The sequence below is a fragment of the Bythopirellula superficialaquae genome, from assembly GCF_059632245.1.
The window spans coordinates 230,164-345,506 of sequence record NZ_CP197426.1; the positions used below are offsets into that span (position 1 = coordinate 230,164).

The window sequence follows — 115,343 nt, forward strand, 5'->3', positions numbered from 1 at the left end:
CGAGTTTCTTAACGAGTTGAAGCCGTTGATGGCTCCCAACTGTCAGATTTTGCTTGTGACCGGAAATGGCGGCGATCTTCCCCGCAAGGAATATCCAGGGATGCTTTCTCTCCCTGATCACCTTTCTTTCGCGGGCGAAGACAATCTGCACGTTATCTTCGAGAGGGCCGGATTCCAAGTAAAGAAAATTGACAACTACCCACACCCCGGACCTAGAGACGCATTTGTCGTGGGTTTCGCCAAAAATATTGTGCGCCGTTTGCTGGGCCGCGATACGGTGCCGCTACGTGCCCCAAAGAATTCAAGATTCAGGTCGCTTTGGATTCTCGCAGAGCAAGTTAATCGCCAATAAGTTCCACAGCATACCCATTTGGCGATAACTGGCTTACTGCAGATCGGTCATTTCGTTTGTGCCGTTCTTGCCGAGTTGCGCGTGGAAAAAGCTGGCCACCGAAAAACGTGTTTCCAGAACACAGCAAACATTAATAACGGCCCGAAGGTCAGGAATTCAAAGAGGGCAACCTTCACATTGTGCATACTGAAAACATCGAGCTTATTACCCGGCGAAAGCCAGGGCACCGGCCAGGACATGCGATAGTCGAATAAAGGCCAACTGACTTCTAGGCCAATCGCGTGATTGTACAACGAATCAAGCAGAATGTGGCTATACCAAGCGATGGCTCCCGCGATAAGCGTCGTCGGTGTAAACGGCGGGCGACCTCTGTATTTGAACGCGAAAAAGCCGCCGATCAGCAAAATGCCAAGCGTTGTCATGATCAAGCTGTGGCTGATCCGGTAATCATTGTGACCCCAATAGGGGAACGGCAGGTCCGGCGCACTCGCCAACAGCGCGAACACACCAAGCGTGATGGCCTTTTGCTTGGGAGGTGTATCACGCGGCAGAGCCAAATAGCCGATCGCGAGTCCAGTGAGAGTGTGGCCGATGGGGGTCATGAAATTTAATCGCGTCGATAGTCGATAGTCAATTGATTTTTCTGGAACTTCCATTATATCCATTGCCGGCAAAAATGGTGTGGCACGAAAATTTCTCCGTAATCCGAGGATCAAGTTCCTGCTAATAAGACCGCTGAAACCAAATTTGCAGGTCAAGCCCCCCTTTCTTCTACTGGAATCAGTAAAGCTGTTTTTAGTTGCTTTCGCCTCGTCCCCGCATTATCGTCGGCACTGATGGAAACCGCCGACCCCCAGCTTCGTGACCGACTTTGCCTGGCGATGGTCCAGGGCGTGGGGCCGCTGGCCATGCAGCGTTTGCTCGCGCATTTTAGTTCGCCGACTTCCGTGCTGGCTGCGTCGATGGGGGAATTGCAATGTGTTCCCGGCATCGGCACGACGCTGGCCAAACGCATCACCAACGCTCGCGACGAAATTGATGTCGATGAGCAGATTCGCATCGCGGCGGAACATAACATCGCGATTCTCACGCCCGCCGACAGTCGCTATCCCCATTTGCTCAAAGAACTGCCCGATCCGCCAGCCGTGCTGTTCGCGCGGGGCGAATTCAAAGAGATCGATGGACTTGCCGTGGCGATTGTCGGCACGCGCCACGCCAGTCGTTATGGCACGAAGCAAGCCGAGTCGCTTGCCACGAGTTTGGCTTGCGCGGGTTTTACTGTTGTGAGTGGGATGGCCCGCGGTATCGATACGGCCGCGCATCGTGGTGCGCTCGCCGCCGGTGGTCGCACGATTGCGGTCCTCGCCAGCGGTGTGCTCGCACCTTACCCACCCGAGAACGCGAAGCTGGCCGAACAGATTGCCGCGCAAGGTTGCGTCGTGAGCGAAGCGCCACCCACGATGCCGCCGATCAGTGGCATGTTTCCCCAACGTAATCGCATCATCAGCGGGCTCACTTTGGGAACGATTGTCGTTGAAGCCGCCGACCGCTCCGGGGCGCTCATCACCGCGCGGCATGCTGGCGAACAGAATCGCCAAGTCTTTGCCGTGCCGGGGCAAATTGATAGCCCGTTGTCCTCGGGCCCGCATCGCTTGATTCGCGACGGGGCAAAGTTAGTGACTTGTATCGACGACGTGCTGGAAGAATTGGGCCCCCTGGCGACGGCCGCCCGCCGCGATGACGGCACAACAGTCCGCGCGCCGATTGAAGTGACGCTCAACGAGCAAGAAACACAAGTTCTGCAAGCCATCGAACCGCGGGGTTCGCTGATCGACGAAATGACGGAAGCCTCGGGCCTACCGGTGCAGCGCGTGTTGGCAACCGTGAGCGTGCTCGAAATGCGCGGGCTGGTGCGCAAGGTCAGCGGGAATCGGGTCGTAAGGCTGTGAATCCATAGAGCCGTAGGTTTCCCAATCAGACGGATTACCCGGTGTTTGCTCGGCGATTGAACTGCGGTTATGCTACACCCGCCCGCAATCGCGTTGAATTAGGCGACGGACAGAGGCCGCGCTTGTGGGACCTCATCAGACACCACACTTCTACTCTTTAAGGCGGCTTCGATGAAATCAGAACGAATTGCAATCCTGTTCTTGATGGTGTGGCTCTTGTTGATTCTCGGCGGGCCGGTCGCAGCTCAAACAGCGGCGCCACCGGCGATCCTAATCAATTCAGGCTTCACCCCCGCGCCGGATGGCAGCATCTACGTCTTGGATTCTGTCATGGTTCCCATGCTCAATAACTCCGGTCAGATCGCGTTCCGAGCCACACTCTCCGGTACGAGCTCTCCCACCGGCATTATCGCCGGAACGCCGGGGTCGCTAGAGATTGTAGCTAAGACAGGCACCGCTGCCCCGTCCGGCGGCAACTACAACATCCTTAACGAGCCCGTGTTCAATTCGAACGGTCAAGTGGCGTTTGTTGCCACCACGAGTGCGAGCGGCAACGGTCAATTCGCCCACACCATCGGCTCTGCAACGACGACCGCCGCTCTTGTGGGCACCCCCACTCCAGCCACTGGCAACTACGCCACCCTCAATGCCCACCCGGTGGTCAATGCCTCCGGGCAGGTGGCGTTCCTCACTCGCACGAGCTTCGATGACTTCGCCATTTTCGCCGGCACCCCCGGCACGACCTTAACGACGGTCGCCCTGCAGGGCAGCCCCGCTCCCGCCGGCGGGAATTACTCGCAGCTCGGCAACCCCGCGATCAACTCGCAAGGAAATGTGCTGTTCGGGGCGTCGCTCACCGGCGGCTCCGCCGGAAGCGGCCTCTTCTTCGGCACCCCCGGCACGACGCTGACCACCGTCGCACTTAACAATAGTACGACTCCGGCCGGTGGAGTCTTTGGTCCCTTCAGTGGCCCACCTGCCGTCAATTCGGCCGGACAGGTGGCATTTGTCTCCAATCGCAACGGCGACTTCAACAGCGCCCTCTTCGCCGGCACCCCCGGCACGACAATGACCACCGTCGCAGTGATGGGCGATGCGGCCCCGGCGGGAGGCAACTACTCCGCGATGTTCAGCCCCGCGCTCAATGCCGCCGGGAACGTGGCGTTCCTCGCCAATCTCACCGGCGGCACATCGAACCGCGGCATCTTTGTCGGCACTCCTGGCCAAACTTTGCAGACGATCGCGCTGCACGGCGCCGCTGCCCCCAACGGAGGCGGCGCCACCTACAGCGGTCTTAGCAACCCGTCGCTGAACGCTTCCGGTCAGGTGGCATTCACCAGCATCCTGACTGGCGCGGGTGTGAACTTTTCCAACAACGTCGCGCTCTACGCGGGAACGCCGGGCAATGTCGTGCAGATCGTCCGCACCGGCGATCTGGTGGACATCGATCCCGGCCCGGCCGTGGACAATCGCGTCGTCAGCGCGATCACATTCCTTTCCGGTGGCGGTTCCGTCACAGACTCCGGCGGTCAGGACGGCCGTATCAGCAGCTTCAACGACTCCGGCACCCTGATCTACCGCCTGGACTACACATCCAGCGGACGGGGCATCTTTATGTCCAACATCGACCCGGTCAGCACGCCCGGCGACTTTGATGGCGATGGCGACGTCGATGGCCGAGATTTTCTCGTGTGGCAGAGAAACGCCAGCGTCGGTGATCTCGCCGACTGGCAAGCGAATTATGGTATCGGTGCATTGACCGCGGCGAGCACCGCCCTACCGGAGCCGGGGTGCGCATTGTTGGGAGTGGGTGTGGCGATGATGTTATTTGGCTTCCGCCGGGGGTATGTTGGCAAATAGAAAAGAATAAATATGGCGGCCAAAGGGTCGGCCTCGAAGACAACTTGGAATCATTCGGGCACTAACTCCAATAGGGTCGATCCACCATGAAAATTTCTCCCTTCGTCCAGGCTTGTTTCTTGATGTTGGCATTGAGTCTGCCGGTGGCCGCCATCACGTCGAATTGGAATAGCAACGCTAGTGGCAGCTTTATCGACGCCACCAAATGGTCGGCGGGTGTTCCCTTGGTGAACGATACGGCTGTATTCAATCGGAATCTCAATATCGAATACGCCGTGACGTTCCCAGGCCGGCCGATTCTTAGTCCGCTCACTCGCGAAGTCCGTCAACTGATTGTGGGGACCAACACGGTCAGTTTTTCGGACTCGGTGAACTTCAATCAATTGCCTGCTAACTTCGCGATTGACGCCGCGAACACGTTGGCCGAGGGGGCCTTGGTTATCGGCACTGCTGGGACGCAAGGCGAACTCAATACCACGCTTAGCAATTTTTCCACAAGCTCGGTGATTATCGGTAACACCAGTGTTGGCCTAAACAACGGGGGAGTGCTCAATGTCAATGGCGGTACGTTCAATGTGACCGGTTCGCGGGAACTGGGTGACGAGTTGATTATCGGCGACGATGATTCCGGCGGCAGCTTAAACATCACTGGCGGCGCGGATGTCAATGTCACTGGTGGTACGCACGCAAACATGGTCATGGGTCGGGGTGGAACCAATAATTACGCGACGGTCAGTGGGGCTGGTTCGACTTTGACTATTAGTGGCAGTTTAAGTATCGGAAAAGAAAATTTTTCTACGATCTCGATTGAAAATGGCGCGCAGCTGACCAGCGGAGAGGCCGTGATGGGTGAATCCTCGTTCGTCGCTTTAGGCCAAGCCATTGTTGACGGTGTGGGGTCAACCTGGACTAACAATGGTGACATCGTGATCGGCAAACTCGGCCTGGGGCAACTTTTTGTTTCTGGTGGCGGCCAGATGCTTACCAGCGGCAGCGCCTATCTCGGGGAATTGAGCGGTGGTGTTGGCCGAGCATGGTTTGCTGGTGCCGGGTCGAGCTGGACTATCGGCGGAAACCTATTGGTTGGCCGCACGGGTACCGGATCTGCGAGCCAACTCAGGGTCATTACCGGTGGTTCTATCGCAGTCGCTGGCACGCTCACGGTTGCGCCAACCGGAATTATCGAGAGCAATAGCAACATTTCGGCGGACATCTTGAACAGCGGCATCGTCGATCCCGGTTCCGACTTATCCATTACCGCAGGTGCCTTGCAGCTTGACGGCAGCTACACGCAAACTGCCGCTGGCAAACTAAAATTCGATATTGGCGGCACGATACCCGCGACGAATTACGATCAACTACTGGTCAGCGGCGGTGTATCACTCAACGGCACTCTGCAGGTGCTGTTAACCAACTCGTTCGTGCCAAGCGTAGGTGATGCATTCAACATTATTGACGGAGCGAGTCTGAGTGGCACATTCAATAGCTTGCAACTCCCATCGCTCCCCAGCGGCATCAGCTGGAACGCCACACAACTCTACACGACCGGAAGACTATTGGTAACCATCGCGGGTGATTTCGATGCCGACGGCGACGTGGATGGGCGAGATTTTTTATTGTGGCAGCGCGGAGGTTCGCTCAATCCTTTCAGCGCGACAGACCTCGCCGATTGGCAAGCGAACTACGGTATGGGCGCATTGACTGCGACAATCATCGCCGTGCCGGAGCCGAATGCATTGATTGTCATGATTCCCGCGATTGGCGTTGCTGTTTGTCGCCTGTGCCGCCGCTCGGTTAAATCGAGTACGTCGGAGTTTGACAAACTACCTTAAGGGGATAACTAATGTTTCCGAGAGTAACTCTTAATTGCGCTGGCTCGCGCACCTTGCTAGCCCTGGCAATCGCAATTGTTTTCTTGTCAAAACTAGTGGCTTCTGAATTCCATACAGTCGACATTTCGAGCCAGTTCAATACTGATTTGCGTACATCATTCGGTGGATCGCAGTACCCAGTCGCGCCGATCACGATCTCTGTCGGCGGGGTACCGTTTGACTTGAAACCACTGGCGAATACTGCCAATAGCTTGGGCATCGTAATAAGCCCGCTGGGTCCCTACAGTCTTGTGTTTCCAGTCAATCAGTCCGATGTGGTCGCAGTCTACACACTGATCAACTCAGGATTCGGGACATTCGGAGCCAATAATGGCCTCGTGGAGGCAATCGGCACTGGGGGAGCCTACGCCAGCTTCGACCTCGTGCAGGGGACGAATATCCGTGACCACGCCCAGAACATCTACAACAACCTCGTTGGTCCGGATATTGAAACTGCGAACTACGGATCTGTGCGTCTCGACCGACAGGTGCTGGTACTGCCACTAACGTTCCAAGGACAAACGCTCACCGAGATTCGACTCACAGGAACGGCAGGCAATCCGTCCGGCGTACCGTTCGTCGCGGGGATGACTGTGGAAGTAACTGAGCCGGGCGATTTTGATTTCGATGGCGACGTCGATGGGCGTGACTTTCTGAAATGGCAGCGGGGGGAATCAACCAATCCGTTTAGCGCGGGTGACCTTGAAGATTGGCAAGCGAATTATGGCGCGGGTGCGCTCGTGGCAGAAAGCTTCGCAGTGCCGGAGCCGGGGAGTTTGATGTTGGTTTGTGCGTTTCTCGCTGTGTTACCCGCTCGGCTTCGCAGCCCACGACCTTAGCCGGATCGCCACGCGATCCCGGATTCCTGCCTACGATCCTTGGTTTATAAACGGAGTTGGGACACCTCCGGCTAACGCCGTTTCTTCAGAGTAGATCGCACTCTGTGTCGAATTTGTTGCCGATCAAGACATAGAGCGTCCTTGCCAGGCTGCGAATTACGACACGGAGTGTCGTCCTACAATGGTCAGAACTTATTTGATTGCACTCGCTACGATTTCCAGCCACAATTGGGAGCATGGTGAATCGCATCGTTATTTGCGGGCTGTTTTTTATGCTGCTTGTCCTGGCAGCGATTCCCCTGCGGGCCGCCACTATCTATATGCAGGACTTGGGCGCTGACTTCGTCCCCCAATCCGGTAACGCCCAGGGCGACATTGTCGGTTACAAACTTTCCACCAACCAAGCCGCCGTCCGCCGAGCCAACGGCACAATCGAAGATTTAGGAACCCTAGGTGGTTCACAATCCCGCGCGACAGCCATTAGCGATGACGGAAGCATCATTGTGGGCTGGGCGCACAACGGAAGCGGAGTGCAGAACAGTTTCCGTCATGAAGGCGGGACAATGATTTCAATCCTAAGTGACGCTCCTAACCAAGCCGTTGGAGTTGATGAACAAGGGAATGTCTTTTTGAACCGGCAAGCCGGCTCTAACTCCATCCGTCGCTGGAACCGCTCCACTGACACTGTAGGTATCCTCGTCAACAACGCCCAAACCTCCGGCGTAAATTTGGATGGAAAGTTCGTCGGTAATCCCGGTGGAGGTTCTTTTTACAATGATGGCACTCAGCACAACGTTTTTCCGCTAAGCTATGTCCCGTCTGCTGGCCTCTCGGACAGTGACCTAAGCGCCGGCTCGCTCTCCGGCTCTGCCGCTTATTATCGTTTGGGCGATCCCTTCGCATTAAACATTCCCAATATTCTTACGCTCGGTGCGACTTCGTTCGCCACTGGCGTAAACGATCTTGATCGCATCGTCGGTGATACGGATAGCACTGTGTTCTTGTATTCTCTCTTCGATAACACGCTCACCGACTTGAATGCGGCCGACTTCCAAGGGGCGAATACCTTACTCATCGATGACATCTATGGCATAGCGGATAACAACATCTTCTTCGGGAAATATACCGATTTAGATAACCAAACGCGTTATTTCCGCGGCTCATTAGAGGATGTGTTCTCCGAATTCACGCCAGGCGACTTCGATCTCGACGGCGACGTCGATGGACGGGATTTTTTGACTTGGCAGCGAGGGGAATCGACATATCCGTTTAGCGCCGGTGATCTCGCTGATTGGCAAGAGAACTACGGCGTGGGTAGTCTCACGGCAACGAGTGTCGCGGTGCCCGAGCCATCATGCCTATGTCTTTGGAGTGTCGTCCTGGTAGCCGCGAGTTTCAATCGACGAACAGCTCACTATCCCCACTCCCGCTAGATGGGGGTGACGGTGAACCGCATGAGGGATTAATCACCGCTGTTTGTGAACGTCTCGAAGCTAAGTTACAATCGCTCCTCCGGTTGCGCGGTCCTGATTTGGCGGCGATCTGCTTTCGCCAAAGGTTGCGCACCACGGCTAGCCATCGACTCGTCCCACTCGCGAGAGCCACGCCATGATTGCCAACTTGAGATTCTCTACGCTCGTTCGTATTGCTTTGCTCCTCAGCTTGTTTACTGCCTATTCGGCGAATGCACACGCACAAGTGTTCTGGACCGGCGCGGCCGACCCTTCGCCACCGAACGGCGTTTATAACAATCCTGGCAATTGGAGCGGCACCTTCGGCCTCGTCCCTGGCGGGGGGGATTTTGCGATCTTTAATGCCGACGCCACATACACGACGACGTTCACCGGGAATCAGGGGCTCTTTCATGCGTCGGTCCGCGGTGGTCAGGTCTCTTGGCTAAGCGACTCGGCCACGGTTCGCCAATTCACTCTTAACATATTGAGCGCTGGTGGCCCCAATCAGACGCTCACGATCGGGTCATCAACGAAACCCATGCTCGTGACGAGTTTCAATCCGATCGAAGCGGGGACCCTGATCACGATCGGCAGTGGGTCGATCGCCGTCGATGGCGCGAACTCGGCGCTCAATGGCCCGAGCATCCTCTTGGGAAGTTTCAATGGTTTCGACGGTACCTTGCGTTATCAAAACGGCGCGCAAGGTTTCATCGGCGGCGCCATCGAACTGGGGAACGCGGTGAGCGACGGCAGTGACGGACTACTGGAGATCCTCAGCGGTGCTGATCTCACGAGTGGCAACATCAACCTCGCCACCACGACTTCCACCGCCACGGGCACGTTCAATGTCAGCGGCGCCGGGTCAACGCTCCTGCAAAGCGCTGCGTCGACGCTTACTGTCGGTAGCGCCACCGGCGGGGTGGGGACAATCAACGTCAACAACGGCGGCACGTTCACCAGCGGCAGCGGACTGATCACGGTGAATGCCACGGGCACGATCAATCGCACCGGTACAGGTGTGTTTAACGTCGCCGGGAATCTACTCCTCGACGGCGGCAAGTTTCTCACCCCGGGCGGCAGCTTCAGCCGCGGGGCCGGCCAGTCACTCACCGTGCAAAGCACGGGCCTTTTTGACGGTAATGGCGTCACCGGTACCAACTCGGATGCAAATAACATTGGCGGTCCTGGCGGGACGGGCGCGAGCCTCACTATCGACGGTGGTATTGTTACGCTCGGCGATCAATCTTCCCTGTCTCTTGCTGGAGGTGCTGGGGGATCCGGTGCCTTGGTCTCTGCCTTAGGCGGCGGTCCTGGCGGTGCTGGAGGAACTCTTCAAGTTAACAGTGGCTCACTGGTGATGAACGGCGACTCGATGATCACCCTCAAAGGAGGAAACGGCGGTTCTACACGGGTTCGACCTGGCGGTGGCGGTGGTTCAGGCGGCACCCTGGGAGTGTCGGCAGGCACGTTCACAATCAATAGTGGGACGGTGTCTCTTGCGGGAGGATTGGGTGGAGGCGGTAACATTGCTGGCAGCCCTGGCGCGGCGGGTCAAATTAACGTCACAGGCGGTACATTTACGATGAACGGCGGCGTGGTTACCACGGGCTCATTCACCCGCTCGGGCGCCGGCGTCTTCAACTTCACCGGCGGCGTGCTGCACGCCACGACCTTCAACGGCAATCTAGTGAACAGTGGCGGCACACTTGCGCCGGGGACTTCGCCCGGCACAACCACCGTCAACGGCAACTACACGCAGAACGCCGGGGCTTTGGAAATTGAACTCGGCGGCACGAGCGCCGGGCAGTTCGACAAGCTCAATGTCACGGGGAATGCCACGCTCGGGGGACTGCTGGAAGTGAATCTGTTTGGGAGCTTCATGCCTATGCTCGGCCAATCGTGGGAGATCATCGACATCGCCGGCACTCTTAGCGGCAACTTTGTAGGTCTCGCCGAGGGCGCGCCGTTTGCCAACTATGGCGGCACGCTGTTGACGATCAGCTATACCGGCGGCGACGGCAACGATGTGTTTATCAACACAGTCGCAGGCTTGGCTGGTGACTTTGATTTCGACGGCGATGTCGATGGCCGCGACTTTCTAGTCTGGCAGCGGAACACCGATGTCGGCGATCTGGCCTCGTGGCAAGCGAACTACGGGGTGGGTAGTCTCACAGCAACGAGCGTTTCCGTGCCCGAGCCGAATGCGCTAATTCTCATAACCGTCGCGCTGTTCTTTGTCGTTCGTTCCCGCGAGGCGAGTATTTCTCGGTAGACGCCATTAGCGAGAAATTTGACTATCCAGCCAGCAGCCGCTCTGGCAAAATAGCCCTGGCTCGCGAACGACTTTGAAGGCAGATTCCCGCTTCACAACTCATGGAAAGGAAATGCGATGTTAATTCGCAAGTTAGTCACGGAATTGATTGGCACATTTTTTTTGGTGCTGACGATTGGCTGTGCTGTCATTTTATCGGCTGACGCAGGTCGAGGAATTATTCCACCACTTGCGATTGGTTCCGCATTGATGGTGATGGTCTATGCGGGTGGTCATCTTTCTGGGGGCCATTACAATCCAGCCGTTTCTCTGGCCGCCGTCGTGCGTGGTCGTCTGCCTGCCGCCGAAATGGTGCCTTACTGGATTGCACAAATCGCTGGGGCGTTGCTCGCTGCCGGGACTGCCAAGTACCTAACTGGCGGTGTTGAAAATACGGCAGCACCACCAGCCGATTTGGCAAAGGCCGGCTTGGCCGAGTTTCTGTTTACGTTTGCCTTGGCCTATGTTGTGCTAAATGCTGCTACCGCCAAACCGACCGAGGGAAACTCGTTCTACGGTTTGGCCATCGGCTTCACAGTGCTCACGGGTGCCTTTGCCGTGGGTTCGATTTCCGGCGGGGCTTTCAATCCTGCGGTTGCCGTGGGAGCAGGAACACTCGGGCTGTTCCATTTGTCTTCGATATGGGTTCATATTGCTGCTGACCTCGCCGGCGGGTTGGTGGCAGGTTTGGCCTTTAATTTTCTTAATCCCGACGATAAGTGAACTGTAAAACAAATCGCTTTAGTACCTTGTTGTTCGGTAGGTAGCGAATCTATCTCACCATCCCCCGTGCATCGACCGGCAACTCATGAATCATTCGGTCGGTGGTGCGCACCGCGAAACGTCGATCACACCATGTTCTTCGTTGAGTGACGCAATCCGCGCTGCGGGATATTCAAGGACGATCCCGTAGCCGCTTTCCGGATGTGAAAAGCAAGGATCACGGGCGAGCGTCTTCGACCCGGCGTCGACAACGATGGCGACGTTGATGGCCGAGATTTTTTGAAATGGCAACGCGGGGGAATCGACAATTCTTTTTAGCGCGGGTGACCTTGAAGCTTGGCAAACTGAGTATAACGTTGGTTCACTTTCCGCCCTGGACGCTCTTGCCGGAGGTGGGACACCTCCGGCTAACGCCGTGCCCGAGCCGGGATCATTGGGGCTCATGCTGGCCCTTGTACTGCCAACTTTTTCCGTAGGCTAGGTTCCCGCAGACAAATGCACGAGCTGAAACCTTATGTCAGGCCGAGCCTGACATAAGGTTTGAATTTATCGTTTGGCTTTAACTACTTCGCCAACGCGCGAATGCAACACCCACGCATGCCAAGCCGAGTAGAACGGCACTGATGGGTTCGGGAATCGGTATGCAGGTATGGTCGTACAAACCGTCGAAGACGATTGGCACTTCCGAGGTGATCTCGAAATGAATGCTCACCTGCTGGGGACAGAAATCCAATATGTAGGGACCGCCCTCAATGTGATAAGGCAAACCGTCGGCAGGCCGCACGTTATGGTAACCAAATGGTGGGGGCGGAATGAGAACCGTCGCGCCCGTGGAATCGACATAGTCAAAATAAACCAGAATGTCGAAGGTCGTTGGCGCAGTCACCAGGCTCCTGGCAGTACCAACAAATTGAAAGACTTTGACGGCTGGATCAGGGGGGATGTGGTTCGTGAAGTGAAAATCGAAGACAGGCGGATCACCGGGCGTCCACTGAATGAGTGGAATGGGATCTTGGTCGGCGCGAGTTTGGGCAGTCGTCATCAACGACAAGATTGCCGCTAGGAAACAAAGCTTGAAAGATTTCATGAGCGTTCCTCCGAGAGAGTGTGGCGAAGAGAGCCTTGAAAGAGAGTCGGAACGCCTCTGAGTATAAGTCGGTGTGATAGCTAATCAATCAATCGGCGACATAAAAACTCAAAAATTCAATATGCCATAAAATACCTAGAATGTGTGGAGTTTCGCATGGTCGATCGACAGATACGGCTTCGGCATCCAGTTGATTCACGTCGAACGTGCGTTGCTGATGCTGTTATCGTGCTTCTTTGGTCAGTGCAAGATTTCTCATGATTTGGTTGTGACCTAACACACGCCTGGGGTAGCCATTTCGTTGTGGCGGCCTGTCTCTTACCCGGCCGGGAGGAACTGGCGAGTCTTTAGGTGAATGGACTAAGTCTTCACTTTGTTCCCGCTCCCGCGCAGCAGTTTCGCTCTTTTGCGAGAACTCACACATGTTTTTGTTGCGATCTGCGACCAAAGCGAATATCGTGAGGCGAGATTCACTTTGTCAGGGAGTATCGACAAATGCCAGTATCGGATCGTCGCATTCTGTGCGCAATTGCTTTTTGTGTCCTCACCAGTCATTTGCTGGCAACAGCTACTTATGCGGCGACCTTCACCGAGCAGGGGGCGACGGTCCTCGGCGGGTTGAACGTTTCCGGGCGGAGCGCATCGCTCGCCGACATCGATAACGACGGCGATCTCGACGTGTTCTTCCAAGGGGGAGGAACAGAAAGCCAGAAAATGCTGCTCAACAACATCATTGGCACGGGTTCGTTTACGTTCACCGACATCACGGCCACGATTCTGCCTAATCCCACGCTACAAGATTCGTGGAGTGCCGCGTGGGGTGATTACGACGGCGACGGTAGGATCGATGTCTTTGTCGGACAAGATAATAACACGAACTCGGCTGGTGTTTTGGCGGGTTACGACAAAGGCGACGTTCTTAAGAACAATTGGCCCGCACCTTTCACCAATACCAGCGTCGCCACGGGCTTAAATGATGCTGAATTCCATCAGAATGAAGCCTGGGTCGATATCGATAACGATCACGATCTGGATTTGCTCATCGGCATGGAAGGTCCCGCCAAGCATCAGATTTATTTGCAAGGTCCAGGCCAGCAATTTACTGCCGTGGGCGCCGCAGTCGGTTTTCAGCAAGATTTTGGTTGGAAGGGCTATGGTATGGCTATCGGCGACACCGATGGCGATGGCGATTTGGATGTCTATATTTCAACCTGTCGAGCCGACAACAATATCCGCAATAACTTTTACGAAAATCAGCTCTTGGAGACGGGTTCACTTGGTTTCATCGATATCGCTGGCGACAGCCCCACCGATCCCAACGGGAATGGCACGCAAAATTTTCGCAACACCTACGGGGCCGAGTTTCTCGACTTTGATAACGATGGAATGCTCGACCTGTTTCTCGTGGGGGCCGACGGCGAAAAGAGCAAGATCTATCGCAACGATGGTGGTAATAATTTTACCGACGTCGATACCATTACGGGACAAGATTTGTTGAGCGATACGGGGAACGATCTCAATGGGGGTCGCGCGGTCGATTACGACAACGACGGAGACCTTGACCTCTATTTCCATAGCAACATCCGCAGCTTTGGCTCGTCGCCTAAAAATGACGCCCGCAAGTTATATCGCAATGACGGCAACTGGCAGTTCACCGATGTGACCGTTGCCGAAGGGATCGCCGCCGGCATTGAAGGGGCCTACGACAGCGCATGGGGAGACCTGGATCGCGACGGGGATCAGGACTTTATCGTCCCCAACAATTTGGGCTCGGTTTCCAACCCTCTCCCTGAGCGGGTGTACGTCAGCAACGCCTCGACCAACGGCAATCACTGGCTGTATGTGGAACTCGAAGGACCCAGTTGGAACACCAGCGGCATTGGTGCTTCGCTTTACGCAACCCTGTTTGAGGGGACCCCCGAGGAAGTCACGCTCCGCCGCGAGGCGAACACCAACGCCGGCACGTTCAATCAAAGCGACTTGCCCGTGCATTTTGGTTTGGGGGCGGCTTCGATTATTGATGAACTCTTGATTCAATGGCCCGATGGCACGACCCAGCGCTTGTTCGACGTCGCGGTGGATCAATATCTCACGGTGACGATTCCCGGCCCTGGCGACTTCGATGGCGATGGCGACGTCGATGGCCGCGACTTCTTGGCCTGGCAACGGGGCGGTTCGCCCACGCCGTTCAGTGCGGGTGACCTAACGACATGGCAAACCGAGTACAACGGGGGATTACTTTCCGCCCTGGACGCTCTTAACGGTGGGGGGACACCTCCGGCTAACGCCGTGCCGGAACCGGGGACACTCTTGTTGCTCATGGGAGGTTTGCTGATTTTAGGGCAGCGGCCTGCTCGGGAGAGTTGAATGCAGGGCAGGCTGCGACGGCCTCATCGATTATTATCTTGCTAAGTTGTAGTATTTGCGCTACCCCGCAGCTAGAATCATTTTGCCTGCTCCTCTGGACCAAGTTGGGGGAAGACGAGATGACGACATTCTTGCTACTGGTTCGTCTGCGTTCTTTGCTGGTCGGCTTGTTATTGGCTTGGCTGATCGTTGCCGGGAATACCACTCTTTGTGGGCAAATCATCGATTGGAACAATGCGGCCGGAGGCAATTACAACACGGCTGGCAACTGGAATCCGGCCAATGTTCCCAACACCGCGGCCGAAACCGCCAACTTTGCTCTGGCGGGTACCTTCACGGTGACCTTCGGCGCCAACTCTTCCACGACTATCGAAGATCTCGTGATCCCCGCTGGCAATGTGACGTTTAGCAATGCGGGTGTGGTCAACGATGCGACCCTTAATGTCATTGACGATGCCTTCCTCAACGGAGGCGATTTGACCCTCACGCGCGTCGGTGCCACGACGGCCGATGTCAACTTGATCGTCACTGACTTATTGAGTGTTTCGCATGGCAGCGTATTAAAAATTCAAGAGACGGCACTTGTTCAGACAGATCGGTTGAATATGGGCATTTCCCCGACTGCCGGCACAATCGAGATCTCCGAAGGAGGCGACCTGATAAGTCACCTCACCTATATCGGCGAATCCATCGATTCAAACGCAGCGGTCACCGTCACGGGGAGCGGGTCCACTTGGACCAATGGAAATGCCATCCGTGTCGGCTATAGCGGGACAGGACAACTGCTCATCGAAGCAGGTGCCGAAGTCTCCAGTCTGAGTGGTATTGTCGGTGCCAATAGCGATGGTGGCGTGGGCACGGTAACCATTACCGGTGAAGAATCGAGTTGGACAATGAGCGCGGGATTTGCGGTCGGCCTTTCAGGAACTGGCACTCTGCTCGTGGAAGATGGCGGCAGCGTCTCGAACGTCAATGGGACGATCGGAAATTCGAGTGGCAGCGGGACAGTGACCATCAGCGGCACCGGTTCGACATGGACTAACACCGGCACACTTCAGGTGGGGGACAACGGTACGGGGACGCTTGTGATCGAAGCCGGCGGCACTGTGACAAATGCCCTAGACGGCTTTATCGCTCGCAACCCGGGTTCCAGTGGTACTGTTACCGTGAAAGATGCGGGCTCGACGTGGACCAACTCTGAGGCGCTGTACGTCGGAGGGAGCGCCTCGTCGACCGGCAATTCCGCGACGCTCAACATCGAAACCGGCGGCACCGTCGACGTGGGCACCACCCTCGTTTTGCTAGGTCCGGGGACAGTCAACTTGTTGGGGGGCGAACTCGTCACCGACGAGATCGACATGTCGGGGGGCGACTTCAATTTCCACTTCGGGATGCTGCGACTCACGAGCGCTCAGACCCTGGCCGCTGGCAATGGATTGACCGAGGCCCTCGACAATGCGCCCACCCTAAAGTTGGGGCAGCACTTGGTCATCGACGGTACCGCGACGCTGCTAACGCAGACAATCATCGATGGAGGAACATTGACGACCGAACAGATGGTCAATGCCCAACTCCTGGACCTGCGGCGCGGAACGCTCAATCTCACTAACCAGGCGCTCACGATCGCTCCGACTGGCCCTTTCGGTGCGTCCGTGGACCTGCCCTCCGGCGCGGCGATCAACGTCTCGTTAGGCACGTTGAATCAAGGATTGGTCAGCGGCGACGGTGCCTTCGGCGGCATGTTCGAGAACGACTCAACGGGCGAGGTACGCGCAACCGTGGGACACGAACTCCGCTTCACCGGTCCTGGGACTATCAATCGCGGCCAGATCAATCTTTTCGGTGGGACTTTGGAAGTTGCCCAGGACTTGACCAACGACAGCGGGGGTTTCATTTCGGGGAACGGCACTCTGATTGTCGCGGGAGGATTGACTAACGACGGCACGATCAATCTCAGTAGTACCGCAAATGTCAGCGGCGATCTCACCAACAGCGCCAGCGGTCTGGTCATCTCCGCCGGCGGGACCACCACGTTCTTTGACGACGTGGTGAACAACGGCGAAATTCGTACCAGTGCCAATAGTTTCAGCGTCTACTTCGGATCGTACGCCGGCAACGGCGACACGGGTCCGGGAACAGTCATTATCGAAGGCGATCTCAAACCGGGAAGCAGCCCTGGTCTCACGACCTTCGCGGGTGATCTTGTGTTCGGCGATCAGGCCTCGCTCGAAATTGAAATCGGCGGTTCCACGGCTGGCAGCGAGTTCGACCAACTGCGTATTCTTGGCGATGCAACGCTGGGCGGCGCACTCCAGGTGTCGCTCATCGAGAACTTCACACTTGCGGCGGGCAACTCGTTCAAAATTGCCGACATCTCTGGATTAAAGAGCGGCTTCTTCACAGGGCTTAGCGAAGGGGACAGAGTTGGTACTTTCGGCAGCACCGATCTATTAATTTCTTACATCGGCGGCGATGGTAACGATATCGTGCTGACTGCCGCGCTCTCGGGCGACTTTGACCTGGATGGCGACGTCGATGGCCGCGACTTCTTGGCCTGGCAACGGGGCGGTTCGCCCACGCCGTTCAGTGCGGGTGACCTAACGACATGGCAAACCGAGTACAACGGGGGATTACTTTCCGCCCTGGACGCTCTTAACGGTGGGGGGACACCTCCGGCTAACGCCGTGCCGGAGCCGAGTTGCTTGTGGCTGGGTGGGTTTGCTATTTTCGCAATGAGGCGGCGCATTGCTTAAGTGGAATCATACGGATCCAGCAATCTGTCGCACGGAGAGAATTTCGTTAGCGTTTAACGGTTCAACGTCATCAGCAGTCACAATCACGACTTGCAGGGATTCTCCCAAGGCGTTGGAGATTTCAAGGACGAGGCCTTCCTGTCCCCCGGAAGGATGAGGCACGATTTCGACAATCGTAGCAACGTCACCCGCCTTTAAGCCATTCTCGGCTAAATCATGAATCAAAGCCACTCGATCAAAAAGAGAGATTGGTTTCATGAAGATCCCTTATTTGGCTTTAAAGTAACGAAGTGAAACAGGTTGTCACTATTCCATTCTAGCCAGATCAAAACAACCGGGAGCGAGATACCCGTAGGTCCTAGCAAATCACCTGTAACTCGGAAAAAAGTGCCGTACTCGTTTATCCCATCTTCGACGGCATCGATTCTTGCCGTCAGCTCACGGATAGCTTGATCGAGCAAATGAGGGTAATCGAGTGTGAACCCAGCTTTTTTCAAGAACTTGGATTTGTCATCCCAAGGCCGCTCAACCAGCAAATAATCGGTCAATTTCTGGCCTGAGATCACAGCATCGAAAGGGATACGCATGGGCCTATATTAACGAAGATACGATCTGCCACCACCAGTTTGTGAATCACCCTTTCTGCAAGCGATTGCACAACTGTCCAATTGAGCGTCTTATTTTCATCCAATGTGGCAAAATCGATCACCAGCCGTTTGACAGCCCGACTGCCAAAGTCTGTGCTTTTGGAAAAAAGTGCAAGATTTGGCAGCCCCCGGCGAAGGACATTTCGTGAACCGGGAAACCACCAATTTGCGTAACAGATTATCTCATTTGATTTTGGGACTTTGCTACCACTGCGGTTCCCACGGATTAGACACTTCCCGGCATGGGACTTGCTTTTTCACATACACAGCAGCACGAACTGCCTGTCGCAAAAACACCTCCTACGAGCATTCTTCGGCAAGAGGGGTTACAATGGGACAACAGGTTCGACTGCTACGGCCGGTCTAACGAAAGTGGACCGGTCCTGTCCGCTACCCATGGAAAACGCACATGTAAGTTGCGAGGGTTCGCGGAATCCTATTTGGACGGCTAGGAGAAAGGATTTTCTCCTCGTAAACGTCGAACTCTCGGAACGAGGAGTTCGTAAAGATGGCTAGGAACACCAAGGAAGTTTTGAACAAGAACAACAATCACGCTTTGGCGAAGCTCAGCGATGAACAGCTGCTCGCCAAATATCAGAGCGCGGAAGATACGACCGTCTTCAGCGAGTTGGTCTCGCGCTACGAACGTGAACTGTACAATTATTTGCGACGCTACCTCGGCGACGGCGCGTTGGCCGAGGATGTGTTCCAGACGACTTTTTTGCAAGTGCACCTGAAGTGCGAATCGTTTGAGTCGGGCCGCAAATTCCGCCCTTGGCTCTACACGATTGCCACCAACCAAGCCATTGATGCCCAACGACGTAATCGTCGGCATCGTCGCTTGAGCCTCGATATGGCTCACAGCGCGAGCGGCGAAGAAGTCGGTTCACTGATGGAAGTAGTTGCGACCCAGGAAGCCAATCCCAGCGAAGCTGTGGATTCCGGCGAACAGGCCGAATGGATTCGCAACGAGGTGGCCACGCTGCCCGATGCCCTGCAAAGCGCGGTGAACTTGGTCTATTTCAAAGGGATGAAATACCGTGACGCTGCTAAGATCATGTCAGTTCCTGTGGGAACGGTCAAAAGCCGCCTTCATGCTGCGATCAAGCGTCTCGGTCAATCCTGGCGCGATATGCAGGTCACGAACCGCTAATTCTGCCATTGCTAATGCCGCATTTTACGGCTTAGTTCAAAATTGCTCTTCGCACGTTGTGGCAGCCTTTGCTACCCTCCACGAGCTCTTTTTTCACGAGCCTGTCACCCAGTGTGGCAGGCTCGTGCTTTGTTTCCAGAGTGCGAGGTGTTTACAGAGTGTGAACCGCCGGGCTTTGGCCACGTATGGAACTTATGCGGCACCGCGAAGTTCAGGTTTGCCGGTTTTCAGGTTTTACGAGTAAGGTCGTGGGCAGATGAAAGAAAAGTTGCTTTCTTATCTGCTAGAGGATTTGAGCCCCCCCGAGCGGGCGGAAATCGAGGCCGCCCTGGCCACGGACCCCGCGCTCCGAGATGAGTTGGCTAAACTCCAAGAATGTATGGGGCTGTGTGATGAAGCCGAGCCCGACTCGATCCCTCCCACGCAACTGGCGAAGCGGACTTGCTGTTTCGTCGATCACGCCATTCAGAAGTCGCAGGCCGTTTGTCATTCCGCCGCGAGTGCCACCAAGCGTTTGAGCGAGAATCGCGACCAGTTGAATCCCAACCGTCGCTGGACGATGGCGGACTTCATCGGTACGGTTTGCGTTTGTGCGGCCTTAGGGGGACTGATAATCCCTGCCTTGCGCGGCAGCCGCGACATCGCGCGGGGCAACACGTGCGAAAGAAATCTCCACACCTTGGCCTCGGCCTCGATGAATTACGCTTTGTTCAAAGATCAAGGCGTACCGCAGGTCGCTTCCGATGAAAATGCGGGCATGTATATCGCCAAGTTAGTCCAAGGGGGCTACTTGTCTGCTGAAGAAGCCGCGCGAGCCGTGGTCTGTCCTGATTCGCAACTGGCCGATCGTGTTGCAAACGGGTGTGTGATTATCTACATACCTAATAAGGAAGAGTTGCGGAATGCTTCGCCTGCCAAGCAAGAGTATTTCCGCAAGTGGATGGGGGGTAGCTACGCCTATCCTCTTGGCCATCGCAATGCCTCTGGCAAATTGCAGCCTGTGCGTTTGCAAAGCCGGCGCGACATTCCGTTGCTGGGCGACGCTCCGAGCCGCGAAATTGCCGGCTATCAAAGTGCCAATCACGGCGGCTGCGGCCAGTATTTTCTGTTTCAAGACTTGAGCGTGAAGTATCGCAAGAAGTGCAAATGCGCCCAAGAGAAGGATCATTGGTATCTGAACGACGAAGGCCAGCCCGCCGCCGGTCTCCATCCCAACGACGTCGTCTTAGCCCCCAGTGAGGTCGTGCCGGTCATCAAAAGTAACTTCGTTATCATGAAATAACGAACTCCGTCGGCACAGCGTTTGCTGACTTTCTTGTGCGTACTCATCTCCTTTGAAGTCTCGCACAAGGAAGCAAATCATGGCCAAGAAGTTAGCCAAAGGCGTTACGGCGCGATCGTCGAAATCAAAAAGTTCTGAAGCTCCACCAGTCACTAAACAAGCGGTCGGTGGAATTACCGGCGCTGTACTCGGGGCCGTCGTGGCGGGACCTGTCGGGGCTTTGGTAGGTGGAGTCACCGGCGCGATCGTCGGCAACAAATCGGTGAAGAAAAAGAAAGCTAACAAGAAAACAGCCAAGATCGCAGCCAAGTCATCGGCGGCCGCACCCGAAAAAGCTGCTCCTAAAAAGAAAGCCTCTGCCAAGAAGGCCACAAAGAAAAAGACCGCAGCGAAGAAAACTACCGCCAAAAAAGCTGTGAAGTCAAAGCCTGCGCCAAAGAAGGCCGTCAAGAAAAAAGCGACGAAGAAGAAACCTAAAAAATAGAATGCTGGTTGGGGAAGAATTCCATCAGGTATAGAATTTGCAAGCTTTCTTCATAGATCTCATTAGATTTCTCGACTATTGGCATTATTGATGGAGTCAAGATGAAAGCTAACCTCAACTTCCGCTTACCAGCTGTGGGTGCCATTATTTGTATCACCACTTTGGCCGCTAGTCCCTCACTCAACTATTTAACGGCGGCAACCGAAGAGGTTTGCAGTGATTTGGATCCGGTTGAAACAGATATGCATGAATTCATGGAATATATCAATCAACCAACATATAAACGTCTGAAGGCGGCCATGACGGCCGAGCCAACAGACAAACAGGGTTGGCTTGAACTCAAGTCGGGGTCGTTAATTCTTGCCGAAACTGGAAATCTCATCATGCTGCGAGGGCCACAAGAAGAACGTGGGGAATGGACGCAATACGCGAAATCCGTACGCCAAGAGGCTAGCCAAATGTATCGAGCCGCTCATGACAAAGACTTTACCAAGGCCTCAGAGAGCTATCGCAAGATGCTCAATGCTTGCAATGCGTGTCACAAGCAATTTGCTAACGGCGAGTATCAGTTATCTCCTTAATGTCGGAATCTTGAAGTACGAGCGACGGATGAAACTAGCATTCGCTCCGTGTTCTTTGTGCTAAATCAAAAAAAGCCTTTCCCGCCATCGGGAAAGGCTTTTCGCGTAACGATGCTTTGCAAGAATCGCTTATTCAGCTTCTTGCCCGGCCAGCAGGTTAATCTCCGAAGCGATACTGGTGAGGTTCTCGTCGGTTTCTTTTTCTTCTTCGAGCGTTTCCACGAGTAGATCGACCGCATCGGTCATCTCGAGCATCTTGGCGTAAGTGACGAGACTGCCGTAGGCGGCGATTTCGTAATGTTCGACCTTTTGCGCGGCGCAGATCATCGCGGCGTCACGCGCCGGGCCGGCTTCTTCTTTTTCGATCAACTCGGAGCCTTCCTTGAGCAAACCTTCCATGCCGGCGCAGTGCTTGCCACGGGGGGCTTTGTCCATGCTTTTGAAGATGGTTTCCAAGCGTTCAATTTGAGCTTCGGTCATGCTGAGATGATCTTCAAACGCGGTCCGCAGGTCTTCGCTTTCGGCGGCCTTCGCCATCTTAGGCAGCGCCTTGGTAATTTGACGTTCAGCATCGAGCGTGTCTTTGAGAACGTCCATAAACAAATCGTCGAGATTTTTGAGGCTCATCGAAATACTCTCCCAAAAGAATGAGTGGTTGATTGTTTTCGAGTGAGCCACAAATGCAAAGCACGTGCCGGAAGGGTGGCGAGTTGTGAGTTTCGAGTCACGAGTTGCTGGTATCGAAACTCGTAACTCGTGGCTCGCAGCTTTTTATTTTTAGCCAGGCGATTTGGCCGCGAGAATGTGATATGAAGGACGGTGGACAATAGGACTGTGGACTGTAGGCCGGACCGAGCCACGCGAGTTCTGTCAAAGAACCTCTGTTGATACGCCTGTTGGTTACGCCATTGCCGGAACTCGTGAAACTCGTTCCGGCCTAACGTGGATTCCCGCCGCTCAGGAATGACGATGAAGTTGCGCGCTGATCTTGTTACTCACGACTTGAAACTCGTAACTCGCCACTAACGAAATAAATCCTGAAAAGTTGGAAGAGTTGGACAAGTTGAAAGTCTTGAAATGAGATTAGCGCTCCGCGTTGCCGACCAACGCTACGCGTCGGTGCCCGAACACGTCGCGGCTAACAACTCGAAATGCATCGCGCCCCAATGTTGTCCCGACGCTACGACATGTCGATTTTTCGCTACGTCCGCACACAAAAAACGCTGAATTTCCCGAGGATTTGTGACTGGCACACACCATGCAATAGCTCTGGCCAGTCTTTCCTCCCAACATTGGCCGCGTGTGAGAGCCTTGTCCCCTCAGGTTCTCCACGCGGCCTTTGTATTTCTAGATATACTGTGGCTGACCTCTGTGAGGTCGGAATCCGCGAGATCCGAGGTCACAGACCTCGGCTACAGAAATGTCTAACGAGATCGCTGCCGAGTGGCTTCGCGTTCCGCCACTCGACGACGGATGTTGTCGAGATCATCATTGGGAGTCGCACTGATGAGTCGGCGCGTGTACTCCTCGCGCGGCGCGGCGTAGATCGCCTGCGACGGGCCGAACTCGACAATCTTTCCGCCGTTCATGACCGCCATCATGTCGGCCATGAATTTCACGACGCTCAGATCGTGGCTGATAAAGAGATACGTCAGCCCGCGCTTGTATTGCAATTCATTGAGCAAATTGAGCACCTGCGCTTGCACCGATACGTCGAGCGCCGACACCGACTCATCGCAGACGAGGAACTCAGGTTCGACGGCAATTGCACGGGCGATACAAATGCGTTGCCGCTGCCCTCCCGAGAATTCGTGGGGATAGCGCCGCAGGTGATTGGCCGACATGCCGACTTCTTCGAGCAACGCCGCGGCGCGGTCGCGCCGTTCGCGGCTTGTTTTGCCCAGTTGTTGAATAATCATCGGTTCGGTGATCGCCGATTCAATAGTCATCCGCGGATTGAGCGAACCGTAAGGATCTTGGAAGACGACCTGCATCCGGCTGCGGAAGCGACGCAACTCGCGGCTGTTGAGTTTGCGAAGATCAGTACCGTCGAACAGAATTTTGCCGCCGGTTGGTTCGATCAAACGGAGCAACGCACGGCCCGTGGTGGTCTTGCCACAGCCGCTTTCGCCGACCAGCCCGAGCGTTTGGCCTTTGTAGACACGGAAGCTGATGCCATCAACCGCCTTGATGTGATCGACCACGCGGCCCAGCAGCCCTTGCTTCATGGGAAAGTGAACCGCGAGATTTTCGACTTCCAGCAGCGGCCGCGTTTCTTCGGGAACGCTCGTGGTGTCGGCTGCACGCGGGGTTTGCTCCCATGGATGCCCCATCGCCGCCAACTCCGATTGCGGATGCAACAACGTGCCGCGGCCTTCGGCGGTGAGTTCGCGCAGCCGTCCGTCGGTCATTTGCTTTTCGCGAATTACTACGTGATCACCACTCCGGTCGACTTCCATGAAATCGTCGACCGTCGGGAGGCGACGATATTTCGTATCGAGCCGCGGCCGGCAGGCGAGCAAACCTTTGGTGTAGGGATGCTGCGGATTTGAGAAGATTTCCAGTACGCTGCCACGCTCAACCATTTCGCCGCGGTACATGACCAAAACTTCGTCGGCGATTTCGGCAATCACGCCCAGGTCGTGGGTAATAAACAAGATCGCCATCCCGCGTTCGTCGCGAAGCTTACGCAGCATTTCCAGAATCTGGGCTTGGATCGTCACATCGAGTGCGGTAGTCGGCTCGTCGGCAATCAATAACTTCGGGTTGCAAGAGAGGGCCATCGCAATCATGACCCGCTGCTTTTGTCCCCCCGACATTTGATGGGGAAAGGCATCGACCCGCTGTTCGGGATTAGGAATGCCGACCTCGCGAAACAGGTCGATGGTTCGTTGCCGTGCTTCGGCCCGCGAGACGTTCTGATGCAGCACAATAGCTTCGGCGACCTGGCTGCCGACGGTGTAGACCGGGTTGAGCGACGTCATCGGCTCTTGAAAGATCATGCTGATATCCTTGCCGCGGATGGAGCGCATCTGCGGCTCGGGGAGTTTCACCAGATCTTTTCCCAAGAGCGCGATTCGGCCCGATTCGATCCTTGCCGAAGTGGTCAGCAGTCGCATGATCGACAGCGATGTGACCGATTTGCCCGAGCCGCTTTCGCCGACGATGCCGAGCGTGTGCCCCACGGGAATTTGAAACGAGATGCCGTCGACGGCACGGACGATCCCATCTTCGGTGTGAAAGTAGGTGCGCAGGTCGTCAACTTCGATAGCAGCGGTCATAGGTGAGCGTTTTGAGTTCTAAGGGGCTTTGCTGGTTTCACGATTCTGTGCCGCCGACTGTCGTGCCTGATCGAGAATATCAACGACGATCAGATTGAGTTCAAGGCTCGAGAGCGGATCGACTGCGCATTCGCCGCGAATCGTCTTACGGAGATATGTCCACTCGTTTTCCAAATGGGGTGGAAGCGGTGGGGCGTCGATCTGCTGGGAATCAGCATTTTCCTCACGAGCAAATAGCAAACTGCCACGGCCAGCGTGGAGCGAGCAACCTTCGGCGTGAATATCGGCTTCCTTGTTGTCGTGCGTCCAGGCCCAGGAAGCTTGCAGGATCGCCGTGGCGTTGGGGTAAGTCATGACGATGGTCGCATCATCATCGACGTGCGGGTACTTTGTCGGCTTGAGGGTTGTAGCCGTCGCAGTGACGTTGGTGGGGCGTTCGCCATGCATGAGCCAAGTCGCAAGGGCTGCACCATAACAACCGAAGTCGACAATCGCCCCGCCGCCGTTTTGTTCAGGATCGGTCAGCCACTGCAGAAATTCCTCGGAGCAGCCGATCTCCCGTGGTCCTTTGTGGCCATGACGAAAGATCATTTTGCGAATGGAACCAAGCTCGCCGGCTTCAACTTGACGTTTCGCTTCACGCAGCGAGGCGTACCAACTGGTTTCGTAGTTGGTCAGAACAAGCACGCCGTATTGCTGGGCGAGTTGGTTCATCTGCTCGGCATCCGCATTGGAGAACGCCAGCGGCTTCTCCACAAGCAAGTGAACTCCACGCGGGGCACAGGCTGCGACGGTCGGCAGGTGGTCCTTGATCGAAGTCATCACGCTGACCGCCTCGGGCTTGGCCGAGTCGAGCATTTTCTCCAGCGAAGAATAATAGAGCTTGGCATCAAGCTTGTATTTTTGAGCCAGCCGATCAAACAAAGCCCGATTAGGCTCGAAGATGCCGACGATTTCGAGATCGTCACGTTCGCGGGCTTGCTGGAGCAAGCCTTCGACGTGGCCATGGACGAGTCCGACGATGCCGATACGTAGCGGACCAGTTTGTTTGGAAATTTTAATCGCGGCGGGCTCGGCCTTGTGAGTTTCCGCGCGGGCGAAATGGCCGATACTGGTCATTGCCAGGAATAGAATCAATAAGCTTGTTGAGTAAGGAGGCATTTGGTTTTTGATAGCCACAAAAAACACGATAAGCCACGAAGATTAAGAAGCATTCATGAGGTACTTCTTGATGTATAGTTTCGCAGCGCCAAAGTTGATTAACAACCCTGTTGCAATGCGTGACGATCTCAAATAGCCGAGTAATTGAGCAACATGTTCGTTGGCCACTCCTTTTGCCGCTTTAAGTTCGACGATCAGCTGGCCTTCTAATAACAAGTCGGCGAAGTAATCACCGAGCAGTGTGCCATCTTCGTCGTAAACGGGTACGGGATGTTGCTGAAGGACGTCGATCCCCAATTTGCGCAGACGATGTGCCAAGGCATTTTCGTAAACTTTTTCGAGATGACCGTTTCGATGGTATACGTGGATGTCGTAACTTGTCTGGCGAACAATGTCACAAAGTTCGTTGATGGAGCTCCAGCTTGTTTTCATGAAAGAGCCTCGCTTTTTGTGTCTTTTTGTGCTTATCGTGGCTATCCAACTAGCTCCATGCTAGCACGCCGAAAATGTTCTGTTGCCCGGCTGGGGGCCTTCGGGGTAAGTTGATTGGAACTCGTACGGCCAAGGCCACATGATTGTGGTCTTTCTTGGTCATCGTGACATGGAAGTTATCGCTTGCTCAAGGATTGAGAGGTCGCCATGAAGGCGCTGCGCTACGTTCTGCTGGCCTGTGTATGTTTGGTTCAACATGCCGCTTGGAGCCAAGATCTTGTTGAGAATGTCACCCACGAACTCGGCAGCGCCGAGTGGATTTGGTCGCCGGCTCACACCAAAAACGACATTCCTATTGGGGAGTGCTACTTCCGTAAGTCGTTCGACATCACGGAGCCCGAAGTCGGTGAAGTGCAGATCGCGGCCGACAACGAATTCGAGTTGTTCGTCAACGGCAAGCAAATCGGCACGGGCAATGACTGGCGGCAATTGAAAGTCTTCGAGATTTCCGAGCATCTCGTCAAAGGGCGAAACAGCGTCGCCATTCGCGTGAAGAATACCGATCAAGGATCGGCGGGTTTGGTCGGTCGTGTGCTCATTCGCGAACAAGGCGGAACTTATGTGAATCATCCCACGGATGCGAGTTGGAAAACGAGCGTCCGTGAATATGCCGAATGGACTTCCCCGCGATTTGCCGATCAGGAATGGATCGATGCCAAAAGCTACGGCGTTTTAGGCTTGGCCCTGCCGTGGGGCAATGAAGTCGTGATCGCGGGCGTCGGGGCACGCTTTGATATCGGCAAGGACTTCGCCATCGAACGGCTGATGCGAGACGACGAAGTCGGTTCGTTGATCGCGATGGCGTTCGATGCTCAAGGGAATATTTTGGCCTCGCGCGAAGGGGGCAACCTGATGCTCATCACCGATGGTGACGACAACGGTGCGCCCGATTCGGTGAGCATCTTCTGCGACAAGATCATCAATGTGCAAGGCATTCTGTCGCTGGGCACCCGCGTGTTTGTGATTGGTGATGGCCCCGAAGGCGAAGCCTTATATCGACTGCGCGATGCCGACCGCGATGGCGTGGCCGAGGAAGTTGTCTCGCTTGTGCCAATTCGCGGTTCCAAAGGCGAACATGGTGCCCATGCTGTAAGGCTTGGACCCGATGGACTGCTCTACGTGATCATCGGCGATCATGCCCGTGCGGGTAAGCAACCGGGGCCGAACAGTCCCTACCGCAATGCTTATGAAGGGGACATTATCCAGCCCCGGTTCGACGATCCGCGTGGTCATGCCGTTGGAATTCCTGCTCCTGGTGGCACGATTTTCCGGACCGATGTTGAAGGAAAGCTCGTCGAACTAGTCGCTGGCGGTATGCGAAACTCCTATGACTTCGCGATCAGTCCCGAGGGAGAAATCTTCACCTACGATTCCGACATGGAATGGGACTTGGGAGCCCCTTGGTATCGACCAACACGGATCAATCACGCAACCGAAGGGGCGGAACTTGGTTGGCGAAGTGGCTGGGCGAAGTGGCCTGAATACTATCTTGATAGCCTGCCCGCCGCGATCAATATGGGAGCTGGCTCTCCCACAGGGGTTGAGTTCTACACACACAATGCGTTTCCCGAGAGGTATCATGGCGCGATGTTCGGTTGCGACTGGTCGACCGGGCGCATCCACTGCATAAAATTTCAGCGTCAGGGCGCGACTTACACAGCCAAGAGCGAAGTCTTCGTCGCAGGCCGTCCTTTGAACGCGACCGACACCGCTGTGGGTCCTGATGGAAGCCTGTATTTCTGCACGGGGGGGCGCGGCACCGATGGCGGCATCTATCGAATTCGCTGGACCGGCGCGACACCGCTCGTGAAAGACGAGACTGGCATCGAACAAGCGATCAAACAGCCGCAACTAGATGCCGACTGGGCTCGCACACGCATTAACGGCGTGAAGAGTGCTCTGGGTGAGCAGTGGAATTCGGAACTTATCCGCGTAGCGAATGATACCACGCGATCAACCGTGGACCGTTGTCGGGCTCTGGACCTCATGATGTTCTTCGGCCCGCGCCCCGAAGACCAGTTGCTCGTGCAACTTTCCAGCGACAGCCAAGCTGAAATACGAGCCAAGGCGGCACGCCTGATGTTCACGAGCGCGAATCCCGCCTGTGGCGAACGACTAACTGCTATGCTTACCGACAGCGATCCGTTGGTACGGCGTGTTGTTTGCGAAACGTTTATGCGACGTGGAACGCCTGCCCCCCCGGCAACATTGATTAAACTGCTGAGCGATAGCGATCGCTTCGTCGCTTTCGCTGCCAGGCGAGCTTTGGAACAACAAGTACCGCAGACTTGGGCTCGACTTGTTTTGGATGAACCCAATGGCTCGGCTTTTTGTCGGGGTTCAGTCGCGCTCTTGGCCACGACTCGCGATGCGGCGGCAGCCCAAGCCGTGTTAAAACGCTGCGAAGCGATGCTACAAACCGGCTCCTTTTCGGCGAGTGAAACGGTCGATGTCTTGCGAGTTTCGCAGCTGGCCGTGGCTTTAGGTCAGTTATCGCCTCAGCAAATTCCCACGCTTGGCAATCTGCTGATTAGCCGCTATCCGAGTGGCGATTCGGCTACCGATCGCGAATTGGTGCGATTGTTGGTCTACCTGCAAGTGCCTGGCGTGGCTGATAAATTTGCCGCACAGATTGCCTGCGATTTGCCCTATGCCGATAAGCTGCACATCGGTGCCTATGCGAGTCGCTTAGAGGACGGTTGGAATATTCAAGCCAAACTCGCAGTGATGACGTTCTTCGAGGAATCGCGCACCGTGAAGAGCGGTTACAGTGTTTCCGCTTATGTGGAGAACTTCGCGCGGGACTTCTTTACGAAGTTCTCGTTGCCCGAACGTCAACAAGTGTTGGCCTCTGGCGAGCGTTGGCCGACTTCGTCGTTGTCGGTGTTAGCAAAATTGCCGGAACAACCCCCGGCGGAATTGCTGGCTGCTCTGCGAGAACTTGATGGCCGCGTCCAACCGCTCTGTGCCAAGAGCGATGATTTTCGTCGGCTGCGGGTCGGCATTCTAGCCGTGCTGGGCAGAAGTGGCGAGCCACAGAGTGCGGAATACCTTCGCACGCTTTATAGTACCGAGCCCGCGGATCGACCGACCGTGGCGATGAGTCTCACCCAAAATCCGGGCGGCGAGAATTGGCCGTTTCTTGTCGACTGTTTGAAAACGGTCGACGGGCGTGTGGCCCAAGAAGTCTTAAGTGCGCTCGCTAAAGTGCCGCAACGTCCGCAAGAGCCTGAAGCATTCCGGCAGGTGATTCTGCAAGGCTTGCGCTTGGGCGATCAAGGAGCATCGTTGGCTTTGGCCTTGCTCGATCATTGGGCAGGTCGCCAACCAGCGGCTAACTATGCAAATTGGCAAGAACAACTCGTCGGTTGGCAACAGTGGTACAGCAAGAGTTTCCCAGCCGCTCCGCCCGCCGAATTACCGCAGGACGTGGCTGGCGATAAATGGAGCTACGATGAACTGGTTGCTTATCTCGAAAGCGACGCGGCCCGTGCGGCCGATCCCCAACTCGGGCGCGTGGCATTTGAACAAGCCCAGTGTGTGAAGTGTCATCGCAGCGCGGGTGTGGGTGAAACGCTTGGACCCGACTTAACAGCCGTGTCGCGGCGTTTCCAAAAACGCGAAATCTTGGAAGCAGTCATTTATCCGTCGCATAACATTTCGGATCAGTATCGCAGCAAGATTGTGATCTCCAATGGCCGCACGTTTGCAGGGTTGGTCGTGCCGCGAGGGCAGGAGGGGATCACAGTGTTGCTTTCGGACGGCGAAAAGGTTGAGTTGGCTAACACCGATGTCGAAGAAATCAAAGAGAGCAATGTTTCCGCCATGCCGCAGGGTTTGCTCAATAACCTCACCTTGGAACAAGTGGGCCATCTCTTCGCCTACTTAGAAAAAGGGGGCGAGCTAAGCGAACTTGCCCGCGAGCCGAGCAAGCAGCAGCGATAGTCGCTTCGCGGCTACTGGCTGGAAAATGTAAAATTCGCGAAAAGGGCATCGGTAACAATCGGGTCCTTGAGCATCCGATTGATGCGATAAAGAATTTGCTTGCGGAAGCGAGTCAATTCAGGATCCAAAAAGTCATAGATCTCGGTCGCGCGCACGGCGACGATCACCTGCTCGCGCAAGCGGTGCTGCCACTTTTCCAATTCTTTAATCGTTTTGGGGTCGGTCTTGGGATCGAAAACCAAGTGCATGTCGAACGACATGTGAGCCGTGCGGCCTTGCGTCGGTTCAAGATTCATCAGTTGAATCGTGCCCAAATCCAATTTGAGAGTGACCTCAATATCACTGCTGGATTTTTTGGTCTCCTGTGGAGCTTCCTCCGCTTGCGCTGACGCATAGGTCTTGGTTGTTAAAACCGGCGAGGAAATAGCAACCAGCAGCAGGGCAATGGCTTTGATCAAATGAGGTTGTGATCGCTTCATGTCAAATAGGCTCCCAACCAAAGTCGACGAATGACAATTGACGAATGCGGTCGTCACCTAAAATTGGCCGGATCGCGTCGATGATTCGCGACTTGAGCGTTGCCCAGCGGCTGTCGTCGAGTTCATCCTTCGATGCTTCCCGGCAGATCGTCACCACGGTGTCGTCAAGCATGCCGCGATGACGTTCGCAGGCCGCCAACACGGCCTTTTTATCTTCGGGGGCGACGATTGCGTATAGCTCGAAGTGAACTTGCACCCAGAGCGGCTCGGTTTCGTCTTCCTCTTCTTCATCAGCGATCGAATGTGTTTCAGGTCGCGGCAGCGCACTGGCAATATTGTAAGTCCCTAAAGCAACTTCTTCGGCCGAATCCAGCGATGCGTCAACGTCGAGCTCATCGAGATAGGAATCGAATTTCTGTTTCTCGACTTCCGTACACCCCGCAATCAAAATGACCACCAGCGCCAAGAGGATGGCGATAATCAATTGGCAGGCGTGCCAACTTGGTTGTGGTGGGGCGATCGTTTTCATGAGATCGAAGTCGTGTTGGAAGCGACGTTAAGTGATATTTCTCTTAAAAATCATAGGTCACCCCTCGCCACGAAAACCAACCTATAGTTTTTCTGGGACGCGGTGCGCTTGCACAATATTGCAGGCTTTTTCCTGATTTGCCGGTTATAACTGCGTCGACTTTGGCTATTTGTTTCTAATCACATGAAGATCGTTCAATCAATTTCTGAGGGGCTCAGTTGCCTGCGGCAGGGGGGATTGCTTGCCGTGATTTTCGTTGCTTTGCATAGTGTCGGCCTGACGGGTTGCTACGATGCGAAGGCGTTGGTCGATGCCCGTCGTGCCGTCGCGGTGCGAGCGCGCCTGGTCGAGGTCGATTTGGGTGAATTCCGCATTACGCTCCCCGGCCCATATACCGAGCGTAAACGTGCCGAAATTCATTTCCGTGCGTTCGGCCAAGTGGCGAACCGCGATCTGAAGCTCATCAAAGAAACGCTGGAAAAAAACGGCCCCGACCTGCAAAACCGCCTGTTGATGGTCGTGCGGCAAATGAAAATGCGAGAAATTCAAGAACCCTCGCTCAACACGCTCCGTAGCAGTATTGCCAGCGCCATCAACGATACTTTGCCGGGAGACCCACTCCAGTCTGTGGGTTTTTACCACTTTGGTTTTGTCAATCTGTAGGCGAAACCAGCGAAATCTTCCATGGCTTGGCAAGCCGCAAAAGGTACTTTTTCCGCACCGCCAATTTCATTTTGGGGGTGATTTGCTAGAATCAAATTGACGCGACCTGCTTGCCATTCGTGCGAGAATCGTGTCGCTAATCCTTCCCGTATTCTTCCCTTGCCGCCGCGCTTTCCGGGGGTTCGTGGTGGCTTAATCCACTTTTTCCATGGAGAAAGTTTTTCTATGACTCAAGACGAAAATGTAACCCGGCGACAATTCATTCGCACCGGTGCGACAACCGCCGCCATGGTGAGCGCGGCCAGCGTGATCGCGGCCCCCGCACCCGCTGAGGCCGTCGGCGCCAACGAGCGCCTGCGCATTGGTTTCATCGGTCCTGGTGGACGCGGCCTTTCGGGGCACGTTGGTCCCTTGTGCCGCCTTCGCAAAGATGGCTTGCCCATCGAGCTTGTCGCGGTTAACGACGTTTACGTTAAGAATGCCGACAACGCATTCAACATGATTAAGAATGAAACCGGCACCGAGCCCAAGCGTTATGATGACTATCGCGACCTGCTCGCTGATAAGGATATCGACGCGGTTTGTATTGGTACGCCTGACCACTGGCATGCCAAGCAGACGATCGACGCGCTCAATGCCGGTAAGCATGTCTATTGCGAAAAGCCGATGACGCACACGATCGAGGAAGCCTTCGACGTTGTGAAAGCTTGGAAAGATACCGGCAAAGTCATGCAGGTCGGCGTGCAATCGACGGCGCTACCCGTTTGGGCCCAGGCCAACGAAATGCTTTGCAGCGGCGATCTTGGTAAAGTGTTGATGTTCCAAACCGAGTTCTTCCGCAACTCGAACGTAGGGCAATGGCGATACTATCCGCTCGAAAAAGAAATGACCCCCAAGACGATCAATTGGAAAGCGTGGCTCGGCACCGAAGAAGGTCTTGCTCCTGACATGCCTTTCGATCGTGCCATCTACGCCCAGTGGCGTCGGTTCTGGCCGTTTGGCTCCGGCATGTACACCGATCTGTTTGTCCATCGCACCACGTCGATGCTCAAGGCCACGGGCTTGCGTTTCCCGCGCCGTGTTGTCGGTGCAGGCGGTATTTTCTTGGAATACGACGGACGCGACGTTCCCGACGTGGCCACCGTTGTTGCCGATTACGATGAGGGCGTTCAGGGTCTCATCACGGCGACAATGTCGTGTGCCGATACGCCAATCAAGCAGCTCATTCGTGGGCACTTTGGCTCGCTTGTGTTCGGTAACGGCGAAGAATTCGACGGGTTCGACTTTGTCGCCGAGCGGCCGCAAGTCACGTTGAATAGCAAGATCAAGAATAAGCGGGTCGACGTTGGCAAAGTGGCCGATAGCACTTATGACCACCAAAAGAATTTTGTCGAGTGTTGCATGAATGGCACACCAGACAAAGTGAACTGCCCGCCCGACCTGGGAGCCGCCGCGATTGTGACCGTCAATTTGGGGTCACGCAGCTACCGCGAAGGCAAGGTTTTCCACTTCGATTCCAAGACCAACACCATCAGCGATGGCAATGCGGATTGGTCTCGGCAATGGGAGAAGCTTTCCCACGAACGTGGCAAGCCTCATCACATTGCCGGTTGGAAGGGTGGCGATAAAGGCAGTACCTTGGTCGACCCTGATTACCAAAAGCTCGAAGGTCCTTGGATCGACGGCAAAGACCCTGCCGTAGCCTAATCGCTCACGTAAGAAATTACACGCGCGGTCCGGTCGGTAAGTGTAACTCGTTGTGCTTAGTGAGAGCCGCTTCCTGGGGAGTTCCATCACTCCAGGAAGCCGGCTCTCTTTTTTCGTTGGGATACATCGACTCCATCGGTTCCCAGACTTTATCGACTTTGTCGGTGAAGAGGTCACCGATCAGCAGGTCCGTCACTGTGCCGCGCATGTCGGGATACTCGCGCATAAAGTTGCCGAAGCTGAAGCCGTTGTAGTATTCACAAACGAGGCGACGCATACGGTCGATCCCTTCGTTCAAGGTCGGGCCCCATTGGCCGAGCTGTGCGGCCGATGTGTCACCCTTCGCAAGTCCCTCGGTAATGGCATCGGCGGCCATCTCGCCCGATTTCAACGCAAGTAATACGCCGGAGGAATACAGCGGATCGAGAAATCCAAAGGCATCTCCGATCAAGACCCACCCCTCGCCGGCGACTTCTTTCGCACGATACGAATAATCACGCGTAGCGAAGTAGCCGGTGATCCGCTCGGCGCCTGCGATGCGTTGCTTCACTGCGGCACACTTTTCCACTTCTTCATGATAAATCTGCTCATGGTCGGATCGGCCAGCAAACATATAGTCGAAGGGTGCCACTACGCCGACGCTGACGCGGTTGTCGTGCAGAGGGATGTACCAAAACCAACCTTGGCGATTCTCGAGCTGTAAGACGCTCGTTGCCCCTTCATTCTTGCCGGTGTCTCGATAAGCGCCTTGCCAATAGGTCCAAACGGCTCCCTTGTTGAGCACGGGGTCCCAGATTCGCAATTTGAACTTGTTCATCAACAGGCCGCTTTGCCCGCTGGCATCGACGACGACTTTGGCGCGAACTTCTTGTGTTGTTCCATCTTCGAGTTGAATTACCACGCCGACCGCGCGTTCCCCTTCGAGAATCACATCCCGCACACGAACACCTTCATGGGCCGACACACCATGCTCACGGGCATTGCAGAGCAGCATTTGATCGAATTCGCTCCGCACCACCTGCCAGGTTTGCGAACATTCGTGCGGCTTGTTGTCGTAAAAATAAAACGGAGCCGATTGCTTGCCGTTCGCGTTCACAAACTGCACGCTGTGTTTGTGGACGAAGTGGCTGGCCCGCAATTTGGGGAGCATGTTCAGGCGTTCGAGCACCCAATAGGTTTCCGGAATGAGCGATTCCCCGATATGAAACCGTGGGAAGTGTTCGCGCTCGAACAGTTCAACGCGATAACCTTTTTGGGCGATGAGTGTCGCGGCCGTGGAACCGGCAGGTCCGCCGCCAATGACGATCACATCGGGATTACTGGAAATTGTTGCCACCATCGATAGGCCTCCACCAAATTACTTCCAATGACTGTCTGCCGATTCATGCGGGCCGCGAGCCTTGCGCAGCAAGCTACAAAGCAGCTTAAGGTCCGCCGCTGACATATGCCCCAATTGTTGCGAATGGCACTCATGCAGTCGCTCGGCGATCTGGCCAAGGAGTGCCAGGCCCGATTCTGTGGCCCGCACTTCCACGACGCGGCGATTCTCCTCGCGTCGCAGTCGCTCGACCAACCCACGTTCGGCGAGTCGGTCGATCATGCGCGTGATATCCGGTGCTCGCGATACCAGCTGTGAGGCAAGTTGCAGCGTTTGATAACCGTCGGGATATTGGGTTTGTAACAACCGCAGCACGTTGTACTGCTGAGGGGTCAAATCGAATTCGCTGAAAAGCTCGTCCTCGAGCGCGCGGAGCCGGTCATACGTTCGCCAGACGTTGAGAAACGCTTCCTGTTCCAGGGAATCGAAATTCACCGCTCGGCGGGTGCTGCGATCGCGTTGGGTCGTCATAACAGCATCGTAGGTGTTGGAACAACAGTTGTCCAGACAAGTGTTAGATCGGCGAGAAGGCGGCAATTTCCCGACTATTTCCGTTCGGAACGCCGCAAATAGCTGTGAGCTATGTTTAAGTTGCGGCTGGGAAAGTCACTCCAAACTCCTAGAGACGTTATCCGTGCCCAACAGCGACAGCGATTCATCGGTATCAATCGAGCAACTTTTGCGCAGGCTGGAAAAGCTCCATTCTTCACCCGCCGTAGCCTTGAGAGTCCTCGAGATCACGCGAGATCCCGAATACGATGCCAGCGAGGTGACGGCTTGCCTGGAACACGATCCGTCGTTGACGGCTGCCGTGTTGCGACTTGTCAATTCGTCGTACTACAGTTTGCCCAACAAGGTTACTGAAATTCAACGAGCCATCGCCTATTTGGGTCGGCGCTCCTTGCGACTCACCGTGCTTGGCTTCGGTTTAACAAAAGCCTTGTCGCAAGGTTGCCCCAAGGCGATCCATCAACAGTATTGGCGGCGGTCGATCACTTTGGCCGTGGCCGCGCGAAAATTGGCCGAACGCAAGGCCGATCCCGCGGTCAGTCCCGAAGCGGCCTTTGCCGCTGGTTTGTTGGCCGACCTGGGGATGTTGGTGCTGGCTCAGTTAGAAACAGAAAAATATCTGGCCGTATGTGACGCCGACGATCACATCGTCACACAGCTTGCCAAAGAGCGAGAACTCTTCGGCTTCACTCACGTGGAAGTCGGCACGCAATTGATGGAGTATTGGAAGCTTCCCAGTGAGTTGATTGAAGCCGTCGGCCATCACCATAAAGCCCCCGTTGACGCTCAGCCTCTCAGTCACGTGCTGAAAACTGCGAATTTGTTGGCCGAGGTTTTGTGGACTTCTGATAGCCCCCACATGCGCCTTCTGTTGCCGTTGTTAAAAACGCGCTTTGATTTGGGTATCGACGATCTCATCGTTCTTGCCACTGAGTGTAAACGGTCCGTCGAAGAGAGCGTGGAGATCTTTCAAGTGCGTTTGGACGACAAGATTGACGTCGACGCCTTGCAGCGCGAAGCGCAGGCGCTCTACGAAGCAGCTTTATTCGAGATGTCTGCTGATCTCGACACTCATGAAGCAGCCGCGAGTTTCTGAGCGGAGCTAACGAGTCGGCTCGGGCCTGAAAGCTTCCTCTGGTGGGGGTGGGCCAGGGGGGCCGTCGTCGGGATGTTCACCGGGTGGAGGTCCAAATCCACGTGGTCCTCGCGGCTCGTCAAATCGATCCGGTGGGGGGCCAAAACCACGTCCCCGCCCACGCGGTGGGCCGAATGGGCTTGCGTTCGGTGGGAATTTCACCGGCAACTCACCGCGAAAAAACAATCCCTTGAGTTGCTGCTTCATTTTGTCGAGCGGCATAGCCAGCAATTGTTCTTTGGTCGCCGCGTCGGTCTCTTCGACAAACAGGCGTTCGAGTTCCTGCTGGGAAACTTCGTTGAGAAACTTGGGATCACCCCGACTTTCATCACGCCGACGATTTTGCATCACCCAACGGGCGATTTGTTGATTTTGTTGTGCCGGAGTAAACTGCTCAAACTTGGCCCGATTCTGTTCCGACAACGAGTTCACAATCTGAGGAAGCCATTCGTCGCGATGGTCCATCACCTCTTGCCGAAGCTGGAAAACTAGCCGCGAGCCACGATCTCGGCTAGGAAGACCATCAAATTGTCCTGGTCCTTGTGGTCCAGGTCTCTGGGGCGGTGTTCGAGGTATTAACTGTTCTCGGATTGAAGAGAAGACTCGCTCCAAACGTCGAAATTCCTCAGGTGATAGATCAAGCCATTGGTTATTGGCTTCACGACGTTGTTCGGTAACGATCTCTTGAATGGCTTCATCAACAGGTTTATTGCGTAGCTCAAATTGACGGCTCGCGGGGAGGGTGTTTAGCCAAGCTTGATATTGCAACAACACATGCGCAAGTTCGTCGCGATTCGTTGCGGTAGCAACGGAAGTGTTCAATTCGCGTAGGTGGGATTGTTCTTGCGGCGACATGGCCAGGAATCTGTTGTAGCGAGCACGCAAAGCAGCCCGATCTTCATCATCGAGTTGCTCGACCCAATCACGGCGAGACTGGGTTGCAGAGACAGCTTGGAAATCAGCCATTTGGGCTTCCAGGTCAGCCGCGGGCAAATCGGCCATCCAAACATGGTCACCCATTTCGTCGTGCAGCTTGCGCAAAAAGTCAGCGCTACGGATCTGCGAGTAAACGTCCATATATTGGATCGTCGGCAGGTCCGCGAGCAAAACACGATTAGGATTCTCGCGAACAAGTCGCACCATCAGCAGCGCGAGTGTCGCCGCGGTTGCGACCAGCAAAACTTTGCCAAGAACATTGTTGCGACGACGAATGGGCAGGGCCCGCGTTTTTTCAACGATCTCCTGCCGCGCCGCTCCCACGACCATTTCCATGGTGGTCTGCGAGAATTTGTCGTCGACTTTAGTGATGGGCAGAACATCCAAAGCCGACCACGCACGTTCGATGCTTTGCAGTTCCGCGCGAAATTCAGCGTCTTCAGCAAGCTGGCGTTCCACGAGCGACATCTCGACGGGCGAGAGTTCGCCGTCGAGATAAGCCACCATCTGTTCCAGGCGGCGATCGTCGTTCGTGGGGGTGTTGCTCATGATTTGTCAGAAGATGCCGCGGGGGTGATCTTGATGCCTTGTTGCAAATAAGGTTCGAGGACCTCGCGTAAATTGGCACGCGCTCGGGAGAGCAGCGATTTCACGGCCTGTGGGGTAAGCTCCATCACCTCGGCAATTTCTTCATAACCTAAGTGTTCAAACTTGTTGAGCAGCACGGCCATGCGCTGTCGCTCGTTCAGTGCGGCGATGGCCACTTGCACGACACTGCTCAATTCCGCCTTATCAAGTTGTCTCGTGGGCATCAAACCACTTGCCGCCAGGGCTGTGTGATCGATGGGGTTGCCGCTGAACTCGCCCGATTCCTGCCCCACGAGATTCACCTCGCGACGGCGCGAGAGTGATCGGCGTGAATTTGAAGCGACATTATGGGCGATCGTGTACAGCCAAGTCGAAAACTTCGAGCCTGGCGTGTATCGTTTCCGCGAGCGGTAGACTCGCATGAAAATATCTTGCGTCAAATCTTCCGCCAGATCGCGTTTCCCCACCAGGTGGGTCATCAGCGAGGCCACGCGATTCTGATAACGCAGCATCAACTCTTCAAACGCGCCGGCATCATCCTGCTGAACGCGCAGCATCAAGCGTACGTCAGGATCTTCGGCGGTATAGCGCGCGGCAGTGGAATCGCTGATGGCCAATCGACTTCTCCGGGAAGCGAACGATCTCTACAGAATGATACACTCGCGCCGCAGAAAAGTTTCGCTTGGCCGGCGTGCCTACAGCAAACTATCGAGCAGCAGCCGCATTTTGCGCATTTCGGCACGGTGGTCGTGGCCAGCAATGGGAGTCATATGAATCGACAGGGCCCGGTCGTAGCCAACCTGTTGGAGTTGCGTGATCAGCCGTCCGTAGTCGACTTCGCCTTGGCCCACACGGACGTGCAGTTGGCTCTTCGTTGAATCACGCAAATGAACATGAAACACGTAGGACATGACTTTGGAAAAGTCGCGCCCCTGGCGTGGACCGGCGATGTAGTGCGACGGATCGAGCGCGAGTCCCAAACCCTTGACGTTGTCGCAGAGCACGACGGCCGTATCGGGGTCTTCGGTCATGCAGCCGATTTGCGTCTTGAGCGCTACCAGACAACCTTCTCGCGCTGCAATCTTGACCAGTTCGCGCAGGCGTTCGATTTCTTCGTTGAAAGGGGTTCCCAGTTCCGCCGCGGGAACCACCAGCGGAACCACCCGCAGAGACTTGGCTAACTTGCAACAGGCGGCGAAGCGTTCGTAGTACGGTCCCCCCCAAGGGCCTGGATCGACCGAGAAGGCGCTGATCACGAGCCGGCTCGTGTCGCGGCAAACTTCCGAGGCGTGATCGAAGTCTGCTAGCACGCTCGAGGGCTTCATCCAGCTGAACCCTTCTTCGTGAAGTGGCAATTCGACCGAAGTAAACTCCAAATCGACCAACAGGGGAAGAATTTCATCCCGAGGATAATCAGAAAAACATTCTGCTGCAGCGCTGACGAACAAACCGCCCACTCCTTTCCGGGGAGAATCCCCGTCGCTTGATTCAACTTTTGATAGGGTACTTTAACGGCAATGGGGGCCCACTGGCAACACCACGCGGGGAAGAGATCGTTGTCTCGCGGTCCCCTGGTAGTAGAATGGGAAAAACCGCAGTTGCACGGCATGGTTGTCGAGCGAGCAAACTTCTTGCCTTGCCAGCAGCGTGCGTCCTGTCCTTTCTCGATGGATTGAAACATGTCAGAAACGTCATCTTCCCCCACGCAAAATCCCCCGCCACAGATCATTGTGCAGCAACAGCAGACCGCCTTTGGCCGCTATGGCAAGCTGCTGTTGGTGCTGCTGGGCCTAGCCATCATGACGATCATTGGCATGTCGGCGGCTTACGAAAGTTATTTCAGCTCGGCCGACGGCCCCCAAGAGAAGTATCACTCGCTTAGCAAGACTGCCTCGGACAAAATCGTCGTGGTCGATATCTCGGGGACGATCATCGAAAGCGATGGCTTTGCCAAAAAGCAATTGGATCGCGTGCGCGAAGACGACAACGTGGTAGCCGTTGTGTTGCGGATCGATTCCCCCGGCGGCACGGTCACGGGGAGCGACTATATCTATCACCACGTGCAAGAATTGATCGAAGACCGTGATTTGCCCGTGGTGGTGAGTATGGGCAGCATCTGTGCCAGTGGCGGCTATTACATCGCCATGGCGGCGGGAAATCATGAGAACGTCATCTTCGCCGAGCCAACGACGTGGACCGGTTCCATCGGTGTCGTGATCCCTCATTACGATCTCTCGGGCTTGCTGGCCGACTATCAGGTGAAAGACGATTCGATCGCCAGCCACAAATACAAACTCATGGGGAGCCCCACGCGCGAGCTTTCCAGTGCCGATCGTGCCGAAGAGCGCAAGCTGTTGCAGGATTTGGTGAACATCAGCTTCGAGCGATTCAAGGAGATTGTCACGAATGGCCGTCCTAAATTGAAGGCAGATCCCGAGAAGCTTGCCAAAGCGACCACAGGCCAGATTTTCACGGCCACACAAGCGTTGGAGTTAGGACTCGTGGACAAAATCGGCTTTATCGAAGAAGCCATCGAACGTGCTGCCGAGTTGGCGGGTAAAAACACGGCTGACGTTCGCTGCGTGAAGTACGAGCAGCCGGCCACGTTCAGTTCGCTCTTGAGTATGAAGGCACCGACGTCACAAGGAGTGTCGCTCGATCTGAAAGGGATTTTCGATCTCGCCGTGCCCCGGGCGTATTACGTTTGCACCACCTTGCCGGCGCTCTTGGGCGTCGGGGCCCAGTAACGAAAGCTTGTCGTGCAACTGCCGATCATTACGCCCGTTAAGCCTGCTTTGCCCTCTTTGTTGAACTGCTTGGGGGATGAGTTCGCAGCTTGGTGCGCCGATCACAAGCTTCCCAAGTTTCGTGTCGCGCAAGTGCGCAATTGGCTGTTCAAACGTCGGGCTACCGATTGGGCCGAAATGAGCGATCTGCCCAAATTGCTCCGCGAGCAACTGCAGCAGGAGTGGCAATTCTGGACCAGCGAGATTGTTCGTCATACCCAAGCCGAGGACGGTACCGAAAAACTGCTTTTGAAATTGGCCGACGGCGGCCAGATCGAGTGCGTGCTGTTGCGGGATGAAGTCCGCCGCACGATTTGCATCAGCACGCAAGTTGGATGCGGCATGGGTTGCGTCTTTTGTGCGAGTGGTTTAGATGGCGTGGACCGCAATCTCACGACCGGTGAAATTATTGAGCAGATGTTGCGATTGCAACAGCTCTTGGGCCCCGAAGAGCGCTTAAGCCATATCGTGGTTATGGGGATGGGTGAACCGCTGGCGAATCTCGACGGACTCTTGCCCGCGCTCGCTGAAGCCAATCGCGAAGACGGTCTGGACATCAGCGCCCGGCGGATCACGATTTCAACCGTCGGATTGCCAAAACCCTTGGAGCGATTGAGCCGCGAAGAGGCGACCTATCGATTGGCCATCTCGCTGCACGCGCCGAACGATGAACTTCGCAACGAGCTTGTCCCCGTGAACAAGAACATCGGCCTCAAAGCCATTCTCGCCGCGGCGGATAATTATTTTGCCGTTTCGGGGCGAAGGCTGACCTTCGAATACGTCCTGCTCGCCGACATCAACGACCATGCCAGCCATGCACGCGAGCTCGTCCAATTGCTCGCCGGTCGCGAAGCCCTGCTCAATGTAATCCCCTACAATCCCGTGGCCGGGTTGCCGTATGGCACGCCCACGAGTGAAAGCCAGCAACAATTTCGCCGGATTCTCGAAGCAGGGGGTATTCGCGTGCGCTTTCGTCATCGCAAGGGAGATCGAATCGACGCCGCTTGCGGGCAGTTGCGCCGCTCACAGATGGCCACAGCCGCAGATAGCTAAAAGCCTAACCCATCAAATGAAACCGACCGGGTGGCAAGCTCCGCTCACCATCCGGCCGGTTATCGGGGGAGACATCAATTCGTTAACTTCATTCCGCGGCTTTGGCTTCTTCATCAAGCCGTTGACGCAACTGATCGAGTTGCTTTTCCATTTCCTGCATACGCTTGGCCAACTCATCCTCTTGACCCTGGAAATCGCCCATGCCGGGGATGTTGCCAAGGTGTCTGGGAATTGCATGACGCAATTGGCCTTCGAGATCTAGGTTCCCTACGTTGATTCCACCCTGACCGTTCAGCATGCCGCTGACAAATCCGCGAACATCTTCGGGAAGGTCGGCCAACGCTTTTTCATCGTCGCTGTTGACGGTCCAGGTTTGATCACCCTTTTTGACGGTGATCTGTGCAGGGCCCTCGCCGTTGCGAGCGATCGAAACCGAGATGCCATTGGGAACGGCATTCACGTCAAAATCACGATTGCCAAGCACCATGCCGGGGCCGATGACACGCATGCCAGGAAGACCTGCACCCCCTTGGAGTTGTTGCAGCAAGCGACCGACGTCGCCGCCGAGCATCTCTTGGCCGGGCAGACCGAATTCATTCCCAACTCCAACTTGCTGTTGATAATCAGCAGGCCGTTGTTCGGGTGTAACCGTAATTGTGATTTCTTTGCCCAAACGCAAGAGCTGAAGTTCGAGCGGCTTGTCTTGTCCCGTCTGCACGTGCTGTTGCAAAGTTTCCATCGAATCGACGACGTCGTCGTTGGCACGCAGGATAATGTCGTGTTTACGCAGGCCCGCTTTTTCGGCGGGGCTCTTGGGAACGATGTCTTCAATCACGATGCCCATGTCTTCGGCCAATTGAAGCTGGGTCCGCAACACGGGGTCTTCCACGCCACGGCCACGCAGACCAATCCAATAGGAAGTTTCCTGAGGAGCAGCAGGATCTTGATCGGTGACGGGAGTTGCCTCGTTGCCTTTCTCAGGTCCAATCTGAACGATGGGCCCTTCGAGCTCTTCTTGTTCTTGTGCAAAGGCAAATTGGTGTGATTGCAATCCCACGCCCGCAACCGCCGCCATCAAGGCGACGACCATAATATCCCAAGGTGATTTATTACGTTTCATGATAAGAGTCCTCCATTTAGGTTCATTCGTCGAGGGAATGTGTTCATTGGTATAAAACTTGATGAAAAACAAAGAAAGCTCAATCGCATACGAATCAGTAAACGGGCCGGTTCACGGGAACAACGTAGGTGTCGTTCACCGGCACGACCATCGGCACAACTTCTTTGCCTTGCTCGAAGAACAAGGGGGCAAAGCGTTGTTTGCTGTGAACGTCGTAACCTTGGTTTTGCAAGCCAGCACGTACTTCGGCGGGAACTTGCGGGCCAAGCTGGGCCCATTCGTTGCCGAGATCACCGGCGTCCATGAGTGGCAAACGAACGCGCTGGTGTTGTCCTTGTGAGTCTCTAACAAGCAGCGTGACGACGTCCCGCGAATCTTCTGGCCCTGAATCTTCAGGATTGAGGGCGACGATTTTATTGTTGGACGCTTGGCTATTCACAGAGTGGCTGGTCAAATTGACGAGCTCTTGGGGGCCGTTCATATTCCAACCGATCCCAAACGCCAGGAAAGCGCTGGCCGCCATCGCCATGCTGCTGTTGAGCCACTTCATGGGTCGTGCGGGGAGCGACGTGGGCGCTGTCGCTTCAACCCGCACGACCGTGGGAAGTGCATCGTTTTTGACGAACGATTGGAATTCGCTTCGCCAAGTTTGAGCTTCCAACAAGGCCAGCGCACAACGCCGCCAGCCATCGGTTCGATTGTCCAAGGACGACAACAGTTCCTGCCGCTCGGCAAGCGATAGCTCGCCATCGGCCAGGCGATCAAAAATCAAGTTGTCATCGTGATCGGTCATATTCAAAAACTATGTATTCAAACACTACTGCGGAACGATTTCCGGCGCGAGTTGCGATAAGGCTTGCCGCATTTTATGGCGAGCCCGATGCAGCCGGGCTTCGACCGTGCTGACGGTTACCCCCAAGTGCTCGGCCAGTTGTCGATAACTCCAATCTTCGGTGTATTTCAGTAACAAAAGTTCCGCATCACGCGCGGGAAGTGTCTTCACGGCTGTTCGTACGATCCGTCGTTGTTCGTCGGCCAGCAGCCAATCCAGGGGGTCGGGTTCTGTTTCGGATAACTGATCCGCTTGTTCGGCGGCATAGCGTTCAATCAAACGACGACCACGACCCAACCGGCGACGATGTTGCAACGCACAAGTCACCGCCACGCGATACAACCAAGGGGCCAGTTTTTGCGGATCGCGCAAACGGTCCGCATGCTTCACCGCCGCGAACTGAACCTCCTGCAAAACTTCATCAAGGGCCTGCAATTCCACCCCACGCGCACGCAGGACCGTCGCGAGCCAGCGACGATGCTCAGACAGCGCTTGCTGCCAATCAATCGTGGGTTGGGACGAGCCCATAACGAGTCGTTTTATCGTTCACAGAGAGAGTTACCGCTACGCTGATCGTCTTGCGAAGAATCTGAGAAAATTCTCCGATTTCTTGGCAAGTTGCCTCACTGCAAGAAGTTATTCGCGCACGCCTATGCGGAATAACTCGCGAATGTCGCCCGGTGGGGCTGCTGCCGCAGCAGCAAACCCCAGCCAGCTAAAGCCAGTACGAAGAACACGATGCTGAAGTTCTGCGAAATACTCAGACCCGTCCCAAAAACAGCCGATTCGTCCACCCGGATGACTTCCAGCAGAAACCTGGAAATTGGGTGCAAGATTAGCATCCAGGCCGTCACTTCGCCGTCGCGGCGGCGGAACGGGTAGTACGACCATAAAAACCAGCACAATAGGCCGGCGTCGATCGCGCTATACAGCTGCGTGGGGTGAACGGGCAAACTCCGGGCGGGGAGAGCAGCCGAGTCGAGCGTCATGCCTTCGCCAAACCGGCCCGCATCGAGTTGTTCCATGTACGGCAAACTCTCGCGGGGAAAAGTCACAGCCCAGGGCAGATCGCATTCCCCGCCGTAACAACAGCCATTCATGAAGCAGCCAATCCGGCCAAAGGCGAGGCCGATCAAAAAGCTCGGCGCGAGCAAGTCCGCCATCGCCAGCAGCGGCAGCTTATGCCGCCACACAAACCACACCACGGCCGCGGCCGCGCCGAGGAAAGCTCCATAAACAACGAGCCCCCCTTCGGTGAACTTCAAAACGTTGAGTAGCGTTTCGCTGAAGCTGTCGGACTTAAATCGCGTGTCCCAATATTCGATGACATAGAACAAACGCGCACCAATGATTCCCGACAGCAAGAGGCTGAACGCGAGCGAGAGAATTGCGTCGGTGGGCAGCCCCACTTGTTGCGCGCGGTGCATCGCCAGCAGGATTCCGGAAATGACTCCGCACAAGACCATCAAGCCATAGCCACGAATGGGCAGCCCCTCGGGAAAGAATCGCGGGAGCAGCACGATGGCGATGCTGCCAATCACCAACCCGGGGAGCAATTCTTTCCACGAAGTTTCACCGGCTCGTTTGGAGAGAAACACCATCCCCCCAAGGCAGCCGATGATCCACAGCACCAGCACAACGCCGAACCCAAACAGCGGCACGCCGGCCATTTCAAGGGGAATACGGAACAATTCAGAACGCATAATCTCGGCACCATCTTCTAGGGTTGCTAGCAGCGCGACTGCTTTCGCGAGGACACCATTATCGCGATTCCAGGTAGCCGTTCAACGTCGATTTTTGGCAGGGGTGAATGTATTACACCACGGAGACACAGAGTTCACAGAGGGGAACCACGAATTGGACGAATAGCACGAATTAGTATGAGGGGACAGAGGGTATGCCACCCGCTGAGCTTGGCCAGGTTGGCCAGCTTTGCTTGGTTTGCAGCCCCCTGGCACGCAAAGCTCGATTTTTCGCGCGTGCGCTGGGGTCCCAACTTTTGTGACGAAACTCTTGGGTTTTGTCACTCGGTCATGTCGCAAGTGTTGATCGTTCAAGCGATTGCGAAATTGGCACGTTCCAAAAGGAGTCGACTTTTGGACAAAACGTAGGAGTTAACGCGCTTCAAAAGTGGACTCTACGGATCTAATTATCAAAGAACACACGCCTTTGTGGCGAGCGTGTATTTTAACCAATTGAGGTGGCCAAATCTTGGAGATTTTTGGCCGCATAGAATTTCGAGGGTAGCACTGATACTTCGTCCTGAGAACTTGCTGAATACCGAAAGGCTTTGCAGGACAAGTATCAGTGTCGCTTGCGACAAGAAGTGATTCGTGCCGAAAACGTCTTGTGCTGCGCACACCGACACGAATCCGGTTGAGTTTTAGCGTCGTCGGTCCGATTTGCGGATGTCGTGTCTGTGCTACCCGGCTATATCAAGCGAACGATTTTAAGAATGATTGGAATAACAAGAATCGCAAATAAAACTTTCAAACAGAAGAAATATCTTTTTTGGTATTTTGCTCCCACCTCAGTGAATTCGGAAGCTGGAGCATAAATACTCTGAAAATAGGGATGGCTCGGCTTGCGATGGCGCATAGCTGTAAAGAAGCAGTAAAATGCGTATATTCCAAGCGGAAATGCTATTGGTATCAACAGTTGCAAGACGACGACATCACTAACTTTCTCATTGATCATTTCATCGACCATTCCCGATATCACACACTAAACTCTCAACACTTAGTGCAGCGTAAAGTCCGACCTCACAGAGTTCGGCCACAGGCTTACCCAATCGAGCAATTATCAATCAATCGCGCTTGACCAACTCGCGTCGCGAGGGCGATCACCGTGGGGCCAGCAAGCGTTTCGACGGCTTGCACGGTTCCTGGTTTCACGAAGGCGATGTAGTCGATTTGCGTGATCCCCGCGTCGTTGAGGCAGGCGCGCATCGAAGCGGAAATTTTCGCGGCACTTGATTCGCCTTGCTTGTAGAGAGTCTCTGCGAGCTGGAGCGATTTCCAGAGCGTGCCGGCTTGTTGGCGTTCGGCGGGATTTAAGTAGGCGTTGCGTGAGCTCATCGCGAGGCCATCAGCTTCGCGGACCGTGGGGCAGACGATGAGCTCAATCGGTAAATTGAAATCCGCAATCATCTTTTCTACGACCAAAGCTTGCTGATAATCCTTGCGGCCAAAGAACGCGCGGTCGGCGGGGATCATTTGAAACAGCTTGAGCACCACGGTCGCCACGCCGCGAAAATGGCCGGGACGAATCTCCCCTTCGAGCGGCTGAGCAACTGATCCCACTTCGACGAACGTTTCGTGCCCTGGCGGATAAACTTCCGCGGCCGTGGGAGCGAAGACCAACCAACAGCCGCGCGCGGCGAGCATTTCGCAATCTTTTTCCAAGGTGCGCGGATAGCGGTCTTTATCTTCGGTTGGGCCAAACTGCGTGGGATTCACAAAGATACTCACAACCGTGCGGTCGCACTGCGCTTGCGAGGCGTCGACCAAACTGAGATGGCCTTCGTGGAGCGCCCCCATGGTCGGAACGAATCCCACCGTCTCGCCCGCGCGTTGGGCATCGATCACGGCGCGACGAATCTCTGCAATGGTGGTCACGATCTGCATTTTGTGTTGGAGTTTCGTCGTCACGGTTTATTTTGTTAGTTCAATGAGGCCAAGCTGCATGGATGGCGGCCAACGATTCATGCAGGATCAGTTCGCGATCTTGCGTGCTGATCGGCACGACGGGTCCTTGCCGTGGGCCGGGATCGTCGAGGGCAATGAGCATCGTCGGCTGCTCGGAAGCAGACACCAATTCTATCGCCGCCGGGCCGCCTTGGTCACGACCTTCTGGCTTGAGCCGTTGGGAAAGTTCTTGGCTGAGCCACTCGGCATGTTGTGGTTCGCGAGAAAATACGCCGACTTTGCGGGGCTTGGTTTGCCAGTGTTCAAATAAGGCGGCAATCGTCCAGCCAGTGCGGGGATGAACCATTTCGCCAGCAATCTCCGCGGCGGGTGCCAGTACGAAGCTGCGAAACTCCATCCGCGGATGAGGAATCTGCAAATTCGGTTCATTAATCACACGTTCGCCCATCAAACAGATATCGATATCAATCGTGCGGGCATCCCAGCGTTGGTGTCGCGTGCGGCCCAATTGTGTTTCGAGATCGCGCAGCAAGCGTGCCAGTTTTTGCGGTTCAAGGCTTGTATCAACCAGAACCGCGCCGTTGAGAAATGCAGGCTGCTCGGCTGGTCCCCCCACGGGCGCTGTTTCATACCAAGAACTTCTGGTGAGAAGCTGCGTGTGTGGCAATCCGGCGATCAATTGCACGGCGTGAGCGAGAGTTGCCGCGCGATCACCCAAATTCGCACCGAGAGCTAATAAACAACGAGTCATGCGATGGACATTCGGCTCAGAAAAAGAACAAGGGTTTCGAGCTTTCACTCGAAACCCTTGTTCTAGCATCCATGCCAAGTTGAAAACATCGGGAGGGACCTCCGAATCGCGAACAAAAGCTCGCCGACTGTCGCTCCAGTCGATCGCCGCCCCCCGGATTTCCAGCAAATCTTAGTGAACATAAGACGCGTGAATACGTCGGATCACAATGTTTTCGTGAATGTTGTTCCTTGGAAAAAGCGTACCGGTAAACCAACTCAAGTGCGTTGTGACGCTCCCAAGTTTGCTAAAACCATACCGAGCCGCCCGATGAAACCTGCCCAAGCCATTTCGCTAACGTCTCAAGAGCAGCGATGAACTGCTGGCGTGTTGCGAAATGCGTACCAAATCAAGCTAACGAGATGAACAGCGTGCGATGCTATTCAGTTGAATGCAATCACTCATCAACTTCTCTGTTCCCCAGGAGGCAATTTTGCGAAGTTCAAGGCAAATGTCAAGGAAGTATTTTACGCGTTAATCTTTTTCTCAAACCACGATAAGTTGTGGCCGCTTTCGCTTGACAAGTCTTTGTTAAAGTGTGTCGAGAAAACGCAGGCAGAGGGTCTGTAACTTCACTCTCGTGTCGTAAAGTGTTACACTAGGACCCAACAAACAACGCTGATCGTGCCGTCGATTTCTGGCCGAACAGTAGAAAACAATCAACTCCCTTTTTTGCAAATTCATTACGAGTTCCTTGCCGTCGTGGTACTCGATCGGAATTGCCATACGGGTCATGCGATGAGTACTCAAGCCGTCACGAATTTCTCAGGCTTACGCATTGTCTCGCTCGAAAGTCGCCGCGCCGTCGAAATGCAGCGGATGATCGAAAAGCTCGGCGGCGTCGCATTGGTCAGCCCCTCGCTGCGGGAAGTCGCGATCGCAGAGCATCGCCCCGTCGTTGATTTTGCCAACCATTTAATCACCGGCCAAGTCGACATCGTGCTATTCCTCACCGGCGTGGGAATCCGTCAAATGCTCGAGCATTTGGATCGCCACGTCGATCAGCAGCGATTCCTCGATGCCTTGGCCGATGTGAAAACAGTCGTCCGCGGTCCTAAGCCGCTGGCCGTGATGCGCGAGTTGGGTATCACGCCGACGCTGCAAGTTCCAGAGCCCAACACCTGGCGGGAAGTGCTCGAAACGTTCGACGCGCATTTGCCGGTCGCGAATCAAGTCGTGGCCGTTCAGGAATATGGCGTTCCTAACGTCAGTCTCATCGCGGGACTCGAAGCCCGTGGCGCGAAGGTTGTTTCCGTGCAAGTCTATCGCTGGGAATTGCCCGAAGACATTGAACCGCTGTCGGAGAACATTCGCCAAATCGTCGCCGGCAATGTCGATGCTTGTCTGTTTACTTCAGCTCAGCAAGTTGTGCATCTGTTGCAAGTCGCCGAGCAACTCGGCGTGGCGGAACAATTTCGCGATGGGATGCGTCGTGTGGTTGTCGCTTCCATTGGACCCACCACCAGCGAGATGCTCCGCAAGTTAGGACTCCCCGTCGACTTTGAACCGAGTCACGGCAAGATGGGCCAATTGGTGAGCGAGCTATCACAAGTTGCCGAAGAACTCGTGAAGCGCAAACGCCGAGTCGCCGAGCGGATCGCAGCTCAAGTTGCCCCCGCGCTCTCGGGCAAACCGCCCGCTTGGTACAACAGCCCCTTCATGAAAGCCTGTCGTCGTGAGCCCGTGCCCTACACACCGATTTGGTTGATGCGCCAAGCGGGTCGTTACATGGCGGAGTACCGCGCAGTCCGCGAGCAAATGAGCTTTCTTGAATTATGCAAGAATCCTCAGCTCTGCAGCGAGGTCATGTGTACGGCGGTGGAAAAATTGGGGGTCGATGCCGCGATTATCTTTTCTGATTTATTGCCAATCTTGGAACCGATGGGAATGGACTTGGAGTTCCTGCCGGGCGATGGACCGAAGATTGATAACCCCGTGCGTGAAGCGCACGACGTCGATCGAGTGCTTGAACTTGAGAACGTCGATGCCTTGAGCTTCGTCATCGATACGGTCGCCCAAACGCGCCGCGATTTGCCCGAAGGGATTCCCGTGATTGGTTTCGCGGGGGCACCTTTTACTCTGGCCAGCTACGCGATTGAAGGGGGATCGAGCCGCAGCTTTTTGCACACCAAGACACTGATGTACCGTGAGCCGTCGGCATGGCACGAATTGATGCAGCGCTTGTCGCGCTCCATCGTGCTTTACTTGAACGCACAAATCAGCGCTGGCGCACAAGCCGTGCAACTGTTCGATAGTTGGGTGGGCTGTTTGGGGCCCGCCGATTACCGAACCTTTGTCCTGCCGCATGTGCGGTCCATCGTGGACGGGATTCTTCCGGGGGCACCCGTAATTCATTTCGCCACCGGCAACCCCGCGTTGTTGGAGTTGATGGCCGAAGCCGGGGGGGATGTGATTGGCATCGATTGGCGGATCGGGCTGGCCGATGCCTGGCAGCGCGTCGGTACCGATCGGGCCGTCCAAGGAAATCTGGACCCACTTGTGCTGCTAGCTGATCGCGACACAATTCGTGCTCGTTCCCAGGAAGTTTTGGCAGCTGCCGAGGGGCGGCCTGGGCACATTTTTAATTTGGGGCACGGCGTGATGCCGCAAACCCCGGTTGATAACGTGAGATTTCTCGTCGATTTGGTTCATGAATTATCTACCCGGTAGGCGTTTTTGGTTCGCCCGAATCGTGATCGTGGCTTGTCGCCAACGCCTTCCTAGGCGATCATAACTTTTCTGTCGCAAGTATTCGGAATCGTGATTATGTCAGACCTCCCCAACCGTCGCTCAAAATACAGCCGTGAAGAACTCGTCGAACATGGCCATGGTCGTGTATTCGGCGACGACTTCGCGCGTTTGCCGCTCCCTCCGATGCTGATGTTCGATCGGATCACTTCGATCACCCGCGATGGCGGAGAAAGCGGCCTGGGGCACATCGAAGCGGAGCTCGATATCAATCCCGACTTGTGGTTTTTCCAATGCCATTTCGAAGGCGATCCCGTGATGCCGGGCTGCTTGGGTCTGGATGCCATGTGGCAGCTGGTCGGATTTCATTTGGGCTGGCAGGGCAACAAGGGCAAGGGCCGCGCACTGGGCGTGGGGGATGTGAAGTTCACAGGCATGGTGCTTCCCGATGCAAAAATTGTCTCCTACCACGTTGAGATGAAGCGCGTGATTACCCGCCGCTTGGTCCTGGGCATCGCCGACGGAATTATGAAAGTCGATGGCAAACCAATATACGAAGCACGGGGTCTGCGGGTGGGATTGTTTGAAGACATACCTAACACGCTATGATCGCCCAGCACACTAGGATGAGTTGGCACGCTAGGATCGATTGGCGGACGGCATGAGTCTCGACCAGAAAAATTGAAGGCAAAGTATGAAACGGCGCGTCGTTGTCACCGGATTAGGAATCATTTCGAGCATTGGCAACAATGCCGACGAGGTTACTGCCTCGTTGCGAGCAGCCAAGAGCGGCATCGTTGCCGCGCCTCAATACGCGCAATATGGTTTTCGTAGCCAAGTCGAAGGCAGTGTGAAGCTGGACTTGGAAGCAGCGATCGATGCCAAGACCCGACGCTTCATGGGAGACGCCGCGGCTTACACCTTTTTGGCCATGGAAGAAGCCGTCCGCATTGCGGGTCTCGAAGAGAAAGATCTCAAGAATGATCGCACGGGCTTGATCGTCGGTTCGGGTGGCCCCTCGACGCGCGTAATCGTCCAATGCGCCGACATCACCCGGGAGAAGGGTGCCAAGAAAGTCCGCCCCACCGTTGTGCCCAAGGCCATGTCCAGCACCTGCTCGGCGGTGTTATCAACGCACTATGGAATTCGTGGCTGGAACTATTCGATTAGCTCCGCCTGTGCCACGTCCTCGCATTGCATCGGCAATGCCGCGGAGTTGATTCAATGGGGCAAGCAAGACGTCATGGTCACCGGCGGCGGTGAAGAGCTTGATTGGACCCTCTCGGTGTTGTTCGACGGCATGGGCGCGATGTCTTCCAAGTACAACGACACGCCGGCGATTGCGTCACGTGCTTACGACGTCGACCGCGACGGCTTTGTCATTTCTGGCGGCGGCGGCATTTTGATTTTGGAAGAACTCGAACACGCGAAAGCCCGCGGTGCGAACATCCTCGCCGAGATTGTCGGCTACGGTGCTACCTCCGACGGTTTCAGCATGGTCGAGCCCTCGGGTGAAGGGGCCGTCCGCTGCATGCGGATGGCACTCGAAGGCGTGGATGGCCCGGTCGACTACATCAATCCGCATGCGACTTCCACACCCGTGGGCGATCTCAAGGAAATCGGCGCCTTGCGCGAAGTGTTCGGCGACAAGTGCCCGCCGATCTCAGCCACGAAATCTCTGACCGGCCATTCGCTGGGTGCGGCAGGAGTGCAAGAAGCGATCTACACGCTACTGATGATGCAGAACAACTTCATTTGCGAGTCGGCCAACATCCAAAATCTCGATCCCGAGATGGCCGACATGCCCATCGTTCGCAAACGGATCGACAACGCGAAAATGGATTGCGTGCTATCCAACAGTTTCGGCTTCGGCGGTACAAACGCGACGCTGGTGTTCCAACGGGTGTAAATCGTTAGCCGCAAGTCGCAGCGCGTCGCAGACGCGCGCGATAGAACGTCGCGGTTCCAAACGTGTTCCCTGATTTGCTAGGCCACAGGTGGAGTTAGGCAATTAAGTTGCCGTTGCGATTGCTGAGGCACGAAGTTGCTCGGTGGAAATCCTGAACTATCGCAAGGACGGTCAGTCGTTCTGGAACCAATTGGCGATTACCCCTGTTTTGGGTGCAGCGGGACAATTGACGCACTTCGTTGGAGTGCAGACCGATATTACAGAGCGCCGTCGCCTCGAAGATCAGTTCCGACAGGCGCAGAAGATGGAGGCCGTTGGCAGGCTCGCGGGCGGCGTGGCGCACGACTTCAATAACCTGTTGACCATCATCTCGGGGTATAGCGAACTTCTGCTCGAAATGCCCGATCTTGATCCCGAACTTCGGGAATTAATGGTGAGGATCAGTGAAGCTGGCGAGCGAGCCACCGCACTCACCCGGCAGTTGCTTGGCTTCAGCCGCCAGTCGCTGCTGCAACCCCAGGTAATCGACTTGAATGCCCTCATCACCGAGAACGGCAAAATGCATCGCCGACTGATCGGGGAAGACATCCTGTTTACAACGGTGCTCGATCCCCGACTCAGTCAGGTTAAGGTAGACCCAGGCCAACTGGATCAAGTCATGATGAATTTGGCCGTGAACGCCCGCGACGCCATGCCCCAGGGTGGCAAGTTGACGATCGAAACGCGCAACGTGCAGTTCAGCGACGAGTACGTTGCCGCGCATCCAGACTGCAAGCTGGGCCACCACGTGATGCTGGCGCTAAGCGACACCGGCTGCGGCATGACGCTTGAGATTTTGGCTCGGATCTTCGAACCCTTCTATACGACCAAGGAAGTCGGCAAGGGGACCGGATTGGGTTTGGCCATGGTGTTCGGGATCGTTCAGCAAAGCGGCGGGAGCATCGAAGTCACCAGCGAGCCGGGTGGGGGGACCACATTCAAGATTTATCTCCCCGCCGTGTCCGAACAAGTCTCCGCGAAAAGTGACATGGATTCGCCTTTCGGTAGCGGGGGGCCCGAGACGATTTTGCTCGTCGAGGACGACGAGGGAGTCAGGGGCCTAGCACTAAGGTGCCTGAAGATGCAGGGCTACGAGGTGCTGACAGCGACGGACGGCAAGGACGCCCTGAGAATCCTAGAATCACACCGCGGACCACTCGACCTGATTCTTACAGATGTTGTGATGCCGAACGTTGGCGGCCCCGAACTGGTCCGGCAACTGAAGACTAACTCATCCGACGTGAAAGTGCTCTACATGAGTGGCTACACCGATGACGCGGTTGTACGACACGGATTGATCGATTCCGAGGTCGCCTTCATCCAGAAGCCCTATACGCCGCAAGTTCTATTGCAGAAAGTCCGCCAAATTCTGAATAAAAAAAAGGCAACGGAAGTGCTCTTTGACGCGTTCTTCGCTCGCTGGACTTCTCTCCGAAGCCCTTGAAAAGTTGAATGAGATCCCCGTCACTCGCGGGTTTACGCTCTTACGGCAACGGCAAAAATTCATCGTCGGCAATTTCACGACGAATTTTTTCCACCGCGATTTGGCGACTACGTGGAATCGCATCAGGACGATAGCCTTTGTAATCCGTCGTTCCCTTGAGCTCGTCCAAATTGTAAATCGCAAGCACACGATAATCCAAGTTTTCGTCTTCCAGCCAACGAATTAAATCCAGCAGCACGCCCTGCTTGAGCTCGTCGCGGGTCAGGCCAATCTGCTCGGGCGTAAAGCCGCGGAGCATCGCGTACAGATCTTCCCCCGCTTCGGGGCCACGTACGTTGATAAAGTCCTCGTGCAGCTTGATCGCCAACTGCGGATCCTGAGCGATGGCTTGCCGCATCGCTGCAATGTGCGGTCGCCAAACGATGCGTTGGTCGCTATCGTTGAGGGACTTGATAAATGGTTCAAATTCGCCCACATACAAACTCGCTTCCGAAGCCATGCGACGGTTTTCGCGATTTGGAGTATCTGTCAATTCAGCGATGCTCAACTCAACCGGTTGTCCGGGCACAAGCTGCTGATTAAGCACATTGCTGGCACTGCGTTCCAAGCTGGAGACTGATTCTTTCTCGATCCAAGTCGGCAAAGTCGCAATCGCTTCGGGAACCGTGTCTGCGCCATTAACAGATTTCCAAGCCGAAGGAGCCTGGATTGATTCTTGTGCGCTGTTTGCACCAATCCATACGGCCGAGCCACTAGCAAGATACCAATTGATCTCCACCGCGGCGGGTGCCTTTTCATAATCGGTTCCTGGCAGAAACAAGCGACGAACTTCCACCGCCAAACTCGCAGCTTTCTGTAAGCGAACTTCATGAGTCGTGCCGCCCACGTTCAACTTGATATCGCGTGCCCCGGCATCGGCATTCAAAATCAATCGACCATAGTTCATATCAATGACCAGTGGCTCGTTCCCTTCCTCCGTAACGATCTGTTCAGGAAGTGTAAGCTGCGTACCACCTGCCAGATAAGCGTTGATGTTGCCCAACACAACGTGCGAACGGTACTTAGGCAGCGTGAGCAACGTGTCCCCCACTGTAATGACGGCCTGCGGTGGAAATCTGAGCCATTGCTCAGTTTCGGGAAGAAAGCGGAGCAAAACATCGTCTACACCGCGGTAGGTGCCTAATTGCGCTGGCCCCTGAGGCTCGGCTGGGACTTCGTCTTGAGCATCAATGTCCAGCGACTCATCAGGCATCGACTGAGTTGTCGCCGATTCAATGAGCTCGTTAGGATCAAGTACCGGAGGCCGTCCATCTGAGATAGATGTTTCCTGAGGCTCGGTGTCCTGAGGTGGCAAGGGAACAGTCGTGGTCGGTGGAGCATTCGCCGTAGCAACTGATGTTTCCGTGGGAATCATTGTTTCAGGTTCAGCGACAGGTGTTTCCGTCGTAGGTTCTGAACCTACCGTAGGAGCTGTCGTTTCCACAGCTTCCGTCGCAGCGGCTGGAGTTTCCAAGCTGGGCTCAGCAACAGCGGGAGCTTGATCCTCTGGTGCCGCAACGGCGGTGTCTTCGGGTACGAACGGAGGTGCCGTGTTCGTTGCATCGTCAGCAGCGTCGGTTTCGTCGGACCCGGCCGCCGATTCTTCAGGTTTTGTATCAGCGGTTTCCGCGCCGATTTGAATGTCGGTCAGATCTTCAATTTTTTCTGGTTCGGCATCGGCAATGAAACTCGGTGTCTCGGGTTCGACAAACGAACCCGACAACACATAGGCGGTGAGTCCACCCAACACGGCCAAGACTGCGGCCGTTGCCCAACGCCGTCCACGCCGACGACTATGAGCCGCCACGCGCAAATAATCGGGAAGCACTCCCGCCGGGGGGGCAGGTGCGACCGCAACAACAGTCGCGGGCGCGGCAACTTGGGGAGCATCCGGAGCTGGTGCAGCTTCAGGAGTTGGATTTGCAACCGGGGGATGAGCCGGTTCGATACGCAGCTTCTCACCGCCCTCCACGGTCTGGGGCAATTCGTACATTCGCCTACGAACTTGCGGATCGATCTCCGCCGGTTCGCCCAGCACCATCGTTAAAACATGATGGCATGAAGTCACCTCGGCGAGGTGCATGTCGGCGACCATTCCCGTATCGAGGCAAACGCGCTCGAACTCAGCAACGTGTTCGGGGGGGAGTGTATTGTCCAGATACTCGGCAACCGTGTTGGCATCGGAAGCCGGATCGGGATTCAGCACGTCATCATCTTCGCCGGCAAAGACTTCCGGCGCCCCCAAGCGCAACCGCCTTACGGTATCACGAGAACGATGGATCAACTCGGCGGCAAATTCGCTCGCCTCGATCTTCTTGCCCAAGTCTTCGTGATCGGCCGGATCGAGAATATCGTCCATGTAAGCCAACAACGTGCGCAAAGTGAGTCGCATGAGAACCTCGAAAAACGAATACCTTCGGAGCGCCCGAAAAGCCTGCGGGCGTTTGTCTGAAAGTAATAGTGCGATTCAAGGCGATGTTTCGTGCAGATAAATTCCGGAATACACCAGATGAAGTCGGAAGTACTTGTGCTACTGCGACTTAGGGTACGGAAATGCCAGCAACACAAACACCGATGCGGCCAGCAGAAAGCCCGCCACTAGCAGCGGGTGCAACGCCGGAGAAATCTCGCCGCCGGTTTCCGCAGTCAGCACGGAACTGGGTTCCCAACCGTCGACGGTGCGCACCCAGGCGGGAATCGCGGTCTGCACTTGCCGATCCGCCTTGGCGAATTCGAGATGGCTCAGGAAACCGCTGAGGGTGGCAACGGTTGCGATGATCAACAAAGAGCGAAGCACGGCACGCCATTCGGAGAAGAGAGAAAAGCAGTGATGTCGCTCCCCTGGAGCGACCATGGCACGGCTTATCGCAAGAGACATTCCGTGGTGCGAATTAGCGAAAATCCCCGAAGATTTCGCCAGCGTAGTTGCCCGCCGTTGCTGAAAGACAACGGATGTTGTTGAGCAAAAGCAACATGCAAAAATTGCAAGTGCGCGCTGTGGATAGCGCGCTGACATCAGCAGCGCTGAGCTGCACAGGCAGAGTTTGCCCTTCGCGCGCAATCGACACCTTCGGGCAACTCTCGTTTCGCGGAGCGTGTTGCTCGAAACTTGAAAACAAGCGCGCAATTTTTCACAAAACTTTTTGAGTCGCGCACTTTTGCGAGTAAAATCAAAGTAGTCTCTTCAACTTTCTTTTCGATTCCCAGTTCTCGTCCGAGTATTGCCTTGCTTCCCATGTCTCCCCCTCTTAGAGAACGATTGCAACGTACCCGTCGCGAAGCCGAGGGTTACCTCGAACTTGGCATGCCCGAGCATGCCTTGCGCAGCTTGCAGCGTCAGGGCAAAATCGTTCATGGCGACGCACGCGGTTGTTACTTGCTTGGCGAATCATTGCGTGAACTACGTCGTTACCGCGAAGCAATCTTTCCCTTGCGTCGTTGTTTGGAACTGATCCCTGACGACGTGCACGTGTGGATGGCGCTCGGTTGGTGCTACAAACGAATCGGCGATATGCCCAAGGCCATTGACGCCCTGGAACACGCCGTCACGATCGAACCAGGCCAAGCCGTGCTGCATTACAACTTGGCGTGTTATTGGAGCTTGGCCCGCGATCGCCGCCACGCGCTGCGGAGTTTAGCTCGCGCTCTCAACATCGACGGCAATTTCCGCGACTTCATCGCCGACGAACCCGACTTCGATCCGCTGCGCAATGACCCGTTGTTCAAGAACATTGTGGGCGTGTTGGATTGAGCGGACTTCTGCAGTTTCGCTAAGCCGCGAGCGACTTGGAGATCATTTTCAAGACTTCCAACTTGGCATTGTGCAGGAACTGCGCATCCGTCTGAGGCAGACTCCAGCCGGTAAATTCCTCCCCGCTTACGCGGGAAGTTCGCCAAACATATCATATCCGTGCGGCGTCGTTTAAACGATCGCGGTAGTGGCGTGTATCGCGAGAGACTATTATCGAATTTCTCTGTCATCAGTTCGAGTGATTCCGGCACCGCCCTCGAACTTTCGCTTATCCGCTATCCCCGTTGTGAAGAGGCCTGCCGTGCGTCAATGCTTACCTTTAATTGTTGCGTGCCTGTGCATCTCCATTTTGAGTCTGTGTGCCTTCGAAGCGCACGCGCAAATCGATTTCAAAACTTTGCGGACTTGGGGATTCGAAACCGCCAACGCAATTGATAGTTCGCTCAAAAAGCCGGGGTCGAGCTTGTACGCCGAAATGGCGGCGATCAATGGCGCGCAAAGCGGTGGGTTCAACGGTCACGCGTTTGTTTGGCCAGCGGCGACCCAGTTTCGTGCGTTGAACTCGCTGACACAGATGGATCCGACAGAATATTCCACTGTGCTGCGCAATTTTTCTGATGAGTTGCACACCCGCTATTGGAACGCAGGGTATCGATCGGGCGCAGGAGGTGGCGATCGTTTCTACGACGACAACGCCCATTTGGTGGTTTCGCTTACCGAAGCCTACAACCTGACGAAAGACCGGGTCTTTCTTGATCGTGCCAAGCAAACCCATGCGTTTGTGTTGCAAGGCGAAGATTCGGTGGCGGGCGGGGGGATCTATTTCAAGCAGTTCGATTTTTCATCGAAAGACGCGATCTCGACGCTGCAAGCCGCGCGGGGAGCGGCGATGCTGTACAACGCCACGGGCGAGCAACAATATCTGGACGACGCCACGCGGCTGCTTACGTGGTCGAAGACGCACATCCAGCGTTCGAATGGATTGTTCAGCGAACGCTGGAACATTGCCACGAACATGAGGGACGGCGTCGATTTGGTGAACTCGGCGGGGATCGCCATATCGACGAATCTTGAGCTGTACAATGCCACGGGTTCGACGGCTTATCTGACCGAAGCCCGGCGGATCGGACTGCGATCGCTGACGCGGTATTTCGACAGTGCAACCGGTCGGATCAACGACGAAGGCTACTGGGCCTTTGAATTGGTCGATGGGTTGGTCAACCTTTATCGGCACGATGGCAACACAAATTGGCTCGAACGGGTGGATCGGGCACTCCATTGGTTGCACGACAACAAACGGGATCCGCGCGGTCACTACGGCCTGTTTTGGGGTCGCAATGGGGCCCAAACGGGGACGCTTAATATCTGGGAACTGAATAATCAAGCGGCAGTGGCACGGGCTTATCTCTATACTGCCGCGGTGATTCCTGAACCGGCGAGCGCGGTGCTTCTTGGCATGGCGATCGTGATTTCGACGGGGCGGAGAGGGCGGTAACAAGCAAACCCCGCGAGCTTCGTCAAGCAGCGTAACACGCCAAAATTTGCTTGACTTGGCGTAAGATCACCCGGCATGAAGGCACTTTTCCCCGAAAGAGTCGGTTTGTCGATTGGCCCAGAAACCGCTAGAATGGGGTGCTGGACGGCACCTGCTGGTTAGCTCCGCTACCCGCTGCGTGGGCGGTCCGTCGTGACTTTGGCAAATTGACGTTCTCTCGGCGCGCTCGACGCGGCGAATTCAGGAGTTGCACCGGTGCAGATCAGCGTTTCAGTTCGGCATGGCCATCTTAGCGAGGCCAGCCAGGAGAAGTTAAAGGCCAAGGCCGAAAAGTTTGCCCGGATTTTTGATCGCTTGATGTCGATCGAGCTCATCGTGGATTTGAACGACGAGCAGGCTCCACAAGTGGCGATTAATTGTTCGGCCGAGCACAAGCACGATTTCGTGGCTCACGCAACTTCCGACACGCTGCTTAACGCGTTCGACAGCGCGGCTGGCAAGATCGAACAGCAGTTGCGTAAGTATAAGGAACGCTTGCAGGAGCGTCATCGGGGCCCCGGAGCCAAGCACGTTGAGGTTCCCGTGGGAGACGACGAATCAGACGAATAAGGTTACAGGCGGTCTCGGTAAGCAATGCCGAGTTCGCGTTGAAGAATAATAGCAAGTTATCATTTTATCATTGAAAAACTTCCTCGCTGGGAAACCGGTGGGGAAGAATTGTCGGCGCGAGTTGAGCCGTCATTTAAGCAATCGAGGTAGAAGGTCATCATGAAGTTTGTTGATTTTGTAAGTCGCGATGCAATTCGAACGAATCTCGACGTCGACAATAAAGAGCAAGTGATTCGCGCGATGGCGAATGCGTTGCTCGAAGCGGGCAAGATTCCAGCCGACCAACATGAGAGCATCGTCGAAGCGATCCTCAAGCGAGAAGAATTGGGCAGCACGGGGATTGGCCGTGGCGTGGCGGTGCCTCACACGAAGCACCCCAGCGTGAAGGAATTGGTCGGAACGGTCGCCGTGATTGATTCGGGCGTCGATTTCGATAGCCTCGACGGCGAAAAAGTACATTTGCTGTTTATGCTCGTGTCGCCGCCGGATCGTCCGGGCGATCACCTGCGGGCACTCGAGAATATCTCGCGGCAACTGCGTGACGAAACATTCTGTCGTTTCTTGAAGCAGAGCAAAGAGCCCGGCGACGTGTGGCAATTGCTCGAAGAAGCCGACAACAATCAGTTTGTATAAGGAAATGTCCAATGTTCCATGACCGAATGCCCAATGGTTTTTTCATTGGTCACTTATGGTTTGGTCATTGGTCATTTTAATAACGATGAATTTGCCTTGCGCACAACGAACGGTGGTGATTCAGAACGAGCAGGGGCTGCATGCGCGGCCAGCTCAGTTGCTGGCGCGTACGGCGTTGAGTTACGAATCAAAGATTGAACTTATTTGCAACGGTCAGCGCGTCGATGCGAAGAGCATCTTGCATGTGTTGACGCTGGGGGCCGTGCAAGGGACCGAAATACTTGTCGAGGCTCAAGGGCCCGACGCGGAAACAGCTTTGGACGCAATCGTTCGCCTCGTGGAGAGCGATTTCGCGGCCGACGAAGTCATTGGCCAGGAGAGCACGGGATAAACACTCGTGATCATGGGACTGAGATTCCCAGGGATTGTCATCCTTGGGCGCAAACAGTCGCAACTTTCTGGCTGTAGAAACATGGTTGTCCAGTCAACGCACTGGGCGCGAGCGTACACACGGAAATAAGTGACGACGACATGTCGCAACAACGGAGCGCTAAACAGCAGTTGTTGACGACGCGAATCGGAGCAATGCGTGACAAAAACTCAATAGCCTGATCTGTTGAGACAGCGAGCGAAATGCTCGCTGCTGTCCTGCGAACTGCCGTTGTGCTCTCTCGCCTGCGTAGCTGGCGTGTGAAGCGAGGGCGCAATGGAACGCCTGCAAGGTATCGCCGTCTCACCGGGGATCGCCATTGGCGAGGCCTTGGTACTCGACAACGAGGGATTTCGCATTCCTCGGCGGTTCCTTCCGCGCGATGCGGTCGAAGAAGAACTGCTGCGTCTAGGGAAAGCCTTCAAAGCAGCCGAGGCTGAAGTCGAGCGGAACCGCAAGCACGTCGCCGAACAATTGGGCGACGACTACGCGGCCATCTTTTCCGCGCATCTGCAAATGCTCCGCGATCAGCGCCTGCACGACGAAATCGAAGAAATGATTCGCGTGCGGCATTATTCGCCCGAGTATGCCGTCAGCCGCGCGCTGCGGCGCTATGCGAAAGTGTTTCAATCGCTGCAAGGCAAGTACATGGCCGAGCGGGCGAACGACATTTTCGATATCGAGAAGCGGATTCTGCGAAATCTGTTGGGGCGCAGCCGCGAAGAACTGGCCAACATTACGTCGCCGGTGTTGGTGCTCGCGCATCAAATGACGCCGAGCGAAACGGCGAGCTTAAATCCGAGATTTGCGCTGGGGTTGGTCACGGAAATCGGCGGCCCAGGTAGCCACACGGCAATCGTGGCCGAGGGTATGGGCATCCCCGCGATTGTCGGCGTGGGGCCATTCCTCACCGACGTGTCGGGGGGCGATACGGTCATCATCGATGGTGACCAGGGGCAGATTATTCTGCGGCCCGACGAGGAAACGCTCGCCAAGTATCGGCACGAAGTCGAAGAGCAGCGTTCGCTCGCCGCGAAATTAGAAGTCTTGCGCGATTTGCCAGCCATCACGCAGGACGGCCAAATCGTGCAGTTGATGGGGAACATCGAGTTTCCCCATGAGGTCGAGCAATGCAAACAGCGGGGGGCTAATGGAATCGGCCTCTACCGCACGGAGTTTTTGTACCTGGGTCGCGATGACGATCCCAGCGAAGAGAATCATTACGAAGCGTATGCCGAAGTGGTGCAAGCCATGGGGGATATGCCCGTCGTGATGCGGACTTTGGATCTGGGAGCGGACAAGATGCGTTCGCTGCCCGATCCCGAAGATGAACGCAACCCGTTCTTGGGTTTGCGGAGTATTCGACTCGCGCTTCGCAATCGAGATTTGTTCCGCACGCAGTTGCGGGCCATTCTGCGAGCCAGCGCGCTCGGCGAAGTGCGAATTATGTTCCCCTTGATCGCCACGATCATGGAACTACGGCAGGCCCGCATGGTGCTTGCCGACGCGATGGAAGATTTGGAAGAAGCCAACGTGCCATTCGACCGCGCCGTGAAAGTCGGCATGATGGTTGAAGTGCCGTCGGCGATCATGATGATGGATCGTTTCGTGGACGAAGTGGACTTCTTCAGCATCGGCACGAACGACTTGATTCAATATTGTTTAGCCGTGGATCGCAGCAATAAGGACGTGGCCAACCTTTATACGGCCGCCGATCCGGCAGTGATCCGCATGATCGAAATGGCCGTCCGCACGGCCAACCAGCATAACGTGCCGATCAGCATGTGCGGGCAAATGTGTGGCAATCCTTTGTACACGATGTTGCTCGTCGGATTGGGCATGCGCTGTTTCAGCGTGACCCCTTCGGCCGTGCCTGAAATTAAACGAGTGTGTCGCAGCGTTTCGACGGATCAATGCGTTCGGGTCGCCGAGCACGTGTTGAAATTGGAATCGGCGCGCGACGTAAAAAATTACCTGAAAGAAGAACTGCATAAAGTTTTTCCCGAATTACCGTTGTGAGGTGATTCACTGCTGGACAAGCCAGCAGTGGCAACCAAGCAACACCAAGTACTGTGGCGTGTATGGCAAATCTCTTTTCCAGAAACGAACGGCCCGTCGCCGGCGAGTTGTCCCATCGGGATACTCCGCCAGGCACGCAAGCGCGCCCTGCGTTTCGCGCATTTGCCATCCACATTCAAGAACACCCGCGTTGCGAAGGAACTCTCACACTGTTGAGGATGCGTGACGCATGGATCAGAAAGAAACGTTATGAAACAGGAGATGTTGATCAACGTCGCCCAGCCGGAAGAATGCCGGATCGCGATCGTCGAGGACAATGTGCTCGAAGAGCTCTACGTCGAACGGAGCAGCCAGGATAATTACGTCGGTAATATCTATAAGGGCCGCATTGTTAATCTCGAGCCGAGCATTCAAGCGGCATTCGTCGATTTTGGCGTGGGTCGCAATGGGTTTTTGCACATCAGCGACGTGGAACCGCAGTATTTTCGTCAGGGTGGCTACGACCCCGCCAAGCTTATTGATGCCGATGGCTCGCAGGGTGGCGGTAGTGACGACGATGAAGACTGGACCGAAGACGGCCCCGCGGAAAAGAGCCGTAATGGCCGAGGTGGAACTCAAGTGCGACGTGCCAAACCAGGGGTGCGCCCGCGCGTGAAGCCGCCGATTCAGGAGATCTTCCGCCGGGGCGATGAAGTGCTCGTGCAGGTGATCAAGGAAGGGATCGGCACGAAAGGTCCGACGCTATCGACCTACATCAGCATTCCAGGCCGTTACTTGGTGCTGATGCCAGCGCTGGGGCGAATCGGCGTGTCTCGCAAAATCGAAGACGACGGTGACCGTCGCCGCTTGCGGGATATCTTGCGCGAACTGAATCCACCCAAGGGTTTGGGGTTCATCGTCCGCACGGCGGGGACCGACCGAACAAAGAAAGAATTGTCGCGCGACTTGGCGTACTTACTGCGGCTGTGGAAGGTGATCGTACGGCGGATCAAGAAGACCACCGGGCCGGTCGACATCTACGAAGAAAGCGACATGATCATTCGCACGATCCGCGACATCTTTACGAATGAAGTCGACAGCATCGTGATCGATGAACCGAAGGCCTATGAACGGGCGAAAGAGTTTTTGCAGATCGTCATGCCGCGCTACGTCAATCGATTGACTCTCTACGAAGGCAAGGAACCGTTGTTCCATAAGAACAAGCTCGACGAAGAGATCGCGCGGATCAATCAACGACAGGTGCCGCTCAAGGGTGGCGGTTCGATTGTGATCGATCAAACCGAGGCCCTAGTGGCGATCGACGTCAACAGCGGTAGCTTCCGCACCGACGGCTCGGCCGAGGAATCGGCATTCCGATTGAATCAAATCGCGGCCAAGGAAATCGCTCGGCAATTGCGGCTGCGTGATCTGGGTGGCGTGGTGGTTAACGATTTTATCGACATGCGGAAAGAACGGCACCGCCGCACGGTGGAGCGTACGCTGCGTGACGCGGTGAAGCGAGATCGCGCGCGGACGAAGATTTTGCGAACGAGCCCGTTTGGTTTGATCGAAATGACGCGGCAGCGTATCCGTCCCAGTTTACGGCGCAGCGTTTACAAGGAATGTCCGTCGTGTACCGGCTCGGGGTTGGTGAAGTCGGCCGAGAGCATGGCGATTGAAGTGATTCGCAAACTCTTAATGTGTGCCCACAATGAGCGCATTGCCCGCGTGTCGGTGACCTGCGAAGAAGAAGTCGCCAACTACCTGAACAACCGCAAACGCCGCGAGCTCACGCGGATGGAAGACGAATACAACCTGCAAGTTCAGGTTCTGAGCCGTGAAGACGTTTCGCCGGAATTCTTGAAAATCGAGTGCGAAGATGCATCGGGTCGGGAGATTCGGTTCGTGGAGTAGCAGCGACCAATTACCGGCCTATAAGCCGAGAATTATTAAAAAGTTAAGATTCACGCGGAGGGTGCTTATGCCCTCCGCGTTTTTTGTTGTACGCAAAACAACCGGATTGTTGAATCGGTAGGCAATTGCCATTAGACTACGGAGAAGCATCGCACTTTTCTGACCGATCATTAGCTGTCTATTCTCACAGGAGCGGAGAGCACGGCATGTCTCAGAGCACTCGTTTGCCACGTCATTCGTTTTACCAAGATCCTTGCCGTCCTAGGCAATTGAGAGTGGAACCCTTGGAGGATCGTCGGCTATTGACGGCATCTCGCGCGGCCGAAGCGATCAATCTATTTGCTTACGACGCCTACGAGCACATGCAGAACGAGTCGGGCAATTTGTTTTTTTCGCCATTGAGTGTTGCGTCTGCATTGACCATGGCATATGCGGGTGCTGCCGGACAAACCGCGTCGGAAATGGCCAATGTGTTGCACGTTGGCACTGAGCCAGGAATCCACACTTCATACGGCGAATTGATGGCATTATTAAATTCGCAAACGGACCCGCTCGTGGGGTTTCAAATCTCCGTAGCCAATGCAATGTGGCCGCAATTGGGGGCGTCAATTAATAGCGGTTTCGCCAACGTTGTTGAAAACGAGTACGGTGGCCACGTGCAGGCTCTCGACTATTATTCAAACGCTGAGCAGGCTGAGGACATCATCAACAATTGGGTTGAGGATCGGACCCACGGGAAGATTGAGGACTTGGTCGATGGCTTGACTCCCGAAACATACATGGTGTTGACCAATACGGTGTACTTTAAGGGTCTTTGGCAACAGCCATTTGATCCCCTATACACGACGGAGTCGGGTTTTTTCAATTTGCGCGAAGAGAACGAAGACGAAATTGATGATTACATCTTTACACCCATGATGTACACGCAGGCGAACGTGTATCGCACGGTGATTGGCGGATTTCAGGTGTTGGAAATGCCGTTCCAAGGTGGCGATTCATCCATGGTCCTTATCGTGCCAACAGGATGGTCGAACCAAACACTATCCAGCAGTGTTTTGGCAGATATTAATGAGTGGTTCGAAAGCTCCCGCTATCTTTCCTACACGGATGACATCTTGCTACCGAAGTTCGAGGTTACGGTTGCCACGAATTTCAACAACCTTTTGAGTGGGTTGGGAATGCCTACGGCATTTAGTGGTGGAGCGGACTTTTCGGAGATGACAGATGCAGGAGTGTTTATTGATAAGGTGTTCCATAAGGCGACATTGACGGTCAACGAGCAGGGTACCGAAGCCGCTGCTGCGACCGAGATAGAATTTGCCGTGTGCTTCGCAGCTGGAACGCCCGTGATGACTCCCGAGGGCGAGAAACGAATCGAAGAACTGCAGGCAGGCGACTATGTACTGGCCCGCGACGAGCACAACCTTGAAGGTCGAGTTGAGCCGCGAATGGTTGAACGATTGTTCTACGGCGAAGCGAATATTCTAGAACTACAAGTTGGCGGACAGACGATTCGCACGACTGCCCCCCATCGCTTCTTTGTTCGAGGTCGCGGCTGGATTCCGGCCGAAGAGATCAAAGTCGAAGATCGACTCTCGACGAATCATGGTGACTGGATTGAAGTGGAGCGAGTGTTGCACACCAACACGTCTGAAGCGGTCTACAATCTTCGTGTTGCCGATGATCACACTTACTTCGTTGGCGGTAGCGAGTGGAAATTCGGCGTATGGGTTCACAACGATTACGAGTCATTCGAGGCGAACCGTCCGTTCCACTTTTTAATTCGCGATAACGTCACTTCGACTATCAGTTTCATGGGACGGATCAACGATCCCACTCAGGCAAATAATAATGTCAATCCAACCGTCGCTGAGATACCGGCAAACGGCGATTTCGATGAGGATGGCGATGTCGACGGCCGCGATTTTCTCGCTTGGCAACGAGGGAATGGCGATTCCAATGATTTGGAAGTTTGGCAAGCGAATTACGGTCAAGGATCGACCCCCCAGTTGGTGGCGATTACCGATACCGCGCTGGATGATAGCGACTTTTCAACTGGTTGGCTGATCGATGTCGATGATGCCGCAGAAGACGATGACGCCTTGGTGATTCACCGTGTAACTCTATTGGAAAGTGTGAGCAATCCCGTAAAGGCGAACACGTTAACTGTGCAAGGCTTGCTGGTTGATGCCTCGATTGCTTCGCGTGGTCGCTACGGAGAAATCTCAGCCCAGGACGCGGATTGGTTAGACGACGAACTGCTGGAAGATATCTTCGGTGCTGATTAGAGAAGTTTAAGAACCTTAACCAGCGTGATATCTAAAATGATGCCGAGGATTCCAGCTTCAAGGTCATGAAAACACTGTTCCGGTCGAGTCGGTAGCCAGCGAAGGGTTCGCACTCGACAAAGCCGTGTTTGCGATAAAGTGATCGCGCGGGTTCGAAATATTCCCACGAGCCTGTTTCCAGGCTGAGGCGGGACATGTGTTTCTCGCGAGCCGCGGCGATGATGTGGCGGAGCAGGGCACTCCCCGCGCCGGTGCAGCGCTTAGCCGTGACCACGTGCATCGATTTCACCTCGCCATGATCCGGCGTGAGTGTTTTGAGGGCGCCAAAACCCACGAGGTATTCTTCGTCCCAGAGGGTCCAAAAGTCGATCTCCGGCGACTGCAAGCCACTCGCGTCCAAGGCATGGGCGCTGCCCGGCGCGGTTTGTTCCCTCGCACTCGAGAGATGGAAATGAAGGAGATCGATGACCCGCGGATCGCTCAGGTCGCCCGGGCGGATATTCATAGTTTTGCTCCGTGGTGCCAGTGTAGCGGCGAATAAAGTATGGAATGGATGAAACTCCACGGTTTTTACGAGAAAATGCACTTTAGGGCCGTCCAATTGCCCCCTCGACAGGGCGGGCGGGCTCCGGTAAATTGTGGAGTTTGGCGATTCATCTGGGCCCTTGCAGGGGACTGCCGTTCCGCCAGCATTCATCGTTTTTGTTGCAATTCTTAAGTAGTGAGTTATTTGCCATGTACGCAATCATCTTGGATGGTGGACGACAATTCAAAGTCGAAGAAGGTCAGGAACTTACCATCGACTTCCGTGATTTGCCGGCCGGTGAAAAGCTCACGTTCGATAAGGTGCTGGCGATCTCGACCGGCACGGGCGACTTGAAGTTGGGTGCCCCCACCGTGGCCGGCGCAAGCGTAGCCGCCGAAGTGATCGGCGCCGACAAGGGCGAAAAGTTGGTGGTGCAGAAGTTCCGCCGCCGCAAGAATTCACGCCGCAAGACGGGCCATCGCTCGGTGCTGACGCGTGTCAAGATCGGCAAGATCACGGGCTAGTTTTGTTACCCCCTCGTCCGGCCGAGCAACGTGCTCTCGAAATCGCTCGCACGTTTGCTGGCGAGCGAATTCTATGTATTAGTGTTGGCCGAGCGCAGGCAGCGCATGAGTTTGCCCTTGAGCGTTCTCAAGCTCAGGTTGTTTGTTGGTTTCTCGATCAACATCAGCAGCGACTGGCAGCCGGGGAAGATCACTCAGCCAATCTCTCCATCGTCTGCGAGCCGGATTTTCCACGCGATGAGTATGATTTGGCAGTGCTGCCGTTTTCGATGCGTGGCGAGGCGGAGCTCACCCGCGAACTGCTGCAGACGGCCACGGAACGCTTGCGAATTGGCGGCAAGCTGGTTGCGGCAGTCGATAATCCGAAAGATGAGTGGCTGCGTGAGCAATTGGGCGCGTTGTTCAAAAAGGTGACCAAGCATGCGTTGGCTGATACGGTTGTCTACGTCACGACCAAGCAGGAACCGCTGAAGAAGCTGAAGGACTTTCGCGCGGAGTTTGTGTTTCGCGATGGCGAACGATTGATCAAAGCCGTCAGTCGCCCCGGCGTGTTTTCGCATCGCCACGTCGACCCCGGCGCGCGGCATTTGTTCGAGGCCGCAACGATTCAACCTGGAATGCGCGTCTTGGATATCGGCTGTGGAGCCGGCACAGTGGCCCTGGCTGTTGCCGCACGCGAGCCAAGTGCCCAAGTGCATGCCGTCGACAGTAATGCGCGGGCGGTCGAATGCACGCAAGTTGGTGCCAAGCTCAACGAGCTTGCTAACGTCACGACGGAACTCAACGCTTCAGGCGAATATGCCGAGCCAGGCACCTTTGATTTGGCGCTCGCGAACCCTCCTTACTATGCCGACTTCGAGATTGGTCAACGATTTATCGATGCGGCACGACGGAGCTTGAAACCGGGCGGTCAGTTGTTGCTCGTGACGAAAAGCCCGCGTTGGTACGAAGAGTACTTAGAAGCCGAGTGGCGTGAGGTCGAGATCACGCCGAGTAAGCGGTATTTTGTGGTGAGTGCTTGGCGTTAAGTATTTTACGACCTCCACCCGTGCAATTCGGTTTGCCTCGTGCTATCTTGTGCACACTTTTAAAAGGCGAAATCACACTGACGAATAGGCAGCTTTATGGACAATCCGTCGGGGCGGCTCATTGCCATCGGCGACGTGCATGGCTGTATTCACGCGCTTGATACGGTGATCGACGCGATTGCCCCCACGTCGCAAGACCGCATCGTGTTTCTGGGCGACTTGGTCGATAACGGACGGAACAGCCGGGAAGTGCTGGAGAAGATTGCTGAGTTGCAGGGGATCTGCCAGGTAGTTTTGATCCAAGGCAACCATGAAGAAATGATGCTGGCCGCGCGGGAAAGCGAAGAGGCGTACCGCTTTTGGGACAGTTGCGGGGGCGCGACGACACTTACCTCATATAAATTTCCTGGGAAGCTGAGCGACGTGCCGGCCGAGCATTGGGCGATGCTAGAAAGTTGTGTTCCGTATTACGAAACAGAAGACATCATCTTCACTCACGCGAACTATCTGCCCGACGTGCCGATGGATCGTCAACCGAAACATTACTTGCGATGGACGTTGTTCGATCCTAATGAGATGCACCCGCACATGAGCCGCAAGCCGGTGGTCGTGGGACATACTGAGCAGAAGGAAGGCGAGATTGTCGATCTCGGTTTTGCCATGTGCATCGACACGGCTTGTTGGAGGTATGGGTGGTTAACGGCGATGGATTGCCTCACGGGCGACATCTGGCAGGCAAGTCGGTGGGGCGTGATGCGCGAGCCACAGGAAAGCTCTCATCGTGAGCGATTGACGCAGATTTTTGCGAGCCATGGGTGACGTTCGGCGAGCTATTGCGGCTTGTGCCATAATTGGCAGAAGATTTGCAAGTTGCCTTGAGCGGTATTCGCTAGGTGTAATTTTTGTTCTCTGAAAAATCTTTGAAGCCCCTCACCTAGCCCCTCCGGGGTATCGGGAGGGGGATATTGCTATGAAAAACTTATTAGGCTTGATCGGTTGGATCGCGATTTCGTTTGTTGCCGCTGGCCTTGGCGGCGCTGCGTCTGTGAATGCGCCGGACTTTTATCGTGAGTTGACGCTCCCCACTTGGGCACCGCCGGCCTGGGTCTTTGGGCCTGTGTGGACGGTTCTCTATTTGTTGATGGGAATCGCGGCGTGGTTGGTGTGGCGCGAACGCGGTTTCGCGGGAGCGAAATTGGCGCTCACTTTATTTCTGGTGCAACTGGCCGCGAACGCGTTGTGGAGTTGGCTCTTCTTCGGCTGGCAGCAAGGGTTGTGGTCGTCGGTGGATATTGTGCTGCTGTGGGGATTGATCGTGGGGACGATCATTACGTTTTGGCGAATCAAACCGCTGGCCGGAGCCTTGTTGATTCCCTATCTCGCGTGGGTGTCATTTGCCGCGGTGCTCAACGTGGTGATCTGGCGGACAAATCCGCAACTGCTGGGATAATTCTTGCCAAAAAACGATGCTAGCATCTTCGGATGGAAATCGCTCACCGTGGTGATTGTGCTGCCAAATGGTCTTTGAAGAAGTCAGCGTCGGCCTGGGGTTTTGTTCTGAAGCGATTCGCATGACAATGGAACGAGCTGGCTTGGAAAGTTGGCTTGAGTTTTGCGAGGTGGAAAACGGATGTTCATGTCTAGCGATCATTGGCAACGGCGATTTTTCTTTTGGCCGCGATGGATGTTAACCATCGCATGTTTATGTCTCTGCGGCCCACACCTTGGGGCGCAAGAGCAGGAGACTCCCTCTGCGGAGTCGCCCCCTGCGAAGACTCCCTCTGCGGAGGCGCCCGCCGAAGTGGTGGCACCCACTCGCAATGAAGATGAGGAAGCGCCCTTTTCACCGGAGAAAGTGAAGCAGTCTCAGGAGGACATCCGCCAAAAACTGAGTACGCTTGATTCCTCAGGGCTGTCGGAAGAGGATCGCAAAAAGGCGGCAGAGTTCTATCAGAAAGCGCTCGATTCGCTAGCGAGTTTGGAAGAGTTCCGTAGCGAGAAGCTCCGCCACAAAACTAATTCGGATAAGTACGATAAAGAGCTTGCAGAATTTCAGGCGAACTTATCGCAATTGGCCAACGAAGCGCCTCCACTTATCACAGGCGATTTGGTCGAGCTCGAACAAGAACTCGCCAGGCAAGAACAGGTCGTACAGTTAGCGCGTGAGAATCTCGCGAAGTCGGAAAAACAGCCCAAGGATCGACAGACGCGCTTGGCCGAATTGCCACAACTTGTCGTCGAAAGACAACAGGATTTGGAAAAAGTTGAGGCTAAGTTAGCAGAGGTCGAAACCAAGGATGCGACCGACGTGTTGGCTAACGCGGAGCGCAACTATCTGGAGAGTCGCGCGGCCGCGCTGAAGATGTCGCTTGAGGAAATGGAAGCCCAGCGGCAGTACTTCACCAAGAGCCCAGATTTGGTCCAGGTTCGGCGTGACTATCGGGCTAAGTATTTGGCGCAAGAAGAGAAAAAGCTTGCCGCGCTGCATGAGGCCATCGACGCCCGCAGGCTCGCAGAAACAGAAGCCCAGGCGAATGAGGCGGCGAGGATGGCTGCTGTGGAGCGTCCTGAAGCGATTGCCAAACTTGCACAAGAAAACTCTCAATTAGCGGAAAAACAAGCCGAGATCGCAGCCAAGAGTACGGCGCTGACAGATGAACTCGCTCAAGTGGTTCGTGAGCGTGACAAACGGGATAATGAGTTTACACAGAGCAAAGAACGAGTGAATGCCGCCGGATTGACCGAAGCGAGCGGTCAACAGATGCGTCAGCAACAAGATCTGTTGCCGGATCGCCGCGCGATCAGCCGGCGAATAGCTCTTTTAGAGCGCGAAAAAGAAGATGCCATTTACTCTTCCTTCGATTTGATCGATCGCAGGTCGACGATCAAGGACATGGACGTCGATGAGCGAGTAGCGAAGATACTCGAAAAAATTCCTGCCGATCAACGAGCCGCCGCCGAGCAAGAAGTGCGCGAACTTCTGACCGCGGAGTTACAGATCCTTGACTCAGCGATCGAGACGTACGACTCGTATTCCCGTCAGCTGACGAAACTCGCGGCCGCGCAAGATGAGTTGCGGATCACTGCCAAGGAATATGCCGACTTCATCACCGAGCACGTGTTGTGGATTCGCAGTACGTCGTTTCCGCGGCTGGCTGATTGGGAGCCCGCCGTCGATGCGGTGAATTGGACGTTTAATCGCGAAAATTGGCACGATGCGATCAAGGCATTGTGGGTTAAGTCTGGAAGTTCGCCGTTGGCTGTTTTGCTGTTTGTCGTGGTGTTGGGATTTTCATTGTATATGCACCGGCGTTTGCGAAATCGTTTGCGTGTCGTGGGGATCGAAGCCGAGAAACGAACCAGCACCGATTTTTGGCCGTCGCTCGAAGCAACATGGATCACCATTTTGATGGCCTTGCCGTGGCCGGTGATTCTTGGCTTTTTAGGTTGGTGGATGGACAGCCCGCTCAACGAGTCGGAGTTTGTGCGTTCGCTGTCGATGAGTCTCCAGTTCACGGCTTTGTGTTTGTTGCTCTTAGAACTCGTGCGGCATTTGTGCCGGACGAAGGGACTTGCTGACGCCCATTTCAATTGGCCGCAATCCTGTTTGCAGCAAGTGCGGCGGCACATGCGGTGGTTGATTTGGGCCTGCTTGCCGTTGGTGGTCTGGCTCACCGGCTTGGAAGTACAGAACGTTGAAAAGCTGTGGAGTTCGTCGCTGGGAAGGGCGTGCTTCGTGGCGGTGATGGGTCTGACATCGTTCGCGGCGTATCGCGTGTTGCTCTCGCAACAAAGTCCATTTCGGCAGTTGCTGATGAACCATTCCGAAACCAACTCGCCGCAATTCTTTCGCATTTGGGCCCCCGTGGTCACGGCCTTGCCGTCACTGCTCGCGCTGTTGGCGATCGCCGGTTATTACTATACGGCCCAGCAGCTCACACTGCGACTCTTGCAAACAGCGGCAGTGGTACTGGTCTTGCTCATCCTGGGCGGATTAACGCGGCGGTGGATCTTGGTGAATCGACGTCGACTCGCACGCGAGCAAGCGAAACAGAAGCGCGCTCAAGTAGCTGCGGCTGCCGCAGCCAATACCGCGAGTGACGAGGCCCCGGCCTTGCAGGCAGCGGATATTGCGGAAGATTCGGTGGATCTTGTCGCGTTAGGCGAGCAAACCTCAAAGTTGGTGCTTACCGGTTTGATTGCCGCGGGTTTGGTGTCGGCTTGGTTTGTGTGGGGTGAAATGTTGCCCGCGCTGGCGTACTTTGGCCAGGAACCGATTTTCCCCCGACCGGGTGTCGAAAACGCACTCACTTGGGGACAGTTGTTTCGCTTTTTGTTGGTGCTGGTCGTGACTTACGTCGCAACGCGCAACCTACCGGCGTTAATGGAATTTGCCATTCTGCAGCGGTTGCCGCTTGATGGCGGTTCGCGTTACGCGATTACGAGCATCAGCCGCTACGTGCTCGTGGCCATAGGCCTTAGCACGGCGTATTCATCGCTAGGATTTACGGGGACGAGCATCCAATGGCTAGTCGCGGCGATGGGCGTTGGCCTAGGTTTTGGCTTGCAGGAGATTTTCGCCAACTTTGTGTCGGGCATCATCCTACTGTTTGAACGGCCGATCCGCGTGGGCGATATCGTCACGCTTGGTGACAAGACCGGCGTGGTCAGTCGGATTCGCATGCGGGCGACGACGATTCTTGATCCCGACCGCAAGGAATACATCGTTCCCAACAAGGATCTCATCACCGAACGATTGTTGAACTGGACGCTCTCGGACACGACCAATCGTATCGAAATCAAAGTTGGTATTGCTTACGGATCGGACACGGACCTCGCCTGTCGATTACTCCGAGAAGCAGCGGGTGAACATCCGCTCATACTCAAGGATCCCGAGCCGGTGGCGACGTTTGATGGGTTTGGCGCCAGCACGCTTGATTTCACATTGCGCTGCTTCTTGCCGAATATGGAGAAACGGCTGATGGCAATTCACGAGCTTAATACTGTGATCAACCGGAAGTTTGAAGCGGCGGGGCTTGAGATGGCTTATCCTCAAATGGACGTGTATGTGAAGCGTTGGCCGGAGAATTGGCCCGACCCCGAGGCACGGGGGTTGGCAAAGAAGGTCCATCACAACGGAAATGGGCACGACAAGGCCGCGGCGGGAAACGGCCATCATGGAAGCTAAAGTGTTGAAGTCACCGCTCAGTCCAGCGATAGAAGGCAGTTGGGAATTTGGTTAGCTTACAACTGCAATAGTATTCGCGAGCTGCAACTGCTCGATCAAGCTGCGCGTGAACGTTCCTCTGCTGAAACGACGTAGGATTTCGGAGATTCTTCAGTACGCGTTGCGGCTCGCTGTATTTGAGCGCGACTGTCAGACAGCATCGAGAGTATGGTCATTAAGACCAGTTCCCCTTGAACGCGATTATTGCAGTAGTCTTCAATGAGTTTTTGCTTAAGTTTCACCAAGCGAGAATCGAGTTCTTGAGCGTGGAGAGCAGGACATTTCAGCGTATTGTCGTCAACCGATTCATTGCCAAAAACGAGCGCATCGACGCGGCGAATCTCTTCGAGATACTCGCCCGGGCTGCAAACATTGCGACGACGCAGATAGCCGTAGAGACTGAGCACTCCGGCGATAAAAGCACCAAAGATACTCAGGCCGTCGCTAAACCGTTCGAATAAATCTCCGGTGATCAGGGGCTTTTGTCTTTGCAAATACGATTCAGCCGCATCATGTGCGCGAATCGAATCGACAATTCGATTCGGGGGGAGTGGTGCAATTCGGTGAGTAAAACTCGAATCAAAAACCGTCTGCATAACGCGTGTCACTGTCTCGGCGGGGACATCCCGATGAGCCACGAGTAACGAACGTAGTCCAATCGACGGACATTCGACAGCGGGCATGGGGGTGGAGCCCACGTACATGGCGGCTGGAATTTTCGTCTGTTCGACAAAATTGCGATTAATGTTATCCGTCGGACCGTTCGGATCTGACAAAAGGAAGTTATTCGCATAAGGAAACGGAACGATCTCGTACAAACCCGTGTCGAGCAGTCGCTGGACCACATTTGACGGGAGAGAAGCAACGAGCAGAGCAACATCGGGAAGCTCTTTGGCTAGTTCTTGTCGTTTTGCTGAAGATGCCTGGACAATTTCTTCGGCGTGACTCATCAATTCGTCCTTGGTCCAATTCATCGCAGTGCATTCATGTGACAGTTGCAAAAAGTCTAGAACTTCGATTCCCATCGCATGGTCGTTGGTGCCTGGTGGTCCGATGTTTACGCGGTGGTTCTTGAAAATGTCGGATAGCGATTTGTTGGTCGCGGTAAGCTCGCGACGCGCCAGAATATGCAATGGTGCAACGTCTAATCCCGCCAAAATTTGAATATGGTCAACATCACGAACTTGTAGCCCTAAAGAAACGATTGCTGCGTCGATCTGACGAGTCGCAAAGCCCGTGAGCGTGGCTTTCAAGCCACTAATTGGTACGATCGTAATGTCGACCTTGGCCTCTTTCGCTTCGGCCGCAAGGTGTTTGGCAATCTGATAGCGATGATCGACTGTGGTGCCGGCCGCTAACCGTAAACTGTGTCTCTCGGGACGGCGACTGGCTTCAACGGCTGAATAAGCAACCCAAGTCAAACAAAGGATGGCAATTACGACAAATGCGTGTGCTTTGCCCCATCGGAGCGAAAGGTTCGTGAGAGATTGGCGATGCATGGCGGGATTTCAGCTTGAAGTTTTTGACACGTGCCTGAAGCCGGGCAAGGAATCGGTAAAACGGGCTTGTAGTCGCAAAAATCAGCCAGAGCAACGTCACCTGGCTTCATTACGACCAGGATTAGCGTGCGGCGTAGCAGGAATTCAATCTCCTTGAGGAACGAGCCGCTTGGCCGAGGTGTCGGGCCCCAGTTTTCTTAACAGAACCGCAACGGGTTCTTCTTGCTGGCATCACATTCGACACAAAGTATTGTGTGCTAGCAGGTTACGGAAACCACAAAATTCGATTGACTCTCCGCCCTAGAGGTGTATGATCGTCTCCCGCGACCAACAGCATATAGTAGATTGATGGGCATCATCTACTATATGTAGTGGTTTGGGTAAAATTTCCCCTCGATTTTGTCGAGTCAATCCCGTACAGCCCCAAAATCTGGTAGTGGACCAATCGCCTCGTGGGACCAACAGCGGCCCAGTTAACCGAGCGGCCTACCAGAGGAATTGCAGCAGATCGGCATGGCTGGCCGATCCAACTATGCGTATCTTGTGTACGCATGTACATTATAATAGGTATGGATGCCCTTATCCAGCTCCTCAAAAAGAGGGGCCAGCTCCCGAAAAACAGGAGGTTGCGCTGTGGCTACAATTGATTTAGGCAAATCGGATTCAAAATTGGCTCGTGCCTCAAAGGCTCCCCGCATGGCTGGCGAAAGCGTCAAAATTGGCAGTTCCGAAGCTCAGAAGATATTTCATGGTCGGTTGAAGATTGATGCAAACTTCGCCCCGACCGACGTCGACGATGTGTTCAGCACCGTGAACTGGGAAATCCGTTCCGCCGCGATCAAGGGCGAGAACGGCGAAGTGCTGTTCGAACAAACCAACTGCGAAGTTCCCTCGTTCTGGTCGCAACTCGCCACGAACGTGATTTGCAGCAAGTATTTCTACGGCGAGATCGGCACCGATCAACGCGAATACAGCGTCAAGCAGCTGATTCACCGCGTGTCGCGCACGATCACCGATTGGGGCCTCGAAGACGGCTACTTCGCGTCACCCGCCGACGGCGAGCGGTTCTATCGCGATCTGTCGTGGTTGTGCCTCCACCAACATGGCGCGTTCAATTCGCCCGTGTGGTTCAACGTTGGCCTGTACCACCAATACGGCGTGACGGGTGCGAAGTGCAACTGGCGTTGGGATCCCGTGACCCGCGAAGTCGTGCAGCCTGAGAATCCTTACGAATTCCCCCAAGGCTCGGCCTGCTTCATTCAGCACGTCGACGACAACATGGAAGACATCATGGAGCTCGCCCGCAGCGAGGCCATGTTGTTCAAGTTCGGTTCGGGCACCGGCACCGACCTGTCGACCTTGCGTTCGCATCGCGAGAAGCTCGCCGGTGGTGGCAAGCCCTCGGGCCCGCTTTCGTTCATGCGTGTGTACGACCAAGTCGCAGCCGTCGTGAAGAGCGGTGGCAAGACCCGCCGCGCCGCCAAGATGCAATCGATCAAGGTGTGGCACCCCGACGTGATGGAATTCATCGAGTGCAAGTGGAAGGAAGAAAAGAAAGCCCATGTGCTGATCGAAAAGGGTGGCTACGAATCGAACTTCAACGGCGAAGCCTATAGCTCGATCATGTTCCAGAACGCAAACCTTTCGGTGCGCGTGACCGACGACTTCATGCAAGCCGTCGAGAAGGACCAAGAGTGGACCACTCGCTGGGTGACCGATCCCAACAAGGCGGGCCCAACTTATAAGGCTCGTGACGTGATCAATCGAATGGCCGATTGTGCGTGGCACTGTGGCGATCCTGGCGTGCAATACGACACGACGATCAACAATTGGCACACGTGCCCCAACAGTGGCCGCATCAACGCGTCGAATCCGTGCAGCGAGTACATGTTCCTCGACGACACGGCCTGCAACCTGGCGAGCATCAACCTGATGAAGTTCCGCCTGCCGGACGGCACGTTCGACGCCGAGCGTTTCAAGGCCGCCTGTCGCGTGTACTTCATCGCCCAGGAAATTCTGGTCGATCACGCGAGCTATCCGACCAAGGACATCGCCAAGAACAGCCACTTGTTCCGTCCGCTCGGGTTGGGTTATTCCAATCTCGGCAGCTTGCTGATGTCCGACGGCATTGCCTACGACAGCGACAAGGGTCGCGGGGTGTGCGGTGCGGTGACCGCCTTGCTGCATGGTACTGCCAATCTCACCAGTGCCGAACTCGCCGAAGCGGTTGGTCCGTTCGATAGCTACGAGCTCAACAGTCAGCCGATGAATCGCGTGATGCAGATGCACCGCGCTGCGGTCGACGAGATCAATCCCGAGTGCCCCGACTACTTGGTCGACGCGGCTCGCGACTTGTGGGACGACGTGTTGGTCGCGGGCAAGGCCCACGGCTTCCGCAACGCCCAAGCGACCGTGCTTGCTCCGACTGGCACGATCAGCTTCATGATGGATTGCGACACAACCGGCATCGAGCCCGACATCGCGCTGGTGAAGTACAAGCAGCTCGCCGGTGGCGGCATGCTCAAGATCGTCAACCAGACCGTGCCCCTGGCGCTGCAAACTTTGGGCTACGATCAGCCAGCCATCGAATCGATCCTGGGTTACGTCGACCGTGAGGACACGATCGAAGGGGCCGCCGACTTGGAGCCCGAGCACTTGAGCGTGTTCGATTGTGCGTTCCAAGCCCGCAACGGCACCCGCAGCATTCCTTGGCAAGCTCACGTGACGATGATGGCCGCGGCTCAGCCGTTCCTCTCGGGTGCGATTTCGAAGACGGTCAACATGCCGCGTTCGACGACCACCGAAGAAATCGCGCAAGCCTACATCGACGGCTGGAAGTTGGGCCTCAAGGCGATCGCCATTTATCGCGATGGCTCGAAGGAAAGCCAACCGCTCAACACTTCGACCGAAGCCGACAAGCAGAAGGACAAAGAAGCGGCGTTGGCCGGCAAGCCACACCGCAAGCGGCTCCCCGACACGCGGCAATCGATCACCCACAAGTTCAGCATCTCGGGTCACGAGGGCTACATCACGGTGGGCTTGTTCGAAGATGGCCGGCCGGGCGAGTTGTTCATCACCATGGCCAAGGAAGGTTCGACGATCGGCGGCCTGATGGATGCCTTCGGCACGAGCGTGTCGATGAGCCTGCAATATGGCGTGCCGCTGGAGGACTACGTTCGCAAGTTCTCGCACATGCGATTCGAGCCGCAGGGTTACACCAAGAACCCCGACATCCGCATCGCCAAGAGCGTGATCGACTACATCTTCCGCTGGTTGGGCATTCAGTTCCTGCCCGGCTATAAGGAGGCGTCTCTCGGAGTCGCGGAGAAGGGGCCAGGGGTCGGTGGTCAGGGGTCAGGAGTTAGTGACCCGTTCTCTGAATTGAAGCCCGTCGACAAGAAGTCCGGCGGGCAGGGTGGAGCCAAGGCGGAAGGCGGAAAGGGGAAGGGGGAAACGAATGGTCATCACCCATCCCCGAGCCCCCAGTCCCCAGCCCCTTACACCAATGGCCACGCCAACGGTGCAAGCACCAGAATGCTCGCTCGCGCGGGGGCTATGTTGAGTGACCTGGAAGATGGCGGCGACCGCAACGAGCAGTTCGCCAGTTTCCAGTCGGATGCCCCGGCGTGCGACGGCTGCGGCGCGATCACGGTCCGCAACGGCAATTGCTATCTCTGCCACAACTGCGGCAACTCGATGGGATGCTCTTAAAGAAGACGCGAGTTACGAGCAGCGAGGCGCGAGATGAACTCGAAACTCGTCGCTCGTAACTCGCAACTCTCAAACAACTGCTCGTAGCAGGAAGCGTTGGGCAACGAAGCCCGCGAGCAGTTTTAATTTGAAAATGTCGAAAAGCCCCGCACCTTGAGAAAGGTGTAGGGGCTTTTTTGCGTAATTTCGCAATACAAGGCCAATTTTGGGGCATTCATAATGCCGAGCCAAGACGGGTGGGTGCTGGACAACAGATTCTAGTTTGTCAATGCTGACAATATGCAAGCAAGTTTGTTAGGCTCTTGAATACTCGCAAATCGATGACTTTATGAGAATATAGTGTCAGCCCAAACCCTCCAACCGCCGTCGGCTCCTTCACCGCTGGACGAACTTGCGGTGCGATTAGGACTCGCGTTACCTAATATAAAGAAGGCATGTGAAGCTGCCAAACACAGAAGAAAAGAGATCGAGTCTGCGCTCGCCGATTTCCAGCTGCCGGATGAGACTTCATTAGTTGTATTTGGCTCGCTTGCTCGCGACGAGCAAACTGGCGGAAGCGATGTGGATTGGACACTCTTAATTGATGGTCCTGCCGATCCGCAACACTTTACACTCGTCAATTCGATAACAGAGAAGCTGCAACTCGCGGGAATGAAACCACCCAGTAAAGCTGGTGCATTTGGCGCGATGGCAAGTAGTCATGAGTTAGTCCACCTTATCGGTGGCGATGCTGACACCAATCCCAACATGACTCGGCGAATGCTACTGCTACTTGAGTCAGCGGCTGTTGGAGCAGATGCTGTCAGAGAACGAGTGATTCGTACGATTCTCAACCGATATATCGTATGCGGTCCGGGAGTTTCAGATTCATCGCTCGGGAAACTAAAATGCCCTCGTTTTTTGCTGAACGATGTTGTTCGGCTGTGGAGAACATTTGCGGTTGACTATGCCGCAAAGAAATGGCAACAGGCCGACCAGAAATGGGCGATTCGCAATGTCAAATTGCGCATGCCCCGAAAGTTGACCTTCGTTAAAGGTTTGCTTTTGTGTTTCGATTGTGAATTGTTTCACGAGAGTGAGCCTTGGCAGGAGGCAGATTTAGAGAAAGAAATTAACGTTGGTTTAGTGGAAGAACGTCTAGTCGAAGGGTGTCACTTCCTGCTGCAATACACACCTTTAGATGCGCTCGCTCGGGTATGTGATTTGTTGAAGTGCGATTCAATATCAAATGACTTATTTACGGCGTACGATTCATATCTTGAGTTGATCGGTGTTGAATCAAAAAGAAAGCATCTCGAAAACGATGTTGATTTTAATTCCGCTTATGAAGATAAGGTATTCAAAGAAGCGAAGGAGATTAGCAGCAAATTTGGAAAGGCTTTGGAAGCCCTGTTTTTCGATAATGAAGTGTTGAAAAACAATACTAGAAAGTACGGAGTCTTTTGATGAGAGTATTTGGATTTTCAACTGGTGCGTTGGCTTTGGGCGATTTTTCGAGAGGTGTGGAGCTTCAGCAGAATGACGAGATACGAGCATGCGAACTATCAGCATTGAGAGAGGATGAACTAGATGGATTACTAGCTGCTCTTCCAACAATAAACCTGGGACACTTTCACTATCTTTCTTTTCATGCGCCTAGCAGCTTGCATTATCTAAATGATGCCGGATTGGTAGAGAAACTGAGGCCTGTAATCGAAATGGGTATGCCGATCGTCGTTCATCCAGATATTATTCAGGATTTTCGGCCTTGGAAGCAATTAGGCGATCTTTTGCTACTGGAGAATATGGATTCTCGCAAAAGAGTTTGTCAAACCGCTCGTGACATGGCTTGGTATTTTGAAATGCTTCCACAAGCAAGACTGTGTTTCGATATTGGACATGCTCGACAAATTGATCCCACGATGAGCGTTGGGGCCGATATACTTTTACGATTTAGAAAGAAATTAGCCGAAGTTCATATCAGCGAAGTAAACTGGCAATGTAGGCATGTGAGCATCAGCACAGCAACTAAGTGGGCTTTTCGGAAGATTGCCAAATTGATTCCAAGAGATGTTCCTGTCATCATCGAATCGCTTCTCAGTGAAAAGTTGCACGATAACGATGAGAGTCGTGTTATTGCAAAGGAACTTGCTGCTGCTAAGGCTTCTTTGAAGCCCGAAGCAAGTGGTCATCAGAAGGGTTGCCATAAATGAATTCAGTAGAGGCCTCCAAGGGCTAAATGTTGTGACTTCGTTGCGTTACAGATGTATTCCAATCGCACCCATTTCGGTCTCGGCAATCTTTCTTACTGAATTCAGCATTTGTCAGTAGCCCATCGACTGTCACCCCGTTGGGGTTATTGGTGCAGGGCGTTAGTTGTTGTCCAGGGACTTACGCCGCCTAGCTATTGACTTTCACTCCTTCGGAGTTGAATTCTCTTAGCCACGAAGTGGCGAAAGTTAATAGCCAGGGTGCGTCAGCCCCTGGAGGGAGATGTGTTGCAATTCATCGCCCGCAGGGTGGGCATGTGTTCCGTCGATGCGTTGCTGAGGACGAAACTCTCCGCACTTGGTTTCGGCCTCGAATGCGTGATAGCGTCCATAGCGCGGTTTTGCTCGGTCGAGGATGGGGGTGGGGAATTGGCGGTAGGAGTGTAAAACTACGTTGTTCAGACTTGACTGACATCAATAAAAGACTCAAGCGATGCCAGAAATATCACCTATCCACATCGCAATTGCGAACAAAGAAGAAGTCTGTGTTGCCCGATTGCTCGACGAAGGTGCGAACCCGAATGTTGAAGCCTATTCGGGAATGTATGCCTTGGAGCATGCCATATCCCAAAAAATGTCTCGGTCGACGATTAAGAAGCTTTTGGATTGCGGGGCCGATGTTGAAGGGGCAGAATTCTATTCTCCGCTGATTGACGCTGTGCAGCTCTGTCATAACGACGCCATTGAGCTTTTGTTAGAGGCAGGTGCTGATCCCAATGTGGTCGAGAACGAAGCGGAGGAAAACACGGCACTCGCACTTGCCGCTCATTTCGGCAACATAGATGCGGTAAAGTTGCTCCTCGAAGCCGGTGCTGATCCTCGCAAAAATACAAAACCTACGTATACGAATCCCAAGGTAAGGGAAACGCCTCTTCAGATCGCAACTAACAAGGGGCACACGGAGATAGTCACCATCTTGGAAGAAGCGATATCACGTTTGAGCTAGCTGAATTCGAGAACTGTCGACTGCCACCCCGTTGGGGTTGATGGTGCGGGGTGGTGGTTGTTTTCCAGGGGCTTACGCCGCCTGGCTATTGACTCTAACTCCTTTGGAGTTAGGGTGTGATTCAGGCGTTTATAGAACTCTGACTTTTGACGGCTTCGGAGTTGCATTCTCTCAGCCACGAAGTGGCGAAAGTTCATAGCCAGGGTGCGTCAGCCCCTGGATAGAGAGGCGTTACATATCATCGTCCGCAGGGTGGGCATGTGTTCCGGCGGTGCGCTGCTGAGGACGAAATTCCGCACTCGGTTTCGGCCTCGAATATGTTCGTGCGGTACACAGCGCTTGTTGCTCGGCCGAGGGATGTTGGTGGGTGTTAACCCAGGGAAGCCCCAGCATTCGCGAAGCTCATATTGTGGCAACCCTGGCCTAGGGTATTTAACCCGAACGGTATATCGGAGGCGTGTGCGGATGATGCGGCGATGCCATCCCTGGATTCTTAGGAATAGGGTTAATTTACAATCCAATGGGGTTGGTGATGAGCTTGTCTTGTCTCCCTTGGGCAAGAGAAGATTTGTTTTTGTGAGGGGAGCTAGATTTGTAGTGGATTTCACCACAGACGACTTGTAGAATCATACCTGCTCTTACTTGTAACTTGGGTGGTACGAGAACCAAAGAGAGACACAACAATCCCGTCCATGACAAAGCGAGGGTCTCCATGCAGAAAACTACGTTGTTGGCAATCGCAACGGTCTTCTCCTCATTCAACTTGTTGTCGGCGCAAGCCATTGTCTTTGATTTCGAGTCACTCCCCGGTGGAGGGTTTTCAAGTGTTGTCAGTACCGTCGAGGGGCTGACGCTGACCGCCACCTCGACCGTCAGTGGCGCTATCGTGCGAACGGACAACCCACCGCACCAACTACCGCTAGGTATGGGTGATCGGTCGTTGGTTGGCAGTCTGACCGAACGATTGGTGTTGAATGGCTTTACGCCGATTCGTATGGGGTTTTCAAGTTTGTTGAATTCTTTGTCGGTGGACGTGGGAGATAAAGGCGGCGATAATGACGGCACTGTTCGCATTCGAGCTTACGACGCCCTGGATCAATTGATCGCTAGCGACAGCCTTGACTATGGTTTCTCGGAGTTAAATTTAACGCTTTCGATAGCCGCACCGGGGATCAGCTATATCATTGCCGATTCGTTCGGAGGTCCAAATAATCTAAACAGCGTGTTGTGGGACAACGTGACGGTTACTGTTCCTGAACCGAATGTTTTGGCTCTCGTCGCGATTTTCGGTGTTTTGGCCAGTTGCCGGAGAACTTGAATAGGTCTCATCCCGGAGGGATGGAAGCGTTGAGTGAGGGAGCCAAGGGCTCCGGCGGGGTGATTTCCTGGATAGGAAGCTGCGCGACCAATATCTTGCAAGCAATTTGACTTGGACGTGTGGTTCACCCAGAATCGAGGGTTTGCACAGCAGCTCCCGATTTCAGAAACCTTTTTCTCCATGAGCCAAATTCTCTTCCCGCGAAGTTTGTCCCCCCGTGTGCACAAGGTCGCAAAACTCTGCCTGGGAATTGTCGCGCTTTGGTTGTCGCCCATCGGCGGTGAGTTGGCTCGTGCCGTGACGCTTCAGGCCGAACTTGTCGTCAACTCCGGCCTGAGCAATCCCGTGTTCGGATCGGCGCCCGCGGGAGAAATGGGCAAGCTCTACATTTCGGAACAAAACAATGTGGCGATCAAAATTCTTGATCTCCAAACGATACAACTTACGACGTTTCTCGATCTGCCGGACATTGTGGGCAACCAAGTGGGGCTGTCGGCCTTTGCCTTTCATCCCAACTACGCCGAGAATGGCAAGTTTTATCTCAACCTCTTCGATTCCGAGGACATGCGCGTGAAGATCGTTGAATACCAGCGATCAGCGGAAGATCCGTTGGTGGCTGATCCGAATTCACGACGGGAAATTTATTCGTTTGAAAATCCGTCGGGAAGCCATAACGGCGGTTGGCTCGGGTTTAGTCCTATCGATAACTATTTGTATATTGGCACGGGCGACGGTGGTGCGATTGGTGGACCGCTGGCCGGTTTGCCGGCTCAGGACCCCATCAGTCCGCAAGGCAAAATCGTGCGAATCAGTGTTGACGTGGATGATTATCCGTTTAATGACTTACAGAATCATGGGGTACCTGGCACAAATCCATTTGTGGTTAACGGCGTGATTCGCGACGGGTTTGCGATGGGCTTGCGGCATCCTTATCGCGCTTCATTTGATCGTTTGACGGGAGACCTTTACATCGGCGACGTGGGTGCTTCTCTGTATGAGGAAGTGAACGTGCTGCCCGCGAATTCCGGTGGCGGGCAGAACTATGGTTGGCGAACCAAGGAAGGACCTTTCGATCAGCCTCGCTATGACGATCCTATTCCCGAGGGTGTCATTGATCCCATTCACTACTACCCGCGCGAGGCAGGGGCGGCCATCATCGGTGGCTATGTTTATCGCGGGTCGGGAATACCAGGATTTCAGGGGCACTACATTTTTACTGATGCCGTGACGGGGACGTTCACCTCGTTGCGGTATGATGGAACGAATGTCGTTGATTTGACGGATCGCACTGCTGAATTGGTCAACCCGGTGACGGGAGGTGTTTACAACTCGATTGTCTCGTTTGGTGAGGATGCCGCGGGAGAGTTGTATTTTTTTGATCGCATTCTCGGCGACGTTTACAAGATCATCGCTGCGCCCCTACAGATTGTGCCTGGCGATTTTGATCGCGATGGCGACGTTGACTCGGACGATCTAATTGTTTGGCAAGATGGCTATGGCTTGGATGAGCGTGGTGACGCCGATGGAGATGCGGACACCGATGGTCGGGATTTTCTGATTTGGCAGAGGAATTTTTCACAAGAGGACGTGGCGACGACCGTGGCCATTCCTGAGCCGACAGGCATTGTTTTCGCGATGGGTTTTACGGTCGCATTCTGTATCAGGCGCAAAAGCTAATCGAATTCTTGCGCACGACGGTGTCATTGATCCGTGCAAGTATAGAACGGATGAACACCGATGTCGCTGATTTACGCAGATTTTTTACTGAAGCAAGCAGAGAAAGCAGAGGAAATTTAAGAACGCTAATCTTCACTAATAAACACTAATCTTTGTATTCATAAGCGAAGATTAGCGGTGATTAGCGTTCTCGTTTCTGCCTGCTCTGCTACCCCCGCTCTCTCCTGTAAAATCCGCGCCTATCCGCCGAATCCGCGTTCATCCGCGTTCTAAGTCTTGTTTTCTAGGTGCGAAATGAACTTGCTGGCCGCTTAGCGAGGTCGTATTCTTCTTTCCCAAACCGCCCCTGGATGGGACGGCTATTTAGCTCTGGAGAAACGATATGGCACCCACGAATGTTCAACCCACCTCGGTCCCCATGCTCGACGTCAATCGTCAGAACGGTCCGATCAGCGCCGAGATCAACGCGGCCATCCAAAGCGTGTGTGCCAGCGGGGCGTTCGTGAACGGCCCGGCGGTGAAAGAGTTCGAAGAGGCGATGGCCCGTTATTGCGGGACGCGGTTCGCCATCGGTTGTGCCTCGGGGAGCGATGCGCTCTTGCTCGCGCTGATGGCACTCGGAATCGGCAAGGGCGATGAAGTGATCATCCCTAGTTTTACATTCTTTGCGACGGCCAGCAGCGTGACACGATTGGGCGCGACTCCCGTGTTTGCGGACATCGTGCCGGAGACATTCAACATCGACCCGGCGGATATCGCCCGCAAGTTGTCGCCGCGGACCAAAGCGATTATGCCGGTCCATTTGTTCGGCCAGTGTGCCGACATGGGATCGATCAACGCGATTGCCCGCGATGCGGGGCACATTCCCGTCATCGAAGATGCTTGCCAAGCGATTGGAGCTGAGTTCGAGCATCGCCGTGCGGGGGCCTTGGGACGGATGGGCTGCTTCTCGTTCTACCCCACCAAGAATCTCGGCGGCATGGGTGACGGCGGTCTCATTACGACCGACAACGCTGAGCTTGCCGACAAGCTGCGGATCTTGCGCGATCATGGCCAGTATCCACGTTACTATCATCACGAAGTGGGGATCAACAGCCGGCTCGACTCAATTCAGGCGGCCGTACTCAGCGTGAAAATGTCGCAGCTCGCGGCCAGTGCAACCGGTCGGGCGAAGAATGCCCAAACCTATGCCAAGGAATTCGCGCGGATGGGGCTCGATGCGCGGATCGCGATTCCGACCGTTAAGCCGGGTTGCGTGAGCGTGTGGAATCAATTCACCGTGCGGGTACGCGACGGCGAGCGTGACAACCTGCAAAAGCACCTCAACGAACGGAAGATCGGCTCGGCGGTGTACTATCCCGTGCCGCTGCATCTGCAAAAATGTTTTGCCTTCTTGGGACATCAAGTAGGCAGCTTGCCCGTGACCGAACGGGCGTGCCACGAAGTATTGAGCCTGCCGATCTACGAATGCCTCACCGCCGACGAGCAGTCCTATGTGATCGGTTCGATCGCCGAGTACTTCGGCTTAGCGGCAGGTCGTCGCGCGGCTTAAGAAAATAGTACGCGGACAAACGCAGATTTGGCTGATGTTCGCGGATCACAAGAAAGTTTACAACAGGCAGTGAATACAGAAAAACTGAGAACACTAATAATCACTGATTAACGCTAATACAAAAATTCTAATTAGCGAAGATTGGCTTCGATTAGTGTTCTGTCTCTCTGCGAAATCGGCTATCTGTGTGAATCCGCCGAATCCGTGTTCATCGGTGTTCTATCAATCTTCCGCTTTCACGCGGCGGAAGTCGGCGGCGCGGCCACTGGGGCGCAGTGCGCAGAGGGAACCGAGGACGATGCAGAGTAAGACAATTCCCCAAGCCATAAGTAAACCTTTTCAAACCGCTGATGGACGCTTATTAACGCTAATGGGGAAAATCAGAAACAATGACTTGCCTCAATTAGCGGTACCTCTATTTTAACTCGCGACCGGTGCCGAGCCAACCAACGCCAATTCGGCGGATTCAGTCCTCTCTTTGGGCTTAGCGGCCCCGAGGATCGTGTCGAGCGGAAACGCCGCTTGCCGGAACGTGGCGGTGGGCATGCTGACGGTTTGCCACTTGGCCGACAGGGGGCGGGAAAATTGGATGTAATCCGCCGTGCGAACCGCCAGGAAAGCATAGAGACGCTCTCGGAAGGCAAATAGCCGCGAAGCCTCGATGGGAGAGCGATTGCCGACCACTTCGTAGGCAAAGACCAACAGGGCCAAGCTGCCGGCACCGAGCTTGTCTTGCCACTGGGCCATGCTCACCAGATCGTCCCAGGTGGACCAATTCCGCCAATACTGCTTTTGTTTCGTGCCCGAGGGAAACTGGCGTCCTTTGATGTCGATGAGCAGCGACACGCTGTCGGAGGGCGAGACGATGTAGTCGAGATTCTTGAGCGAACCCCCGGCAATCAGACTGCGACGCTGCTCGTCGACCGCGACATAGGCAACCCGCTGTTGCCGCAAATAGGCTTCGAAGGCGAATTCGTAATGGTTGTGCCGTTTGGCCATCAGATTCTACTACAGAAGTTTTACCACAGAGGACGCAGAGAGCACGGAGGAAGAAGTAACCACGAATCAAACGAATAGCACGAATAAATACAAAGAGACTGAACACTAATTTTTCCTAATGATCGCTAATCAATTCATAAGCGTTTATTAGCGAAGATCAGTGTTCAATTTTCCTTCCTAATTCTTGTTATTCGTTTGATTCGTGGCTTCTCCAATTCAATCCGCGCATCAGCTAATTATATTAGCGTCCCACAGCGGCTCTTCTCCGCGTCTTGGCGATCTCTGCGTTAAAAATTCTTGAGAACGAATTTCGCACCGCAGAAAACCTACAGAAAACGCGGCGATTAGCTCGCCAAAATTTGCTGGATTTGTGTCACCACTGCGGTGGCGCTATCGGCGAGCGATGCGGTTGTGCTGCCTCCCGAAGCGAGATCTTTCACTTGGCATTCGTTGGCGGCGAATTCGTTTTCGCCCGCGACCAGGGCGATGCGAAAACCCCGGCGGTCGGCGTATTGCAATTGCTTGCCAAGTTTCTTGGGCTCCGGATAGAACTCGACGCCGATCCCAGCGGCGCGGATTTGCGCGGCGAGCTTTAAGTAATCGTTGCAACGTGAGGCATCGAAGAACGGCAGGAACACGGGGGCAGGGGTGGCGGTCTTTTCGATGCGGCCCAGTTCTTCCATCGCCGCGAGCAAGCGGTCGAGACCCAGGGAAGCTCCCACGCCGGGGAGCTGTTCTTTAGTGTAGAGCTCGGCCAGATTGTCGTAACGACCCCCGCTACAGACGCTGCCGATCTCGGTAAGCTCGTCCAAGAACGTTTCGAGCACCGTGCCGGTGTAGTAGTCGAGGCCGCGGGCGATTGAGACATCGATCATAAAGCGTTCACTCGGAATGCCGACGGCAGCGAGAGCGCTCGTCATTTCAGAAAGTTCAGCAAGGCCCCGCTCACCGGTTTCGCTCCCTTTGAGCAAGGAGGTGAGATTGCCGAGAATCTGCTCGTTCGTGCCGGTGAGCTCGGCAAGCTGCAAAATCTGATCGATCTGGTCGGTCGTGGCGCCGGCGGCAGAGCTAAGTTCTGCGGCGACGGCGTTGGGCCCCGCCTTGGCCAATTTGTCGAGCGCCCGCAGGACGTGCGTCGATTGTTCCTTGAGGCCCAGTTTTTCCAGCAGGCCGTTGAGGACCTTGCGGTTGTTGGCGTGGATGGTGAACCCAGTAAAACCAATTGCCGAGAACAGATCGTGCACGACGAGCACCATCTCGATGTCGGCGGAGTTGGACAGAGTGCCGATGGTGTCGAAATCGCACTGCATGAATTCGCGATACCGGCCACGCTGAGTGTTTTCGCCTCGCCAGACGTTGGCGATGTGATACCGCTTGAACGGTGTGCCGAGTTCTTGAATGTGTTGGGCTACGAATCGCGCGAGGGGGACAGTGAGGTCGAACCGCATGCCGACGTCCCGGCCGCCGTGATCTTGAAAGCGGTAAAGCTGTTTGTCGGTTTCGTCGCTCCCCTTGCCGGTGAGGATTTCGAGATGCTCAAGCGCAGGAGTGTCGATCGGGGCAAAGCCATAGGAACGATACACCCGCCGCGCGACATCGATGATCCACTCGCGCGGAATCATGGTCGCGGGCAAATAATCGCGAAAACCTTTGAGTGTACGGGGCGAAATTTTAGCAGACATAAATTTTTATTTGGGACGCGGATGAACGCTGATTTGACGGATTCACACGGATAAGGTTTACAGGAGGTAGCAGAGAACGCAGAGGAGGAATTTGAGAAACACTAAGCGCCGCTAATCTTCGCTAATAATTTATTTTTTAGTGTTACATCAGCGGAGATTAGCGTTTTGCTTTTCTCTGCTCTCTCCGCTACCTCCTGTAGAAATATCCGTGACGATCTGCTCAATCCGTGTTCATCCGCGTCCTATCAAATTAAAGAACAGGTAAGAGCTCGGGTTTGCGGCTGCGGATGCTTTGGCCTTTGGGCTGCACCACCGCTTCGGTGTATTCCCACACCTGCTCGGCGGTTTCCAGATAAAAATCGTAGGTCCAGTCGCTGTCGTATTCGCAGTTTTCGGTCGTGTACTCGCGGCAGATTTGCGGCCGGGTTTCGTAGATGCCGCACATGTTGTTGGACTGGAGATGCTTGCAGACCGTGTGGACCAGCAGATACCAGTCGCCGTCGTCCTTGAAGATGCTGGCCCGTTCGTGGAGCAGATACCAGCGGATGTATTCGAAATCCTTGAACTCCTCGGGCGTGTCGATCGGCAGCGCGAAATAGCGGCAGCACTTGGCCGAGCAATATTCGCAGAGGACTTTGCCTTCAGGGAGTTCGTCGCGATTGATAACCGTGAGACCGAAGCCGGCGGACATAGGGGAATCCTTGGGGAATTACGGAAATTTCAGATCATTACCTTAGCATTTGCGGGGGGAATTGAGAAGCAGCTGGGGAGTTATAGAACGCAGAAGAACGCGGATCGGGCGGATTCACACGGATTCTATTTGACAGAAGGTAGCAGAGTGAGCAGAGGAGGCATTTAGGGAAACGAGTGATCAGCCTTGAAGACTTTCGAGGAAGTCGACTGAACAACCGCGTACCCAGAACAATTCATTCTTGACTTGTATTACCCTGAGTGGATCGGTGAAGAGTACCAAGAGGACAATCCCACCCCAAAAGAGCGGAATAAAAGTGATGAGACCGACCAGAACCAGATTAGCATTCGTTGTTGCTACGCCATAACCAGGTAATACAAATGCCAACAGTATTAATGCGATCGCAGCTAGTTTAAGAAGAAAATATCTGCGTCGTACGGAAGTAGATAATCCAGCCCGAAACCGGCAACGCTGCCGCACTGCGAATGGCACAGCAATCATGAAGAATGGAGCCATCAGCATTAGGATTTTTAGCCATGTGGGAATATATGGCAAATCCCATGTTGTATATTCAGGCTCACTGATCGGCCGGTTGGTTTTAACACAACGTTGTGGCAAGGCGGTTTTGTCCACAATCACGAGTTCATTGCCATCAACATGCGAAGATATATTTTGTCATGGAGACCAACTCAAAGGGAGTGTGATGAAGAATATTATTAGCAAATTATGATAGTAAAAATGTCTTCGCCAATAAATAATTTCTTGATAAGTATTGATCAGCGGATTTTAGTGTTCTGAATTTCCATTCTCTGCTCCCTCTGCTTCCTCCTGTAAAAATCCGCGAAGATCCGCCCAATCCGTGTTCATCCGCGTTCTATTTTTTGGGCCCGGCCTTGCGGAGCATTCTGAGCACGCTTTCCTCGTTGGTGAGCGCGAGGACTTCGTCGTGGGTGAACCAGCCGAGGGCGTGCGATTCCTCGCTGAGGACCGTTTCTTGATCGGGTTCGGCGATCAGGAGAAATCGTACGTCGTGATGCTCGTGGGCATCGTCAATAATTGAACCATCGGGTCCGCGGCGCTCGGGGATGAGATGCACGTCGAGATCGAGCGGCACAAGTTGGCCAGCAAACGTGGGAAGAGTTAGCCGTGTGAGTCCGGTTTCTTCGAGTGCTTCACGGAGTGCGACCTCGGCGATTTCTGTCTCACCGTCGGCGTGTCCCCCCGGCTGGAGCCACCGATTGAGCTTGGCGTGATGGACGAGCAAGCAGCGAGTCTGGTCGTGCGACAAGATCCATGCCGAACCGGTGATATGCCCCGGGCGGCAGGTTCGCTCGAAGCAGTCGGGGTGAGATGTGACGAGCAAACGTATCCGGTCGACGACTTCGCTCTCCTCGGGAAAACGAGCGGAGTAGCGATTCAGTAGTTCGATCAGTGGTTGGCGGCGCATAGCGGATTGATTTTAACGCAGAGGACGCGAAGGTGCAGAGGTACGCAGAGACTAAGACTTCGCGTCTTTGCGATCTCTGCGTTTCAATTACTTAATGATGACCCATTGAGGATTGTCGATGTATTTTTGTTTGACGATGCACTGCATTTGTTCTTGTGGCCAAATGTTGAGTGGCTGCTTGGCGTTCCAGGCTGCGGTTAGAGCGTTGACAATTTGTTCGCGACTCAAGGGCAAGTTGGCGATGAACTCAAGATGCGCTCGTGCGGCGCGGTATTGGGGTTCGCGGGTTTGTTGGGCTAAGACCGTGGCGACGAGGTCGAGATCGAAGTCGTAAAGCAGCGTGCCGTGGTAGAGGAAATGTGTGCGCTTCGCGCGAAGAGCATTGCCGGAGAATTTTTGTAGGCCTGTGGTGGTGTGATAGGCGAGGTCACTGGTGCCGGCGAGTGTGATGCCGGGGACCAGCGGAGCAAGACCTGTAGCGATGCGATTAAGTACAAATTGGTGGGCGTGGGTAATCGACTTCGTTGCAGGATGTTCGTCGTAGCTCAAGACCACGGCATACATCAGGCAGCCGGGGCCTGTGAGGACCGTGCCGCCGCCGCTGGCTCGGCGTAGGACCGGAATGTTTTGCGCGCGGCAGGCTGCGAGATTGACTTCCACGGCGGGGTCCGACGACCGGCCGAGCACCACGAAATGTTCGTCGGGTTCCCACAGCCGCAAGATCCCGCCAGCGATTTCACCGGCTACAGAGGCAGCGAGCAAGGCCTCGTCGAGGGCGAGATTCTCTGCGGGGAGCGGTAGAGTGAGATCAAGTAAATGCATAAGAGATTTGAACCACGAAAGACACGAATCACACGAAAAGGAATCGCTTGTTTGTGCCAACTAAAACTGTTTCTAATCGTCTCTGTGCGGGGTTTTCGGAATAGCCAGCCCTCGTCGGTCATCGGTCGGTGTGTTACCCTAAAAGATTACCTTTCGGCTCATTTTCCCATGGTAGAGCATGTCTTCCAACCCCGACCCATTGCCTCCCAATCCTAACCTGCCACGTCCGTTGGCGGCGGATGAATTGTTGCCCCCGGTTGAGCCCCCCAGCGCGGGCTTTATCTTGCAATTGTTTGTGATCCCGGCCGTGATCGTGCTGGTCGTGGTGTTGTTGGGCTGGTTGGTGACATCGCTGGCCACGACGGGGGAACGTGACCCCCAAGAGATCGTAGCGGCGCTCCGCAGTTCGAGCCAGAACCGCTGGCAAGAGGCGTTTGAGCTGGCCAACGCGTTGCGAACCGAAAAGCGCAATCCCGAGCTGAAATCGAACACGCAACTGGCTGACGAACTTGCCAAGCTGCTCGCCGAAGAGCATGAGGCGGCACGCACGGATGATGACTCGGTAAAGCTGCGCACCTTTTTGTGTTCGGCGCTGGGGGCGTTTCAAGTCGACAATGGTTTGCCCGTGCTGTTGACCGTTGCCCACGACGACGTCGACGAGGCCGTGCGCGGGGATGCGATTAATGCGATTGCGGTGCTGGCCGAGACGTTTCGCACGGCGGAACCTCCCCAGGCGATTGAAAGCGAAGAACTTGTGGAGACGTTCGTCGATCTGGCCAACGACAAAAGCGATACGATTCGCTCGCGGACCGCATTTGCGCTGGGTGTGATGACACAGGCCCCTGATGCCGATCCGCAACTCAATGAAGAACTCGAAAAGCTGGCCGAGGATTTGTATCCCGACGCACGCTACAACGCGGCGACGGGCTTGGCGCGGCGAGGGAGTTTGCTAGCCGTTGCGCCACTGGAGGAGATGCTCGATTTGGAATCACTGGCGACGAGCATCAAAGGGGAATCGCGGCCTGAGCTGCAGACGCGCAAACGCAATACGATTCTGAAGAATGCGCTCGATGCCGTGGTAGTGATCAAAGAAAAGAATCCGAACGCGGATCTCAGTGCGTTGCGGACAGCTCTCGAAAACTTCATTGCCACGGCTCCCACTTGGGAAAAGCAAGGTGCGGTTCCGTTGCCACTTATCGATCGTGCGAAGGAAGTGCGAGAAAAGTTTTAGACCGTGTCGTTGAGAATCCATCGAACACGGATGAACGCTGATTGGGCGGATCGGCGCGGATTTCAGGGGAGATTGCGGAGGTAGCAGAGAAGGCAGAAACGAGAACGCTAATTACCACTAATAAACACTAATTTTGTTTATTCGTTAGCGAAGATTAGTGGTTATTAGTGTTCTCTGTATGTTTATTTTTCTCTGCTCTCTCTGTTGACTTCTGTAAAAAAATCCCCGTTCATCCGTCACTTCTGGGCCGGTTTCTTGAGCGGAATTCTCCTTCGATAGCAAGTTTTTGCTGGCAACGTGTTAAACCCTGCCGGTTGTAGTGGCTGCGTAGGCGGCCGTTTATTCTTTTTTTGCTAGCAAGGCCTTGAAGACTTGCTTGAACCGATGGCACGCGCGCACAGTAAAGACAGTTGTATGCCGAGGGCAAAAGCAGATGTTGTTTTTTTGCAACGTCAAGTTGCTAGCGAGTCAATGAAGCATAAATTTTTTTGCCTCGGCGCACTTTGTCCGCAACACTGTTGTAGAGGGTCCTTTTTGTCCGCCTGATGACTGGCTGTGTGAGTGGGTCGTCGGCGGATGTGTCTCTTGTCCAATTTGTTTGGGGTGTGTGTCATGAACCGCTGTACTTGGTTCGCCGTGGCTGTGGCCGTTGTTTCGCTCGCTGGTAGTTCATCGCAAAGTTTCGCGCAATGCGACACGTGCTGTGCACCTTCCTTCCGTTTGCAGTGCCAGACGGTTTACGAGGAACAACAAGTGACGGCCTTCCGCATGGAAACGGAAACCGTGTTCCGTGAAGAGCAAGTCACGCGGATGGTTCCCGTCTGGGAGACACAAGCCCGCGAACGGCGTTTTACCGTGACGCGTCCCGTGCAAGAAACCAGCATGCGGGAAGAGCGTTTCGTGGTGAACCGCCCCGTGTTTGAAACTCAAATGCGCGATGCGAGCTACAATCGCGTTCGCAACGTGGTAGAAACCAGCCAACGTGAAGAGCGTTTCACCGTACAACGGCAAGTTTGGGAAACGGCCGAACGCGAGGAGCGTTTCACCGTGATGCGTCCCGTGAACGAAACCGTGGAGCAAGAACGCCGCTACACGGTGATGCAGCCCGTGACGACGTTTCAAACTCAGATGGCCGATCAAGGTTGTTTTGTCGATCAAGTGTCGGTCGTGCCCGGCCAACTCCAGCGCCGCGGTTTGACGTGGATGCCGGCCACCCAAGTTTTGAATCCCGTGACGGGTCAGATTCAAGTGCAGCGTCCTGGTCTCGTTTGGGCCAATGTCCAGTCGCCACCACAGCAAGTGGTGCAGCGAGTTTGGAAGCCGAATCTCGTGCCGGTGCAAGTTCCCGTGACAACAATGTGTCCCCAGGAAGTTGTGCAGAAAGTGCCCGTGACGGTTTGTCGGCAGGTGGCCGAAGAAGTTTGCCGTAAAGTGCCAGTACGCGTTTGTCGGATGGTGCAAGAAGAACAAGTTCGCATGGTGCCCGTGACAACGTGCCGCCAAGTTGTTGAACGAGTCGAGCAGCAAGTCCCCGTACAGGTTTGCCGGATGGTGCAAGAAGAACGTGTTCGTCAAATTCCCGTGACTACTTGCCGGTTTGTGCAAGAGGAACGTGTCGAGCAGTTCAATGTCCGCGTCTGCAAAATGGTCGAAGAACGGCAAACCGTGCAAGTGCCGCAAACGATCTGCAAGAAAGTGCCGGTCACTTACACGCTGCGTGTGCCGCGGACGGTGATGCTCAAAGTGCCGTGTGGTTGTGACGGCACGGTGATCGAATCGGCGCCAGCATTAACCCCCGAGCCCGCTGCGGCGACGACTGACGCGACGGCCAAGATCGAAGAGCAGGAAGAATTGCAGTTGGCCTCGGCGCTGTAAATTTTTTTACATGAGATAGCCGAGTGAGCAAAGACAATATGTAGGAACACTAATCTTCGCTAATCTCCACTAATTAATTTTTTTATTAGCGAAGATCAGCGGTTATTAGTGTTCCTTAAAATATCTGCTCCCTCTGCTATCTCATGTTAAGTCTTCTAAATTCCCTTAATTTCTGTGTACGTTGACAGCGCTCACTCAGGGCCAGAAACTGGAGCTTTCAGGCAGCCCCGTTTTCTGATTGTATGAGCGTTTCTTGATGTCCTTTTCCAGTCCCAATGCCGAGCCGTCTGCCGAGATTATGCGGCTGTACACGCCGGCGATGTTGGCGGAATTGTTGCATGTGCCGACGGCGGCGATTCGGCGTTGGCAGCGTTGTGGCTTCTTGCACGCATCGCAAACCGTGGGACGGCTCCCCTACTTTGATTTCACGGAAGTGGGGATCGCACGCCATCTGGCGGCATTGCTCCAGGCTGGGTGTTCGCTTCGCGTGATCGATCGCAAGCTCGTGGAATTTGCTCGAAAAGTACCGGAGTTGGAACGTCCTTTGGCCGATCCAGCCGTGGTGGTCGTCGGCAAACAGTTGTTCCTGAGGCGTGGCGAAGAGTTGGCCGAACCCGGGGGGCAGTTGCTCATTGATTTTGAAACGGCGAACGACGAAGTCGCGGCAATTGGGCTTCACTCGGTGGTTTCACCGGACAAAGAAAACTCTCCCGCGAGCGATCTACAGCAATCGGCGCAGGACTGGGAAGATCAAGGCGATTTGGCTCAAGCGGCGGAAGCGTATCGGATGATGCTCGCGTTTGAAGGCCCTTCCGCGGAAGTGAACTTTGCGCTCGGCGACTTGCTTTATCGGATGGGCGAACTTCCCGCGGCGCGTGAAAGGTTCTACATGGCCGTAGAGCTTGATGAGGGATATGTTGAAGCCCGTGCGAATTTGGGTTGCGTGCTGGCCGAGCATGGCGAAATTGAACTAGCCGTGGCGGCTTTCCAGGGGGCACTCACCTTTCATCCCGACTATGCCGACGTGCATTATCATCTGGCGACCGCCCTTGATCGCCTGGACCACCATGGCCAGGCCGAGCCGCATTGGCGGCGATTCTTGGAATTGGCCCCCGAAAGCCCCTGGGCTGAGACGGCCAAGGGGAGGTTACAAAAATAGATGTCTATAGATTCTGGGCGAATCATGGCTCATCCTGCTTGATGAAGTTTTATGGTGTTTGCACTTCCGCGCCCAGGACTTATCTTAGTAGGCTTAGATAAGAGACTTTTCCAGGCGGGATCGATGCCTCGTGCCCGCCGGCTATTTATTGGATTTGTGCCGCTTGGCATTTAAGATCAAATGCCCGAGATTCTTTTCCATTACGAGCGAGTTAACCCCACAAGTTGGGCTTATCTTTCGTCGCTGCTGATGTTGGCTCTGTTTTTCAAGTTCAACCGCGTGTTGAGCGTACGGAACGTCGATTTATTCCTGCTAATTCTGCTCGCACCGGGGTTACTCTTGGTGCAGTGGTCGTGGGAAAACAAGACGGCGGAGAACGCGCTGGCCATCGAGCACTTGGGGTTCTTGTGGTTGCTTGCCACAGAACTAATCCTCCTATTGCGACTATTGGTCGACAACGCGATGGTCCGGCGGCCGCTGTTGGATCCCAATCTCAACGCGGCGGGCTTGATGTTCATGGGCAGCTCGCTGCTGTTCTTCTTGATGGCCAACGTCGTGACGGGCGATCCCAAGGCGGAAAATTTGCGTCCCGGCCGTACGACCGAGGAAGTTCGCGACGACCAGGTGATGGATGAAGAGCAAGGAAGCTTTGCCGCGGATGGGCCCGGCTTTTTTCTGCTTTATCGGCTGCCGCGGATTTCAACCCAGACCGTTATTAAAGCCACGCCTCGGAGCGAACCTCCTACGCCGTTGACCGACGTGCGGGAAGAAAGGCGCATTCAAGAGGCCACGGTCCGCGTAGTTGCCATTTTTTCCCATGTTATGATCGTCGTCGGCATGTTGATTATCGGTCACAGGCACTTCGACAATATCACGATGGGAATTGCCGCGGCGGCAAGCTATCTGTTGTTGCCTTACACGGCCCTGTGGACAGGCGATCCCGTTCATGCCGTCCCCGCGATGTTGTTGGTTTGGTCGATAGTCTGCTATCGTCGACCGTTGCTCGCCGGGATGATGATTGGACTTGCTTCGGGAACGGTGTATTACCCCGCGTTCTTGATTCCGCTGTGGTGCAGTTTTTATTGGACGCGCGGGCTAAAGCGGTTCGTGGCAGGTGTGCTGTTGATGATTGTCGTGCTGGTGTTAACACTGGCGTTCACGGCGACCGACACCCAGCGCTTTGTCGAGAACACGATACGGATGTTCGGTCTGCGTCTGCCGACGCGAGCGAACCTTCTAGGAATTTGGCAATTCTGGAATCCCGTGTTTCGATATCCCATTATCGCGGCGTTCGTGGCGTTGTCGTTTGGCTTTACGATCTGGCCATTTCAAAAAAATCTGGCGACACTCATTTGCTGCACCGGAGCGATCATGGCGGCGACGCAGTTCTGGAACGCCAGCAACGGCGGTGTTTTTGTCGCGTGGTTTTTGCCGTTGTTGCTGCTGACAATCTTTCGACCCAACTTGGAAGACCGCGTAGCGGAAACGATGGTCGTCGACGATTGGCCATTTGGGCTGAAGAAACAAACTGTCTAGAACTCCGAAGAATTGAAACGCAGAGTTCGCTGAGATGCGGAGTGACGCAAAGCAGAGTTCAATTATTCGTCGCGGCGGGGGTCGCGGATGAGTTGCTGGCTGCGTTGATTCTCGTACCAGCGATGCCATGCCGTTTTGTTGAAGCCGAAATCCTGGTCGCCGGAGAGTTCAATCAGTGCCCGGCGCACGGCGACGTTCTCGAAATCTCGCTCGATAAACTTGGGTTTGCTGCCTGCGCTCAGGCCGCCACCACCGCTGCCGTCGGGTGAGAAGGACGCCGACATTTCGCCGGTCGATGGCAGCGGAATTTTATGCCGCGTTACGAGGGCATCGATCAGGGGGCTGATCGCTTCGGGATTGCCGATTTCGGTGAGAGCTTCCGCCGTAATGTTGATCGTGTCATTGTCTTTGCTGCGGAGCGCTTTTACATAGGGCGAGATATCGATCTCTTGGCCCATACCCAAGAGATACTCAACACATTGCATCCGCGTGTCGCGATCAGGTTCGGTAATCGACAGAGTAATCAGTGCCCGCATGGTGGCGGGATGCTTGACTTGGCTGAAAACTTCCATCCACAACGGGCGATAGCCGTCATCCTTTTCGTAGGCGAGCATTCTCACGAGCGACGTGGCCGCCTGAGGATCGGTGATCGAGCGAATTTCCGCTAATGCCTCGTCGGCACGATCCACGCGGCGCCCGTCGAGCCAACTGCGCCAGAGTTTGAGCTGCTGGAACCACTCGTTCTCGGCGTTCTGTTGAGCCTTGTCGCGTTCACGCAACGCGATGTCTTGCGCGGTGCGATAGGCGCCGTCGTAGAACCGCATGCCACGTGCAGCCATGATGTCGTCACGCTTGAACCATTTGCCCTGATGCTTTTGAAAGCCCAAGGCCGTGCGGGCTTGTTCGTCGTTGGGATCGAGTTCGATAATCCGCTGCAAATGGTGATCGGCCTGATCGGAAAGTTTGTGCTCCTTGCACCAGGAAACCATCGAGCGATGAGCCGCGACGGTATCGGGCAGCGAACGACTGCGAGTTTCGTATTCCCGTTGATGTTCGCTCTCGCGGACATGGTCTTGCACCTGATCTTTGGCAAGCGTGACGTTGCCGCCGAGATCGGTTTTGACGATGTACTCGCCCTTGTCGCCACGTTCCAAGAGCTGGCCGGAGACTTGCCCGCCATCGGTCAGATGAAACACATCGGCATAGGTCAAGTCAGCACACAGCACTGTTGCGATCGAGAAGAACAGGATGTGTGTGTTGAAAGACTTCATAGATGGCAAAGACAGACGTTACATGAAAGTTTCTTAAAATTATTAGAACGCAGATGAACGCGGATTGGACGGATCTTAGCGGATTTCTTTTACAGGAGTTAGCAGAGGGAGCAGAGGAAAAATTTGGAACACTTATCAGCGCTAATCACCACTAATCAAGAAATTTTTATTAGTGGTGATTAGCGGTTATTAGAGTTTCCCTCTCTGCTCCCTCTGCTTTCTCCTGTAATAATCAGTGACAATCCGCCCAATCCGAGTCCTATTCTCGGACCGTGGTATTCTCGCCACTTGCTCGGTATCTTCAATTATAGTCGATCCGTTCCCAAGTCGAGAAATCCCGCGGAAAAGTGCGAAAATGACCGAACGATATTGCAGCCCGTCGGCCGAAGAACACCGGCAATCGGCACCACCGGCCGTCCGTTGTGCGGTGATCACGGTGAGCGACAGCCGCACGCCCGCTACCGACAAGAGCGGACAATTGATTGTCGAAGGCCTACAAGCGGGCGGGCATAGCGTCGTCGAGCACGTAGTCGTCCCCGACGAACCGATTCCCATGCGCGAGGCGTTGCTCAAGTACGTGACTTCGGCGGACGTGGATGCCGTGTTGCTGACCGGCGGGACGGGAATCGCCGCGCGCGATCAAACGCCGGATACGATCGCCGGAATGCTGACCAAAGAACTGCCGGGGTTTGGCGAATTGTTTCGGATGCTCAGCTTTCAAGAGATTGGCGCGGCGGCGATGTTAAGCCGGGCGCTGGGCGGGATGATCGAGAACACCTTGGTGCTCGCCATGCCGGGGTCGACGACGGCGGTGCGGCTGGCGATGGATAAGTTGATATTGCCGGAGCTGGGGCATTTGGTGAAGCACGCTCGACGGTGAATAGAACGCGGATGAACGCTGATTGGGCGTTCGCGGAGTTCTATGAAGAGATTTACAGGAGGAAGCAGAGGGAGCAGAGGTGGGAAGAGGTTTGGTACACTAATCAGCGCTGATATGCGCTAATCAATGAAATGATTAACGAAGATTAGTTGTTTTTAGTTATCCTGATGTTTCTCTGCTTGCTCTGCTATCTCCTGTAAAAATTTTGCTAGCATGCGGCAGCGGGGTGGGGCGCTAAGCCGCAAGCGGCACCGCTGAATCGCGCGTATTCCTCTGGCAGCAATTGCGGTTGGCCGATATTCTTTGCCGCGCAGGTGTTGCGCGCGCTGCGCTTGTTTTCCCGATCAAGATGATCGGGCAAATTTTTCCCCGACCAGAATGATCGGGCTATATGTATTGCTCGCTGCCCAAGGAGGGGCTCGTGCAACGGTTCTTGTCGCTCGGTACGCTTGGTGTGATTGGCTATCTGAGTTGGCTCTTCCTGCAAGGAGGGGGACTCAGCCAGATGGCGGTGCGCCCCGACGGCAATCAGCCTGCGGCGGTGAATCCGTATCGTTCGCCAGGCACTTGGAATGGTTCGTCGGCTCCCGCGCCCTCTCAGACGCAAAATTATCAGCCGGTCTCGTCGAATGCCGCCGAAGTTCAACCCCCGGGACTTCCCAACAGCGGGCCGGTGATTCGGATCGCATCGTTCAACATCGAAGCGTTCGGCAACACCAAGGCATCGAAACAATACGTCATGGTGCGGCTGGCGGATATGATTCGCAAGTTTGATATCGTAGCGATTCAGGAAGTCCGCTCCCAGAATGAGTATTTGATTCCGAATTTCGTGCAACTCATCAATCAACCGGGGCGGCGTTACGATCACGTGATCGGCCCGCGGCTGGGTCGCACGGTGAGCAAAGAGCAATATGTGTACATCTTTGATACCGACCGCATTACTGTGGATCCTCAAAGTATTTACACGATCAACGATCCCGACGATTTGTTGCATCGCGAACCGTTGGTGGCGACGTTTGCGGTCCGCGGGGTCGATCCTGATGAGGCTTTCACGTTCACGCTCGTGAATGTTCATACCGATCCGAATCCGCGTGATCTGGCGGTAGAACTCGATGCGCTCGCGGAAGTCTATCGCGTGGTACGGCGATCGGCACGCCAGGAAGACGACGTGATCATGGTCGGCGATTTCAATGCCGACGACAGGCACTTACAGCGTCTGGGGCAACTCCCGGGCATCTTGCCCTTGATTGCCGGCGTTTCGACCAACACGCGGCAAGACAAGCAATACGACAATCTCATTATTCATCAACCTTCGACGACCGAATACACGGGCCGGTCGGGGGTCTTCGACGTGATGCGGAATTACAATCTCAACGAGCAGCAGGCGCTGGAGATTTCCGATCACTTTCCCGTGTGGGCCGAGTTCAGCGCGTATGAACGCGACTACGCCGGCCGGGTGGCCAATCGGCGTTATATGATTAGCCGGTAATGATTTAGCCACGCCGCTTGCGGCGGGGTGACGGTACAAGTACCGGCGCCAAAAAAGTTTCTTCCGATTTTTTTGTAGAAATTGTGCCACGCACTGTGCTATGGTGCGTTTGTTCGTGAGGTATTGAACGAAGCCCATCCAGAATTTCAAAGTTCTGGGGGTATCACACAAGCCGACCGCGAGACGAAATCCTCTGCTGAGGGTTTTGTCCTGCGGTCGGCTTTTTTTGTGCCCAGTGAGGAACAGGCGAGTGAATGAAAAGCGAGATAATTTCGTGCGATTGTCGGAGAGCGCAGCACAAATTTGGAATGGGGATTTGCTGTTGTTTCGTGGCAGGGGACTGTTTTCGCGACTGATCGGCACGGCGGGGCGCAGCGAATATACGCATGCTGCGCGGGCGATTTGGTGGGGCGACATCTTGTTTTGCTGCGAGATTCGTGAGCTTAAGGGGGGCAGGGCGGTGACGTTGGCCAGTCAGGTACGCAAGTTTCCTGGCTTGATCGATGTGTTCGCCGTCAATCCCGACAACCGTTGGCCCGAATACGATCGCCACGGCGCGAATCGTTTCATGCTGCAACTGGCCGGGTGTGATTACGGCTACGGCGGATTGTTGCAGGCAGCGCTGTTGCACGCCCCCTTCTGTCGGCTGCTGGTGAAGCCAGCGATGGAAGATGCCCACGTGGAGACGCGGCCGCCGTTCTGCTCGCAAGCTTGTGCCATGGCGGATCGAGTAGGTGGTGGCGTAGATCCCGTGCCGCATTTGGCGGATCGGATCACTGAGCCGGCTGACTTGGCGCGGAGTGCGTTTTATCGTTACCGCTTCACGCTGGGGGAGGTGTGAGATGCGCAGTTTGATGTTGATGTTACTTCTCACGCCGCAACTTGCTTTTGCGGAACCACGTGCAGCGGTGTGCCGTGTTCACAATCGGTTGGCCACGTTCAATAACGTGGGGAGTGGCACGCTCGTGGATAAGACCGACGATGGTCGCGAGGGTTTGGTTCTTACCTGTGCGCATCTGTTTAGCGAAGGGGTTGGGACGGTCGTTGTTGAGTTTTCCGGAGGCAAAACACACGGTGCGAAACTCGTGGCGATCGATCATGAGGCCGATTTGGCGGCGCTGGCGATTAGCAATCCTGATTGTGAACGAGCGCCAGTCGCGTTTGAAATTCAGCCGACAGCGCAACTGCAAGCCTGTGGTTTTGGTCCCCATGGTGAGTATCGGTGTGCCCAGGGTGCGGTCGTGGGTGAAGCGAACAACACGGGCCAGACAAGTGTGCTTGTGGGGGACGCGGTGCGCTCGGGGGATTCGGGCGGGGGTGTGTTTGATGAGCAAGGGAATTTGGTCGCCGTGGTGTGGGGCGAAACGGGCGGCGTGACCTACGCGAGTTCGGGCGTGCCGTTGCGGCGATTTTTAGATCGTGTGTTGGGGAAGCGGACCACATTTGTTTATCGGTGCCCGAATGGGGTTTGCCCGAGGGTGCCGCAGGGTGGGGGGATGCAGCCTGTTGTTACTGCGCCGCCTTTGGTTCCGCCCTCACCGCCCGCTGAAGCGGGCTCGCCGAGCCTATTAGAGATTGAGCGGCGGATCGCGGCGTTGGAGCGGGGGAAGCAGGACCGTGGCGACTATGTGACGCGCGGCGAGTTGGTGGGGTGGGGCGCTAAGCCGCGAGCGGCGGAAGGGATCGTTGGCGCGACGGGGTGGGGTGTTGTTGCTGCCACGACTCTTGGCGGGTGGCTGGCGGGATGGTTGTGGCGGCGCGTGGGAGGTCGCCGCGGGAGTGGCTTTCCCCACGGACACGAGTAAGGAGGGCTCCGCGGTTATGGCGGAGGCGACGTTTCGCGAAGTCGAGCAACCCATCGAACGCGATGACCGTGAAGGTCGAGAACTTTTACGACTTTCGCAGCTGGAAGGACGTGACCCGTTACAGGACGCGATTGCTGGACGGCTTGCGCTCGACCGACTCGACGCGGTTGCCGACAGTGACGCGGACTTGGCACGAGCGGCGTGGGCCGACGAGTTGAGGCGGGAACTAAGAGAACGATTCAACGACATTGCCCCCACGAAGTTTGTCGTGAGTAATGAGCGCGGTGCAAGCACCGCGGCTAAATAACGATTCATCAAGTATTGCAAAGGAGAAAGAACATGCCTGCGGGTGAACCTGGGAAAGAACAATTTCGGCGTGCGATTACTGAGTTTCGCAACTTGCACATCGTGGCGGCTTTGGGACCCTTGTTTGATTTTCGTAGCGAGATCGTCTCGAACGATGAGTTTGGCGTGCGAGGTGGCTTGGATGAAACGACCAAGAACCATTACGTCGATCATTTGCTCGCTTCGGATCGGATGCGGCGGCGCGTGACTTACAACCCTGACAAGTTGTCGCTGGGGGAATTGATCGAACATGCGACCGACGTGCAGCAAACGCTCACCGGCGCGCAAGATCCGTTTGGTGGCGATGAAGTGCAAGAAGCGCCCGGTGGTTTGATTTCGTTGCCTTGGGCCTTGGATGGGAGCGATCCCAACATCCCGTTGGGGAGCCAACTCAACTTTCGCAGCCAGAACGCGCTCATTTTGTTGGGGGCCATCGACCGCGCGATTGTGAATTGGACGCGGTTGGAAAGCCGATTCCGCGGGACGTTCATCTACGTGAAAGATTCGATGCGGATGTACGGCAACTATGTGCAGGTGCTCGAGTATCTGAATGCGTTTGCCGGCGATGCGAATCGCGTCGACTTGGCGGCGGGTGTACGTCCCACGGAGGAACCGTTGGGGCCGACCGATTCGCCGAACTTGCGGACCGAGACAGCTGGCAATGGGGCGAGTAAGTAGGTTGTGCTATGCCTGAAGTGACACAACGACAACTTGGTTGGCCGGCGGCGGCGACGCTCATTGCTGCGATAGTGGGTGCGGCAGCGGCGTCGTTTGCCGTCGATCGCGAAGTGCCAGCGGTTGTCGACGAAGATCGTTTCGCCTCGGGCCGTGAGATCGCGGAGGTGAGGGCGCGACTCACGGCGATCGAGGTTTCGACCCAGCAACTCCGCACCGAATTGCGAAGTGATATCAAGGAGGTGCGTGAGTTGTTGGGGAAATTAGTGAATTAAGTGAGTAAGTGAGTAAGTCCATGCAGATTCGTGATCGAGTGAAGGAACTGCGGCGGGTGCGCGCCGGGGAGTTGGTGCCGCATCCGCGGAATTGGCGCACCCATCCCGACAATCAACGCGATGCGTTGCGGGGAGTGCTTGCGGAAGTGGGCTACGCCGACGCGTTGTTGGTGCGGGAGCTGCCGGACGGTCGGCTGGGTTTGATCGACGGCCACTTACGCGCGGAAACGACGCCCGATGTAGTGGTGCCCGTGTTGGTGCTCGATGTGGATGAGGAAGAAGCGGCGAAGATTTTGCTCACGCACGATCCGCTGGCTGATCTCGCCGAAATCAATGGTGAGCGTCTCAACGAACTGCTGGGCGATTGCGATTTTGAAAGTCCTGGCGTGGTGGCGATGCTCGCGCAGCTTGAAGAAGCGGAGGAAAGAACGAGCGCCGCGTTTGCTGCATCGAGTGATCGCCCAGAAGTTGAAATCCCTGAGGCGTTTCAGGTCGTTGTCGAATGCAAAGATGAAGACGAGCAGCAGGAAGTTTACGAACGGATGCGCGGTGAGGGATACAAGTGTCGGGTGTTGACATTATGAGGAGTTGTGAGTTGCTAGGCGCTGGTTAAGTCTCTGCATTAGGGAGTTGAAGTGACGAAGTTGGAAGTGCAAGTTTCCTGTCCTGTGTTTGATTCGTTTCGCGTGCAGCAGGTGGCGGGGATGTTCGACGTGCCGCTTGCCGAAAAATGCACGGAGCGATTTCGCGTGGAGCTGCCGTCGCTGGCTGAGCATTGGGAAGTGGGGCTGATTGTTGGTCCGTCGGGGAGCGGCAAGAGCACGATCGCGCGGGAATTCTATGGCGCGGAACTTTATACCGAAAGTGATTGGCCAAGCGACAAGGCGGTGATCGATTGCTTTGGTGACATTCCCGTGAGGCAGGTCGTGGAACTCTTCACGGCGGTGGGATTCAGTTCGCCGCCGTCGTGGATCAAGCCGTATCAGGTGCTGAGCTGTGGGGAGAGGTTTCGGTGTGATTTGGCGAAAGCATTAGCGGCGAGTTATGAGTCGCGAGTTGCGAGGAAAGAAAATGAACTCGAAACGCGAAACTCGCAACTCGTTGTCTTTGACGAATACACGAGCGTCGTGGATCGCAACGTGGCGAAGGCGTGCTCCACGGCGATTGCCAAGGGGATTCGTCGCGGCAGCATTCCGTGCCGGTTTATTGCGGTGACGTGCCACTACGACGTGGCGGAGTGGCTCGAAGCGGATTGGGTGCTTGATATGGCGACGGGTCGGCTAGAACGGAGGCGGCTTCGGCGGCCGACGATTCACTTGGAAGTCTATCGCTGCCAAATGGCTGCGTGGGAATTGTTTGCGCGACATCACTATCTGAGTGGTTCGCTCGCGCCCGGGGCCCGGTGTTATTTGGGACTCTGGAACGGCGAGCCGGTGACGTTTTGTGCGACCGTGCCGATCATCACCCGCAAACTTCATCGGCGGTTCACGCGGATCGTGACATTGCCGGATTATCAGGGGATGGGCATCGGTATGAAGGTGGTGGCTGCGGTGGCGGCGCTTCATCGGCGAGAGGGATTTCGGATCAACGTCACGAGCAGTCATCCGGCGTTGATTCGACACTGTAAACATTCGCCGCTGTGGAAGACGGTGAACGTCAAGAAAACAGGTTCCAGTTCGCGCGGCGTGAGTCAGTTTCAGCAGTACCGTAGTTCGACGGGGCGGGCGGTGGTGTCGTTTGAGTTTGTGGGGGAATCATGAGCGACGAGAACCTGAAGGATCAGCAGGAAACCGTGCGTACGATGCTTGCGATGGGTTGTGACCGCGAGATGGCGGCGAAGGCCGTGGGGTGGACGGTTAAGCGATTGCGGCAGGTGCTGAAAAGCGACCCCGAGTTTGAGCAAGTCTTGCTGCGCGCCGAAGGGCAAGCGGAGTTTCTGAGAATGAAACTGCTCCACGCGGCCAGTAAAGATGAAAAGAACTGGAGGGCTGCGACGTGGTGGCTCGAACGGCGAGCGCAGAAACGATACTCACGTCGCACGGCCAAAGGTTTAACGACGGCGGAGATTCAGGAGCTCATCGACGAGTTGGTGGAGATCGTGTTTCGTGAAGTCACTCGCGAGGACGACCGTGAACGATTGGTAACAAGCCTGGCGGCGCTGGCGATTACGTTGGAACAAGAAGCGGGGGGCGTGCTGCCGAGATCGGTGCTCGCTCTCGCGGAACCGGAACCTAAAGATATGGCAGGATCTGAAAGTAAGGAAGACGCACAGTGATGTACAAAGGGAGTGGCTACTTTTTCGCGAGTGCTCATCGCTGGATTTCGAGATTGGCGATGGTGGTGGTGTGGCTTTCGCAGGCCCTGAAGATTCACGGGCGACAAAAGAAATTAGCAACCAATCATCAGCAACTGAGCACGCTGGAGTGGGGACAGCGGTATTTGCCCAATCATTTCTGCAAAGCTCCCTCACAGATGCACGAGTGGTTGGGTGATCAACTCGACGAAATGCATTTACGACGGGGAACAAAATTGAATGTTATGGGGCCGCGCGGCGGGGCGAAGTCGACCATCGGCACGCTCTGCTACGTGTTGCGGGCAGCGCTCGAAGGGTGGGAAGAATATATTTGGATCATTTCAGATACGAAAACACAAGCTCAGGCTCACTTGGAGAACATCAAGGCCGAACTGGAATCGAACGAAGTGCTCCAAGAGCATTACCCTCACGTGCGTTGTCGAACTCACGCTGGGAATCGGATCAAGCTTACCAACGGTACGGTGATTGAATCATTCGGCACGGGGCAAAAGTTGCGCGGTCGCCGGGAAAGGGCTGCCCGGCCGTCGCTCATTGTGTGCGACGATTTGCAGAATGACGGACACATGCAATCGGCTCGCCAACGAGAAAGCAGCCGGTCGTGGTTTCATGGCACGTTGCTGAAGGCCGGCAACAAGAATACCAACGTGATCAATCTGGCGACGGCCTTGCACCGCCAGGCGTTGGCGATGCAATTGCATGACCAGTCAGCAGGTTGGATCACGCGGAAGTTTGCGGCCATCGAGGATTGGCCGGCCAATATGGACCTCTGGCAAGAGTGGGAAGATCTTTACTGTGATCCGCAGAACCCCGGAGCGGCACAGAATGCGCTTATCTTCTTCGAGCAGAATCGCGCGGCAATGGAACTTGGTGCGGTCCTTTTGTGGCCGGCGGAAGAGGATCTATACACGCTGATGAAAATGCGGGCCGAGAGTGGCCGTACGGCGTTTGAACGCGAGAAGCAGAATTCGCCGGTTGATCCGGAGAAGTGCGAATGGCCCGCCGAGTATTTTGGTGACGAAATTTGGTTTGACTACTGGCCACAGGATTTGCAATTCACGACGATCGCGCTCGATCCGAGCAAAGGCCGGGAGTCGCGGCATGGCGATTACTCGGCGTTTGCGGTGCTGGGCGTCGACCGCACGGGAATTCTTTACGTGGCGGCGGATCTGGCACGGCGGGACACGCAGCGGATCGTGAGCGATGGTGTGGCATTATGCAAGAAGTATCAGGCTCAGGCCTTTGGTGTCGAGGCGAATCAGTTTCAGGAGTTGTTGGCTGACCAATTTGTGGCGGCGTTCGCGCGGCAAGGCATTTTCTGGTGCGTGCCGAGTGCGATTCACAACTTTGCCAACAAGCGAATGCGGATTCGCCGGCTAGGACCCTATTTATCGCAGCGGCGTTTGCGATTCTTACGCGGCAACGCGTCGACGAAGTTGCTGGTCAATCAACTGCAAGATTTTCCATTGGGCTCGCACGACGACGGGCCGGATGCGCTGGAGATGGCGTTGCGGTTGGCGGAGGAAGTGTTTCGAGGTGGGACGAGGGATGATGGTTTGGGGATGAGATTGATTGTGGGTGAGTAAAAGTTAACGAATGTCATTCCGAGGGAGCCTAGGCAGTACAAGGTCATTCTGAGGGGAGCCATAAACTCCCGCAGGGAAAACATGGCGACCCGAAGAATCTGGCTTGCCTACTCAAACAGGCTCTAGACGTTTTAGATGTGGCCGGCAAGATTCTTCGGTCGCTCAGGCTCTCTCAGAATGACAAGTCAGCTACTGGTTTGCAAAGAAGGAAAGAAAAACATGAACTTAGAAGCAGAGCGTTGGGAATCACGGTTGTCGGAGGCGTTTGATGCCTTGTGGGATTTGTTTGTCGATCCGCGTGAAGCGTACCTCGATGACACGGGGCAGATGTGGAACATGTTGTCGGTCGGAGGGCAGGGGAGTCCTCGGTTGAGCGTGCCGTTTGCCACGGAGCAGGAGTTGGCTGAAGTTCGCAATCAGGTGCGACATCTGGTAAATACGAACGAGTTTGCGATCAACGGCATTGAAAACCGCGTAAGCTATTTGGTCGGAACGGGGCACGTCTATCGGGCCTGCGTGCGGAAAGGGATCGACGCTCCCGCGGAATTGGAAGCGGAAGTGCAGGCCGTCATTGATGAGTTTTTGCTCGTGAATCGTTGGCAGGCACGGCAGCAGGAGATCGTGCGGCGGTTGGATCGCGATGGCGAAGTCTTCTTGAGATTGTTTATCGATGCCGACGGCGTGACACGCACGCGATTCGTGGAACCGGATCAAGTGACCACGCCGCGCGAGGTCGCTAATGTGCCTGAGGCGAGCTTTGGCATTCACACCGAGAAGCACGACGTGGAATCGGTGCTTGGGTACTACATCGACGGTGAGCCGGTGAACGCCGCGGAGATTCAACATCGTAAGGCGAATGTTGATGCCAACGTGAAGCGTGGGTTGCCGTTGTATTTTCCAGTGCGGAAGAATCTGCGGCGGATCGAAAAGTTGCTGCGTAACATGAGTGTCGTCGCGGAGATTCAATCGGCCATCGCGTTGATTCGCAAACATCGCGGGGCATCGAGATCGGGCGTGGAGCAATTTGTCGCCGACCAAAGTCAGACGTCGACGATTGGCGGTCGCACGCGGTATCTCTCGCAGTATGCTCCAGGGACGATTCTCGATGCACCGGCGGGGATGGATTACGATTTTCCCGCGTCGGGGATCGATGCGAGCAATTTCGTGGCCGTGTTGCAGGCAGAGTTGCGGGCAGTGGCCGCGCGGCTGGTGATGCCGGAGTTTATGTTTACGTCGGATGCATCGAACTCGAATTACGCTTCGACATTGGTAGCCGAAGGTCCGGCGGTGAAGATGTTCGAGCGATTGCAGGGAAATCTCAAGAACGAAGACCGCGAACTCTTGTGGCGGGTGATTGCCCATGCCGTCGATGCGGGGCGGTTGCCCCTGGAAGTTCATAAGTGGGTCGATATCCAAATCACGCCGCCGAGTTTGGAAGTGAGGAACACATTACAGCAGGCCCAGGTGGAGAAGATCGCGTATGAGAAAGGGATTCTCTCGCCGCAAACGTGGAGCTTGAAGTTGGGATTGGATTACGACCAGGAGCAGAAGAATTTGGTGATGCACAGGGGGTGAGAAGAAAGGTGGAAGGGGGAAGGCGGAAGGAGGATAGTCGGCGGATGGGAATAGGCCACGGATGAACACGGATTCGGCGGATTAACGCAGATTAGAATTCACTGTTTCGAAATCAAATCCGTGAGAATCCGTTCAATCCGCGTTTGTCTGCGGTCTATTCTTCAATAGCGAAGTCAAGCAGGGATTGGTGTACTTGTTTCGCTGGAATCGTTACAACAACAGCATGGCCAAAAAACAGACCTCTCAGAAGAACGTTAAGGACACGGCGAGCCGTTCCGATCAATCCGAAGAAGTGCGCGAGAAGTACACGATGCACTTAATCTCGGGCTCGACGGGAGATTTGCTGTTTCGCATGGCAACGATGGCCGCGACACAATTTTCCAACATCGAGTTCGAGATCGTGCCGCATCCGTTGGCCACTACGCCGGAGCAGATCGAGCAGATTCTGCAAGGGATCAGTGGTTCGCAGGTGATGGTGATCCATGGCCTGGCCGATGCAGGCAGCAAGCAGTTGGTCCGCTCTTACTGCGTACGCCAGCGGCTGCCTCATTTTGATCTGACGGGGCCACTGTTTGATTTCCTGGCAGACTGCGTGGGGCAGTTTTCGAACAACGATCTGACGCGACTACACAGCATGGACGCAGCTTATCAGCGGCGGATCGAAGCGATGGAATTCGCGATGGAACACGACGACAATCTGGGTCTCTCGACGCTGAGTAAGGCAGATATCGTGCTCGTGGGATTGAGCCGCGTGAGTAAAAGCCCGACGATGTTGTATTTGGGATCGCGTGGTTACAAAGTGGCGAACGTGGCAATTTCGCCGGCGACGGGATTCCCCGCCGAGCTAACCAGAATTCCCAAGAAGAAGATCGTCGCTTTGACGATGCAGCCCAAGCGATTGCATGAAATTCGTGTCGAGCGAATGAAGGAAGCCGGCGCGCCGGGAACCGAGTACGACGATCTGAAAAGTGTGATTCGCGAGGTGTTGGACTTCGAGACGGAATGCCAGCGCCGGCGTTATCCTCTCATCGACGCGACGAACGCGACCATCGAGCAGACCGCCGCACAGGTCCTCATGAAGTTGAAATTGATTGTGTAAATCAGCCGCAGAGAAAATAAGCCACAGATGAACACGGAAGAAACACGGATTTTCGAACCGCTGATAGACGCTAATTGGCACTAATAAATAATTAGAGGTAACTGGCGTTCACAAATCCTGCGATCTCTGCGCCTCTGCGTGAAGATAAGGGAATTAAGAAAATTCGAAGTGGCCAAAAATCGTTAATGAAATGGCCACCGGGTTGTGGTATGTTCACACGCATGATGAGAGCAAATACCACGAGTGCGAAGGTCGACAAACGGCAGGTCGCACAAGCCGAGTTTCAGAAGGTGATTGAGAACGCCTGCGTGGCGGGGTTTCATGGCTCGGCGAGTGTGACGATCACGGTGCAGGATGGACATATTCAATACACGAAGGTGGCGGTGGAGAGAATGGTGAGGTAAGAAAAGCGATTAGCCGTTAGCTTTTAGCTGTTAGCCAGAGTAATTGTTTGGCTAAAAACTAAGAGCTAATAGCTGACAGCTATTTTGGGTATTAACTGAGCCGGCAGAAATGCTGGTATCACACTTAAGCCCCGGTTGAGACATGTGTCTCGGCCGGGGCTTTTTTTGTGGACTTACAGGAATGTGTCGGCCGGAACGAGTGTAGCGAGTTCCGGCAGGAAACTTTTTTACGGATTCATTGCCGGAACTGCGCACGGCTTGTTCCGGCCTACGGTCAGAAAGAAAGCGAGAAAATGGAAACAGAACAAAACGAGCAAATCCAGGAATATGCCGACTCGCGGGGGGTGTCGTTGCGGATTGATCGCGAGGAGGGAGTGCTGTGGGGGGTGAAGTTGATTGGGCTTCATTCCCGCAACGGTCGGCGGTATCGCGAAGCGGCGTTGGTGCAGGCGTCGACGTTGTATGAAGACGCCAAAGTCAATGTGAATCATCCCAAAGACGGGCCGCTTGCTCCGCGGGATTATCAAGACCGCATCGGTGTGATTCGGGACGTGGAATTTCGCGCGGGGGAAGGATTGTTCGGCAATTTGCATTTCAATCCCAAGCACGCACTTGCCGAGCAACTGGCTTGGGATGCCGAGCACAATCCGCGGAACGTGGGCTTTTCGCACAACGTGCAAGCCAAGTTGAGCCGCACGGAGGAAGGAACGTTTGTGGAGGAAATCACGCGCGTGCAGAGCGTCGATTTGGTGGCCGATCCGGCTGCGACGGAAGGGTTATTCGAGCAGGTTGAGCAGCCACTAGGCTGTTGGGACGCGCTGACGCTGGAAAATCTACAGCTTCATCGGCCGGACTTGCTCGCGGAAATCGAAGCATCAAGTAATTCGCAATTGAAAACGCTGCATGAAGAAACGTCCGCGCGGATTGCCGTGCTGGAGCGTGGGCAGCGAATCAGTGAATTGCTTGTCAAGCATGGCTTGCCCGTGCCGGCTCGTTTGGGTGTTGCCAGTGGTAAAGGCGAGGGGATCGTCAACGCGGCGTTTATTGAAACGCTACTTGCGCTCGGCGACGAGCACGAGGTGGAACGACGGATCGTGGAACGGGCGGAACTGGTGCGCAAGGCTTCGAGTTGGCACGACGCGTGGTGGCGGACGTCGGGACCCCGTTCGCGCGATCAGCTGGCCGTGCGTGAATCACGCGCAGCGAGTGAAAGCACGTCGGTGGATTTCGCGCGGGCGTTGAAGGTGGGTAAGTAACTGGTCAGGCCGTCGACTTCCGTCGGCGGCTATTACACATGTTTGTTTGATTGGAGGCAATTGATGTCGAATGTTATGCGATGGCGGTATGGCGAAACGAATCCTGTGATGATGCCGGTGGATGCGGACATCCCGATCGAGATTGGCGATCTCGTGTATTTGGAAACCGATGACGTGCGTCCCGCGGGTGTACTTGAAGCAGAGGAAACTTTGGCGGCGACACAGGAATCGTTTCACGACAAGTTCGTGGGGGTCGCGATGCAGTGCTCGCCGGTGGGGGTGTCGGATCCGATTCGCGTGGCGACGACTGGAGTGTTTGAATTCGATTGTGCCGCGGCGACTTTCGACGTGGGCGACTTCCTGGGTGGCAACGATGCGGGCGGGGGCGAGCTCGACAATCAGTTGGTTGATGAGGTGGCGACTCCGAATCTGGCAATTGGTCGGTGTGTGAAGCGCGTATCGCCGGCGCGAGCCAAAGTGCTGGTGGACGTGGTGAGCACGTTGGTGAAGGGGGGGCCGCAAGCCGCGGCATAGGGGGATGGCGAGCCGGGAGCGTGAGCGACCGGAGAAACGCTAGGCACTCACGCTTATGGCTCGCCAAGACTTACGGAACATTTTTACCAAGGAGACATTCGTGTCATTGAATTATCGAGAACTGAAACGACGTTATGAATTGGATGGTGCGGAGCGG

99 protein-coding genes (2 of these 99 only partly in view) are annotated in these 115,343 nt (G+C 55.1%); 65 read left to right on the forward strand and 34 right to left on the reverse strand.

The window, feature by feature from the left end:
• Positions 1–352, forward strand: partial view of a class I SAM-dependent methyltransferase gene (locus SH678x_RS01010; protein WP_496921017.1) — the end only. It extends 428 nt beyond the left edge of the window; the window shows 352 of its 780 coding nt (coding positions 429–780); its start codon lies off the left edge, out of view; it ends in the stop codon at positions 350–352.
• Between the two features lie 47 nt (positions 353–399).
• On the opposite strand, the gene SH678x_RS01015 is transcribed toward SH678x_RS01010, so the two are convergent.
• Positions 400–1,008 (reverse strand): metal-dependent hydrolase, encoded by a 609-nt coding sequence (locus tag SH678x_RS01015; RefSeq protein ID WP_496921018.1) that lies wholly within the window; start codon positions 1,006–1,008, stop codon positions 400–402.
• 180 nt (positions 1,009–1,188) lie between these two features.
• Between SH678x_RS01015 and dprA the strand changes: the two genes are divergently transcribed.
• The 7 genes from dprA (at position 1,189) to SH678x_RS01050 (ending at position 11,359) form a co-directional block, all read left to right on the forward strand.
• Positions 1,189–2,301, forward strand: a complete 1,113-nt coding sequence (dprA, locus tag SH678x_RS01020; RefSeq protein ID WP_496921019.1) for a DNA-processing protein DprA — start codon at positions 1,189–1,191, stop codon at positions 2,299–2,301.
• Between the two features lie 171 nt (positions 2,302–2,472).
• On the forward strand, positions 2,473–4,161 hold the full coding sequence (locus SH678x_RS01025; protein WP_496921020.1) for a DUF7453 family protein: 1,689 nt from the start codon (positions 2,473–2,475) through the stop codon (positions 4,159–4,161).
• Between the two features lie 86 nt (positions 4,162–4,247).
• Positions 4,248–5,993 (forward strand): autotransporter outer membrane beta-barrel domain-containing protein, encoded by a 1,746-nt coding sequence (locus SH678x_RS01030; RefSeq protein WP_496921021.1) that lies wholly within the window; start codon positions 4,248–4,250, stop codon positions 5,991–5,993.
• A 146-nt stretch (positions 5,994–6,139) separates the two neighbouring features.
• Positions 6,140–6,871 (forward strand): hypothetical protein, encoded by a 732-nt coding sequence (locus SH678x_RS01035; RefSeq protein WP_496921022.1) that lies wholly within the window; start codon positions 6,140–6,142, stop codon positions 6,869–6,871.
• Positions 6,872–7,107: 236 nt separating this feature from the next.
• Positions 7,108–8,304, forward strand: coding sequence for a hypothetical protein (locus tag SH678x_RS01040; RefSeq protein WP_496921023.1), 1,197 nt, complete (start codon positions 7,108–7,110; stop codon positions 8,302–8,304).
• Between the two features lie 175 nt (positions 8,305–8,479).
• The gene (locus tag SH678x_RS01045; protein ID WP_496921024.1) at positions 8,480–10,597 is read left to right on the forward strand and encodes a beta strand repeat-containing protein; all 2,118 of its coding nucleotides are present in this window, start codon (positions 8,480–8,482) and stop codon (positions 10,595–10,597) included.
• Between the two features lie 117 nt (positions 10,598–10,714).
• Positions 10,715–11,359 (forward strand): MIP/aquaporin family protein, encoded by a 645-nt coding sequence (locus SH678x_RS01050; protein ID WP_496921025.1) that lies wholly within the window; start codon positions 10,715–10,717, stop codon positions 11,357–11,359.
• A 90-nt stretch (positions 11,360–11,449) separates the two neighbouring features.
• Here the strand turns inward: SH678x_RS01050 and SH678x_RS01055 are convergent, their stop codons facing one another.
• Both SH678x_RS01055 and SH678x_RS01060 read right to left on the reverse strand, forming a co-directional pair.
• Complete coding sequence (locus tag SH678x_RS01055) at positions 11,450–11,650, reverse strand: hypothetical protein (protein WP_496921026.1); 201 nt, start codon at positions 11,648–11,650, stop codon at positions 11,450–11,452.
• A 268-nt stretch (positions 11,651–11,918) separates the two neighbouring features.
• On the reverse strand, positions 11,919–12,446 hold the full coding sequence (locus SH678x_RS01060; RefSeq protein WP_496921027.1) for a hypothetical protein: 528 nt from the start codon (positions 12,444–12,446) through the stop codon (positions 11,919–11,921).
• Between the two features lie 495 nt (positions 12,447–12,941).
• Here SH678x_RS01060 and SH678x_RS01065 point away from each other — a divergent pair, with 495 nt between their 5' ends.
• Complete coding sequence (locus SH678x_RS01065) at positions 12,942–14,813, forward strand: CRTAC1 family protein (RefSeq protein WP_496921028.1); 1,872 nt, start codon at positions 12,942–12,944, stop codon at positions 14,811–14,813.
• A gap of 119 nt (positions 14,814–14,932) precedes the next feature.
• A complete protein-coding gene (locus tag SH678x_RS01070) occupies positions 14,933–17,566 on the forward strand; it encodes a beta strand repeat-containing protein (RefSeq protein WP_496921029.1) in 2,634 nt (877 codons plus the stop codon).
• Positions 17,567–17,572: 6 nt separating this feature from the next.
• Here SH678x_RS01070 and SH678x_RS01075 read toward each other — a convergent pair whose 3' ends face one another.
• Entirely contained in the window at positions 17,573–17,824 is a 252-nt protein-coding gene (locus SH678x_RS01075) for a DUF4926 domain-containing protein (protein WP_496921030.1), read from the reverse strand.
• The gene (locus SH678x_RS01080) at positions 17,821–18,153 is read right to left on the reverse strand and encodes a DUF6883 domain-containing protein (RefSeq protein WP_496921031.1); all 333 of its coding nucleotides are present in this window, start codon (positions 18,151–18,153) and stop codon (positions 17,821–17,823) included. The genes SH678x_RS01075 and SH678x_RS01080 overlap by 4 nt, the downstream gene beginning before the upstream one ends.
• Positions 18,154–18,721: 568 nt before the next feature.
• On the opposite strand from SH678x_RS01080, the gene SH678x_RS01085 reads away from it, so the two are divergent.
• From SH678x_RS01085 to SH678x_RS01100, 4 genes are all read left to right on the forward strand, one after another.
• Positions 18,722–19,366: an RNA polymerase sigma factor gene (locus SH678x_RS01085; protein WP_496921032.1), complete on the forward strand. Its 645-nt coding sequence runs from the start codon at positions 18,722–18,724 to the stop codon at positions 19,364–19,366.
• Between the two features lie 256 nt (positions 19,367–19,622).
• The gene (locus SH678x_RS01090; protein WP_496921033.1) at positions 19,623–20,648 is read left to right on the forward strand and encodes a hypothetical protein; all 1,026 of its coding nucleotides are present in this window, start codon (positions 19,623–19,625) and stop codon (positions 20,646–20,648) included.
• Between the two features lie 79 nt (positions 20,649–20,727).
• Positions 20,728–21,132: a hypothetical protein gene (locus SH678x_RS01095; RefSeq protein WP_496921034.1), complete on the forward strand. Its 405-nt coding sequence runs from the start codon at positions 20,728–20,730 to the stop codon at positions 21,130–21,132.
• Positions 21,133–21,233: 101 nt separating this feature from the next.
• Positions 21,234–21,713: a hypothetical protein gene (locus SH678x_RS01100; protein ID WP_496921035.1), complete on the forward strand. Its 480-nt coding sequence runs from the start codon at positions 21,234–21,236 to the stop codon at positions 21,711–21,713.
• Positions 21,714–21,842: 129 nt separating this feature from the next.
• Here SH678x_RS01100 and SH678x_RS01105 read toward each other — a convergent pair whose 3' ends face one another.
• The 4 genes from SH678x_RS01105 to SH678x_RS01120 form a co-directional block, all read right to left on the reverse strand.
• Positions 21,843–22,340, reverse strand: a complete 498-nt coding sequence (locus SH678x_RS01105; protein ID WP_496921036.1) for a YciE/YciF ferroxidase family protein — start codon at positions 22,338–22,340, stop codon at positions 21,843–21,845.
• Between the two features lie 797 nt (positions 22,341–23,137).
• Positions 23,138–24,994: an ABC transporter ATP-binding protein gene (locus SH678x_RS01110; RefSeq protein WP_496921037.1), complete on the reverse strand. Its 1,857-nt coding sequence runs from the start codon at positions 24,992–24,994 to the stop codon at positions 23,138–23,140.
• Between the two features lie 18 nt (positions 24,995–25,012).
• Positions 25,013–26,155, reverse strand: coding sequence for a Gfo/Idh/MocA family protein (locus tag SH678x_RS01115; protein ID WP_496921038.1), 1,143 nt, complete (start codon positions 26,153–26,155; stop codon positions 25,013–25,015).
• A 42-nt stretch (positions 26,156–26,197) separates the two neighbouring features.
• On the reverse strand, positions 26,198–26,587 hold the full coding sequence (locus tag SH678x_RS01120; protein WP_496921039.1) for a GxxExxY protein: 390 nt from the start codon (positions 26,585–26,587) through the stop codon (positions 26,198–26,200).
• A 207-nt stretch (positions 26,588–26,794) separates the two neighbouring features.
• Here SH678x_RS01120 and SH678x_RS01125 point away from each other — a divergent pair, with 207 nt between their 5' ends.
• Positions 26,795–30,592 (forward strand): HEAT repeat domain-containing protein, encoded by a 3,798-nt coding sequence (locus tag SH678x_RS01125; protein ID WP_496921040.1) that lies wholly within the window; start codon positions 26,795–26,797, stop codon positions 30,590–30,592.
• 11 nt (positions 30,593–30,603) lie between these two features.
• On the opposite strand, the gene SH678x_RS01130 is transcribed toward SH678x_RS01125, so the two are convergent.
• The gene (locus SH678x_RS01130) at positions 30,604–31,071 is read right to left on the reverse strand and encodes a flagellar basal body-associated FliL family protein (RefSeq protein ID WP_496921041.1); all 468 of its coding nucleotides are present in this window, start codon (positions 31,069–31,071) and stop codon (positions 30,604–30,606) included.
• A gap of 1 nt (position 31,072) precedes the next feature.
• A complete protein-coding gene (locus tag SH678x_RS01135; RefSeq protein WP_496921042.1) occupies positions 31,073–31,600 on the reverse strand; it encodes a hypothetical protein in 528 nt (175 codons plus the stop codon).
• A 183-nt stretch (positions 31,601–31,783) separates the two neighbouring features.
• Between SH678x_RS01135 and SH678x_RS01140 the strand changes: the two genes are divergently transcribed.
• A complete protein-coding gene (locus SH678x_RS01140; RefSeq protein WP_496921043.1) occupies positions 31,784–32,263 on the forward strand; it encodes a hypothetical protein in 480 nt (159 codons plus the stop codon).
• A 225-nt stretch (positions 32,264–32,488) separates the two neighbouring features.
• Complete coding sequence (locus SH678x_RS01145; RefSeq protein WP_496921044.1) at positions 32,489–33,970, forward strand: Gfo/Idh/MocA family protein; 1,482 nt, start codon at positions 32,489–32,491, stop codon at positions 33,968–33,970.
• A gap of 16 nt (positions 33,971–33,986) precedes the next feature.
• Here the strand turns inward: SH678x_RS01145 and SH678x_RS01150 are convergent, their stop codons facing one another.
• Both SH678x_RS01150 and SH678x_RS01155 read right to left on the reverse strand, forming a co-directional pair.
• Entirely contained in the window at positions 33,987–35,309 is a 1,323-nt protein-coding gene (locus SH678x_RS01150; RefSeq protein WP_496921045.1) for an NAD(P)/FAD-dependent oxidoreductase, read from the reverse strand.
• A gap of 18 nt (positions 35,310–35,327) precedes the next feature.
• The gene (locus tag SH678x_RS01155) at positions 35,328–35,819 is read right to left on the reverse strand and encodes a MarR family winged helix-turn-helix transcriptional regulator (protein WP_496921046.1); all 492 of its coding nucleotides are present in this window, start codon (positions 35,817–35,819) and stop codon (positions 35,328–35,330) included.
• Between the two features lie 163 nt (positions 35,820–35,982).
• Here SH678x_RS01155 and SH678x_RS01160 point away from each other — a divergent pair, with 163 nt between their 5' ends.
• Positions 35,983–36,954 (forward strand): HDOD domain-containing protein, encoded by a 972-nt coding sequence (locus SH678x_RS01160; RefSeq protein ID WP_496921047.1) that lies wholly within the window; start codon positions 35,983–35,985, stop codon positions 36,952–36,954.
• A gap of 6 nt (positions 36,955–36,960) precedes the next feature.
• Here the strand turns inward: SH678x_RS01160 and SH678x_RS01165 are convergent, their stop codons facing one another.
• The 3 genes from SH678x_RS01165 to SH678x_RS01175 all read right to left on the reverse strand — a co-directional run bounded on the left by SH678x_RS01165 (position 36,961) and on the right by SH678x_RS01175 (position 39,965).
• The gene (locus SH678x_RS01165; protein ID WP_496921048.1) at positions 36,961–38,478 is read right to left on the reverse strand and encodes an anti-sigma factor; all 1,518 of its coding nucleotides are present in this window, start codon (positions 38,476–38,478) and stop codon (positions 36,961–36,963) included.
• Positions 38,475–39,134: an RNA polymerase sigma factor gene (locus SH678x_RS01170; protein WP_496921049.1), complete on the reverse strand. Its 660-nt coding sequence runs from the start codon at positions 39,132–39,134 to the stop codon at positions 38,475–38,477. The genes SH678x_RS01165 and SH678x_RS01170 overlap by 4 nt, the downstream gene beginning before the upstream one ends.
• A gap of 78 nt (positions 39,135–39,212) precedes the next feature.
• Positions 39,213–39,965, reverse strand: a complete 753-nt coding sequence (locus SH678x_RS01175; protein ID WP_496921050.1) for a sugar phosphate isomerase/epimerase family protein — start codon at positions 39,963–39,965, stop codon at positions 39,213–39,215.
• Positions 39,966–40,196: 231 nt separating this feature from the next.
• Here SH678x_RS01175 and sppA point away from each other — a divergent pair, with 231 nt between their 5' ends.
• The gene (gene sppA / locus SH678x_RS01180) at positions 40,197–41,264 is read left to right on the forward strand and encodes a signal peptide peptidase SppA (protein ID WP_496921051.1); all 1,068 of its coding nucleotides are present in this window, start codon (positions 40,197–40,199) and stop codon (positions 41,262–41,264) included.
• A 12-nt stretch (positions 41,265–41,276) separates the two neighbouring features.
• Complete coding sequence (gene rlmN / locus SH678x_RS01185) at positions 41,277–42,356, forward strand: dual-specificity RNA methyltransferase RlmN (RefSeq protein WP_496921052.1); 1,080 nt, start codon at positions 41,277–41,279, stop codon at positions 42,354–42,356.
• Positions 42,357–42,444: 88 nt separating this feature from the next.
• On the opposite strand, the gene SH678x_RS01190 is transcribed toward rlmN, so the two are convergent.
• The 7 genes from SH678x_RS01190 to folK form a co-directional block, all read right to left on the reverse strand.
• On the reverse strand, positions 42,445–43,476 hold the full coding sequence (locus tag SH678x_RS01190) for a PDZ domain-containing protein (protein WP_496921053.1): 1,032 nt from the start codon (positions 43,474–43,476) through the stop codon (positions 42,445–42,447).
• Positions 43,477–43,570: 94 nt separating this feature from the next.
• Entirely contained in the window at positions 43,571–44,269 is a 699-nt protein-coding gene (locus tag SH678x_RS01195; RefSeq protein WP_496921054.1) for a hypothetical protein, read from the reverse strand.
• A 24-nt stretch (positions 44,270–44,293) separates the two neighbouring features.
• Positions 44,294–44,836: an RNA polymerase sigma factor gene (locus SH678x_RS01200; RefSeq protein WP_496921055.1), complete on the reverse strand. Its 543-nt coding sequence runs from the start codon at positions 44,834–44,836 to the stop codon at positions 44,294–44,296.
• Positions 44,837–44,958: 122 nt separating this feature from the next.
• Positions 44,959–46,011 carry a prolipoprotein diacylglyceryl transferase gene (lgt, locus tag SH678x_RS01205; RefSeq protein ID WP_496921056.1) on the reverse strand — a complete coding sequence of 351 codons (1,053 nt, stop codon included), beginning with the start codon at positions 46,009–46,011 and terminating at the stop codon, positions 44,959–44,961.
• 727 nt (positions 46,012–46,738) lie between these two features.
• On the reverse strand, positions 46,739–47,017 hold the full coding sequence (locus SH678x_RS01210; RefSeq protein WP_496921057.1) for a hypothetical protein: 279 nt from the start codon (positions 47,015–47,017) through the stop codon (positions 46,739–46,741).
• A 74-nt stretch (positions 47,018–47,091) separates the two neighbouring features.
• Complete coding sequence (panC, locus tag SH678x_RS01215) at positions 47,092–47,958, reverse strand: pantoate--beta-alanine ligase (RefSeq protein WP_496921058.1); 867 nt, start codon at positions 47,956–47,958, stop codon at positions 47,092–47,094.
• 16 nt (positions 47,959–47,974) lie between these two features.
• Positions 47,975–48,706, reverse strand: a complete 732-nt coding sequence (gene folK, locus SH678x_RS01220) for a 2-amino-4-hydroxy-6-hydroxymethyldihydropteridine diphosphokinase (protein ID WP_496921059.1) — start codon at positions 48,704–48,706, stop codon at positions 47,975–47,977.
• Positions 48,707–49,483: 777 nt separating this feature from the next.
• Between folK and hemE the strand changes: the two genes are divergently transcribed.
• The 4 genes from hemE (at position 49,484) to SH678x_RS01240 (ending at position 54,825) form a co-directional block, all read left to right on the forward strand.
• On the forward strand, positions 49,484–51,415 hold the full coding sequence (hemE, locus tag SH678x_RS01225; RefSeq protein WP_496921060.1) for a uroporphyrinogen decarboxylase: 1,932 nt from the start codon (positions 49,484–49,486) through the stop codon (positions 51,413–51,415).
• A 96-nt stretch (positions 51,416–51,511) separates the two neighbouring features.
• The gene (fabA, locus tag SH678x_RS01230; protein WP_496921061.1) at positions 51,512–52,042 is read left to right on the forward strand and encodes a bifunctional 3-hydroxydecanoyl-ACP dehydratase/trans-2-decenoyl-ACP isomerase; all 531 of its coding nucleotides are present in this window, start codon (positions 51,512–51,514) and stop codon (positions 52,040–52,042) included.
• 85 nt (positions 52,043–52,127) lie between these two features.
• A complete protein-coding gene (fabB, locus tag SH678x_RS01235) occupies positions 52,128–53,342 on the forward strand; it encodes a beta-ketoacyl-ACP synthase I (protein ID WP_496921062.1) in 1,215 nt (404 codons plus the stop codon).
• A 118-nt stretch (positions 53,343–53,460) separates the two neighbouring features.
• Positions 53,461–54,825, forward strand: a complete 1,365-nt coding sequence (locus SH678x_RS01240) for an ATP-binding protein (RefSeq protein ID WP_496923104.1) — start codon at positions 53,461–53,463, stop codon at positions 54,823–54,825.
• 40 nt (positions 54,826–54,865) lie between these two features.
• Here SH678x_RS01240 and SH678x_RS01245 read toward each other — a convergent pair whose 3' ends face one another.
• On the reverse strand, positions 54,866–57,256 hold the full coding sequence (locus SH678x_RS01245) for a hypothetical protein (RefSeq protein ID WP_496921063.1): 2,391 nt from the start codon (positions 57,254–57,256) through the stop codon (positions 54,866–54,868).
• Between the two features lie 138 nt (positions 57,257–57,394).
• Positions 57,395–57,661, reverse strand: coding sequence for a hypothetical protein (locus SH678x_RS01250; RefSeq protein WP_496921064.1), 267 nt, complete (start codon positions 57,659–57,661; stop codon positions 57,395–57,397).
• 462 nt (positions 57,662–58,123) lie between these two features.
• Between SH678x_RS01250 and SH678x_RS01255 the strand changes: the two genes are divergently transcribed.
• The 8 genes from SH678x_RS01255 to SH678x_RS01290 all read left to right on the forward strand — a co-directional run bounded on the left by SH678x_RS01255 (position 58,124) and on the right by SH678x_RS01290 (position 67,982).
• Positions 58,124–58,615 carry a TPR end-of-group domain-containing protein gene (locus tag SH678x_RS01255; protein ID WP_496921065.1) on the forward strand — a complete coding sequence of 164 codons (492 nt, stop codon included), beginning with the start codon at positions 58,124–58,126 and terminating at the stop codon, positions 58,613–58,615.
• A gap of 301 nt (positions 58,616–58,916) precedes the next feature.
• Positions 58,917–60,110 (forward strand): glycoside hydrolase family 76 protein, encoded by a 1,194-nt coding sequence (locus tag SH678x_RS01260; protein WP_496921066.1) that lies wholly within the window; start codon positions 58,917–58,919, stop codon positions 60,108–60,110.
• 255 nt (positions 60,111–60,365) lie between these two features.
• Positions 60,366–60,719: a ribosome hibernation-promoting factor, HPF/YfiA family gene (gene hpf, locus SH678x_RS01265; protein WP_496921067.1), complete on the forward strand. Its 354-nt coding sequence runs from the start codon at positions 60,366–60,368 to the stop codon at positions 60,717–60,719.
• A gap of 159 nt (positions 60,720–60,878) precedes the next feature.
• Positions 60,879–61,352, forward strand: coding sequence for a PTS sugar transporter subunit IIA (locus SH678x_RS01270; RefSeq protein WP_496921068.1), 474 nt, complete (start codon positions 60,879–60,881; stop codon positions 61,350–61,352).
• 85 nt (positions 61,353–61,437) lie between these two features.
• Positions 61,438–61,743 carry an HPr family phosphocarrier protein gene (locus SH678x_RS01275; RefSeq protein ID WP_496921069.1) on the forward strand — a complete coding sequence of 102 codons (306 nt, stop codon included), beginning with the start codon at positions 61,438–61,440 and terminating at the stop codon, positions 61,741–61,743.
• A 315-nt stretch (positions 61,744–62,058) separates the two neighbouring features.
• Positions 62,059–63,801, forward strand: a complete 1,743-nt coding sequence (gene ptsP / locus SH678x_RS01280) for a phosphoenolpyruvate--protein phosphotransferase (RefSeq protein ID WP_496921070.1) — start codon at positions 62,059–62,061, stop codon at positions 63,799–63,801.
• Between the two features lie 249 nt (positions 63,802–64,050).
• A complete protein-coding gene (locus SH678x_RS01285) occupies positions 64,051–65,694 on the forward strand; it encodes an Rne/Rng family ribonuclease (RefSeq protein WP_496921071.1) in 1,644 nt (547 codons plus the stop codon).
• Positions 65,695–65,900: 206 nt separating this feature from the next.
• Complete coding sequence (locus tag SH678x_RS01290) at positions 65,901–67,982, forward strand: serpin family protein (protein WP_496921072.1); 2,082 nt, start codon at positions 65,901–65,903, stop codon at positions 67,980–67,982.
• 31 nt (positions 67,983–68,013) lie between these two features.
• Here SH678x_RS01290 and SH678x_RS01295 read toward each other — a convergent pair whose 3' ends face one another.
• Positions 68,014–68,487: a GNAT family N-acetyltransferase gene (locus SH678x_RS01295; RefSeq protein WP_496921073.1), complete on the reverse strand. Its 474-nt coding sequence runs from the start codon at positions 68,485–68,487 to the stop codon at positions 68,014–68,016.
• 230 nt (positions 68,488–68,717) lie between these two features.
• On the opposite strand from SH678x_RS01295, the gene rplU reads away from it, so the two are divergent.
• From rplU to SH678x_RS01320, 5 genes are all read left to right on the forward strand, one after another.
• On the forward strand, positions 68,718–69,032 hold the full coding sequence (gene rplU, locus SH678x_RS01300) for a 50S ribosomal protein L21 (RefSeq protein WP_496921074.1): 315 nt from the start codon (positions 68,718–68,720) through the stop codon (positions 69,030–69,032).
• A 2-nt stretch (positions 69,033–69,034) separates the two neighbouring features.
• Complete coding sequence (locus tag SH678x_RS01305) at positions 69,035–70,060, forward strand: class I SAM-dependent methyltransferase (RefSeq protein ID WP_496921075.1); 1,026 nt, start codon at positions 69,035–69,037, stop codon at positions 70,058–70,060.
• A 96-nt stretch (positions 70,061–70,156) separates the two neighbouring features.
• Positions 70,157–70,879, forward strand: a complete 723-nt coding sequence (locus SH678x_RS01310) for a metallophosphoesterase family protein (protein WP_496921076.1) — start codon at positions 70,157–70,159, stop codon at positions 70,877–70,879.
• A gap of 151 nt (positions 70,880–71,030) precedes the next feature.
• Positions 71,031–71,510 (forward strand): TspO/MBR family protein, encoded by a 480-nt coding sequence (locus tag SH678x_RS01315; RefSeq protein WP_496921077.1) that lies wholly within the window; start codon positions 71,031–71,033, stop codon positions 71,508–71,510.
• 186 nt (positions 71,511–71,696) lie between these two features.
• Positions 71,697–75,248 (forward strand): mechanosensitive ion channel domain-containing protein, encoded by a 3,552-nt coding sequence (locus SH678x_RS01320; protein WP_496921078.1) that lies wholly within the window; start codon positions 71,697–71,699, stop codon positions 75,246–75,248.
• A gap of 95 nt (positions 75,249–75,343) precedes the next feature.
• Here the strand turns inward: SH678x_RS01320 and SH678x_RS01325 are convergent, their stop codons facing one another.
• On the reverse strand, positions 75,344–76,786 hold the full coding sequence (locus SH678x_RS01325) for a TAXI family TRAP transporter solute-binding subunit (protein WP_496921079.1): 1,443 nt from the start codon (positions 76,784–76,786) through the stop codon (positions 75,344–75,346).
• A 696-nt stretch (positions 76,787–77,482) separates the two neighbouring features.
• On the opposite strand from SH678x_RS01325, the gene SH678x_RS01330 reads away from it, so the two are divergent.
• The 7 genes from SH678x_RS01330 (at position 77,483) to SH678x_RS01360 (ending at position 88,239) form a co-directional block, all read left to right on the forward strand.
• Positions 77,483–80,497, forward strand: a complete 3,015-nt coding sequence (locus tag SH678x_RS01330) for a vitamin B12-dependent ribonucleotide reductase (protein WP_496921080.1) — start codon at positions 77,483–77,485, stop codon at positions 80,495–80,497.
• A 339-nt stretch (positions 80,498–80,836) separates the two neighbouring features.
• Entirely contained in the window at positions 80,837–81,943 is a 1,107-nt protein-coding gene (locus SH678x_RS01335) for a DUF294 nucleotidyltransferase-like domain-containing protein (RefSeq protein ID WP_496921081.1), read from the forward strand.
• Positions 81,943–82,689 (forward strand): IolE/MocC family protein, encoded by a 747-nt coding sequence (locus SH678x_RS01340; RefSeq protein WP_496921082.1) that lies wholly within the window; start codon positions 81,943–81,945, stop codon positions 82,687–82,689. Before SH678x_RS01335 ends, SH678x_RS01340 begins: the two co-directional genes overlap by 1 nt.
• Positions 82,690–83,179: 490 nt before the next feature.
• Complete coding sequence (locus SH678x_RS01345) at positions 83,180–83,692, forward strand: ankyrin repeat domain-containing protein (RefSeq protein WP_496921083.1); 513 nt, start codon at positions 83,180–83,182, stop codon at positions 83,690–83,692.
• Between the two features lie 712 nt (positions 83,693–84,404).
• The gene (locus tag SH678x_RS01350; protein WP_496921084.1) at positions 84,405–85,010 is read left to right on the forward strand and encodes a hypothetical protein; all 606 of its coding nucleotides are present in this window, start codon (positions 84,405–84,407) and stop codon (positions 85,008–85,010) included.
• A 180-nt stretch (positions 85,011–85,190) separates the two neighbouring features.
• On the forward strand, positions 85,191–86,687 hold the full coding sequence (locus SH678x_RS01355) for a PQQ-dependent sugar dehydrogenase (protein ID WP_496921085.1): 1,497 nt from the start codon (positions 85,191–85,193) through the stop codon (positions 86,685–86,687).
• A gap of 382 nt (positions 86,688–87,069) precedes the next feature.
• Positions 87,070–88,239, forward strand: coding sequence for a DegT/DnrJ/EryC1/StrS family aminotransferase (locus SH678x_RS01360; RefSeq protein WP_496921086.1), 1,170 nt, complete (start codon positions 87,070–87,072; stop codon positions 88,237–88,239).
• Between the two features lie 420 nt (positions 88,240–88,659).
• On the opposite strand, the gene SH678x_RS01365 is transcribed toward SH678x_RS01360, so the two are convergent.
• The 6 genes from SH678x_RS01365 to SH678x_RS01390 form a co-directional block, all read right to left on the reverse strand.
• A complete protein-coding gene (locus SH678x_RS01365; RefSeq protein WP_496921087.1) occupies positions 88,660–89,238 on the reverse strand; it encodes an HYExAFE family protein in 579 nt (192 codons plus the stop codon).
• A 344-nt stretch (positions 89,239–89,582) separates the two neighbouring features.
• Positions 89,583–90,920, reverse strand: coding sequence for a histidine--tRNA ligase (gene hisS, locus SH678x_RS01370; RefSeq protein ID WP_496921088.1), 1,338 nt, complete (start codon positions 90,918–90,920; stop codon positions 89,583–89,585).
• Positions 90,921–91,170: 250 nt separating this feature from the next.
• Positions 91,171–91,611 carry a YkgJ family cysteine cluster protein gene (locus SH678x_RS01375; protein ID WP_496921089.1) on the reverse strand — a complete coding sequence of 147 codons (441 nt, stop codon included), beginning with the start codon at positions 91,609–91,611 and terminating at the stop codon, positions 91,171–91,173.
• Between the two features lie 180 nt (positions 91,612–91,791).
• A complete protein-coding gene (locus SH678x_RS01380; protein ID WP_496921090.1) occupies positions 91,792–92,250 on the reverse strand; it encodes a hypothetical protein in 459 nt (152 codons plus the stop codon).
• Positions 92,251–92,485: 235 nt separating this feature from the next.
• Positions 92,486–93,058, reverse strand: a complete 573-nt coding sequence (locus SH678x_RS01385; protein ID WP_496921091.1) for an NUDIX hydrolase — start codon at positions 93,056–93,058, stop codon at positions 92,486–92,488.
• Positions 93,059–93,145: 87 nt separating this feature from the next.
• Positions 93,146–93,880, reverse strand: a complete 735-nt coding sequence (locus SH678x_RS01390; protein WP_496921092.1) for a lipoate--protein ligase family protein — start codon at positions 93,878–93,880, stop codon at positions 93,146–93,148.
• Positions 93,881–94,058: 178 nt separating this feature from the next.
• Between SH678x_RS01390 and SH678x_RS01395 the strand changes: the two genes are divergently transcribed.
• From SH678x_RS01395 to SH678x_RS01410, 4 genes are all read left to right on the forward strand, one after another.
• Positions 94,059–95,111, forward strand: coding sequence for a HEAT repeat domain-containing protein (locus SH678x_RS01395; protein WP_496921093.1), 1,053 nt, complete (start codon positions 94,059–94,061; stop codon positions 95,109–95,111).
• A 612-nt stretch (positions 95,112–95,723) separates the two neighbouring features.
• Entirely contained in the window at positions 95,724–96,986 is a 1,263-nt protein-coding gene (locus SH678x_RS01400) for a hypothetical protein (RefSeq protein WP_496921094.1), read from the forward strand.
• Positions 96,987–97,242: 256 nt separating this feature from the next.
• A complete protein-coding gene (locus tag SH678x_RS01405) occupies positions 97,243–98,145 on the forward strand; it encodes a tetratricopeptide repeat protein (RefSeq protein ID WP_496921095.1) in 903 nt (300 codons plus the stop codon).
• 180 nt (positions 98,146–98,325) lie between these two features.
• A complete protein-coding gene (locus SH678x_RS01410) occupies positions 98,326–99,681 on the forward strand; it encodes a hypothetical protein (RefSeq protein WP_496921096.1) in 1,356 nt (451 codons plus the stop codon).
• A 62-nt stretch (positions 99,682–99,743) separates the two neighbouring features.
• Here SH678x_RS01410 and SH678x_RS01415 read toward each other — a convergent pair whose 3' ends face one another.
• On the reverse strand, positions 99,744–100,952 hold the full coding sequence (locus tag SH678x_RS01415; RefSeq protein ID WP_496921097.1) for a HEAT repeat domain-containing protein: 1,209 nt from the start codon (positions 100,950–100,952) through the stop codon (positions 99,744–99,746).
• A gap of 355 nt (positions 100,953–101,307) precedes the next feature.
• On the opposite strand from SH678x_RS01415, the gene SH678x_RS01420 reads away from it, so the two are divergent.
• From SH678x_RS01420 to SH678x_RS01500, 17 genes are all read left to right on the forward strand, one after another.
• A complete protein-coding gene (locus SH678x_RS01420; protein WP_496921098.1) occupies positions 101,308–101,832 on the forward strand; it encodes a MogA/MoaB family molybdenum cofactor biosynthesis protein in 525 nt (174 codons plus the stop codon).
• 391 nt (positions 101,833–102,223) lie between these two features.
• Entirely contained in the window at positions 102,224–103,321 is a 1,098-nt protein-coding gene (locus SH678x_RS01425) for an endonuclease/exonuclease/phosphatase family protein (protein WP_496921099.1), read from the forward strand.
• 250 nt (positions 103,322–103,571) lie between these two features.
• A complete protein-coding gene (locus SH678x_RS01430) occupies positions 103,572–104,162 on the forward strand; it encodes a hypothetical protein (protein WP_496921100.1) in 591 nt (196 codons plus the stop codon).
• A 1-nt stretch (position 104,163) separates the two neighbouring features.
• Positions 104,164–105,126: a S1 family peptidase gene (locus SH678x_RS01435; protein ID WP_496921101.1), complete on the forward strand. Its 963-nt coding sequence runs from the start codon at positions 104,164–104,166 to the stop codon at positions 105,124–105,126.
• A gap of 16 nt (positions 105,127–105,142) precedes the next feature.
• Positions 105,143–105,433, forward strand: a complete 291-nt coding sequence (locus SH678x_RS01440) for a hypothetical protein (RefSeq protein WP_496921102.1) — start codon at positions 105,143–105,145, stop codon at positions 105,431–105,433.
• Positions 105,434–105,465: 32 nt separating this feature from the next.
• Positions 105,466–106,149, forward strand: coding sequence for a hypothetical protein (locus tag SH678x_RS01445; protein ID WP_496921103.1), 684 nt, complete (start codon positions 105,466–105,468; stop codon positions 106,147–106,149).
• Between the two features lie 8 nt (positions 106,150–106,157).
• Entirely contained in the window at positions 106,158–106,421 is a 264-nt protein-coding gene (locus SH678x_RS01450; protein ID WP_496921104.1) for a hypothetical protein, read from the forward strand.
• A gap of 20 nt (positions 106,422–106,441) precedes the next feature.
• A complete protein-coding gene (locus SH678x_RS01455) occupies positions 106,442–107,005 on the forward strand; it encodes a ParB N-terminal domain-containing protein (RefSeq protein WP_496921105.1) in 564 nt (187 codons plus the stop codon).
• 51 nt (positions 107,006–107,056) lie between these two features.
• Positions 107,057–108,181 carry a GNAT family N-acetyltransferase gene (locus SH678x_RS01460; RefSeq protein ID WP_496921106.1) on the forward strand — a complete coding sequence of 375 codons (1,125 nt, stop codon included), beginning with the start codon at positions 107,057–107,059 and terminating at the stop codon, positions 108,179–108,181.
• Positions 108,178–108,696 (forward strand): hypothetical protein, encoded by a 519-nt coding sequence (locus SH678x_RS01465; RefSeq protein WP_496921107.1) that lies wholly within the window; start codon positions 108,178–108,180, stop codon positions 108,694–108,696. Before SH678x_RS01460 ends, SH678x_RS01465 begins: the two co-directional genes overlap by 4 nt.
• The gene (locus SH678x_RS01470; RefSeq protein WP_496921108.1) at positions 108,696–110,318 is read left to right on the forward strand and encodes a phage terminase large subunit family protein; all 1,623 of its coding nucleotides are present in this window, start codon (positions 108,696–108,698) and stop codon (positions 110,316–110,318) included. The genes SH678x_RS01465 and SH678x_RS01470 overlap by 1 nt, the downstream gene beginning before the upstream one ends.
• A gap of 219 nt (positions 110,319–110,537) precedes the next feature.
• Positions 110,538–111,893 (forward strand): phage portal protein, encoded by a 1,356-nt coding sequence (locus SH678x_RS01475; RefSeq protein WP_496921109.1) that lies wholly within the window; start codon positions 110,538–110,540, stop codon positions 111,891–111,893.
• Between the two features lie 193 nt (positions 111,894–112,086).
• Entirely contained in the window at positions 112,087–112,992 is a 906-nt protein-coding gene (locus SH678x_RS01480; RefSeq protein ID WP_496921110.1) for a pyruvate, water dikinase regulatory protein, read from the forward strand.
• Positions 112,993–113,177: 185 nt separating this feature from the next.
• Positions 113,178–113,396, forward strand: coding sequence for a hypothetical protein (locus tag SH678x_RS01485; RefSeq protein WP_496921111.1), 219 nt, complete (start codon positions 113,178–113,180; stop codon positions 113,394–113,396).
• Between the two features lie 293 nt (positions 113,397–113,689).
• Positions 113,690–114,652 carry a hypothetical protein gene (locus SH678x_RS01490; RefSeq protein WP_496921112.1) on the forward strand — a complete coding sequence of 321 codons (963 nt, stop codon included), beginning with the start codon at positions 113,690–113,692 and terminating at the stop codon, positions 114,650–114,652.
• Positions 114,653–114,715: 63 nt separating this feature from the next.
• Entirely contained in the window at positions 114,716–115,186 is a 471-nt protein-coding gene (locus SH678x_RS01495; RefSeq protein ID WP_496921113.1) for a hypothetical protein, read from the forward strand.
• Between the two features lie 100 nt (positions 115,187–115,286).
• On the forward strand, positions 115,287–115,343 hold the start of the coding sequence (locus SH678x_RS01500) for a phage major capsid protein (protein WP_496921114.1). 1,104 nt of this gene lie beyond the right edge of the window; the window shows 57 of its 1,161 coding nt (coding positions 1–57); it begins with the start codon at positions 115,287–115,289; its stop codon lies off the right edge, out of view.

Coding starts and splice junctions, on each gene's coding strand:
- hisS (WP_496921088.1), bottom strand. CDS start 90,920: ATGTCTGCTAAAATTTCGCCCCGTACACTCAAAGGTTTTCGCGATTAT.
- SH678x_RS01090 (WP_496921033.1), top strand. CDS start 19,623: ATGAAAGAAAAGTTGCTTTCTTATCTGCTAGAGGATTTGAGCCCCCCC.
- SH678x_RS01325 (WP_496921079.1), bottom strand. CDS start 76,786: ATGCATCGCCAATCTCTCACGAACCTTTCGCTCCGATGGGGCAAAGCA.
- SH678x_RS01125 (WP_496921040.1), top strand. CDS start 26,795: ATGAAGGCGCTGCGCTACGTTCTGCTGGCCTGTGTATGTTTGGTTCAA.
- SH678x_RS01470 (WP_496921108.1), top strand. CDS start 108,696: ATGTACAAAGGGAGTGGCTACTTTTTCGCGAGTGCTCATCGCTGGATT.
- SH678x_RS01085 (WP_496921032.1), top strand. CDS start 18,722: ATGGCTAGGAACACCAAGGAAGTTTTGAACAAGAACAACAATCACGCT.
- SH678x_RS01135 (WP_496921042.1), bottom strand. CDS start 31,600: ATGAAAACGATCGCCCCACCACAACCAAGTTGGCACGCCTGCCAATTG.
- SH678x_RS01105 (WP_496921036.1), bottom strand. CDS start 22,340: ATGAGCCTCAAAAATCTCGACGATTTGTTTATGGACGTTCTCAAAGAC.
- SH678x_RS01200 (WP_496921055.1), bottom strand. CDS start 44,836: ATGGGCTCGTCCCAACCCACGATTGATTGGCAGCAAGCGCTGTCTGAG.
- SH678x_RS01455 (WP_496921105.1), top strand. CDS start 106,442: ATGCAGATTCGTGATCGAGTGAAGGAACTGCGGCGGGTGCGCGCCGGG.
- SH678x_RS01015 (WP_496921018.1), bottom strand. CDS start 1,008: ATGGAAGTTCCAGAAAAATCAATTGACTATCGACTATCGACGCGATTA.
- SH678x_RS01095 (WP_496921034.1), top strand. CDS start 20,728: ATGGCCAAGAAGTTAGCCAAAGGCGTTACGGCGCGATCGTCGAAATCA.
- SH678x_RS01365 (WP_496921087.1), bottom strand. CDS start 89,238: ATGGCCAAACGGCACAACCATTACGAATTCGCCTTCGAAGCCTATTTG.
- SH678x_RS01345 (WP_496921083.1), top strand. CDS start 83,180: ATGCCAGAAATATCACCTATCCACATCGCAATTGCGAACAAAGAAGAA.
- SH678x_RS01065 (WP_496921028.1), top strand. CDS start 12,942: ATGCCAGTATCGGATCGTCGCATTCTGTGCGCAATTGCTTTTTGTGTC.
- SH678x_RS01445 (WP_496921103.1), top strand. CDS start 105,466: ATGCCTGCGGGTGAACCTGGGAAAGAACAATTTCGGCGTGCGATTACT.
- SH678x_RS01415 (WP_496921097.1), bottom strand. CDS start 100,952: ATGAAGTCTTTCAACACACACATCCTGTTCTTCTCGATCGCAACAGTG.
- hemE (WP_496921060.1), top strand. CDS start 49,484: ATGAGTACTCAAGCCGTCACGAATTTCTCAGGCTTACGCATTGTCTCG.
- fabB (WP_496921062.1), top strand. CDS start 52,128: ATGAAACGGCGCGTCGTTGTCACCGGATTAGGAATCATTTCGAGCATT.
- SH678x_RS01120 (WP_496921039.1), bottom strand. CDS start 26,587: ATGAAAACAAGCTGGAGCTCCATCAACGAACTTTGTGACATTGTTCGC.
- SH678x_RS01315 (WP_496921077.1), top strand. CDS start 71,031: ATGAAAAACTTATTAGGCTTGATCGGTTGGATCGCGATTTCGTTTGTT.
- SH678x_RS01490 (WP_496921112.1), top strand. CDS start 113,690: ATGGAAACAGAACAAAACGAGCAAATCCAGGAATATGCCGACTCGCGG.
- SH678x_RS01395 (WP_496921093.1), top strand. CDS start 94,059: ATGTCTTCCAACCCCGACCCATTGCCTCCCAATCCTAACCTGCCACGT.
- SH678x_RS01040 (WP_496921023.1), top strand. CDS start 7,108: ATGGTGAATCGCATCGTTATTTGCGGGCTGTTTTTTATGCTGCTTGTC.
- SH678x_RS01495 (WP_496921113.1), top strand. CDS start 114,716: ATGTCGAATGTTATGCGATGGCGGTATGGCGAAACGAATCCTGTGATG.
- SH678x_RS01070 (WP_496921029.1), top strand. CDS start 14,933: ATGACGACATTCTTGCTACTGGTTCGTCTGCGTTCTTTGCTGGTCGGC.
- rplU (WP_496921074.1), top strand. CDS start 68,718: ATGTACGCAATCATCTTGGATGGTGGACGACAATTCAAAGTCGAAGAA.
- SH678x_RS01115 (WP_496921038.1), bottom strand. CDS start 26,155: ATGCCTCCTTACTCAACAAGCTTATTGATTCTATTCCTGGCAATGACC.
- fabA (WP_496921061.1), top strand. CDS start 51,512: ATGTCAGACCTCCCCAACCGTCGCTCAAAATACAGCCGTGAAGAACTC.
- SH678x_RS01400 (WP_496921094.1), top strand. CDS start 95,724: ATGAACCGCTGTACTTGGTTCGCCGTGGCTGTGGCCGTTGTTTCGCTC.
- dprA (WP_496921019.1), top strand. CDS start 1,189: ATGGAAACCGCCGACCCCCAGCTTCGTGACCGACTTTGCCTGGCGATG.
- SH678x_RS01450 (WP_496921104.1), top strand. CDS start 106,158: ATGCCTGAAGTGACACAACGACAACTTGGTTGGCCGGCGGCGGCGACG.
- SH678x_RS01410 (WP_496921096.1), top strand. CDS start 98,326: ATGCCCGAGATTCTTTTCCATTACGAGCGAGTTAACCCCACAAGTTGG.
- SH678x_RS01405 (WP_496921095.1), top strand. CDS start 97,243: ATGTCCTTTTCCAGTCCCAATGCCGAGCCGTCTGCCGAGATTATGCGG.
- SH678x_RS01285 (WP_496921071.1), top strand. CDS start 64,051: ATGAAACAGGAGATGTTGATCAACGTCGCCCAGCCGGAAGAATGCCGG.
- SH678x_RS01100 (WP_496921035.1), top strand. CDS start 21,234: ATGAAAGCTAACCTCAACTTCCGCTTACCAGCTGTGGGTGCCATTATT.
- SH678x_RS01145 (WP_496921044.1), top strand. CDS start 32,489: ATGACTCAAGACGAAAATGTAACCCGGCGACAATTCATTCGCACCGGT.
- SH678x_RS01320 (WP_496921078.1), top strand. CDS start 71,697: ATGTCTAGCGATCATTGGCAACGGCGATTTTTCTTTTGGCCGCGATGG.
- SH678x_RS01420 (WP_496921098.1), top strand. CDS start 101,308: ATGACCGAACGATATTGCAGCCCGTCGGCCGAAGAACACCGGCAATCG.
- SH678x_RS01075 (WP_496921030.1), bottom strand. CDS start 17,824: ATGAAACCAATCTCTCTTTTTGATCGAGTGGCTTTGATTCATGATTTA.
- SH678x_RS01295 (WP_496921073.1), bottom strand. CDS start 68,487: ATGAATATCCGCCCGGGCGACCTGAGCGATCCGCGGGTCATCGATCTC.
- SH678x_RS01195 (WP_496921054.1), bottom strand. CDS start 44,269: ATGACCGATCACGATGACAACTTGATTTTTGATCGCCTGGCCGATGGC.
- SH678x_RS01270 (WP_496921068.1), top strand. CDS start 60,879: ATGAAGTTTGTTGATTTTGTAAGTCGCGATGCAATTCGAACGAATCTC.
- SH678x_RS01210 (WP_496921057.1), bottom strand. CDS start 47,017: ATGGTCGATGAAATGATCAATGAGAAAGTTAGTGATGTCGTCGTCTTG.
- SH678x_RS01110 (WP_496921037.1), bottom strand. CDS start 24,994: ATGACCGCTGCTATCGAAGTTGACGACCTGCGCACCTACTTTCACACC.
- SH678x_RS01440 (WP_496921102.1), top strand. CDS start 105,143: ATGGCGGAGGCGACGTTTCGCGAAGTCGAGCAACCCATCGAACGCGAT.
- SH678x_RS01140 (WP_496921043.1), top strand. CDS start 31,784: ATGAAGATCGTTCAATCAATTTCTGAGGGGCTCAGTTGCCTGCGGCAG.
- SH678x_RS01275 (WP_496921069.1), top strand. CDS start 61,438: ATGAATTTGCCTTGCGCACAACGAACGGTGGTGATTCAGAACGAGCAG.
- SH678x_RS01355 (WP_496921085.1), top strand. CDS start 85,191: ATGAGCCAAATTCTCTTCCCGCGAAGTTTGTCCCCCCGTGTGCACAAG.
- SH678x_RS01310 (WP_496921076.1), top strand. CDS start 70,157: ATGGACAATCCGTCGGGGCGGCTCATTGCCATCGGCGACGTGCATGGC.
- folK (WP_496921059.1), bottom strand. CDS start 48,706: ATGACTCGTTGTTTATTAGCTCTCGGTGCGAATTTGGGTGATCGCGCG.
- SH678x_RS01030 (WP_496921021.1), top strand. CDS start 4,248: ATGAAAATTTCTCCCTTCGTCCAGGCTTGTTTCTTGATGTTGGCATTG.
- SH678x_RS01025 (WP_496921020.1), top strand. CDS start 2,473: ATGAAATCAGAACGAATTGCAATCCTGTTCTTGATGGTGTGGCTCTTG.
- SH678x_RS01485 (WP_496921111.1), top strand. CDS start 113,178: ATGAAATGGCCACCGGGTTGTGGTATGTTCACACGCATGATGAGAGCA.
- SH678x_RS01130 (WP_496921041.1), bottom strand. CDS start 31,071: ATGAAGCGATCACAACCTCATTTGATCAAAGCCATTGCCCTGCTGCTG.
- SH678x_RS01330 (WP_496921080.1), top strand. CDS start 77,483: ATGGCTGGCGAAAGCGTCAAAATTGGCAGTTCCGAAGCTCAGAAGATA.
- SH678x_RS01475 (WP_496921109.1), top strand. CDS start 110,538: ATGAACTTAGAAGCAGAGCGTTGGGAATCACGGTTGTCGGAGGCGTTT.
- SH678x_RS01045 (WP_496921024.1), top strand. CDS start 8,480: ATGATTGCCAACTTGAGATTCTCTACGCTCGTTCGTATTGCTTTGCTC.
- SH678x_RS01080 (WP_496921031.1), bottom strand. CDS start 18,153: ATGCGTATCCCTTTCGATGCTGTGATCTCAGGCCAGAAATTGACCGAT.
- SH678x_RS01350 (WP_496921084.1), top strand. CDS start 84,405: ATGCAGAAAACTACGTTGTTGGCAATCGCAACGGTCTTCTCCTCATTC.
- SH678x_RS01150 (WP_496921045.1), bottom strand. CDS start 35,309: ATGGTGGCAACAATTTCCAGTAATCCCGATGTGATCGTCATTGGCGGC.
- SH678x_RS01155 (WP_496921046.1), bottom strand. CDS start 35,819: ATGACGACCCAACGCGATCGCAGCACCCGCCGAGCGGTGAATTTCGAT.
- SH678x_RS01290 (WP_496921072.1), top strand. CDS start 65,901: ATGTCTCAGAGCACTCGTTTGCCACGTCATTCGTTTTACCAAGATCCT.
- SH678x_RS01245 (WP_496921063.1), bottom strand. CDS start 57,256: ATGCGACTCACTTTGCGCACGTTGTTGGCTTACATGGACGATATTCTC.
- SH678x_RS01390 (WP_496921092.1), bottom strand. CDS start 93,880: ATGCATTTACTTGATCTCACTCTACCGCTCCCCGCAGAGAATCTCGCC.
- SH678x_RS01385 (WP_496921091.1), bottom strand. CDS start 93,058: ATGCGCCGCCAACCACTGATCGAACTACTGAATCGCTACTCCGCTCGT.
- SH678x_RS01425 (WP_496921099.1), top strand. CDS start 102,224: ATGTATTGCTCGCTGCCCAAGGAGGGGCTCGTGCAACGGTTCTTGTCG.
- SH678x_RS01190 (WP_496921053.1), bottom strand. CDS start 43,476: ATGAAACGTAATAAATCACCTTGGGATATTATGGTCGTCGCCTTGATG.
- lgt (WP_496921056.1), bottom strand. CDS start 46,011: ATGCGTTCTGAATTGTTCCGTATTCCCCTTGAAATGGCCGGCGTGCCG.
- SH678x_RS01360 (WP_496921086.1), top strand. CDS start 87,070: ATGGCACCCACGAATGTTCAACCCACCTCGGTCCCCATGCTCGACGTC.
- SH678x_RS01060 (WP_496921027.1), bottom strand. CDS start 12,446: ATGAAATCTTTCAAGCTTTGTTTCCTAGCGGCAATCTTGTCGTTGATG.
- SH678x_RS01340 (WP_496921082.1), top strand. CDS start 81,943: ATGAGAGTATTTGGATTTTCAACTGGTGCGTTGGCTTTGGGCGATTTT.
- SH678x_RS01465 (WP_496921107.1), top strand. CDS start 108,178: ATGAGCGACGAGAACCTGAAGGATCAGCAGGAAACCGTGCGTACGATG.
- SH678x_RS01165 (WP_496921048.1), bottom strand. CDS start 38,478: ATGAGCAACACCCCCACGAACGACGATCGCCGCCTGGAACAGATGGTG.
- SH678x_RS01050 (WP_496921025.1), top strand. CDS start 10,715: ATGTTAATTCGCAAGTTAGTCACGGAATTGATTGGCACATTTTTTTTG.
- ptsP (WP_496921070.1), top strand. CDS start 62,059: ATGGAACGCCTGCAAGGTATCGCCGTCTCACCGGGGATCGCCATTGGC.
- SH678x_RS01375 (WP_496921089.1), bottom strand. CDS start 91,611: ATGTCCGCCGGCTTCGGTCTCACGGTTATCAATCGCGACGAACTCCCT.
- SH678x_RS01435 (WP_496921101.1), top strand. CDS start 104,164: ATGCGCAGTTTGATGTTGATGTTACTTCTCACGCCGCAACTTGCTTTT.
- sppA (WP_496921051.1), top strand. CDS start 40,197: ATGTCAGAAACGTCATCTTCCCCCACGCAAAATCCCCCGCCACAGATC.